The organism is Rhodococcus sp. 06-462-5 (assembly GCF_002258315.1).
GTDB lineage: Bacteria > Actinomycetota > Actinomycetes > Mycobacteriales > Mycobacteriaceae > Rhodococcoides.
The window spans coordinates 227,281-338,723 of the sequence record NZ_NOYD01000001.1 but is presented as its reverse complement, the minus strand read 5'-3'; the positions used below and the strand labels follow the sequence as shown (position 1 = coordinate 338,723).

Sequence of the window (111,443 nt, the reverse complement as noted above, 5' to 3'; positions counted from 1 at the left end):
CTGCTGGCCGGGCATGAGCAGGAACAGGATTGCCGTGCCTGCCGCGCGGGGACCGGGATAGCCGTCGGGCAGGAACTCCTGTGGGATGGTGACCTCGCTGCGCCAGGTCTCGCGAAACCAACCACCCTCCGGGTGGGGTGCAAGGTCCAGGCTCTGAGCCCAGTCGGGCAGCGACGTCATGGACGCAACCCTAATCCGTGGCGATCTGAACCCGGAACTTGTCGCGTCCGGTGTGCAGGTTCCACAGTTGTTCGGCGAGAGCCTCGGGGCTCTTCCTCGGGTCGCTACCGTCGATGGCACCACCGATGATCAACTGCGACACCTGGATTCCCTCCTCGGCCAGTTCCTCGTTGAGCAGCTGCGCGTAGGCGGCCTGGCCTGCGAACGCGATGGACGTACCGGTGACGGTACGACCGGGCTTCACCGCAGAGCCGCCGTTGACGAACAGGATCGTGCCCTTGTTCTCGCCGAGAAATCGCATGCCCGGCAGCACCTGGTGCACGGCGGCAATGGGCCCGTAGATGGAGAACTCGACCGGGCCGACCATGTCGGCCGGGGTGGTCTCGAGCACGGGCCGCATGAAGTCCTTCTGCGGAAGTGGGCTGTACTGCAGCACCTCGATGGGTCCGAGCGTTTCGGTGACCTGCTCGAGCGCTGCGGCGATCGAGGCCGGGTCACGTACGTCGGCGACGAAGCCCTTCGCGGCGATACCGTCGGCAGCGAGCTGATCGGCCAGGGAGTCCACGCGGGCCTGGTTGCGGGAGATGAGGCCGACCGAGAAACCCTGCGCGCCGAACTTGCGCGCCACCGCTGCTCCGAGACCTGCACCTGCTCCGACAATTGCTATGGAAGTCATGTCCTGTGCAAGGAACGTCCGTCCTCGACTATTCCGACGACCGACTCGAGCAGGGCTTCCGCACTCTCGTGCAACGCCGTGACATCTCCGGTCCAGCCGAGCACGCGCAGTGCTGCCGCGGCGATTCCGGCGGCATCGGCTGTGGGGTCGCTGCGACCGTTCTCACGATCGGCTCTTGCGTTCACCACGGTCTCCACCAGGCGAAACGGCAGGTCCTCCGTCCCCGGTCGGCGTGGGGAGCCCAGTTGGTCCAGCGTGTCCGACGCGATGGCCGCATACAGACCCATCAGCGTGTAGCGATGGTCGCGGAAAGTCTCGAAGCGTTCGCTGCGTAGCTCGGGCAGCAGGTACAGCGCGCCCAGATTCCAGGTGGACGCACCGAGTTGGCCGGAATCGAAGTAGGCGAGTGCGTACATCTGGGTCGCAGCCTCGGCCTGCGAGTCTCGAATGTGCTGCGCGACGGCCAGCGGCGCGTCGACCGTTCCGCTGAGCAGTGCGTCCAGGATGTCGTCCTTGGTCGCGAAGTGGTGATACAGCGAGGCCTGACGCAATCCGACGGCCTCGGCGATGACGCGAGTCGAGGTGTTGGTGAATCCGCGAGTGGTGAAGAGCTCGGCCGAGGCGTCGAGTATCTCCTCGCGAGCGGTGTCACCGGGCCGCTTCTTCGTGCTCAGCCTTGGCCTGCCTGCTCCGGTCATGACTGCATCTTGTCAGCTCGATATGACGGTGAGATTTCTGTCATCTGATCGAAATAGACGAAACGAGCTTGTTGCACGACGGTCACCGCCCGGGAACGACGGTGCCGAAAACTATCAACTGACAGAAACCCGCCTCGGTGATGCAGCGGGGTCACTCATCCACCCACCTCGCCCGTAGGAGATCACATGAGCTCGACCACACTGCCCGCGTCGGGTCAGGGGTCCGAATCACCCGCCACCTCGGATCATTCGGATCTGGCCGCCCTGGGTTACGACCAGCAGCTGCATCGCAGCCTCGGTAAGTACGCGTCCTTCGCGGCCGGCTTCTCGTTCGTCTCGATCCTCACCACCATCTTCCAGCTCTTCGGCCTCGGCTTCAGCTTCGGCGGCCCGGCCTTCTTCCTCACCTGGCCGCTGGTATTCCTCGGGCAGTTCATGGTGGCCCTGAACTTCGCCGAACTCGCTGCCCGCTATCCCATCTCGGGTGCGATCTACCACTGGTCGCGGCGCATGGGCGGCGAGCTGGTCGGGTGGTTCGCGGGTTGGTTCATGATCATCGCCCAGATCGTCACCGCCTCGGCGGCCGCGATCGCACTGCAGGTGGTACTCCCCAGCATCTGGGGCGGATTCCAGCTGATCGGCGAGGACACCGCACTCACCTCACCGAGCGGTGCCGCCAATGCCGTTGTGCTGGGATCGATTCTGCTGGTGCTCACCACCACCATCAACTGCATCGGCGTGAACTGGATGTCGCGGATCAACAGCATCGGCGTCACCTGCGAGATCGTCGGAGTCATCGCCCTGGTACTGGTGTTCTTCACCCACGCCGAGCGTGGACCGCAGGTGGTGTTCGATACCGGAAGTGCCGGAGCCGATCCCGGCTACATCGGGGCCTGGATCGTCTCGGGCCTGATGGCCGCCTACGTCATGGTCGGCTTCGGCTCGGCAGGCGAACTCGCCGAGGAGACCCGCAATCCCCGACGCGTCGCGCCCCGCACCATCCGCCTGGCACTGTCCGCATCGGCACTGGGCGGCGGCCTGATGATCGTCGGCGCTCTGATGGCCGCACCCAGCCTGACCGACGGTCAGCTTGCGACACAGGGGCTTCCGTACGTCATCGACTCGATCCTCACCTCGCCGTGGGGCAAGGTTCTACTGGTCGACGTCGCGATTGCCGTGTTCATCTGCACCCTCGCCATCCAGACCGCGGCATCGCGGCTGATGTTCTCCATGGCCCGCGACGGACGACTGCCCGCCTCCGCGGCTCTCGCGAAGGTCAACTCGCGCACCGGAACTCCCATCGCACCGTCGGTGCTGATCGGTCTGGCCTGCGTAGCGATCCTGGCCGTCAACGTCGGCAACTCCGCGATCTTCACCACGCTGTCCAGCGTCTGCATCGTGCTGATCTACCTCGCCTACATGATGGTCACCGTCCCGCTGCTGATCCAGCGGCTCAAGGGATGGCCGCACGGCGGAGTACAGAAAGATGCCGACGGGGACAAGCTCTTCACCCTCGGCCGACTCGGCCTGCCCGTCAACATCGCAGCGGTCCTGTACGGCGGATTGATGGTGATCAACCTGTCATGGCCGCGCGCCGAGATCTTCGACCCCACCGGAGAATTCCCCATCCTGCGATGGGCCGCACCGCTGACCGTCCTCGCCGTGATCGTCGTCGGCATCGCCTGCCTTCCCCGCGGCAAAGCCCACCCCAAGCCCGTCACGATCGGAGCCTGAGCCACCATGAGCACAGCAACCACCCACTCTGCCAAGGAACACGCACGTTCCCAGGCCACCGTCGCTCCGGCACCCACTGCACCGGAGGGCATCTCGGAGCTCACCTGGGCCGAATCGGTGCCCGGCGGCAGCTACACCACCAAGGTCCTCGCACGTGGAACCCGGCTACGTCTCGTCGACGTCGACGGTGATGCCTGCGCCAACATCCTGCTCTACCGCGCCGACGCACCGTGGGAACGGCTCAACACCGCCGACACCGTCAAGGTGCCGTGGCAGGCCTACCTGAGCTCGGGCCATCCCCTGCTCTCGGACCAGGGCCGCGTGCTGGCCACCCTCGTCGACGACACCTCCGGCCGCCACGACGCACTGTGCGGCACCACCTCCACCGCCACCAATGTCGCCAAATACGGAGTCAGCGGACCACATTCGTCGGCTCCGGCCGGTCGGGAACTGTTCACCCTCGCCGCAGCCAAGCACGGACTCGAACCACGCGACGTCGCACCGTCCCTGTCGTTCTTTCACGGCGTGAGAGTCGACGCCGACGGCGCTCTGATCAGCACCGGATCCGCAGGAGCGGGAAAGCACGTGGATCTGCTGATCCACCTGCCGGTGATCGTGTTGCTGGCCAACACCGCTCACCCACTCGACCCGAGGTCCGAATTCCCCACGACCGCTCTCGACGTACTGGCGTGGCGAGCACCGGAAGAGCTACTCACTCTCGGCAATACCGAACCGGAATACCTGCGCGCAGTGCAGAACACCGAGGACGCATGGAAGGCAGCACAGTGACCACAGGAACAGTGAGCAGCACACTCGAGACCACGATCGTTCGCGACGAGATCGCCCCCGCATTCGGCCCCTGGTCCGCCGTCGTCGAGGCGGGTGACGTACTGACCATCGTCGATCTGTACGGCAATCAGGCCGTCGACACCCTGATGTACGGCGCGCACGACCACTCGATCCGATATTCCGCCCCCGCAACCGTCAGCGCGCAGCAGAACCTCTTTCTCACCACCGGAACCGTGCTGCGGAGCGATGATTCGACGCCGATCATGACGATCGTCGACGACGAGGTCGGAAACCACGACACCGTCGGCGGTGCGTGCTCCAAGGAATCGAACACCCTCCGCTACGGCCACCACACGCAGCATCAGCACGCGTGCGTCGAGAACTTCCTCATCGAGGGATCCAAGTGGGGACTCGGCAAACGAGACCTGGTGCCCAACATCAACTTCTTCATGAACGTCCCCGTCGACGCCGACGGCACCCTCGGCATCGTCGACGGTCTCTCGGCTCCCGGCAAGAAGCTGTCGTTGCGTGCCGAGATCGACACGCTGGTGCTGGTGTCCAACTGCCCGCAGATCAACAACCCCTGCAACGGATTCGACCCCACCGCGGTGCGCATGATCGTGACGCGCGCATGACCGGAGCGAACCTCACAGCCGCCAAGATGACGGTCCAGCGGCCCGGGATGCTCACCACGGTGCAGGACTGGCCCGGACGCGTCGGCTACTGGAAGGTCGGCGTACCACCGTCGGGACCGATGGACGACCTGTCGTTCCGGCTCGGCAACGTCGCGCTCGGCAATCCCGAGGGTGCACCGGGGCTGGAATCCACCATGGCCGGGCCGGCATTGACGTTCGATGCCGACACCTACGTCTGCGTCACCGGTGCCGCGGTGCCGGTGCGCATCGACGGCCGAGCGGCTCCGCAGTGGAAACCCGTACTGGTGCCCGCCGGTGCCCTACTCGATGTCGGTACCACCACCGGGTCGGGGCTGCGGGTCTACGTTCTGATTCAGGGCAGCCTCCACGTCGACGACTACCTCGGTAGCGCAGCAACGTTCACGCTCGGTAAGTTCGGTGGACATCGCGGCGGCGTGCTCGGTGAGGGCGACGTCGTCGGACTGGCGGGCCGCTCCGACAACGCCGCAGTCCTCGGTCCGATTCCCATGGAACACCTGCCGGTGCTGACGTCGAAATGGGACATCGCCGTCACCGAGGGTCCACACGGCGCACCGGAGTTCTTCACCCGCGAGGACATCGACACCCTCTACGCCACCCGCTACGAGGTGCACTTCAACTCCGACCGCACCGGGGTCCGGCTGATCGGACCGAAGCCGCAGTGGGCTCGGCCCGACGGCGGCGAGGCCGGACTGCACCCGTCGAACATCCACGACAACGCCTACAGCGTCGGGGCGTTGGACTTCACCGGCGACACCCCGATCCTGCTCGGACCCGACGGGCCGAGCCTGGGCGGATTCGTCTGCCCTGTCACCGTTGTCGCGGCCGAGCGGTGGAAGCTCGGCCAGCTACGACCGGGCGACACCATCCGTTTCGTTCCTGTGAAGGCCGCGTCCACCGCGCCGCTGGGATCACTCGGTCTCGCTCGCCGCGCGTCTCTGCCCGCGGTGTTCTCCGCAGGCGGCGACGGTGACGACGGCGTCATCGCTCGACGCGACGCCGACACGTGCGTCACCTACCGCCGCTCGGGCGACGACAACGTGCTGGTCGAGTACGGCGACATGAAGCTCGATCTGGCCCTGCGGGCCCGAGTGCACGCCCTACACCAGCGCGTCGAAGCACTCGCGCCCCGCGGGTTGGTGGACCTGACCCCGGGAATTCGCTCGCTACAGGTGAAGGTGAATCCCGATGTGCTGTCCATCGATTCGTTGATGGGTCTGCTATCGGAGGTCGAGGACGATCTGCCCGCGGCCTCGGAACTCGTGGTGCCCAGCCGCCAGGTTCGGCTGCCACTGTCGTGGGACGACCCCTCGACCCGCGAGGCGATACAGCGATACATGCACGGCGTGCGCGCCGACGCCCCGTGGTGTCCCTGGAACATCGAGTTCATCCGGCGCATGAACGGACTCGACTCGGTGGCAGAGGTGTTCGACACCGTCTTCGCTGCCGACTACATGGTTCTCGGACTCGGTGACGTGTACCTGGGCGCACCGGTGGCGACCCCGTTGGATCCGCGGCACCGACTGGTGACGACCAAGTACAACCCGGCGCGCACGTGGACGCCGGAGAACGCCGTCGGCATCGGCGGAGCGTACCTGTGCATCTACGGCATGGAGGGTCCTGGCGGATACCAGTTCGTGGGTCGAACCACGCAGGTGTGGAACCACAGTGCCGCCTACAGCGGCGGCCCGTTCGAGGAGGGCACCCCGTGGTTGCTTCGCTTCTTCGACCGAATCTCCTGGTACCCGGTCGAACCCGAGGAACTGATGGACCTGCGCGCAGATCTGGCGGCCGGTCGCGGTGGCGGAGTGCAGATCACCGACGGTGAGTTCTCCCTCGCCGAGCACGAGAACTTCCTGGACACCAACGCGGACTCCATCGCCGAGTTCCGCGCGACGCAGGCCGTCGCCTTCGGTGCCGAACGCGACGCGTGGTCGGCAGCGGGCGAATTCGACAAGACGAAGGGCAAGACCGATGCAGCCTGAGGTACGGGACCGAGTTCTGCAGGCCTACAAACGGATCGCCGAGGTGGATCGCCCCGAGGTTTGGATCACCCTGCGCGACGAGGACGACGTGCTGGCCGAGGCCGTCGCCCTCGACGAGGCGCTCGCAGCCGGTGCTGATCTGCCGCTCGCCGGTGTGCTCGTCGCAGTCAAGGACAACATCGACGTCTCGGGTCTGCCCACCACCGCGGCCTGCCCCGAGTTCGCCTACACCCCCGACGTGTCCGCTGTCGCCGTCGAGCGACTGACGAGCCAGGGCGCACTGGTGTTGGGCAAGACCAATCTCGACCAGTTCGCCACCGGACTGGTCGGGACCCGCAGCCCCTACGGCGCGGTGCGCTGCGCCTGGGATCCGACACTGATCTCGGGAGGCTCGAGTTCCGGTTCCGCCGTCGCGGTCGCACTGGGCATCGCGGACATCGGAATCGGCACCGATACAGCAGGTTCGGGTCGAGTACCCGCAGCCTTCCACGGGCTGGTCGGCATCAAGGCCACGCTGGGTATCGTGCCGAACACCGGCGTCGTGCCCGCCTGCGCCGACTACGATTGCGTCACCGTTCTCGCGCGCGATCTCGACAGTGCCACTGCAGCAATGAAAGTCATGACCGGACCTACTTCTACCGATCCACGCAGTCGGGCCTGGCCGGCCGACGTACGGCTCGCCGCATCCCTGCAGCCCCGCGTCGCCATCCCCCGAGCCGAAGATCTGACGTCGATGAGCCCGGCGTACCGTCGGGCATTCGAGGAGACGGTGGCCGGCCTGGCCGACAAGGGTATTGCCCACGCCGAGGTCGACATCTCCACGCTGCTCGACGCGGCAACACTGCTGTACGACGGAGCAATTGTGGCGCAACGCTATTCGGCCGTCGGAGAGTTTCTCGACACCGCGCCTGCCGGTGCCGATCCCACGGTGTCCGCGATCGTCCGATCGGCGTCGGGACCGTCCGCGCACCGGTACGTGGACGACGTCGATGCGCTCGCCAGGGCCGAGACTTCGGCCCTGGCACTGCTGAACAGTTTCGACGGTCTGCTGTTGCCCACCACCACCGAGCATCCGAGCATCGCTGCGGTGCAGTCGGATCCGGTCGGCATCAATCGACGCCTCGGCACGTTCACCAACTTCTGCAACCTGCTCGACATGGCCGCGGTGGCCGTTCCCGGAGCCCCGACGCCGGACGGCAATCCGTTCGGGGTCATGGTCGTGGTGCCGGCATTCGAGGATCAGATCGCGATCGACCTGGCTGCACAGTTGAGCGGCGTCGCGTCACCGTCGTTGATCGACGACGGTATCGAGGTGTTGGCCGTCGGTGCGCATCTGCGCGGCTTTCCGGTGCATCACCAGTTGACCGATCGCGGTGCCCGGTTCAGCGGCGAGGTGACGACCACGGCGGACTACCGGCTGGTCGATCTGCACACCACCCCGCCCAAGCCCGGTCTCGTGCGGCGCGCCGGCGACGGCGCTCCCATCTCGGGAGAGTTGTATCGCATGTCCGCAGCCGCGCTCGGGACCTTCCTCGCAGGATTGCCCGCGCCGATGGGCCTGGGCCCGGTCGAATTGTCCGACGGCCGCTGGGTCACCGGATTCTGCTGCGCGCACGACGCAGCCGAGAACGGAACCGACATCACCGAATTCGGCGGCTGGCGCGCATACAGAGCTCAAGCCGGGACCGGTTTGCCGCCGTCGGTCGCCACCCGCACGGCGAGCAGTCCGAGCACCGTGCCCATGACGTAGCGCTGCACCCTCAGCCACGTGGGGCGAACGGCGAGGAACTGCGCGATCGATCCGGCGAGCACCACGATCGCCAGGTTGACCGCTACGGCCACAGCGATCTGCACGCCGCCGAGCGTGAATCCCTGCAGCAGAAGGTGTCCGGCCGCAGGATCGACGAACTGCGGGATGACCGAGATGTACATGATCGCGATCTTCGGGTTCAACAGGTTGGTCACCAACCCCATGGTGAACAGCCGCCGAGTCGAATCCTGTTGCAGCTCGGTCGGTTCGAAGGCCGACACCGTGCCACGGAGCGCCTGCACAGCCAACCAGGCGAGGTACGCGGCGCCGGCGAGCTTGACCACCGTGTACAGCGCAGGCACCGCGGTGAACACCGCTGCCAGGCCGAGATTGGTGGCGGTGAGATAGACCAGGAATCCGACTGCGACGCCGGCCAACGACACCAGTCCCGCCCGTCGGCCCTGCGAAATACTGCGCGAGACAAGGTAGATCATGTTGGGGCCCGGCGTCAGAACCAACGCGAGAGCCACTGCGAACACTCCGAGAGCTGCGGAATACGACACCATGCGGACAACACTTCACCTCGACCTACCCATACGAGAAGAGCCAGTTACGGTGTCGTGGTCTCTATCCGGCACGCACGACAGTGGCCACCCCGTCGGCGATCGCTGCCATCCCGGCCGCCGTCGGGTGCAACGGTGCCGCAGGATTCTGCGGGACGACCCCCTCGAAGTACCGCTGATCGGGAGCGACACACACGTCGTGGCCGACACTCAACGGCTCGGTGTCGACGAACTCCGCGCCGTGCTCGTTCGCCTGCGTGCGTAGGGCGTCGTTCATGGCGGTGATGCTGCCCTGGATGTAATCGGCGTCCTCGGGCAGCATCGGCTGGGTGGGGAAGCAGCCGCCGTCCGGCAGATAGGTGCCGTACCCGACCACCAGGATCCGCGCGTCGGGCGCACGTTCGGCCACCGCGTCGAGCATCGCTCCCCAGCTCGGTGCACTGTCCGCGATGGCCGCGGCCACGGTGTCGACGCCGCCTGCGGTGAGACGGTCCCTGCAGACGTTGGTGGCCGAGGTGTCCGCGAACGTCAGGCATTGCACGGCCGTCGAGACCAGCCCGATGTCGTTACCACCGATCGTGACGGTCACCAGATCGGTCTCGGGCGTCAGCGCGTCGAGCTGCACCGGTACCTCGCCGCTGGACGTGCCCTGCGGAGTGGAGACGATGTTCTCGGTGACGGCACCCGAGCAGGTGACGTCGACGAAGGAGCCCACGGCCAATTCCTCGGCGAGCACGTGCGGATAGTTGGCGTCGGACTGCTGACAACCCGGTGCGCCGACCTGGTCGGGGATTCGCGGGCCCGATGCGGCCGAATCACCCAACGCGACGTAGTTCAGCGGAACGGCCGGATCGGACGACACAGCGGGCGCTTCCGCCGATCCAGCCGGGGCTTCCGATACCGAAGAGTCCGACGAACAGCCCGCCAGTACGCAGGCCGACACAGCAAGACCGACGACAATTCCCTGGCTCCTCACAGCTTCGACGCTACAGCTGCCGGTAATCTCGACCGGGTTGTCCGGGACATCCAGTCCATCGCATCGAACAGAGGAATTACATGATCACCGCGTTCATCAACCAGATCCTCAGCGGCTTCGGCTCCATTTCCGCTGGTAGCAGCGGCTTCGAGCTGGCACCGGGAACGCTGCCCTTCGGGCTGTAGAGACCACCGGAACGCTCGCCCGCGCGGGGCCGACGATTGCTTCGGCTCCGCGCGGGTACCCCCGGGTCATGACTACCCAGAACAACGACGCGAAGAAGAACGAGAACACGGCCCCCGACGCGAAGCCGGACGTGACGTCCGATCCGGCCGCAGCGGCAGAGGACAACGATTGGTCCAGCGAAGGCGGAGCCGTCGAAACCGGTCCCGCGACCGATGACGAGCGAACCGCCGGCAACTAGCCGATCAGACGGCGGGGAGCGGCCCGCAGCGTGCGGACGTCGCCGTCGGCGACGATGTGTTCGACCGTCTCACCTCGGGTGCGCATCGACTCGTCGACGGCGAAGTTCACGCGAGCATCGCCGAGCCAATCGACGCCGACGACGATCCCCACGGTTCCCTTCGGGATTCCGCTACGCCATCGCACGTGGCCCAGATTGCGGACCGTGATCACGGTCTCTCCGATCTCGAAGTGCCCCATACGCCCCCCCGGCTCGATTCTTACCGACCAGTAGACCTCGAGTGAACCCCCTGTTCAAGCGGTAGATCCGCGCTTACAGCGACCACTGACAGCCTCGACGCCAATCGGCACGTTCACAATCCGGCGATGTGCCGATTCTGGGCGATCGATTGCGTCGTGCGGTATTTTTCGCTTCCACTATTTGCTGTTCTGGCAATGTTTCTTGCCAATGTTCAGCCTCTGTCGGACACTCTCCACATGACTACAGACACCGATCGACACACACCGGTCGACGCGATCATCGTCGGCGGCGGAGTTGCCGGACTCAGTGCCGCCGTGGCTCTCGGCCGTTCTCGACGATCCGTTGCGATCATCGACGCGGGCGATCCCCGCAACGCCCCGGCAGCGCATTCCCACAACTACCTCACCCGCGATGGGGAATCACCTCTCGAGCTGGTTCGACTCGGCCGAGACGAGGCGCGGCACTACGGCGCGCGCATCGTCGAGGGCGTCGCGACGTCCGCGCGTCGAACCGACACCGGGTTCGAGGTGAGTCTCGCCGACGGTTCCGTCGTCCACGGCCGCCGCCTCCTGGTCACCACCGGCCTCACCGATGAACTGCCCGACATACCGGGCCTCGCCGACCGGTGGGGACGCGACGTGTTGCACTGCCCGTACTGCCACGGCTGGGAGGTGCGCGATCGCAGGATCGGCATCATCGGCAGCGCCATGGTCGGGCACCAGGCACAGATGTGGCGTCAGCTCAGCGAGCACGTCACGGTGTTCGCCTACACGGCAACGGAATTGGCCGAGGCAGATCTCGAGCGACTTGCCGCCCGTGGCATCGAGGTGGTCGACGAGGAGATCGCTCGGGTCGATGTCGACAACGACGCCATCGTCGGAGTGACACTCTCGAGCGGCACGCAGATCCGGCTGGACGCACTGGTCGTGGGCCCCAACTTCACCTCCCGCGCAGACATCCTGGTGTCGCTCGGGATCGGCACGACCGAGATGATCATGAACGATCATGTCCTCGGCACGTACGTCGAGGCCGATCCCGTCGGTGCCACATCGGTGCCCGGCGTGTGGGTTGCAGGCAACGTGGCCGCGCCGATGGACACCGTCGTGGCGGCGTCCGCGGCCGGAGTCAAGGCAGGTGCCGCGATCAACGGTGACCTGATCGAGGAAGAGGTACGCATCGCCGTCGAACGAGCGAAGGCCATCGCTTCCTAGCTACCCAGGGCCAGCTCCAGCACCTTCTTCGATCCCGCGTCGAACGGGATGAGGGCGGGCAGCGGATCCGCCGGTTCCGGTAGCGTCGCGGCCACTGCCGTGCGGATCCGTTCGGGCGCGAGCCCCTGAGCGCCCAGCAGTTTCACGGCTACCGCCTCGGGTTCACCGAGCAGGCCGAGAATCAGGTGCCCGGTCGTGATTCGGTCGTTGGCGGCGGCCCGCGCCTCGTTCTGCGCACCGACCACCACGTTGCGAGCCCTCGGGGTGAAGCGCGAGAAACCCTGATTGGCATCGAGAGTTGACGACCCTCGTCCGTCGACCTCCGGTTGACGATGCTGTGCCGTCACAACATCTGTTGAAGTTCCTCGCCCGCCAGGTCTGACTTCGTACCCGTACGCACTGCGCAAAGACGTATATTCACCCATGAAGGCGTCGAGAACAGCCATGCGAACGCCACGCGCGAGAAGGAAGTAGGTCCTTCGATGAACACGAAGGTCGCTGCGCCCTTCGCCGTGCCTACCAAACGGACCGCCGGTCTGGTGGCAGTGGTCGTCGTCGCGAGTACCGTCTTCGTTCTCGGCGACGCCGGAGTGCGGGCCGGTGTCCTGGCGACCGTCGCCGTCGGTTCGGTACTGGCCATCAGCGCCGCGATCCGTAGGTACCGTCCCGACGACTCTCGATGCTGGTGGGCACTGTTCGGTGCCTCCGTGCTGTTCATGTTCGGGGTCTCGCTGCGCAGCGATCCCACCGCACTGAGTCATTCGTTCCCGCTGCTGCCGGATCTGTTCACACTGACCGGGTACGCACTCGTCGGATACGCACTGTCGCGGTGGATCCGAGATCGGCAGTCGATCGACGACATCACTCCACTCGTCGACGCAGGCCTGATCTTCCTCGGCACCCTGTTCCTGTCGTGGTTGCTGTTCATCTCCCCGGCCCTCGAATCTCCTCGTTCGTCGGCATCGACGGTGGTCAACGGGTTGTATCCGGCGATCGACGCAGCGCTGATCACCCTGACCACCTACCTGCTGTTCTCGTCCAAGCCCCGCACCGCTGCGCTGCAGTGGGCCCTGATCGCACTCGTCGCAACGCTCGTCGGCGACGTCTCGTACGCCTTCGCTGCCACCACCGACGACGCACCGTCCTCGGGATTGCTCGACGGCATCTACCTGTTCGCGTATCTCTCCCTGGCGATGGCCGCTCTCGATCCGTCGATGCGTACCGTCTCGCAGCGGCAGACTCCTGCACCGGCGCACAGCAGCCGCCGCGTCGTGTTCGTGGTGACGCTGCTGGTCGTCTGCGCCACGGTGCCGCTGCTGGGCTCGGCCGTGTCCACCGGAGATCTGATCGTCCGGTCCCTGTTGCTCGCATCGATCCTGGTGGGCGCATTCCTACGCGGCGAGCGCGCGCTGACCCGAGTGCAGGTCGGCGAGGAGCACGCGAAATACCTGGCCGCTCACGACCTGTTGACCGGCCTACCGAACCGCACGATGCTCGACGAGGAATTCACCCGGCTCGAGCGCACCCAGACTCCGGGACGCACGTGCGTCCTGTTCGTCGACCTCGACAACTTCAAGATGGTCAACGACTCGTACGGCCACCGCGTCGGGGACGAACTCATCGTGGCCGCAGCGGGACGCATCCGCGCCGCAGTCGGGGCCGCCGACACAGTGGTTCGGTACGCCGGTGACGAGTTCGTCGTGCTGACCCGCCGCGATCGCGGCGGAGCAGAAGCGCTGGCTCGCCGCATCATCGATCGGACCAACGACCCGTTCCCCCTGAGCGCCGCAACGGCGTACGTCACGGCATCGGTGGGGATCGCAGACGCGGACCGATTGCACGACGCCATCCGCGAGGCCGACACCGCGATGTATCACGCCAAATCTCTCGGCGCGGCGCGCTACGCGTTCTTCGACGAGTCCCTTCGTGCGCGAGCGACGTCCGCGATCGAGACCGCCACCGCATTGCGCGGCGCGATCAGACGCGGCGAGCTCGAGGTGTACTACCAGCCGATCATCGAGACCGCCTCGCGCACCACCGTCGTCTACGAGGCACTCGTGCGCTGGAACTGGCAGGGGCGAGTGCGTACCCCCAACGAGTTCATCCCGATCGCCGAATCGACCAATCTCATCAAGGAGATCGGCGAATGGGTGCTGCGCACCTCGATCTCCGATCTGGTGACACTGCGTTCCAACGGGCAGAAAGTCACCATGTCGGTGAACGTCTCCCCGTTGCAGCTGCGAGACGATTCGTTGCCGGTCATCGTCGCGCGACTGCTCGACACGTACGGCCTCCACGGAGCAGATCTGGCACTCGAGATCACCGAGAGCGTCCTGATCGACGACATGGGCACGGCGAAGAGCGTTCTCGATCGACTCGCCGCGATGGGGGTGCTCATCGTTCTCGACGACTTCGGTATCGGCTACTCCTCGCTGAGCAGGCTGCGTGCGATGCCGATCGCACTGCTCAAGATCGACAAGTCCTTCGTCCACGAGATCGGCAGTTCGGAATCGGACACTCAGCTGATTCGCGCCATCGTCGCCATGGCGTCGGCGCTGCCGGTGGCCACGGTGGCCGAGGGCGTCGAGACCGAAGAGCAGGCTGCGATCATCGAGGCTCTCGAATGCCGCTTCGCGCAGGGCTTTCTGTTCGGTAGACCTGCACCCGTCGCACACTGGCTGCTCGAATCTGCCGAGACCCGTCCCGGCAGGTGAGTCGGATGTTAGCGTCGGGCGGTGTCTGCAATCGGAGTGCACCGCTCGACTGTCCTTGCCTGTGCCCTGCTGCTGGTGCCGCTCGCCGCGTGCAGTAGCGGCGAGAGCACCGATCCCGACTCCGCGGCCGAGAACAGCTGTGTCCTCGGTGCCAGCGGCGGCACCCCGGTAAGCGCGACGCCGAGCGCGAGTTCGGGCGACATCTCCACCAATCCCGAAGTGGCGACCGGGTATCGATCGAACATGAGCCCGGTGGAGACGCCCTCGTACTCCGTCTCGACGGCCAACCCCGTCTCCACCGAGGCCGCGTGTGCGGTCCTGCGCGACGGCGGCACCGCGGCCGACGCCCTGATCGTGGCGCAGACCGTACTCGGCCTCGTCGAGCCGCAGTCCTCGGGCATCGGCGGCGGAGCCTTCCTGATGTACTACGACGCAGCAACCGGTGAAGTGCAGAGCTACGACGGCCGCGAGACCGCCCCGATGAGTGCCACCGGGGACTACCTGCGGTACATCGACGACGTCAATCGCACTCTGCCGCAGCCCGATGCCCGCTCCAGTGGACGGTCGGTCGGCGTTCCTGGAGTGCTGCGCATGCTCGAGCAAGCCCACGACGATCACGGGACCAAGCCGTGGGGCGAACTGTTCCAGCCCGCAATCGGTCTCGCCGACAACGGGATCGAGATCAGCCCGCGCATGGCGTCCTCCATTGCCGACTCGGCACCGAAGCTCGCCCTCGATCCCGCGTCCAAGGAGTACTTCCTGCAGCCGGACGGCACCGGCAAGCCGGCCGGGACGGTTCTGAACAACCCGGCGATGTCGAAGACGCTGTCCGCCATCGCAACCGACGGTGCCGATGCCTTCTACACCGGTGACATCGCGCAGGCCATCGTCGATGCGACCGCCGACACCACCGCAGGCCGCACCCCCGGGCAGATCACGCTGGAGGATCTGGCCGCGTACGAGCCCAGGACCCGCACGGCCGTGTGCACCGAGTACCGCGACCACGACATCTGCGGTATGCCCGGCCCGTCCTCGGGCGGTATCGCGGTGGCGTCGGCGATGGGGATCCTGTCGAACTTCGATCTCACGCAGTACGCGCCGACGGGAATGGACGCCAACGGCGGAACCCCGACGGCCGAGGGTGTGCACCTGATCGCCGAGGCCGAGCGCCTCGCCTACGCCGATCGTGACAAGTACGTCGCCGATCCTGACTTCGTTCCCCTGCCCGGTGGGTCGCCCGATGCACTGCTCGATCCCGAATACCTCAGCGAGCGAGCAGGACTGATCGACGAGAGCAGGTCGATGGGCACGGCGCAGCCCGGCGACTTCGGCCCGGTGCAGTTCGCCTCGTCCACCGATCCCGAGTACGGCACCAGCCACATCTCCGTCGTCGACAGTGAGGGCAACGCGGCCTCGATGACGACGACCGTCGAGTCGGCCTTCGGCTCGTTCCATATGGTCGACGGCTTCTTGCTCAACAATCAGCTCACCGACTTCTCGGCATCTCCGGTGGCCGAGGACGGTACTCCGGTGGCCAATCGCGTCGAGCCGGGCAAGCGTCCGCGCAGCTCGATGGCTCCGACGCTGGTCTTCGACCGCGACGACGACGGTGCACGCGGTGATCTGGTGCTCGTCGCCGGTTCACCCGGTGGTTCGGTGATCATCCAGTTCGTCGTCAAAACACTGGTGGGACTGCTCGATTGGGGCATGGATCCGCAGCAGGCGGTATCGATGGTCGACTTCGGTGCGGCCAACACACCGTCGACCAACTACGGCGGCGAACACCCCAACGTCTCGGGTGAGAACGATCCCGTTGTGGTGAAACTCCGCGAGATGGGCCACCAGGTGTCGGTCGCAGATCAGTCCAGTGGACTGAGCGCGCTACAGCGAACCGACGGCGGCTGGATCGGTGGAGCCGACCCCCGCCGCGAGGGTGAGGTGCTCGGCGGATAGGTGCGAGCGCGGGTAGCGCTCAGGGCAGGACAGACATCAGGGCCCGCAGCGCAGCGGGATACGCGTTCTCGGTCGGAGCAGCGAAGCCGACGACCAGGCCGTCGTACGCGGGATCGGTCGCTGCCGGGTGCCGGAAGGTCGACAGCCCTTCGATGGCGAGTCCCACTCTCGCGGCCTCGGCCACCACCTCGGTCTCGCACCCGGGCGGGAGAGTGACCACGGCCTGCAGCCCGGCCGCGATTCCCCTGATACCAACGCCGGATCCGGCGCCGGCCATGTTCTTCTGCAGCAGATCTCGCCGGGCTCGATAGCGCATTCGCATCGTCCGTACGTGCCGGTCGTATCGTCCCGACGCCATCATCTCCGCCAGGGTCAGCTGATCACCCGTGGCCACCGTCGACTCGCGGACCCCTTTTGCCGCAACCACTGCGTCGAGCAGACGGTCCGGAACCACCATCCACCCGATGCGCACGGCAGGGGACAGGCTCTTCGACGCAGAACCCACGTACATCACGCGATCGGGATCGAGCCCCTGCATCGCACCGATCGGCGACCGGTCGTACCGGAACTCGCCGTCGTAGTCGTCTTCGATCACCGTTCCGTCGACGTCGCGGGCCCACCGAACCGCCGCGGTTCGGCGCTCGGGCGCGAGCGCCGCGCCGGTGGGGAACTGATGACTGGGAGTGAGCACCGCGACCGATGCCGCAGTGGCACCGAGATCGTCTGCAACACAGCCCTTGTCGTCGACACCGAGCGCAACGGTCGGGCGAGACTTTTCGACGATGTCCCGATGGAAGGGCAAACCGAAGGATTCGAGTGCCACAGGTCCGGCGGGTACGAGGTCGCTCAGCATCGCAATTGCCTGAGAGAAGCCCGAGCACACCACGATTCGTTGCGGATCGGTGCGCACCCCGCGAGTCCGCGCAAGATAGTCCGACAATGCCGTGCGCAGTTCGATACGCCCGCGCGGATCACCGGGGCCGAACGCATCCGACGGTGCGTCGTTGATCGCACGTCGAGCCGAGGCCAACCAGACCGAGCGCGGAAACGACGTCGGATCCGGCCGACCGGGCCGCAGATCGAACAGCGGCGGGGTCTGCGATGCGATCGCCGCGCTGACGACCGGCGCGGGCCGGGCCCGATGGGCCACCCGGGTGGACGATCCTTGCCTGGCCGTCAGCCACCCCTCGTCCACGAGTGTCGAGTACGTCTCGGCGACGGTGTTCCTGGCCACTCCCAGGTCGAGAGCCAACGCGCGGTAGGAGGGAAGCGCCACGCCCGGTTCGAGCCTGCCACTGCGGACGGCGTCGCGCAGGGCCCTGGCCAATGCCTCCCGGCGGGAGCAGGACGGGTCGAGATCGAGATGCAGATCGACCGAAGTGACCCTGTCAATTGCCATGAAAGTGAACCATAGTCGGGTTCACCTCGGATCGTAGCGTGGACGACATGACGCGAATCAACCTGGCGAAAGCCGCACCGGAGACCTACAAGGCACTCGTCGCACTCGACACGGCGGTACGTGAAGGAATCGATCCCGAGCTCGCCGAACTCATCCGGATCCGGGCATCTCAGCTCAACGGCTGCGCGTACTGCGTACACAGACACACCTGGGATGCCCGCGCCGCTGGCGAGAGCGAGGAACGCCTGGCGCTCGTGTCGACCTGGCACGATGCTCCGAGTTTCTTCGGCGAGAGCGAACGAGCCGTACTCGCGCTCACCGAAGCGGTCACCACCCTTCCGCACGGCGGCGTACCGGACGAGATCTACGACCGCGTCGCGGAACATTTCGACGAGTACGCCATCGGTCAACTGATCGGACTGATCTTCACCATCAATGCCTGGAACCGCATCGGCGTCACCACGAGATTGGAGCCGCAACCGCGCGCTCAGGGCACGAATCGGTAACCCATACCGGTTTCGGTGATGAGGTGCACCGGGGAGGCCGGGTCGCGTTCGAGTTTCTGCCGCAGTTGGCCGAGATAGATTCGTAGATAATGTGTTTCACGCTCATGTCCGGGACCCCAGACGGTGCGCAGTATGTCCTTCTGCGACACCAGCTTGCCCTCGTTGCGCACCAGCAGTTCGAGTACTCCCCACTCGGTGCGGGTCAGGTGCACGCTCACCCCATCTCGCACAACGGTTTTCGTAGCGAGGTCGACGGTGAAGTCCTCGGTGACGACAACGGGATCGGCGACGGAGTGCGGTCCGCGGCGTAGGGCGGCGCGTAATCGGGCCAGCAGCTCGTCCATGCCGAACGGCTTGGTGACGAAGTCGTCGGCACCGGCGTCGAGTGCTTCGACGGTATCGGCGGAATCGGTGCGCGCCGAGAGCACCAGGATCGGTACGTCGGTCCAGCCGCGCAGCCCGGCGATCACGTCGATTCCGTCGATGTCGGGCAGGCCGAGGTCGAGAATCACGATGTCCGGGTGGAAGTTCGCGGCCACCCGCAGCGCCTCCCCACCGCTGGCCGCGCTGACCACCTCGAACCCACGCACGTTGAGATTGATCCGCAACGCCCGCACGATCTGCGGCTCGTCGTCGACGACGAGCACCCGCACCTTCACCTGCTCGCCGCCTTCAACTCGACCGTCATCGTCAGCCCGCCGCCGACGGTGTTCGATGCCGTGACGGTACCGCCCATCGCACGCACGAATCCCCGCACCACCGACAATCCGAGCCCGACGCCCACCGAGTTGTCCCGATCACCGAGGCGTTGGAACGCGTCGAACATGGTGTCCTCGGCACCCTCGGCGATGCCGGGTCCGTGGTCGGTGACGGAGATACTCGCCCACTCACCGTGCGCGGCGGCACTGACGGTGATGTCGCCGACGGGGGCGTAGCGGGCACTGTTGTTCACCAGATTCGCGAGCACCCGTTCGAGCAGACCCGGGTCGGCCAGTACCTCGACATCGCCCACCTCGACACGCACTCGATCGTCCGCTCCGACCAGCGCGCCGCCGAGCACGTCGTCGACGAACACCGGGCGCAGGCTCGGCTGCACCACACCGGCTTGCAACCGGGACGAGTCGAGCAGATTGCTCACCAGAGCGGTCAGCTGGTCGGCCGATTCGTCGATGGTGGCGAGCAGTTCGTCGGTGTCCTCGGCCGAGAACTGAACGTCGGTACTGCGCAGCGACGAGGACGCCGCCTTGACCGCGGACAACGGTGTCCGCAGATCGTGGCTGACGGCCGAGAGCAATGCTCGACGCAACGCGTCGGCCTCGGCGAGAGCGTTGGCTCGGCTGGCCTCCTCGGCGAGACGGCCCTGCCGAACCATGCCGGCAGCCTGGTTGGCCACCGCCGCGAGTACCCGCCGGTCGTGCGCGCGGGTACGTTCGCCGACGAGCAGCAACGTGAAGTCACCCGCGTCGACCTCGGTGTCGGCACCGTCCCGATCGACAGGAGCCTGCGCACCCGCACTGCCCACGATGGCCCCGGACTGGTTGTCCCACAGCGCTACCCCGCTCTGCCGGTACGTCTCACGCGCGCGTTCGAGCAGTGCGGTCAGGTCGGCTCCGCGCAGCACCGATCCGGCGAACAGCGTCAACAGCTCGGCCTCCTGAGTTGCCCTGCGTGCCTGACGCGTCCGCCGGGCTGCCGCGTCGACGAGGGCTGCGACGGCGACGGCGACGAGGAGCAGCACGACGGTGACGACGAAGTTGTCCGGCTCGGCGATGGTGAGGCTGTACCTGGGGGTGGTGAAGAAGTAGTTGAGCAGGAAGCCCGCGATCAACGCCGAGAGTGCGGCCGGCGCAACCCCTCCCAGCAGCGCAACGCACAGCACCACCATGAAGAACAGGGCGCTCTCACCGCTCGAGTCGAAATCCGGACCGACCGTGCTCAGTACCGCTGCCGCGAGGCAGGGCACCAGAACAGCAGCGACCCACGCGAGGATGCGTCGCCGTCCCGAGTCGACCTGCACACCCCAGCGGCGAGCCTGCTCGGCGTGAGTGACCATGTGCACGTCGATCTTTCCCGAGTTCTGCACCACTGCCGCGCCGATACCCTCGTCCAGGATTCGGGCGGCACGGGACCGTCTCGAGGTGCCGATCACCAGCTGGGTCGCGTTCACGCCGCGGGCGAAGTCGAGCAGGGTCGTCGGCACGTCGTCGCCGACGACGCTGTGGACGCTGGCACCGAGGCCTGCGGCGAGCTTGCGCACCGAACCCATCTGCGGTGCCGAGACGCCCATCAGCCCGTCACCGCGGACGATGTGCAACACCATCAGCTCTGCGCTCGACTTCGAGGCGATACGACTGGCGCGCCGCAGCAGAGTCTCCGATTCCGGGCCGCCGGTCACGGCCACCACCACGCGCTCGCGGGCCTCCCACGTATCGGTGATGCGATTGTCCTTGCGGTACTTCACCAGTGCCGCGTCGACCTGATCGGCGATCCACAGCAACGCGAGCTCGCGCAGCGCGGTGAGGTTGCCGCCGCGGAAGTAGTTGCTCAGTGCGGCGTCGACCTTCTCGGCGGCGTAGACGTTGCCGTGCCGCAACCTGCTTCGTAGCGCCTCGGGGGTGATGTCGACCAACTCGACCTCGTCGGCGGCTCGAACGACGCTGTCGGGCACCGTCTCTCGCTGCGGCACACCGGTGATCTGCTGCACCACGTCGTTGAGCGATTCGAGGTGCTGCACGTTGAGGGTGGAGATGACGTCGATGCCCGCGTCGAGCAGCACCTCGACATCCTGCCACCGCTTGCCGTGCACGCTTCCCGGAGTGTTGGTGTGCGCCAGTTCGTCGACGAGCACCACCTGCGGTTTTCGGGCCAAGACGGCGTCGAGGTCGAGTTCCTGCGCCGAGGACCCGCGATAGTTCACGGTCGCCATCGGTAGCACTTCGATGCCGTCGAGTGCGTCTATCGTTCGCGCTCGGCCGTGGGTCTCGACCACCGCGGCCACGACGTCGCAACCCCGACCACGCAATCGGTGCGCCTCGCCGAGCATGGCGAAGGTCTTGCCGACGCCGGGAGCCGCGCCGAGGTAGATCCGCAGCTCACCCCTGTCCGCCACAGCCTGTCTCCTCACCCGGCCGGTATGTGTCCCGTAGTGCCAGGTTCAACTCCGGAACGTTCACCGCTTCGGCACCGAGTACACCGTACTGCGGTCCGTGGGTGTACTCGGCGACCAGAGCCTCGACATCGCTCACCGACGCCCCGTTGACCTGCGCCACTCGCTCGACCTGGATGGCCGCGTAGGCGGGGCTGATATCGGGATCGACACCGGAACCGGAACCGGTGACGGCGTCGGGCGGTACCGCCGACGGGTCGACGTTCTCGCGCTCGGCGATGGCGGCGCGGCGTTGCTCGACGAAGGAGGCCAGTATTTCGCTGGACGGTCCCTGGTTGGTCGGCAGCGCAGCCGCGGGATCCCCGGGGGCGAACGCGTCGTCGTCCGACACCGAGCCGGTGACACGGGTGTGGAAGAACGGATCCGGTTCTCCCGGAGCGACCTGCGGATCGACGCCGATCAACGAGCTTCCGACGACGCAGCCCTCGGCGTCGCGCAGCGGCGAACCTTCGGCGGAGTCGGTTCCGATGCGGCTGACGCCCCAGACCACGGCCGGGTAGCCGATGCCGAGAATGACGGTCAACGCCAGCAGCACTGCGAAGCCTGCCACGACCTGTCGAAGAAATCCCTGTACGAAACGCATGGTCAGCCTATCCCTGGAATGTGTCGAACGAGTAGATCGATGAGCCAGATCCCGACGAACGGGCTGATGACGCCGCCGACGCCGTAGAGAAGCAGGTTGCGCCGCAGCAGCGCTGCCGCCGATGCCGGGGTGTATCGAACACCTTTGAGCGCCAACGGGATCAGTGCGACGATCACCAGCGCATTGAAGATCACCGCCGACAGGATCGCCGATTCCGGCGTGGCCAGATGCATGATGTTCAGTCCACCGAGCTGCGGATAGACGGTGGAGAACATCGCCGGCAGAATCGCGAAGTACTTCGCCAGATCGTTGGCCAGCGAGAACGTCGTCAGCGCGCCGCGGGTGATGAGCAACTGCTTACCGATCTCGACGATCTCGATCAGTTTGGTGGGATCCGAATCGAGGTCGACCATGTTGCCGGCTTCCTTGGCGGCAGAGGTGCCGGTGTTCATCGCGACACCGACGTCGGCCTGCGCCAGAGCCGGGGCGTCGTTGGTACCGTCGCCGGTCATCGCGACCAGCCTGCCGCCCTCCTGCTCCTGCCGAATGAGCGTGAGCTTGTCCTCCGGAGTCGCCTCGGCCAGGTAGTCGTCCACCCCTGCCTCGGCGGCAATGGCCTTGGCGGTGAGTGGATTGTCACCGGTCACCATCACCGTCCGAATTCCCATGGCGCGCAGTTGAGCGAAACGCTCGGCGATGCCCGGCTTGACCACGTCGGAGAGTTCGACGACACCGAGAGCACGGGCAGCAGAACCGGTTTCGCGTACAGCCACTACCAACGGGGTCCCGCCGTTCTGGGCGATGTCGTGCACGGTGGCGTCGAGGTCCGCTGTGCCGCCGCCCTCACGAATCCAGCCGTAGACCGAATCTGCTGCACCCTTGCGGATCTCCATGCCCGGTAGATCCAGCCCGCTCATCCGGGTTTGCGCCGTGAAGGCCACGAACTCGCCACGTTCGGATTCGCCCTCTGCCGTTGCGGATTCGAAGTCACGCTCGACCAGTTCGACGATGCTGCGTCCCTCGGGAGTGCCGTCGGCCAATGAGGACAGCCGGGCAGCGCGCGCCAGCTCGACGGCATCGATGCCCGTCGCCGGGTGCAGTCCGGTCGCACGACGATTACCGAAGGTGATGGTTCCGGTCTTGTCCATGAGCAACGTGTCGATGTCGCCTGCCGCCTCGACGGCGCGGCCGGACATCGCCAGTACGTTGCGTTGCACCAACCGGTCCATTCCCGCGATGCCGATGGCCGAGAGCAGTGCCCCGATGGTCGTCGGAATCAAGCAGACCAACAGCGCGATCAGCTGGATGGGATCCTGCTGCTGCCCTGCGTAATCGGACATCGGCCCGATGGCCACCACCGCGAAGAGGAACACGATCGTCAGCGAGGCGAGCAGGATGTTCAGGGCGATCTCGTTCGGCGTCTTCTGCCGAGCCGCGCCCTCGACGAGTGCGATCATCCGGTCGACGAACGTCTCACCCTGCGCTGCAGTGATTTTCACGACGATCTCATCGGAGAGCACGATGGTGCCGCCGGTGACGGCAGATCGATCGCCGCCGGACTCGCGGACCACGGGTGCGGACTCACCGGTGATCGCGGACTCGTCGACGGTGGCGATGCCCTCGATGACGTCGCCGTCACCGGGAATGACCTCGCCCGCCGAGACGATCACCTCGTCGCCGACCGCCAGTTCCGCACCCGCGACCTCCTCGACCCCGGATGCTGTTCGTCGTCGAGCAACATAGTCCTGCTTCACCTTTCGTAGGCTCGCTGCCTGCGCTTTCCCTCGACCTTCGGCCACGGACTCGGCGAGGTTGGCGAAGAGCACGGTGAACCACAGCCACCCGGTGACGAACCACGCGAACACCGACGGCTGAGCGATCGAGAGCACGGTTGTGACGATGGAGCCGAGGAACACGACGAACATCACCGGGTTGCGGGCCAGATGTCGTGGATCGAGTTTGCGGAACGCTCCGGGTACGGCCGTTCTCAGTGACAGGTTCATTGCATGGCCTCTGCTATGGGTCCGAGAGCAAGTGCGGGGAAGAAGGTGAGGGCGGCGACGAGAATCGCAGTACCGATCAGCAAGGTGCCGAACAGCGGCCCGTCGGTTGGGAGGGTGCCTGCGTTGGGGGCGCTGCGTTTGGTCGTCGCCAACGATCCGGCCAGGGCCAGTACGAAGACGATCGGCAGGAAGCGGCCGAGCAGCATGGCGACGCCGAGAGAGATCTGGAACCAGTCGCTGGTCACCGTCAGTCCGCCGAAGGCGCTGCCGTTGTTGTTGGACGCCGACGCATAGGCGTAGAGCACCTCGGTGAAGCCGTGGATGCCGGGGTTGCCCTGATAACTCGTGGTGGATTCGAGAATCACGGTGATGGATGTGCCGACGAGCACGAGGATCGGCATCACCAGTACCGACAACGCTGCCATCGTGATAGCGCGTCGACCCAATTTCTTGCCGAGGAATTCCGGGGTCCGGCCGACGAGGAGCCCACCGACGAAGACGGCGATCACGGCCAACACCAGCAACCCGTACAGACCGGTGCCGACACCGCCGGGCGCGATCTCACCGAACAGCATGTTCAGCAGCACGGCTCCGCCGCCGAGAGCGGACATGCTGTCGTGCGCGGAATTGACTGCACCGGTCGATGTTCCGGTGGTGGAGACGGCGAACAAGGCCGATGCCGGAATACCGAAGCGGACCTCCTTGCCTTCCATCATCGCGCCTGCAGCCGTTGCCGCGACGCCTCGAGTACCCGACTCCGCGAACAGCGTGACGGTGAGCAGCGTGGCCCACAGCGTCGCCATGACTGCAAGCAGAGTCAGACCCTGCTTGCGGTTGCCGATCATGGTGCCGAAGGTGCGGGTGAGTGCGACCGGGATCAACAGCAACGAGATGATCTGCACGATGTTGGTCAGCGGCGTCGGGTTCTCGAACGGATGCGCGGAGTTGGCTGCGAGGATGCCGCCGCCGTTGGTGCCGATCTCCTTGATCGCCTCCTGGGATGCAACGGGCGCAAGCGCATTGGTGACCGTCTGCCCGTCCAGTCCGGTTGAGGTGAAGCCGGTCGAGAACGACATGACGGTGCCCTGAGTCAGCATGATCACGGCCACCAGCAGCGAGAGCGGCAGCAGAATGCGCAGCGTCCCGCGGGTGAGATCGACCCAGAAGTTCCCGAGTTCACCGCCTGTGGACACCCGCACGAAGCCGCGGATGACGGCGATCGCGACCGCGATACCCACTGCGGCAGAGACGAAGTTCTGCACTGCGAGCCCCAGCGGCTGCGTCAGATTCGACATTGTGGTCTCGGGGACGTACGACTGCCAGTTGGTGTTGGTGACGAACGAGGCCGCGGTGTTGAAGGCCATCGCCGGGCTGACCCCCGACAGGCCCCCGTTCAGCGGCAACACGCCTTGGATCCGCTGGAGTACGAACAGGAACACGACGCCGGCGAGCGAGAATCCGAGCAGGCTGGTGGAGTAGCCGATCCACGTCTGTTCCGAGGACCGGTTCACCCGGGCCACTCGATAGAGCAGGCGCTCGACGCGAGTGTCGTGCGACGAGTCGAACACCCGGGCCATGTAGTCACCGAGCGGCACGTACGCCGCAGCCAGGACGACGATGACCACAGCGATCTGAAGACCGGCCAGAAGAGCAGGATTCATGGCGGCGTCAGAACCTCTCCGGGTCGAGGAGAGCGACGAACAGGTACACCGCGACGAACGCGGCCACCGTGAGACAGAGCAATTCGGTCATTGCTCGATCCTGAATCCCGCCACCGCCCGCAGACGGTTTCCTTACGCTTTCTTACGACCGCAACCAGCGGCTATGACGCAATATTTACGCAGGCGCGCTCTCGCCTACCGCTCTTCGATGTCGTCGACGCATACGTCGACGACGCCGCGATCGAGTTCGGTACCCAGCAGATCCGACACGACATCGATCGCGATGGTCGCCAGCTCGTCTCCCGCTGCCTGCAGGTCGTCGCCGTACACCCCGATCACCGCGATGAACAGGCCGATGCAGGCGTGGTCGTCGAGATGAAGGTCGATCTCGGTGGGCTGTGCGCCGTGAACGTCCGCCAGAGCACGACGGAGCGTTGTCTTGACGATGTGGTCGCTGATCCTCAGCGTGTCCTGCGGCCGGGCCCCGTCCGTGGAAGATGCGCTGCCGGCAGGGAATGCGCTGTCGATGGGCCACGTACGCCTGGTGGTGTTGCGTACTTTCGTGATGATGGACGCGCTGATATCCACCCAATTCGGTTCCTGAGGTGCGTCCCGAAGTTCGGTGGCAGCACGCGCGAGAACCGAATCCGGCTCTACCGGGTTCGCCATGTTGCCAACCTTTCGCTCAGTGTTGCTCGTGCTCTGGTCAACTGACCACGTACCGCTCCTGCGGACAACGTCATGATCGCGCCGATCTCGGGGTGAGTCATGCCCTCGACCTCGCGGAGCAGCCAGCAGGCCCGCTGGCGGTAGGGCAGTTCGGCCAACGCGACTCCGAGCTCGGCCATGAAACTGTCGGCCTCGACATCCGCTTCGGGATCACTGCCCGCCCCGGTGCTCTTTCGCTCGAATACCCAATCTTCTGCTGGAGGAACGCTGCGACGTCGTCGATGATCGATCACTTTGTGCGACACCAACGAGAACAACCATGTTCGCAGAGCCGAGTCGCCTCGAAAGTTGTCCAGCCCCTTCCACGCTGCGACGAACGCGTCCTGCACCACCTCCTCGGCCGCGCCCTGATCGGACAGCATGTTTCGCGCGTACCGGAACATCTCCGGACCGTAGCGCCGGACGATCTCCTCGAACGCATCCGTCTCGCCGAGCGCGGCCGCGCCGACGAGTACGCGGTCCGATGCATCAACCCACTCCATCGGGCCCCCAGTTCACGTAGCGGTCATCGATCACGCATGTCTTCGATACCGGTTTACCAGCGGACGTAATCTATGACGTAGGTCACTTTATCCGGACGTGCGTTTCGACCATCGAGCTACGACCAACTCCTGTCACACACTCTGCACGACACTCAACGAAGAGAGGCATTCATGAGCTCCACGACGGACACCAAGGCAACCGTATCCGCTGCAGGCGAGGGAAAGACCGACATCACCACGAAGTCGGACTCCGTGCTCGTCAGCTCGCAGGGCCGCACCACCATTGCCGACACCGTCGTCTCCAAGATCGCCGGCATCGCCACCCGTGAAGTTCAGGGCGTGCACGCCGTCGGCGGCGGAGCGAGCCGCGCGATCGGTGCTCTCCGCGAGCGCATCCCGGGTGCCCGCGTCAACCAGTCACAGGGCGTCTCGGTGGAGGTCGGCGAGCGTCAGGCCGCAGTCGACATCGACATCGTCGCCGACTACGGCGTCTCCATTGCAGACCTCGCAGCGGGCATTCGTCGCAACGTCATCAACGCCGTCGAGCGCATGACCGGCCTCGAGGTCACCGAGGTCAACATCGTCGTCCACGACATCTACCTCGACGACGGCTCGGACGACGAGGAGACCACCGAGGCCCCCTCCACCCGAGTGCAGTGACCGATCCGCACATGACGGAGCGCGACAGGTCCGAGGACATCGCCGACGCCGTTCTGGCGATCGACGGTGTCGTCGGGCTGCACGGCGGCATGTTCGGTGAGGCCGCTACGTACCTTCCCGGACGACGCATCGCCGGTATCCGAATCGGCGACGAGGGCACCGAGATTCACGTGACTCTCGAGTTCGGGGTCGCGGTACGCGAAACCGCCGACGCCGTGCGTCGCACAGTGGCAGCGATGGTCGACGGGCCCGTGCACGTCACCGTCGAGGACATTGTGCGAGTCTGACCAGGTGAACGAGCATGCAGCGCACGACCGAGCCGCCGCGTACAAGGCGGCTCGGCGCGCTGTGGCGCGCGAACACCACCCGGATCTCGGCGGAGATCCGGTTCGGTACATGGCCGAACTCGCCGAGGTCGACCGACGCTTCGCCGTCCTTCCCTCGACTCCGACCAACGCGGCGAGCGCGCCGACGGCATTCCGCGCCTCGCCGATTCCGTCCCCGCTACGCACTCTGCCCAAGCGGATCGCTCGGATCCGCAAACGCGTCACCAGACGCAACTACTTCGAACTCTGAGTGGAGATCAACACCATGACCACTGCAACCATCGGTTTGTTCGTGGGACTTCTGCTGGCCATCGCCGCAGCGGCCGGCGGTTTCACCGGCTTCCTCATCGCCATCGTTCTCGGCGGCCTCGGATTCTTCGTCGGCCGCTACATCGACGGCGAACTGGACCTGAACTCGATCATGCGTGGTCGCGGTCGTGACTGAGGCAGCTGCTGTAGACCCCGGTGAGCGCGGCTCGCTGGAGATCAAGCACAAAGCCGTCGAGCGACTCGCCGTCCTCGCCGCCCGCAGCACCGACGCGGTCGCCAAGCCTCAGCCGGGATTGCGCGTACTCGGTGGGCGTGACCTGCCCAAGGCCGACGTGACGATCAGCGGCTCCCGCGTTCGCGCGCAGGTCGCGGTGGCGGTCACCTGGCCGTCACCGTTGGCGAAGGTGGCCGCTGACGTTCGCGCCGCGGTCGCACGTGACCTGTCGGAGCTGGGCATCTACACCGTCGACCGAGTCGATGTCACCGTCCAATGCGTGCCCACCGAGGCCACCCACGAAGAAGGGAGAGTGCAATGAGCGAGAAGGCAAGCAAGAAGCCGGTAGCCAATCCCACCGCATCCGTACCCGCAATCCTGTTCGCACTCGTCCTCATCGGTGCAGGCGTGGTCCTCGGCCGCGAGGCGCTGCTGAATCTGGGTGCCATCGACGGCCCCGAGTGGGTCGGCCCGGCCGCCACGAGCCTGGACGGACTTACCGCTCAGCCGTGGATGCTGCCGGGAGGAATCGCCGCAGTCGTCGTCGGGTTCATTCTCGTCTTCGTGGCGATTCGTCCACGTCGACGCACCCACCGCCCTCTCTCCGAGCAGGACGTCTGGCTCCGTAAGGGCGACGTCGCAGCCGTTGCCCGCACCGCCGCCCTCGACAGTGTCGGCGTCGATTCCGCGACCGCCAAGGCCGGCAACAAGAAGGTCACCGTCGCCGTGTCCACCGTCGACGGCACGGACACCTCGGAGCTGAAGTCCTCCGTCGTCACCTCCGTGGACGACGCCCTCCGCCCACTCGCGTCGGCTCCCAAGGTCCGCACCCGAGTGCGAACGACAGGACAAGCATCGTGAAGCGCGCAACGGCTTCGGTCGACCGAACCAGCACCGCCATCGTCGGCCTTGCCCTGATCGCCGTCGGCGGCGGAGCGATTGCCTGGGAGCGCGGAAAGTTCCCCGGTCGCGAACGTGTCGACGCCGCCTTCGTCGACACCGCCGTCGACGCCGGCTGGTGGCCATGGGCTCTCGGAGCAGCCGCCATCGTCCTCGTGCTGCTCGGTCTGTGGTGGCTGCTGGCGCACCTCCCGCGACGTTCGGTCGGCACCGTCGCCTTCGCGTCGACAGCGGATGCGGATGTCGACGGTCGACTCAGCGTCGACCTGGGAACGGCTGCCCGAAGCGCCGCGAAGTCCCTGGCCGCTCACCAAGGGATCGTCTCGGCGACCGGTCGTTCGGTGTCAGATCGCGGTCAGAGAGTCGTCGAGATCACCGCGACGCTCGACCCCGCAGTGACGTCGCTCGACAAGGTCGCAGGCGCGGCAGCACAGACGCGCGACGACATCGTGACCTCCCTCGACGGAACACCGGCAGCCGTCCGAATCCTGCTCCAGTGCGGCAAGTCTCGAAAGCAGGTCGTTCGCGTCAGCTGACGCTCGAGGAGAACTCGATCTCCCCGATCAACCCGTGGTGGTCCGATCCGGGGAGATCGATTCGCTCCAGGGACCGAGCATGGCCGGTGTTGGTGAGGATATGGTCGATCCCGACGACGGCGGGCGTTCCCTTGTCGGTGGGATACGTGGGGATCAGTCCCTTCCCCAATTGCGCTGCGGCATCGGAGTATCCGGCATCGAGCAGGTTGCGGAACTTCTTGTGCGAATAGGTCGTGTTGAAGTCGCCGCTGACGATCACCGGCCCGGTGACGGACGCCGCCGCCAAATCGCTTCGGAGCGTGTCCAGTTCGGCGGTCCAGATGTCGGCCGGGGTGACGTAGGCGGGCCCGGGATGCACGGCCAGCAGCGTGACCGGCTCGGAACCGGGGACCTCGACCTCGGTGGCCAGATTCACCGGACCGTATCCGTCGAGTTCGCGGTTGCCCGAGATCGGGAACCGGCTGTAGATTCCGGCTCCACCGCCGCCCGTCGCGTACGGCCGGAGGTAGCTGTAGGGGAAGAGCTCCTCCATGCCGGCGTCGCGGAGGCCGACCACCGACGCGTCGGTCAGTTCCTGGATCGTGACGACGTCGACGGAGTGATCGCGGGCCTGACCGACCACGACAGTCGGATCGGCCAGCCCGATCATCAGGTTCGCCTGCATCACGCGCAGCCGCACGCCCTCGCTGCCCGTCGCGTCCTCGGATGACGCGTCCGCCACGTAGAGCGGTGCGTAGGCAAATGCGCCCGCAGCTAGCACCAGCGCAGAAACTCCCGCCAGGACCCAGCGCCGACCGATCAGCGCCACCAGGGCACCGACCACGACAGCGATGAACATCAACGGAACGAACGACGCCAGCGCGATCAGGACGTTGACCCGGGTGTCGGTGTAGTAGACGCCCAGCGCCACGAGCCCGGTGACGATGCCCAGAATGGCGATCGTGCCGGTGAGTATTCGTATCCAGGTTCGTTTCATCGGTCTTCAGGGTAGCTACGCCCGGATGCCGACGACCAAGGCTGTGATGGTCGTCCAGGTCAGCGACAACAATCCGCGCACCGCCGAGAGCGAGAACGCTGTGGACCACACCGATCGTGTCGACGGTTCTTCGGTCGGCAGTCCGGCGAATCGATCGGCCAGCCAGTCCAATGTCAGCGGCGCACTGAGCGGGTGTAGCGACAGGTGTTCGCTCAGGCGATCCCGTAGATAGGTCACGTGGGCACCGGCCTCGATGTACCGATCCACCTGCCCGTCCACGTCGTCGACGGCGATGATCTGATCGTGCACCGATTGAACGACCAGCAGCGGCGCCGTCGGAGCCGTTCGTCCCGGCTGAATGTCCTGGAACACCTGCACGATCTCGGGCAAAGCCAACAAATCTGCCAACGGAACGTCGATGTAGCGATCCAGATCGTGGCGCGCCAGTTTGGTCACCGCGCGCACGGTCGTCATCGACTCAACGGAATCGAGAATGCGCATTCCGTCCTCGTTGACGTACTGGCGAATGACCCGGTCGAGCTCGGGATAGGTACGCCGCAGACCCGCCACCACCAGTGTCGGCAGCGCCGAATGGAACGTTGCGTTCAGCCTGGTGAACGCCGACCCCGGATCTCCGACGGGCGAACCGAGAGCGGCACCGACCACCTCTATCTCAGGCGCGTACTCCGGCGCCATCTCCGCCGCCCAGGACGTCGCGAGCCCGCCGCCCGAGTAGCCCCACAGCGCAACCGGCGTGCTCGAATGCAGGTCCAGAGGCTCGAACGACAACGCAGCGCGAACGGCGTCGAGCGTGCAGAACCCGGGTTCCTGCGGCGAACCCCAGTGTCCGTCGGGACCCTCGTGATCCGGGATCGAGATGGTCCACCCACGGCGCAAGGCATGCAGTACCAGCAGGAACTCGAACTGCGGAACTGCACCGAACGCCCGTGAACCACGCCGAAGCGCGTACGACGGGAAACACGAGGATGCGACGCCGTCGATCGCACACTGATACGACAGCAGTACCGGTTCGGCGTTGCGCGGACGCAACACCGTCGTGACGCTGGCCTGGGGATAACCACCGAGATCAGCGGTGCGGTAGAGCAGCTGCCACGCGTCGACTCGCTGGCGCACGCGACCGAACATCGCGACCTCGACCGGCCGAACCTTCAGTATCGTCCCCGGCAGAGCCGCTTCGTAGCCCTCGGGCGCGGCGTAGAAAGGGTCGTCCTCGGGCCTGGTCGCGTCGCTCCGGCTCGGTGCTCGTTCCACCGGCCAGGGCGTTTCGTCCCCCAACGATCTGTCGACGCTCATGTCCCACCGCTTCTTGTCCGAGTCTCGTCGTCACACTAACTTGCCCTCGACGACCCCATTTCATGCAGCCTGCTGCCAATTGGTGATCAGGACATCGGTCGCGTAGCTGAGGTCGAGGCCTTCACCACCCCAGTTCGGGACGATAGCGTCGGGCGCGATGCCGCCGTACTGTCGCCTGATCTCGTCGGCGTCTCCCGACACCGCGGGAGCGCGGATTATCTCGGCTCCCGAGGGATGGTGAAACGAGAAGCGTTGATCGCCAAGTACTTCGATGAAGAAATACCCGTCGTGCAGCGCTCGATGGTGTTCGCCGCACAGCAGGACCAGGTTGTCGAGTGACGTCGCACCTCCCCGTGAGCGGTAAGTGACGTGATGAGCATGCAGAAATCGCGTGCGCCCGCACCCGGGTACCGTGCAGCATCGATCTCGAATGATCAACTGACGCAACTGGGTTCGGCTCGGGACTTTCGCCGTCGAACTCCACCGCACTGTTTTTCCCAGCCGGCCGTGGCCGACGGTCCGCATGACTGCAGAACACAGCACCTGAGCGAGAGTCTCGTCGTCGAGGCCGGGCCCGTCGTCGAAATGAGCATGATCGGGCCCTGCTTCGTCGACCCCGCCGATATGCACCAGCACCTCTGCAGCAGGCGAGACGACCGGTGAATCCATTGCAGCGCAGACCATCTCGGCCATAGCGATCATCGCCGGCACCGGGTTGCGCGGTGCCGGGGCCGCCCGGTCACCCTCGGATTCGCCCTCGGTCCGGGTGCGCTCGTACTCCGCTCTGGTCAATGCAGCGAGAAACCGCTTGCCGTCCTCGGGCCGAAAGCGCGCCGTCAGCACGAGCGAGCCGTCGTCCTCGTCCCAGCGCCATCGCCCCGCGCACGGATTCAGGTCGACTCCGTTTCCCCTGGTCGGACGCATTGCCTTCTTCAGACCACGGCAGAGACGTTCGATGTGCGCGGCCGGTGCGTCGAGCGCCTTCTGTAGCAACGACGCCTCGTTCTCGGCCGTCGCAACGCGAGTCATCGCGCGCACCTTCGAGTACGAGATGGTGCCGTTCAGATACGCCGAGGTGATCAGCGGCAGCTCTCGCATGGCCTTGGCCACGCGCACCTGCTCACGAGCGGTGTGCAGATCGACCCCCGCACGCCAGGACAACCAGTGCGCACAGGACCGCACTTCCCACCCCGCCCATCCGCGTCGCGCATCGAACTCGCCCACCAGAATCAGATACTGCGCCGACGCCGCAGCGATCTGACCGGCCAGAGCGCAGATTTCGGTCTCGATTTCCTTCGTCTCGATTCGCAACGCCTCGGACTCCGCCTCGGACATGTCGATCATGAACGCCCCCATTCATCGAATGCATGTTCGACAACGGTACGACACGGCACCGACAGAACCTCTTCATCGCAGACCATCGCGTCCCCGCGGGGACGTTATTGCTCTTGCTTTCTCGCCGCTTGGCCCGATACTGACACCAGACGCTTCTTCCGAGCGAAGGGTGGTGCAGGCATGATCGGTACCGACACCTGGGGCATATCCGGCTCGGACTTCCTGCGGTGGTATTCGCTGGCAGCCGTGCTCGCAGTCGTACTGACGGTGGCGGGCAATTGGATTGCAGTTCATCGGTCCGTTCCGGCTTCCTCGACGGGGCGGGTGCTCACGCCGCCCGAGGTCGGAGCGCTCACCAGCGACGGGCAGGCAGTGCTGGCGTCGTTGGCCATCCTGCGTGGAGCCGATGTAATAGACTCGAGAGGCCGTTCCCTTCGAACCCCCACGACCACCGAACTCACCCGCCTCGACTGGTTCACCCGCATCGTCCTCTTGCGACTCGGTAGCGGCACCGCGCCATTGGTCCGCTCCCGACTCTTCGCCAACACGTCCGGGGCCTGCGCAAAACTGCGTAGAGGACTGGTCGACGAAGGGCTGCTCTACGGCCGGCCGACGCTCGGCGCGTCGACGATCCGCGTGTTCCCCATACTGTTCGTCGTGGCCGTCGGAGTCGCACGGGTGATACAGGGTCTCAGGAGCGGCGACCCGGAGCTGTTTCTCGTCGCAACCATTGCCCTACTGCTACTGACGCTCCCCTTCGTGCACCGTCGGCCACGACGCACCGCCCTCGGCGAGGCCGAAGTTCGCCGTCTTCGTGAGGAGAACGACTACCTCGCGCCCAGCTCTCGTCCGTCGTTCACCGCATACGGTCCCTCGCGCGCAGGAATGTCGGCCGCGCTGTTCGGAACGAGTGCGTTGCTGGTGCTCGATCCCGCGATGGCGGGTGCATTGAGTCACGGTGTCGCCCAGGTCGGTCAGGCCCCGTTGTTCGGGTTCGGCGGTACGTCCGGATTCGGCGTCACTGACAGTGGATACAGCGGTGGTGGCTGCGGCGGTGGAGGAGGCGGCGGTGGAGGAGGCGGCGGCGACGGAGGCGGCGGCGGAGGAGGCGGCGGATGCGGCAGCTGAGACGCTGCGTCCCCGCGGGGACGTTACTGCTCTTGCTTTCTCGCCGCTTGGCCCGATACTGACACCAGACGCTGGTTCCGACCGAAGGGTGGTGCAGCCGTGCAGAATATCGATACCTGGGGCATTGCCAGCGCAGACTTCCTGCGGTGGTATCTGCTCGCAGCCGTTCTCGCGGTGGTTCTCACGCTGGTCGGCAACTGGCTCGCCGCACACCGGTCGATTCCGACGTCTCCGACGGGGCGGGTGCTCACGCCGCCAGAGGTCGGGGCGCTCACCGACGACACGCAGGCCGTGATGGCCTCGCTGGCGATCCTGCGCAGTGCCGACATCATCGATTCTCGGGGCAGAGCGCGGCGCGCACTGACCGATACCGAGCGCAGACACCTCGATTGGTTCACCCGCACCGTCCTCGAACGCCTCGGCAGCGGGAAAGCGCCCCTGGTTCGATCCCGACTGGTGGCGAACATGTCCGGATCGTGCGCGCAGCTGCGCAGCGCGCTCGTAGACGAAGGCCTGATCCACGGAGCGGCCGAACGTCCGATGCTCACCCGGGCGTTCCCCATCCTCTTCGTCGCGGCCGTCGGCATCGCACGCATCGTTGCGGGCATCGCGAACGACAAGCCCGTGGGCTTCCTCGTCGGCATTGTCGTCATGCTGGTCGTGGCGCTTCCGTTCGCAGTTCGACGACGCCGTCGTACCGCCCTCGGAGACGCCGAGCTCCGACGCCTTCGCACCGAGAACGACTATCTTTCGCCGCGCTCTCGTCCGTCCTTCACCGCGTACGGGCCGTCACGCGCGGGCATGTCGGCCGCCCTCTTCGGAGCGGGCGCTCTGCTGATGCTCGATCCGGCCATGGCGGGAGCGCTCAGCTACGGAACTGCTCACGCCGGCGGAGCTGCATCGTTCGGATTCGGCGGTGACAGCGGAGGCAGCGGTGGCAGTGGAGACAGCGGTGGCGGTGGCGGCGGGTGTGGCGGCGGCGGAGGGTGCGGCGGATGACCGTGGCCGCCCTGCCCGTCGGCCTCGGAATCGGCTGGCGCTCCGAGATTTCGGGGATCGTCTCGCAATTGCCGGGGCTCGCGTTCTGTGAGGTGATCGCCGAATCGATCGGGGATCACGCACCGGAGCGCCTCACCTCGTTGGGCGTCCCTGTCGTCACCCATGGAATCGGCTTGTCGCTGGGCGGTGCCGAGCCGGTCGAGCCGCACCGAGTGGCGCTCTTGGAGCGGGTGGCCTCGCTGCTCGGCTCACCGATCGTCAGCGAACACATCGCGTTCGTTCGCGCCGACGGTATCGAGGCCGGGCATCTGCTTCCGGTGCCGCAGACGCGTGAGGCCGTGACGGTACTGACCCGCAACATTGCGCGGACGCAGGACGGGCTCGCTGTTCCGCTGGCCGTGGAAAACATTGCGACGCTATTCGATTGGCCGGAAGACGAGCTCACGGAGAGCGAATTTCTCACGGAGATCGTCGAACGTACGGGAGTGTCTCTGGTCTTGGACATCGCCAACGTCTACGCCAACGCGCGCAACCGCCGACGCGACCCGTGGACCGAACTGGCCCGGTTGCCGCTGGACCGAATTGCCTACTGCCACATCGCCGGTGGCACCGTACGCGACGGCGTCTACCACGACTCGCACACTGCCCCCGTCCCCGAGGACGTACTCGAGCTGCTCAGGGCATTCACCGCGGCCGGGTACCGCGCGCCGATCATGCTCGAGCGCGACGGTCACTATCCACCCGAGCTCGAGCTACTGGACGAACTCGATGCGATCGCCGATTCTGCAGGCCTGACCCGAATCACTCCGAACCGGCTGTCGGATCGAGCGATGTGAGCGAGGACCTGGCGCGACGTCAGAAGGAGCTCATCCGGGCGCTCGTGGCGGGAGACGAGCTGCCCCCGGGGTTCGATTCGGCCACCATAGACGCCACACGAAGAGCTCTGCTGCGCAAGCGGGCAGCCGAGATCGCAGCTCGGTATCCGGCGGTGCCGTCGGCGATGGGGGAGAGGTACGACGAGCTCTTCGACCGATGGGCATCCGACCGTCCGAAAGTGTCCACCGCCGCCGATGCACAGGCCTTCTACGAGGCGATGCGTCGGGCAGGAGAGTTGGACGCGACACATCCGGCGCTGCCTGGGCAGCGAATGCTCTACATGGCCGACGCACGCAACTCTCTCGCGCGCTTTCGCAGTCCACTGCGCGGCACGTGGTTGACGTCGTTGTTCGGTGCGGTTCTGCTCGTCGCGCTGCCGATCATCACGGTGACGGGGTTGCTCTCGTACAGCGCCTACGGACCGCAGTTCGGCCAGGCCAAGCCGGGTGCCGTCGGGTGGTTGCGGTTGCCGTACTTCGACTGGCCCACCAACCCCGCCTGGCTGTACCAGCTCACGCAGGGCCTGCACGTCGGGCTCGGCCTGATCATCGTGCCGCTCGTCATCGCCAAACTGTGGTCGGTGATGCCCAAGCTCGTCGAACTGCCGCCGGTGCGGTCGCCAGCGCATGCGCTCGAACGTCTGTCGCTGTTGGCGCTGGTCGGTGGCTTGCTGTTCGAGATCGTCACCGGTGTTCTCAACATCCAGTACGACTACGTGTTCGGTTTCGACTTCTACGCCGCCCACTACTTCGGGGCCTGGGTGTTCATCTCCGGATTTCTCGTACACCTCGGACTCAAGGTCCCGCTGATGTGGCGGACCCTGAGGTCGGATTCCTTGATGGACGTGTTGCGCGCCAGGAACGAGGCTCCCGACCAGCAGGAGAACGACAACCCTCCGGCGACCATGAGTCGACGCGGTGCCATCGGATTGGTCGCTGCCGGAATGGGTTTCATTGCCGTGTTGACGGTCGGACAGACACTCGGCGGAGTGCTGCGCAAGGCCGCGATTCTGCTGCCACGCGGGCGCTCGTACGGCGACGGGCCCAACGACTTCCAGATCAACCGAACGGCCGAAGCTGCGGGGATCACCGAGGCGCAGACCGGGGCCGACTGGCAGCTGGAGATCAGCAGCGCAGCCGAGGACGCCGTCCCGATCGTGTTGTCCCGAGGCAGGCTGCTGTCGATGCCGCAGCGCACTGCCGAACTTCCGATCGCGTGCGTCGAAGGATGGTCCACCACGCAGACGTGGACCGGTGTCCCGTTGGCCGAACTCGCTGCGCTGGCAGGCGTGCCCGCACCGCGATCGGCAGAGGTGAGCTCGCTGGAGCAGAACGGAGCCTTCACCCGTGCGGTGTTGCAGGGAAATCAAGCAGCGCACCCGAACTCGTTGCTGGCCTTGAAAGTCAACGGTGTCGATCTCTCGCTCGATCACGGATTCCCTGCGCGTGTGATCGTTCCTGCCCTTCCTGGTGTCCACAACACCAAGTGGGTTGCTCGCATCGTGTTCCGTTCGTGACTTCCAGCTGAGCGCTTTTCAAACCTCCGTCAATGGTAAAGAATCTGTGATCGGTGGCCCGTGGGGTCGCCGACGAGGGTGTGCTCCCTCGCCTGGATGAGTTCCGAAGGTCATGTCATCATGCTTGCTTTGTCCAGAAGCCTCCTCGTCGCAGGTGCAGCTCTCACGCTGCTGTTCGCCGCCGGCTGTTCGTCGTCCGAAACCGGCAACGCCGTCGCCGCTGACACCACCACAACCTCCTCGACGTCCGCCGCTCCCAGCACCACCGACGACGTCTCGGGCCAGGAGGGCATCGACGCCGGCGGCTCCACCGACATCGATGTCGAGATCGGTCAGTGCGTCCTACTCGGCGGGACGATGACGGCCGCCACCATCGAGAACGCCGAATGCGGCAGCATGGAATCGAACTACAAGGTCATCGCCAAGGCCGAGCAGAACGAGCAGTGTCCCACCGACGTCAATCAGACCTACTACGAGACGCTCGACGGTGTGGAGCAGGGCGCGCTGTGCCTCGACGTCGACTGGGTTGTCGACGGCTGCATGAGCGTGCCCACCGTGGGCATGGACGAGCCCTCACGGGTCGACTGCAGCGACCCCATCGCGACCGACGTCGAACAGGTCACCGAAATCAAGACCGGCACCGCCGATCCCAACGAATGCCCCGAGGGCGGATTCGCCTACGAAGCCAGGCAATTCGTCGTCTGCACCACGACGATCTCCTAGTCGAGCAGCGCCGTCACCATCTGCGTGACGTAGCGGTAGTCCACGTAGCCGTGGCGGGCGATGGCCGCGTGCACTGCGCCCAGGACCTCGCCGCGGCGCCGGTCGTCCAGGGCGAGATGGCTCGAGTACGTGGCGGCCATGGCGCAGAATTCGTCTGCGGAGTAGCGCTGGACCCACTCGTACATCGAGGTCGTCCACGGACCGAAGCCGGCAGCGCGCGGCACATTGGACTCCGGTTGTGCACCGAGAGAACGCACCAACAGGTGCGCCGCATCGGGCTCGGTTGCGTCGTAGGCCGCCCTGACCGCTTCCCATGCCGGGCCCTCGAGCTCGCCCGGCATGTTCCACCACAACCGAAGGGCACCGCCGGGGACCAATGCGCGGGCCGCCACTGCAGCTCCTTGCTCGTGGTCGACCCAATGCCAGGATTGGGCGGCAACGACTACATCGAACGCTGCCGCCGGGGCTGCACAATCCTCGAACCGCGACACCTGCACTTCGACGTCGAGGTTCTCGGTGCGCCGCCGAACCAGCTCTGCCATAGCCGAATCCGGTTCCACCGCAACAACGGACGCGCCGAGTTCGGCCAACGCAACCGTGGCTTTGCCGGTACCTGCCCCCGCCTCGAGCACTCGCAGCCCGTCGCCCGCCGCGATGTCCGTGTACAGCTCGGCCGGGTAGCCGGGACGGGCCCGGTCGTAGTTCTCGGCAACCTTGCCGAAGCTCAATGCACGCGATGACTGCAGTCCGTCGGTCACCACATCGACGGTACCGAGCGTCGACTTGCCAGGAACCGTGCGTTTCGTAAAGAGTGAGACAGGTCACTGAGCAGCCCCCGGCACGCGAGGAGAATCGATGACCGAGACCACAGCACCTCCGAAATGGAAGGTGGTCGGCCCCGGACTGGTGGTCGCCGCAACCGGCATCGGGGCCGCCGACCTCGTCGCCACACTGGTGGCCGGCTCGCGCTACGGCTACGCACTGCTCTGGGTCATCATCGTCGGTGTCGTCATGAAAGTCGTTCTGGTGGAAGGTGCCGGCCGGTACACGCTGGCGTCGGGCAACACGATCTTCCAGGGCTGGCGTTCGCTGGGTAAGTGGACGACGGTGTATTTCGCGCCCTACATCGTGATCTGGGGATTCGTCTACGGGGCGGCAGCGATGTCGTCGAGCGCGTTGCCGATCGTCGCTCTGTTCCCCGCGTTGGATCTCAAGGTCGTCGCCATCGCATCCGGGCTTCTCGGGTTCGCGTTGATCTGGCTGGGTAGCTACGGGTTCTTCGAGAAGATCATCACCGTCTTCGTCGGCATCATGTTCGTGACCGTGATCGGCGCTGCGGTAGTGGCGGTTCCGAACGTTCCCGCGATAGTCAAGGGCATCGTCCCCACCATTCCCGACGGCTCGATCGTGTACGTCCTCGGCCTCGCCGGTGGCGTCGGTGGCACCATCACGCTCGCCGCGTACGGCTACTGGTTGCGCGAGAAAGGCTGGATCACACCGAAGTTCATGCGCGTCATGCGCATCGACAATTCGATGGCCTACGTCATCTCCGGCATCTTCGTCCTCGCGATGCTCATCGTCGGCGCCGAACTGTTGTACTCGTCGCAGATCGCGATCTCCACCGGCGATCAAGGCTTGATCCAGCTCTCCGACGTGCTGGCCGATCGCTACGGCACGGCGTTCGGCTACGTGTTCCTCATCGGATTCTGGTCGGCGTCGTTCTCGTCGCTGATCGGGGTGTGGAACGGCGTGAGTCTGATGTTCGCGGACTTCGTCGGCAATCTGAAGGGGCTCGAACAGGGTCACCCGGAAACGCGAGTGGGCGGCAAGTACTTCCGCTGGTATGTCGCGTGGCTGACGTTCCCGCCGATGGCGTTGCTGTGGCTCGACCAACCGATCGGGCTCGTGCTCGCGTACGGCGTGCTCGGCGCGGTGTTCATGCCGTTCCTGGCGGTGACGCTGCTGATCATGCTCAACAGCGATCGGGTGCCGAAGCAGTGGCGCAACGGCTGGTTCACCAACCTCACGCTGGGTGTCTGCGCATTCCTGTTCGCGTGGCTCGCCGTCGACCAGGTCTTGGACGCCCTCGACAAGTACGTGTACTAGTCGGCCGCTTCCAGGCGTGAGCGCAGCGTCGACTCCGTGTGCTTGATCGCCTGACCCACAACGGGTTCCACTACAGCGCCGAGCACCTTGCCTGCGATTCCGCCGGGCAGGCTGTAGCGGAAAACCACGTCCAGACGGGTACCGCCGTCTGCGGTATCGGAGAACGACCATGTGGACGAGTTGGACAGGCCCTCGACCGATTCGAGCGTCAGCCTCTCGTTGTGCACCCATTCGGTGACGTGCACAACGGAGGTGAGGGCCTTCGGACCGATCTGCATCGTCGCGTCGTACGTGGCACCGAGCCCTGAGGTGACCTCGCTCGTCGGCTCGAAACGAGTGATGCCGAACATCCACTGCGGGACGTTTCTGAAGTCGTCCATGTAGGCGAACGCCGCGTCGCGACTGGTCGATGCCACGGCCGAACGATTGATTTCACGCACTCGTGCACCCTAGTACACGCTACGGGGTGTTACGCATACTTTGACGGTCGGTTTCAGCGGCGCACGTACCCTGCCTGCTTGTCCACCACGTTCACCAGTGCCGAACCACGGACATATCGCTGGAGGTTGTCCTCGAACAAAGCCCACAGACGCTCGGCGAAGTCGTCGGCGTCGCCCGCCAGATGGGCGGTGAGGATGACGTTCTCCATGCCCCACAGCGGGCTCGTGTCCGGTAGCGGCTCGACCTCGAACACGTCGAGCACGGCCCACCCGATGCCTCCGGCAGCCAGGGCGTCGCACAGGGCTCGTTCGTCGACGACGGGTCCGCGGGCGATGTTGACCAGGCCTGCATCGGAACGCATCGCCGAAAGAACCTCCGCGTCGAGCAGTCCGCGTGTGGCGTCGGTCAACGGTGTCGCAAGCACGATCACGTCGTACTCGCCCGCGTACGTCGGCAATTGTCGAACATCGCGGATTCGTCCGAACTCCGAGTCACCGGACCGCTCGGACGTTGCCGACGCATCGACGCGCATACCGAGTGCGCCGAGGACCCGGCCGATCTCGCGTCCGATCGAACCAGGGCCGACGACCAGAGCGGCGCGACCGTGAATACCGCTGCTAGCTCTGTGTTCCCAGACCCGATCGCGCTGTCGAGCAAGCGCTCGGGGCAGCTTCTTGACCGACGCCAGAATGCCTGCCGCGACGTACTCGGCTATCGCCCGGTCGAGGATTCCACCGGAATTGGTCAGCATCCAAGGGCTTTCGCGCAGAACCGGATCCAGCAGTCGATCGACACCTGCACTCGACGCATGGATCCAGCGAAGGTTCTCGGCATCGGGCCAGACGGCCCGCAGATCGGCGGTCTCGAAGGTCCTGAACAGCAGCACCTCGGCCCACGACACCGCACCGGCGAGTTCATCCATCGAGCAGCTTCGGAAGTCGACTCCATCGATCGCCGGCAAGGATCTTCTGTCCGAACCACTCTCGACCACAAGCACGTTCACCACAAGACTCGCCACCTCCGTACGATGGCACCGTGCTCACCGTAGAACCCGCAACTGCCGCCGACGCAGCAACGATACTCGGCCTGCGGCACGCGGCCGAGGACTGGCTCTCGGACCGAAAAATCGAACAGTGGACACCGCGCGAGGTGCCCCTCGCCACCGTCGCTGCGCAGATCTCGGCAGGAGAGTTCTCCGTCGCCCGGCGCGAGCCGAGTGGCCCGATAGTCGGTGCGCTGAGACTGATCTGGGCCGATCCCACGATCTGGCCCGAAGAGGATGGGCTCGCCGGGTACGTGCACGGGCTGGTGATCGACAGAAGCGAAGCGGGCACCGGGCTCGGCGCGGCACTGCTCGAGTGGGCGTCGGAGCAGACCCACCGGGAAGGACGCTCGCTGCTGCGTCTGGACTGCGCCGAGACCAACGGTGAGTTGCGCAGCTACTACCTGAATCAGGGATTCCGGTACGTCGGCCGCCGCGAGTTCGCCGACGGCAGTTCGTGGTTCAGCGTGGCCCTCTTCGAGAAGTCGACCGATCGGTAGTGTCTCGTCCATGGGCGAGAACCGGGATCGAATGCTGCGCGGAGAGCTGTACCGAGACAACGATCCCGACCTGGTGGCGTCTCGGGTGGCGTGTGGGAAGCTGCTCGACCGATTCAACGCAACCGAGGCAGATCAGAACGAAGAACGACGCGAGATTCTCGGCGAGCTGCTCGGATCCATCGGAGCGGATTCGTGGATCATGCCGAGGTTCCAATGTGATTACGGCACATACATTTCCATCGGATCCAACAGTTTCCTCAACTACGACGCCATCCTGTTGGACTGCGCACCCATCACCATCGGTGACGACGTGTCGATCGGTCCTCGCGCGCAGCTACTGACTGCTCTCCATCCCATGGAGGATCACGAGGCGCGCCGAACACGTTGGGAGAGTGCTCTTCCCATCAACATAGGGAACAACGTCTGGCTGGGCGGCGGGGTCATCGTGTGCCCGGGAGTCACGATCGGCGACAACTCGGTGATCGGTGCCGGCAGCGTCGTCACCCGGGATGTGCCGTCGCACACCTTCGCTGCCGGCAACCCCTGTAAGGCAATCCGCGCCCTACCGTGAGATGACCTCGTGCAAGATCTTGTCGGAGTCACGGACCAGCGTGTCGACGGCCACCCGCGCACCCCACCACATCCCCAGCCACCCGATCGCCGCGGCCACAGGAATGGACAGGTACGCGAAGGCACCGGGGAGAAGCAACGCCAGCAGCAGAGCGGGCACTACCGACAGCCCGAGTACGACTATTGCCAGCATGAGTAGGGCAAACGACCCTCCGTTGAACGACCCTCGGGTGTTCAACGAAAAGGCCTTGGTCGGTTCGGGAACCGGGTAGGCGGCGCGGACCGAGACCACGACGATGAGTCCTGCACTGACGCCGAGCATCGACAACGTCACCGAGATGGGGACTGCCAACCGGTCGAGTCCGAGGTCACCGAATACGCGGACGACCGCAGTGGACACGATCGCAAAGGGTGCAGCCACGATCAGCCAGGCAATCTGCCGACCACGGACGTCGTCGCGCAGAGCCTGCGGAATCATCACCAGGTGCCACATCGAACCGCCGTCGAGGCCGTACAGGTTCGATCCCGCGCCCATTGCCATGAAGATCACGATCCACGCACCCCAGGCTGCGCTGAACGGAATCGAGTCGGTCACCAACGGACCGATACCTCCGAGCACCGCGAAGATGAGGACCGACAACAGCTGGCTCCGGCGACGCATATCGCCGCGCCACAGGCCCAGCTCACGCGTCACCACCGCGCCGACACGGGTGGCGCGCCAACCGCGATCGCCGTTGTGGCCGTTCGCTGCCATCTGCTTGCGCGACGCGCCGTACGAGGCGGAGACCCGTCCCTCGAAGAGCCGCAGCACAAGTCGCTGCCACGACAACACCAAGACGACATCGAACAGCAGCAGTCCCGCCACTGCGGCGATTGCAAGTAGCCAGTTGCCGTCGAGCGCAGCGTCCACGCCGGTGATTCCCCAGCTGAATGGAATCGAATGTGCCAGCGTCAGAGGCCATGTCACGTCACCCGACAGCACCCTGGGGAAGTTCTGGGTGATGGGAAACTGCAGGAAGTACAGACTGCCGAACACCGCACCGAACGCGAGCAGAGCGAACTCTCGACTGCGCCGACTCTTCAATAGCTGAGACATCGCCACGGTGACCACTCTGGACAGCGTCACGAAGAGCACGACTGTCGCAGGCCAGGCCACCAGGGCAAGCGGAAGAGTTGCGAGAGAACGCGATACGGCGTAGATCGGGATCGCCGCGGTCGCGATGGCCGTCAACGGCACCACCATGCCGTATGTGGATGTGGCCAACAACGCCCGCGCCAGACGTGCGGGTTCCACCGACAGCATCTGGAAATGGCGGGGCTGAATGTTGTCGTCCGAAATTCCCGAGAGCACCGGGAACAGCACCCAACTCAGGCCCATCAGGGTCAGCCCGAGGCTTGCGGTGCCTCCGACCAACACCTGCGAGGCTCCACTGCGCGCAGACAACACACATGCCACGACGGCGAAGACCAGCCCCAGCACCCCGAATACGGTTTTCACCACTGCTCGGCCGCCCTTGAACTGCCTGCGGTAGAGCGTGATTCGCATCTGCAGAACGGTGCGGCCGAGGGACGTCACGAGCGCATCCAGGACAGGCCGTCGGGATTCTGCTCACGAGTACCGACCAGGCGAACGAAAGCGTCGTCCAGGCTTCCGCCGGCGCGGACCTCGTCCACCGTTCCCACCGCCACGACGCGGCCGCCGGTGATGACGCCGACGTGAGTGCAGAGTTGCTCGACGAGCGCCATCACGTGACTCGACAAGATCACCGATCCTCCGGAGCGGACGAACTGGACCAGAATGTTGCGAATCGTGGTGGAGGAGATGGGGTCGACCGCCTCGAAGGGCTCGTCCAGTACGAGCAACCGGGGTCCGTGCAGCAGCGCCGAGGCCAGCCCGATCTTCTTGGTCATGCCCGCGGAGTAGTCGGCGATGACGGTCCCCCCGGCGTCGGCAAGATCCAGCGCGTTCAACAGCTCGTCTCGACGCTGCGCGATCACGTCCTCGGGCATCGCGCGCAGTCGTCCGAAATACGTCAGGAGCTCGTGGCCGGTGAATTGGGACGGCAGAGCGAGCCCGTCGGGCAGTACTCCGAGTAGCTCTTTCGCGGCGATGGGATCGGCCCAGACGTCGCGTCCGAACACCAGACTTCGGCCGTACTGAGGCCTGAGCAGTCCGACCGCCATGGACAGACACGTCGTCTTGCCTGCGCCGTTAGGGCCGACGAGCCCGAACATCGAACCGGGTGGCACCATCAGAGACAAGTCGTCGACGGCAACCTTGGGTCCGAATGCCATACACAGGTGCTCGATCAGCAGGGCAGCAGAATTCGTTTGCACAGATAACAGACTAACCGGTACGGGCTGGTTCGTCATGCGGTAGGAAGCGTCCACCCCGGTACCATCTGGGCATGAATCGCACGGCAGTGGTCACCGGAGCTTCGTCGGGAATCGGACGCGCGGTTGCGCAGGCGCTCGTCGCCCGGGGATATCGAGTGATCGGCACCTCCCGCAAGCCGGACTCGATGACCGACGCGCAGCGGGCCACCGGCGTCGAGTATCGCGCTCTCGACCTCACCGATGCCGACTCGATCCGCACCTTCGTCGCCGACCTCGGCGCGGTGGACGTGCTGGTCAACAACGCCGGCGAAAGCCAATCGGGGCCGTTCGAGGAACTGCCGACCGACGCCATCGAACGGCTCTTTCAACTGAATGTCTTCGGCGCAGTGACGCTGTCGCAGAGCGTCATTCCCGGTATGCGCGAGCGGAGATACGGCCGCATCGTGATGGTCGGATCGATGTTGGCCAGCTTCCCGCTCGCCTACCGCTCGTCCTACGCCTCGACGAAAGCCGCCATCAAGGGCTTCTCCGATGCGGCGCGTCTGGAACTCTCTCCCTTCGGTGTGTGGATGACCACCGTCGAGCCGGGGTCGATCAACACCGGGATCAGTGAGCGACGAACCAAGTACATCGCACCGGATTCGGTCCACCGAGACGACTTCCACACCGCGATCTCATCCCTGGATCGCAAGGAGGGAACCGGCATCTCCGCCGAGGACGTCGCCGAGGTGGTGTTGAAGGCCATCGAGGCCGACAAGCCGAAACCCTTGTACGCCAGAGGAAGCAACGCACCGGTCGTGTTTTTGGCGCGACGGTTGCTCCCGGCGACATTCATGGAGAAGACGATCGCGAAGATGTTCGGGCTGAAGAGATAGTTTGAACCTCTGACCTGCGGGAATACAGCCGGGTGAACTATTCCCCTCTCGACCTACCGTGGTAGAGACACTCGGTCTCGTCCTGGCAGCCACAGGCCTGATCGTCGCCGCTCAGGTGATCTCGAAGAAGACGACACTCCCCGCGGCAGCGTTGTTGACGCTTGCCGGCCTGGCCGTCTCGGCGTCGGCGTTGCCCGACATCGTTCTCGACCCCGAGCTCGTTCTGACCCTGGTGATTCCGCCGCTGCTCTACAGCGCAGCTCTGAACTCCTCCCTGATCGCCATCCGCCGCAACGTGTGGACCATCTTGAGTTTGTCGGTCGCCCTCGTCGTGGCGACGGCTGCCCTCGTCGGCGTCGGTCTGTGGTTGCTCGTTCCGGGCATCACACTGGCCGCTGGTATGGCGCTCGGTGCCGCCGTGGCACCACCGGACCCGGTCGCAGCGCTGGCGGTGGGTCGACGCGCAGGCATCCCACCGAAACTGGTGACCCTGATAGAGGGCGAGGGACTGCTGAACGACGCGACCGCACTGACGATGCTGACCGTGGCGATCGCCGCGATCTCGAGTCAGGACATGACACCCGCTCATGCCGGGGGATTGTTCGTGCTCGCCGCAGCAGGTGGCATCGTCGTCGGACTGATCGTCGCACTGGCGATTCGGCTGGTACAGCGGTTCGTTCACGATTCGCTGCTGCTCAACATCGTCTCGCTGGCAACACCGTTTCTCGCGTACCTCGCGGCCGAAGAAGTGCATGCGTCCGGGGTGTTGGCCGTCGTCGTCGCAGCATTGGTGATCGGTCACCACACCCGTCACGCCATCTCCGGAGCCAGTCGCCTGCAGACCAGTGCCGTGTGGAGGCTGATCGATCTACTTCTCGAGGGCTTCGTGTTCTTGTTGATCGGCGAGCAATTGCCCACCGTTGTCGGCGGCCTGTCGGCCTACTCGGGGACGACCATCGCCCTCGCAGTCACGGTGACGCTCGCCGGCGTCCTGTTGCTGCGGCCGCTGTGGCTCCTGACCACCGGACTGTCCGCCCGCGAGGCGGTGGTGATGAGTTGGGCAGGCACTCGCGGAGTCATCACCGTCGCTGCCGTCTTCACGTTGCCGCTGACCATCGACTCGGGCGAGCCGTTCGAGAGCCGAGATCTGCTGCTGTTCTGTGCATTTCTCGTCGTGCTGGTGACGGTGATAGGTCAGGGACTGACGTTTGCTCCGCTGGTGCGCAGGTTGAACGTCGTGGCCGATCCCGCCGCAGAGGCACGTCTACGCAACGAAGCACGGGAGGGTTCGACGAAAGCTGCTCTGTCACAGTTGGACCGGATTGCGGACGAGGAGAACCTCGACGACGAGGGTCGCGAGATACTGCGCCGCGAGTTGGAGCACCGTATCGACCGCTACCATCGCCGTCTGGATCACCTCGACGAGTCCGAGATCGGCGACGCGGTCATCTCACCCGAGCAAACTGCCGCGATGACCACACGTCGCCGCATACTCGACGTCGAGCGAGAGGAGCTGCTGTGCTGGCGAGACGCCGGCCGGCTGCCGGACAACAGCATGCGGAGTCTCGAGCACGAACTCGATCACGAAGAGCATTCTTTCCGCCCGCATCGAGAGACCGACTAGCCGGCGATCGCCGCGTGCATCTCCCACACGATCACTTCGGCCCCGGTGGCGGTGCTCAACTTCTGCCCGCCGCCTCCGGAAATCCGGACGGCGTCGCCCTCGGCGAGTACGCCGACTCCCTCGAGCATCGCTTCGCCCTGGGCGACGAAGATGTGCACGAAGGGCGCGTCGGGCACATCGACCGGGGCTTGTCCGGGTTGCAGACGCGCAGCGTGCATCGCCGCGTACTTGTTCTTGATTCGGATCGCCGCGTGGTCGGCGTGACGGGCCATGCCTGACGCCACGGGAACCAAACCGCCACTGAGCAATTCGCCGTCGATCTCGAGCTGTTCGTAACCCGGCGTGATGCCCTGCTCGTCGGGCACCACCCACATCTGGACGAACCGAACGGGATCGCCGTGCTTGCCCGAGTACGAACCGGCGGTCTCACCGAGTCGCCACGAGTCGTTCTTCTCCGAGTGCAGGATTCCCGTGCCTGCGCTCATGCGCTGCGCGAGACCGGGGTAGATGACGCCGGAGTGGCCCATCGAGTCCTGGTGCACCAGCGATCCCTGCAGAACCCAGGTGATGATCTCCATGTCGCGGTGCGGGTGGGTATCGAATCCTTGACCGGGAGTGACGATGTCGTCGTTGTTGACCATCAACACGCCGTGGTGGGTGTTACCGCGATCGAAGTGGTTGCCGAAAGAGAAGGAATGCTTGGAATCGAGCCAGCCGATCTTGGTCTTGAATCGGTCGTCGGCTCGCCGGACGTCGAGTGTGGTTGCTGCAGAGGTCATATCGAGTGCCTCGAATCGTGAAGTGTATGGATTCTCAAAGGACGTGCGAGCCGTACATCTCACCGAGTGGATCGGCGATCAGTTCGAGGCGGGCACCGTCGGGGTCACGGAAGTACAGCGAGACCTCGCTGTGCTCGATCAGCTCGACTCCGGCGTCGATCAGCTTGGTACGCAGGTGTTCCCACCTGGTGGGCTCGACGCTGATCGCAACATGATGGAGGCCGCCGAGCACCTCGGCATACGGTCCGACGTCGAGTCCGGGAAAGTCGAAGAATGCCAACAGGTTGCTGTTACCGATATCGAAGAAGAAGTGCGAAGAGCCCGGGTAGTCACGGTTCTCGATGAGCTCGGTGAGCGGAAACTCGAGCAGATCCTGATAGAAGCGGACCGTTGCTTCTACGTCACTGCTGACCAACGCGGTGTGGTGGAGGCCGCGGGCCGAGGATGCGGGCCGGTCGCCTGCGGGCTTCAGGTGCTGGGCACGGATACGGTCCCGCTGCTCTTCGTGTTCCTGCGCGCGTCGAGTCTCGTCGGCAGTCAATTCGTTGGTCATCGCTCCACCCTCCGGGTCAAGTAGTTGCTTCGTCAACTACTAGGAACAGTACACCCAGTAGTTGCGTTGTCAACTACTATGAGGTCATGGATTCCCCACGGTGGCTCAGTCAGGATGAACAGCTGGCCTGGCGCGCATACCTCGACGCGACGCGGCTGCTGCTTCGCGATCTCGACAATCAGCTCACGCGCGACTCCGGGATCTCGTTCACCGACTTCGAGCTGCTGGTGGTTCTCTCCGAAGCCCCCGATCGCCGACGCCGCATGAGCGAACTCGCCGACGCCGTCACCACCACGCGCAGCGGTGTCACCAGGGCCATCAGCCGTTTGGTCGACTGCGGTTGGGTCCGGCGCGTCAAATGCGACGACGACAAGCGAGGCATGTCCGCCGAACTCACCGACGCCGGCCTCGACACCCTCGCCGAGGCCAGTCCAGGGCACGTCGAGGCGGTACGGAGGAACATGTTCGACCTGGTCGACCCGAAAGATCTCGCGGCCCTCACCCGCACCTTCTCGGCCATGCGGAACCACGCGTCATGACACTCGTACACATTCCCGGTGATCAACGGCATCACTGGTGGAACGAATGGCTCGATTCCAAGCAGTCTTTCCCCGCGACCGGAAACTACGACCTGGCGGCGAACGCGCACGGGCTGCTGATGGTGCACAACGAGGACACCGTCTTTCCCGGTGAAGGATTCGACTCGCACGAGCACCGGAACATGGAGATCCTCACCTGGGTACTCGAGGGCACGCTCGAACACACGGATTCCGAGGGCCACAGCGGGCTGATCCGCCCCGGGCTGATTCAACGCATGAGCGCAGGGACCGGTATCCGCCACACCGAACGCAACGCGTCGAGCCTGACCAGCCGCGACAAGCTACGCGTCGTGCAGATGTGGATTCCACCGGATGCCGACGGACGGGCACCGTCGTACGACGAGTTCGACGTGCGGGACGAGCTGGCATCCGGCGAGCTCGTCTGCGTCGCATCGGGAATGCCGGGTAGGACCGGCGTACGCATCGGCAATCGCTTTGCTGCACTGCATGTTGCGCGACTCCGGCCCGGACAGTCGATCGTCGTCCCCGACGCGCCGTTCGGTCACATCTTCGTCGCCGACGGTTCGGCGGTGTTCGAGGACATCGGCGATCTCGCCCAGGGGGACGCGGTACGGCTGACCGGTACCGGCGGACACCGTGTGACAGCATCGACTGCGAGCGAGATCATGATCTGGGAAATGCACGCCGAGTTCGCCTGAGGGAGTTTCGTCCATGCCGACCGTCATCACCGACGACGCAGTCACCCTGAACTATCTCGACGAGGGCACGGGCCCGGCCGTGGTGCTGATCGCCGGTTTCTGCGCGCCCGCGACCACCTGGGCGCTGCAGCAGAAGGCGTTGGTGGCGAATGGATATCGCGTTCTGGCGCTCGATCGACGAGGACACGGTGCCTCGGAGGCGCCGACACACGGCGCGACCATGGAGCGGCACGGACGCGATGTGGCGAACTTCCTGTCGGCGGTGAGCGTCGACGAGGCCGTACTGATCGGCGGCTCGATGGGAGCGAGCACCGTCTGGTCGTACGTGTCGCAGTTCGGCACCGACCGCGTTCGCGCCATCGTGTCGGTGGATCAGACGCCGAAGATGGTGAACACCGCAGACTGGAAGAACGGCTTCTACGGACTCACCGAGGACAATCGAACGACGTTCTTCGACAACGGAATACCCGATACCGGCCACGGCCGGCCGCAGTGGAAGTCGGTGCCGTCGCTGCTGAGGCTCGTGCTCGCACTACGCGCGATGCCGAAGATTGCGTCGCCCGACACCCCACCGATGAAGGCTCTACTCGCCGATCATGCTGCACAGGACTGGCGCTCGACCATCGCGGACACCGACAAGCCGTACCTGATGGTCGCCGGACGCGAGAGCCAGTTCTGGCCTGCCACACACGCTTTCGACAGCGTCGCAGGCAATCCGCACGGTCGATCGACAGTGCTGGACAAGTGCGGTCACGCCGCGAACATGGACCGGCCGAACGAATTCAATGCGGCGATACTGGAGTTCCTCGACTCGATCGAGTGAGGTCACGAGTGGGGGTGCCCGTCCAGCGCCTCGGCGCACGCAACAAGATTGCGGTGCAGCACTTCTCGCTCGCCTGTCGACATTGACGCAATCATGGCGTTCTCCACGGCGGCGACAGCGGCCGACGCTTGCCGCAATCGCTCTCTGCCCGTAACCGTTACGTACAGACGTTGGTCGCGGCCGGTGCCCTCGATCTCCACCAAACCGTCTCGCGTGAGCCCGGCCAGCAGCTGATGGGTTGCCTGCCTGCTGACGAACACTGCGCGAGCGAGTTCGGCGTTGGACAGGCCAGGCGTGTGCGCGAGGTGTTCGAGGCTTGAGTACTGCGAGACGGTGATGTCGAGTTCGCGTAGAGCATCGTCCATCGCCGAACGCAGCGCTGACGTGGCTCGCTTGAGGGCCAGACCGATGGAGGTGTCGACGTCCACTTGACTCATGTCAATATCTTGACATACATTTCTCTCGTCAAGACATTGACAACCCCACGAAAGGACCGACATGACCACCGCTACCGTTTCCGGACCGAGCTTCCTCTCCTTGCAAGTACGCGACCTCGCCGCCAGCGCAGACTTCTACGAGAGCCGGCTCGGCCTCGTCCGCGCACCCCAGGCACCACCCGGAGCAGTGGTGTTCACAACCTCGCCCATCCCTTTCGCTGTCCGAAATCCCGCCCCCGGAACCGATCTCGACAGCGGTCAGGCAGGACTCGGAGTCGCGCTGTGGCTCTCCTGCGACGACGCCGAGGCGCTCCACGAATCACTGGTCGCCGCCGACGTGCCCATCCAGACCGCACCCTTCGACGGCCCCTTCGGAAAGACCTTCGTCCTGCAAGACCCGGACGGATACGCCGTCACCGTGCACAGCAGCTAGTACCGTCGAATCCGTGCTCAACCGCCTGATCGACCGCCTGATCGAGGCAGCCAATGCGCCTCGACAGGCTGCGAAGCCGCCCGGTCCGATCCTCCTCGCGTTCACGACGATCGCCGTCTTCGCGCTGGTATGCATGTCCATGAATCGATGGCCGTCTCCCCGCGGTGACTTCGCGTGGCTGGATCCGCTGCTCGTCGGTGCGGTAGCGGTCGTGGTGCTGCTGACCGTGGGGCTGCTCTGGGCCATTCGCGTTCTCCACGTCGTCGGCCAGGATCGACGATGGTCGTGGTGGATCCTGCCCGCTCCGATCGTGGTTGGCCTCGGAGCGTTGCTGATCGTGGTGCTACCCGACCAGGCGACGACCGACTCCTGGCTCGACTTCGCGGTCGACTGGAGGGACTGAACACCCCTCGAAGATCCGAAAGAACTATTGCGAAATATTTCTTTCGGGTTATGGTTGTGGCATGACCCCACCGCCTCCCGACAGGACGCCCCGGAAGCTGACGGACATGTCCGAGCTCAAGGCGCTCACACATCCCATTCGACTGCGCCTGCTCTACGCATTGCGAGCGAACAAGTCGATGACGGCGACCCAGCTCGGCGATCTGGTGGACGAGTCACCCGCGTCGGTGAGCTACCACCTGCGCAAACTCGCCGAGCACGGGTTCGTCAAGGAGGTCGAGAACGGATCGGACAAACGTCAACGTTGGTGGTCGGAGGCCAACGAGAACGGGTTCAGCTGGTCCGAGAACGACTTCGCCGACTCGCCGGAGTCCCTGTCGGTCGCCAAGGCGTCCAAGGACTCCTGGCTGGCGCATCAATGGTCTCGGCTGCGTGACTTCGATCGGACGTCCGAGTCCTGGGGGCCCGAATGGGTATCGGCAGCGTTCAGCACCGACAACGTCTTGCGACTGACAGCGAACGAGACTGCCGAGCTCGATGCCGAATTGCGGGTCGTCCTCGACAAATGGCGTCGGCACGGCGAGAACGCGAGCTCCGGGGACCGCGAACACATCATGGTTCTGATGCACGGATTCCCCACTACACCATAGGAGTTGGCATGTATCCGTTCGATCCGCATACGTACCTGTTCATCGCCCGGCACGATCGGCAGCAGCGCTTACTGCAGGCTGATCGCCGCAGACTCGCTGCGGCACAACGTCGTCTACGCCGAGATGAACTCCGCGTTCAGAGGGCGTGGGACGAATTGACGGCATCACTCGCCGATGTCTCGATGTCCGAGCGACGGGTACTCGAGCTGGCTCGTCGGTGACGAAAGCCGCCACTACTTCGCGGCAGCCCGCTTGGCGAGCGTCTTCGAGATCCCCAGCTGCGCAACCACGATGATGCCACCGACGATCGCGCCGATGACCGCCGACGCGAGGGTGTTCACGATCCACGCCAGCACTCCGCCGATGCCGGCGACTCCTCGCACTGCTTCTTCGCCGTGGTGGACGAGTTCGTAGATGGGATGGAATCCGAGCTCGTCGATTCCGACGAGCAGGATGTGTCCACCGACCCACAGCATCGCTGCGGTACCGACGACCGAGAGCACCGACATGACCTTCGGCATGGCCTTGACCAGGCCTCGGCCGAACTTCTCGACGAACCCGGTGGAACCGTCGGCCAGTTTCAGACCGATGTCGTCCATCTTGACGATCAGCGCGACGACTCCATAGACGACGATCGTGATGACCACGGCGACTACCGCCAGGATGATCAGTCGACTCCAGAAGCCCTCTGCAGCAATCGTGTCCAGCGCAATGACCATGATCTCGGCCGACAGAATGAGATCGGTGCGCACCGCTCCGGAGACAACGGCATCCTCGTCACGCGGCTCGTCCTCGGCAGCCTCGTGATGATCTCCGTGGCCGAACAGCGCACCCCAGATCTTGTGTGCTGCCTCGTAGCTCAAGTAGCAGCCGCCGAGCATGAGAATCGGCGTCAGCAGCCAGGGTAGGAACTGACTCAACAGCAGGGCGATCGGCAGAATGATCAGCAGCTTGTTCCGCAACGAACCCACTGCGATGCGCTTGATGATGGGCAGTTCACGTTCGGCCGCGAGACCGCGAACGTACTGCGGCGTCACCGCTGCGTCGTCGATCACGACGCCTGCCGCCTTGGCCGTTGCTTTGCCGGTCGCCGCACCGACATCGTCGATCGATGCTGCAGCCAGGCGAGCCAGCGCTGCCACGTCGTCGAGCAGGGCTACGAGTCCGCCGGCCATCACAAACCTCCGCGTCGATACGAGAACACCACTTGGCTCCTCATGATGCGAGCCCTTGGAACCCTACCGCCCGCGGATGGTCCGTGATCGCCGTCCGGCCCTTCCCTCTGCTACGCGATCTTCCTCTCCTGCTCGTCGTCGAGAACTTTCGCGGGCGGCAGTCCGATGCTCGGGTCGTGTCCGCGGAAATTCTTCAGCCACCAGCTCCAGTCCTCGGGGACCAGCGAGAACGGGTCCCCGTGGCCGAGCTCACGCGCGGCCCAGACCGGCCAGTGCGGATTGGCGAGTGCCGGGCGCCCGAGCAGCACGACATCGATCTTGCCTTCGCGGATGACGGCGTCCGCGTTTTCCGGAACGCCCAGATTCCAGCTGCAGGTTACCGGCATGTCCAGCTCACGCTTGACGCGTGCCGCGCGCTCGACCATGAAGCCCATATCCCCGAACGGCGGGTCCACCATGTCGTCGGTGTTGAAGCCGAGGCTGACATCAGCCATGTCCAGGCCGTGCTCCTTCATCCATCCGATGGCGATCATGGACTCGTCGAACTGGACACCGTCCGGGTGGTGATCGTCCGAGCCCAAGCGCATGGTGAGGGGGTACTTCTCGGGCCACACCTCCCGTACGGCGTCGAGCGCCTCGAGATGGAACCGCGCCCGGTTCTCCAGGCTGCCGCCGTACTGATCGGTGCGCTGGTTGGCCAGCGGCGAGAAGAAGCTGGCACCGAGATAACCGTGGGCATAGTGCATTTCGAGCCATTCGTACCCGGCCTCCGCGGCCCGGACAGCTGCGTCGGCGTAGCTCTGGTGGATGGCCTTGATCTCGGGCACGGTCAGCTCGTGGACGGGGAAGGAGTGGTCGCCGCCGTAGGGAATTGCCGACGGCGCCACACATTCCCAGCCGTCGGGATGGTCCGCCGGAAGCTGGTGTCCTCCCTGCCACGGTGGGACTTCGCTGCCCTTGCGTCCGGTGTGCCCCAGCTGGATGGCCGGGACCGATCCCATCTCCTTGATCATCGCTGTCACGCGTGCATGACCATCGATCTGGTCGTCGTCGTAGATCCCGGCGCAGCCAGGAGTCGTACGACCGTCCGGCGTGATCGCAACCTGTTCCGGGAACACCATCCCGAATCCGCCTGCCGCGCGCGCACCGAGGTACATCAGATGAAAGTCGTTCATCTTGCCGTCGACGGCGCGGTACATCGTCATCGGCGACATGGCGATTCGATTTCGAAGCGTCACACTCTTGAGGGTGAACGGGCTGAAGAGATCCGGCATGGCAGTGGTCCTTTCCTGAGTGATACCACCTCACCATCTGGCACGTTTCGACTGACTACACCGATGCTGCACATCGGTGACAGTCTTCTCACCGTCTCGCTCCCCCGAGCGTGAGGCCTGATGTATGGTTTCCTATACGTATAGCGAGCTATACCTACGATCGGAGCACTCACATGACACTCAGATGGCTGTCGGTCGGCGCAGTCGGCCTTGCGGCCGCCGCGGCCACGGCGTTACTGGCCTGGCTGGTCTCACCCGTCGCGCCGGGGATCGCGGCGGTGGTGTTCGGGTTCACCGCTCTTCCGTTCGGTGCCATGCTGGGCTGGGTCCTCTTCGTTGCCCCTACGACGGCCGAGGCGGCGTATACATCGGGCGAAAGCATCGAATCTCACTGGACGTCGGCCGCATCGAGTGGGATGGCCACCGACCTGGTGTGCATTCTGGGTCTGACACTTGCAGTTGTCTCGATCGCGCGGGCCGAGCCACCGACCACACTGCTACTGACAGGACTGCTTCTCGCCGCGTTCGCATCGTTCACCGCGCGGTACACCTACGCGCGACATCGCGCTCTGTCCGAGTGAAGAACAGTGTTCGACGGCGTCGCACCGAACAGGGCTGGTCTCAGCACGAACTGGCCGAGCGTATCGACGTCACCCGACTGACGATAATCTCCATCGAGAAGGAACGATTCGACCCGAGCCTGCCTGTCGCCTTTCGCCTCGCCGCGGCCTTCGACTGTTCGATCGAGGAACTGTTCGAGCCGGATCAGAGCTGAGGTCAGTTCACGAGCCCCTCGCTCTGCAACCACTCGTAGGCGACATCCGAGGGATCCTCACCCTCGATGTCCACGCGTCCGTTCAGTTCCTGCATCAGGTCGTCCGTCAACCGCTCGGACACCACCGCCAGCAGATCGGCGATCTCGGGGTGCTGCTCGAGCACCGCGTTGCGAACTACCGCGGTACCGCTGTACGGCAGGAAGAATGCGCGATCGTCCTGCAGCAACGTCAGATTCAGGTTCTTGATCCGGCCGTCGGTGGTATAAACCATGCCGAAATTGCACGGCGAACTGTCCGCGGTGGAGGTGTAGACAACACCGGCGTCCATGCGGGTGACGTTGCTGGACGGTACTCCGCCCGGCGCGTTCAGTCCGATCCCGTACGTGTCGAGCATCGGACCGAAACCGTCGGAACGAGAGAAGAATTCGTCGTCGACGCAGAATGTTCGGTCGGCTTCCGGGAGCTTCGCGACATCGGACAGAGTGGTGACGCCGAGCCGCTGAGCGGTGGCGGCAGATGCCGCGAAGGCGTACGTGTCGTTGAAGTTGGCCGGCGGTAGCCAGTCCAGATCGTGCTCGCTCTTCTCGATGTCGCGAACGCGCTCCCACAGCTCCTGCGGATCGCTGATCGTCTCGGTCTGGCTGTGATAGTTAACCCAGCCGGTGCCGGTGTACTCCCACAGGATGTCCGCGTCGCCGTTGAGCTGCGCCTGTCTCGACGACGCCGACCCCGGCGCACCGGTCAGGTCGGTCACCGTCGCGCCGGCAGCGGCAAGGTATGTGGCGGTGATCTTTCCCAGAAGTACACCCTCGGTGAAGCTCTTGCTCGTCACCACGAGAGATGCACCGTCGAGCGGCCTCGCGCCGTCGGGAAGGGTGGTGGCCTCGAACGTTCCCGACGAGCTGACCAGGCCGCAGCTCGCCACCGACCCGGCAAGCACCACAGCTGCAGCGGCGACGAGCAGACGGCGAATCATGCCACTCCCTTTGGGGTCGCGAACAATTCGACCACACGGCCGAGCCAGTCGATGATCAATGCGAGCAGTGCGACGAGAACAGCACCGGAGATGAGCAGCTTCGGCAGGAAGAGCGTCGTGCCCGTCGTGATGAGCGTCCCGAGGCTCGACGCCCCGATGAACGTACTCAGCGTGGCAGTTCCAACGAGGATGACCAGCGCCGTGCGCACACCGTTGAGGATCACCGGCACGGCCAAGGGAAGTTCCACCTGCACCAGGGTGCGGACCCCAGAGAACCCGATGCCGCGGGCCGCTTCGATCGTCCGCTGATCGACCTGTTGAATTCCGACGATCGTGTTCTGCAGAATCGGCAGAATCGCGTAGACGACCAAACCCACCACCGCGGTGCGGAACCCGGTTCCGAGCCACATCGTCAGCAGCACGATCAGACCCACGGCCGGCGCGGCCTGACCGATGTTGGCGAAGTTGACGGCCACAGGCCGCAAGTTCTTCGCTCGGTCGCGAGTGAGCAGGATTCCCAACGGTATTGCGATGACGACGACGATCACCGTGGCCGTCAACGTCAGAACGATGTGATCGACGATCGTCGTCTTCAGGTTGTCCCAGCCGAGCGATGCCTGTTCGGTGGTGGTCAGTGTCGTCGATCGATACCACAGGATGTAGCCGAGTCCGAGGACCGCGATGACGATCGGCTCGAACCACACGTCCAACGGCGCACTGCGCAGTCGATTCATGTTGCTGCGCCTTCGGTATGTGCCGAGTACGACACGTGTCCGTCGCCGGATCGAGCCTCCGAGAGCTGACCGCGGATCACGGCCATGACGGTGGCAATCGTCAACGCGCCGGTCACAGCACCTCGGCCGTCGGTGACGAGGACTCCACCCTGACTGGCCGCCAACATCGAATCCAGTGCGTCATTGAGAGTCGACGACGGTGCGACGCTGGGCAACCGCGCGTCGACATAGTCGGTGATTCGATCCTTGGTGGCCACCTCGTCCAGAGACGGCCAGGCACGGGGCCGGCCGTGCTCGTCGATGACGACGATCCAGGTGGCCCCCTGCGCTCGGGCGCGCGCGATGACCTCCTGCGAGCTGTCGCCGACCTTGGCCGTGACCACCGAATCGTGTTCGACGTCTTTGACCCTGGACAGCGTCAGATGCGCCAGCGTTGCCCCGGAGCCGATGAACTCCTCGACGAACGGGCTGGCCGGCTTCGCCAGAATCTCTTCCGGAGTCGCGTACTGCTCGATGTGACCACCCTCGGACAGAATCAGCACCTTGTCACCCAACTTCGTCGCCTCCTCGAAGTCGTGAGTGACGATGACGATGGTCTTCGCGAGTTCGTGCTGAATGGCGATCAGACTGTCCTGCAGTCGTACTCGCGTGATGGGATCCACGGCACCGAAGGGCTCGTCCATCAACAAAACGGGCGGGTCTGCGGCGAGTGCGCGAGCTACGCCCACTCGTTGTTGCTGGCCGCCCGACATGTCCTTGGGCAAACGGTCACGGAAATCGGCGACGTCGAGCCCGACGAGATCGAGCAGATAGTCGGTTCTCTGTTCGATCTTCTTCGCGTCCCAACCCAGTACACGGGGAATGGCTCCGACGTTCTTGGCGACAGTCCAATGCGGGAAGAGTCCGCCGGACTGAATGACGTACCCGATGGACTGCCGAAGCTTGTCCGGATCCTCGCCCGTCACGTCACGGTCCCCGATGAAGATCCGGCCCTCGGTCGGTTCGATCAGGCGATTGATCATCTTGAGCGTCGTCGTCTTGCCGCAACCGGACGGTCCGACGAAAGCCACGATGTGGCCGGCCTCGATCTCGAGGTCGATCGTCTGCACCGCCGGCTTGTTCTGACCTTTGTACTGCTTGACCACACCGTCGAGGCGAATGGAGGCACCGGTGACCGTCGGTCCGCCGGTCGTGTTGTCCGTCATGACAATCCCTTCGAGATGGTGAGGCGCCCGAGAAGGACGAGCAGGGCATCGAACACCAATGCGATGACGACGATGAGAACTGTTCCGGTCACTGCCATCTCGACGGAGTTGGTTCCACCCAATCTCGACAGCCCGTTGAAGATCAGCGAGCCCAGCCCGGGACCGAGCACGTACGCAACGATTGCGGCGACACCGACAACCATCTGCGTCGACACGCGTATGCCGGTGAGGATGACCGGCCACGCCATCGGTAGCGAGACCGATACCAGAATCCTGCTGCGGGACAGTCCGATTCCCTTGGCCGATTCGATCACGGTGTCGGGGACCCCACGCAGTCCGACGATGGCGTTTCCGATGACGGGCATCGCTGCGAAGAACGCGAGCATGATGAACGACGGAACCACACCCAATCCGAAAGGCACGATGAGCAGCGCCAGTAGGGCCAGAGAAGGGATCGTCAGAGCCACTCGGCTGGTCGTGAGCGTCAAGGCCGAGAAGAGCGGTAGCCGATGCACCGCAATGGCCACTGCCACCGCGACGACGGTGCCCACCAAGACCGTCTGAAATGCCAGTGACGCATGTTGGTACGTCAGGAAGGCAAGGGTTTCACCTCGCCCCTGCAGATAACCCCATAGATCCACGAATTCCCTCTCGCCCGGCAGATCGGACGCCGAGCGTAACCCGCATTTCCCCGGCCTTCCGGGGAAAAACGTCAGCGCCGCAGGCGGTGCAGGAGAGCAATATGTGGATCTATATGCACGAATACTTCGTCGTCGAATGTCCGGCCGAACTTAAAATCATCTCGAGCAGAAGGCTCACTGCGAGTACGAGCTCATGAAATTGCCCAGACGCTCGAGCGCCGTCGCCAGATCGTCGACGTTGGGCAACGTGACGAGTCGGAAGTGATCGGGCACATCCCAATTGAAGGCACGACCGTGACTGACCAGAATTTTCTCGGACTCGAGCAGGTCGAGCACGAACTTCTCGTCGTCGACGATCCCGAACCGTTCGGTGTCGAGTTTGGGGAACATGTACAGCGCCCCCGCTGCCTGGACGCAGGTGATTCCGTCGATCGAGTTGAGCATGCGATGGGCCAGATCACGCTGCGCGGTCAACCTGCCCGCCGGGAGCAGCAGATCCTCGATCGACTGTCGGCCGCCGAGCGCAGTCTGTATTGCGTGCTGCGCCGGGACATTCGCGCACATGCGCATGTTGGACAGCAGCGTGATGCCCTCGATGAAACTCGCCGCGCGTCGACGCGGTCCGGTGATCGCCAGCCATCCCGCACGAAATCCGCACACCCGATACGCCTTCGACAGACCCGAATAGGTCAGGCACAGAACATCTTTTCCGGTCAGCGTGGCGAGGTTGGTCATCACCGAACCGTCGTAGACGATCTTCTCGTAGATCTCGTCGGCGAGCAGAACCAGATCGTGCTCCCGCGCGAGGTCGACGAATCGCTGCAGTACCTCGCGTGAGTACACCGCTCCGGTGGGATTGTTCGGGTTGATCACCACGATCGCGCGGGTGCGGGGCGTGATCTTGGCTTCGAGGTCCTCGAAGTCCGGGGCCCAATCCTGGCTTTCGTCGGCTAAATAATGGACGGGTACGCCACCGGCCAGGGCCACCGAGCCGGTCCACAGCGGATAGTCGGGCGACGGGATCAGGATTTCGTCTTCCGGGTTGCACAGGGCCTGCATCGTCATGGTGATCAATTCCGATACCCCGTTGCCGAGGTAGACGTCGCCGACGTCGAGATCGGTCAGGCCTTTGGTCTGGTAGTACTGGACCACCGCTGTGCGCGCGGAGAACAGGCCGCGGGAGTCCGAATACCCCTGCGCGGTAGGGAGGTTGCGGATCATCGCCATCATGATCTCGTCCGGTGCCTCGAAACCGAACGGGGCAGGATTACCGACGTTGAGTCGCAGGATCGCGTGTCCCTGCTCCTCGAGTTCTTCGGTCTTGTCCAGAATGCGTCCACGGATGTCGTAGCGCACGTTCTCGAGCTTGCGCGCCTGATCGATCGATCTCGTCATTTCGAAAACTCCTCCTGCCGAACTGTCGGCGACATCCGGGTCCGGACCGCCACTGTTGCACACACGATGACCGCCGCTCCACCCACGAGCACCGGCCACGTCAAGCCCTCGCGCAGGATGACCGCGGCCCAGCAGATGGTCAGCACAGGTTGGATCAACTGGACCTGGCTGACGCCGGCCATCGGGCCGATTGCCAGTCCCCGATACCAGGCGAAGAACCCGAGGTACATGCTCACCACCGCCAGGTAGCCGAATGCGGCCCACTCGGATGCACCGGCCGACGACGGTTGCTGCCACCACGCGAGCGCTGCCAACGCTCCGGTCACCGGTACGGACACCACCAGCGCCCACGACACCGTCTGCCACGCACCGAGTTCTCGCGACAGCAGGCCGCCTTCGGCATATCCCACCGCTGCGGCGACCACTGCTCCGAGCAGCAGCAGATCCGACCACTGCAACCCGGCCAGCTGTCCGCCTTGCAGGGCAGCGAACCCGACCGCGACGGCGGCCCCCATGCCTGCGACCACCCAGAACATCGGCCGGACCGGTTGCCGTTCGCGGACAACCGCAATAGCGGCGGTGGCCGCCGGCAGCAACGCGATGACGACGGCGCTGTGTCCCGCCGATGCAGTGGTGAGGGCGTACGAGGTGAGTACCGGGAAACCGACGACGACACCGGCCGCGATCACAGCGAGCCGAATCCACTGACGCCCCTGCGGAAGCCGTTGCCCTGTAGCGGCGAGCGCTACCGCGGCCAGTGCGGCAGCGACCACAGCGCGTCCGCAGCCTACGAAGAGCGGGGACAGGCCTCCGGTGACGGCGATGCGGGTGAGTGGCACCGTGAACGAGAACGCCGTGACGCCCGCCAAACCCCAGAGCAGTCCGGCACGCGATAGCAGACCCGTGCCAGACCGAGTAGCGCTACTATGCTGTGTCATGTCCGACGATAGCAGCTCCCGGATCGTGTCTGCACTGAGAACCTGGATTGCGACTGCGCCCCCTGAAGCCCGGTTGCCGTCCACCCGCGCCCTGGTTGCCGAGCATTCGGCCAGCCCGGTCACGGTACAGAAGGCCCTGCGCACGCTCATCGCACAAGGCGTCATCGAAAGCCGGCCCGGCGTCGGCACATTCGTCAGGACAGTGCGCACGGCCCGTCCCAACGATTACGGATGGCAGACGGCGGCGCTGGGAGCGCCGGACAACCGACTGCAACTACCAGCGGCTCTGCAGTCGACCTCGAGCGACGTGATCGCGTTGCATTCGGGCTACCCGGCCCGGGAGTTGTTGCCGGAAAGGCTTGTTCACGCTGCCTTCACCCGTGCGTCAAGGACCGACTCGGTGATAGCCCGACCACCCACCGCGGGCCTGCCGGAACTACGGGCGTGGTTCGCGGCCGAACTGGGGGAGTCGACACCATTGGGCATCACGCCACCGTCGGCCGACGACGTCGTCATCATCCCCGGCAGCCAGACCGGACTCAGCACTGCATTTCGCGCGCTCGTCGGTGCCGGCCGTCCGTTGCTCATGGAATCCCCGACGTACTGGGGTGCGATCCTTGCTGCCACGCAGGCCGGCGTCCGCGTGGTACCGATACCCAGTGGCGTCGACGGGCCGGACCCCGACGCGCTCGCACGGGCATTCGTGCACACCGGCGCTCGGGCGTTCTATGCCCAACCGACATTCGCCAGCCCCACCGGAGCACAGTGGTCGCCCGCCTTGTCCGAGCAGGTCCTCACCACTGTTCGACGCCACGGCGCTTTCCTGATCGAGGACGACTCGGCCCACGATTTCGGTATCACCTCCGAGCCGAATCCGCTGGCCGCACGAGACGACGCCGGGCACGTCGTCTATCTTCGATCCCTCACCAAGACGGTGTCACCCTCGGTTCGCCTGGCAGGCCTGATCGCTCGTGGGCCCGCCCACGAGCGCATCCTCGCCGATACGGGAGCCGAATCGATGTATGTCAGCGGGATTCTGCAAGCCGTCGCCTTGGACGTCGTCACGCAACCCGCCTGGCGAACCCACCTGCGGCGGTTGCGCACTCAGTTGGCCTCGCGTCGCGACTTGTTGGCGAACAGCCTCATCGAGCTCGCACCGCGTGGGCATCTCGACGCGGTGCCGCGCGGTGGGCTCAATCTCTGGATGCGGCTTCCCGACAACTCCGACCTGGAACGCATTGTGCAGGAATGCAAGTCGGCGGGAGTCATCGTCGGGGCCGGCGACGACTACTTTCCCGCCGAACCCGCCGGCAAGTACCTTCGGCTCAACTATGCGGGCCCCAACCCCGGCGAGTTTCCCGACGCGGCGCGCACGATCGGATCGATCATCTGAGACCGTTGAGTCGATTGAATGACAGTAACCTTTGGGGCACAGTATCTTCGGCCCTGCATGGTCATCCGAACAAGGGATACTCGACGCGCGATCGCTGTGTCACCATCGCTGAGACGGACAGCCCGTCACGTACTTTCGGTGGAGGAATTGTGTCGAGCAAGAGTGGAATTCGCAAGAACCTGGTTCGTCGTTCGGTGGCAGTTGCCCTTGCAACCGCGGCGTGTGCCCTGGCCGTCCCCGCGACAGCCGTCGCCCAACCCGAACTCGGACCGATCGTCGACAGTGGCAGCGCCATCATCGACAGCGGGAGCGCGATTCTCGACGGTGGCAACATCATCGACAACGGTGCCCGAATTCTCGGCAGCGGAAGCGCCATTGCCGGAGGCATTCTCGGCATCGACACCGGTTCGGCCAACGGAGGCATCGCTACCCAGCAGTGCAATGCCTCCACACTGTCGGGTGAGGAGGGCGTGACGGAGACCCTGCACGAACTGGGCCGAACCGGCCCGACCTCGTTCGTCCTCAGCTACGACACCGTCGACGTGCCCGATCAGATCGAGGTCTTCTACCAGGGTGCACCGATCCACAACACCGGCTATGTCGGCGGCAGCACCGGGGTCGGCTCGGTGGTGGTATCGGTTCCCCCCGGCACCGCGTCTGCTGTCCTGGTCCGCGTCACCGGACCGGTCGGCACAGTCTGGACCTACACCGTGAGCTGCCCGGCCTGACGGGTTGTCACCGCCCGGACCCACCAACCGGGTCCGGGTGGTCTCCCCGCGAGGACCTGACTCTGCGCTCAGTTCAACGGTTTTCGCCGAACGTTCCGGTCAGGTGACGGAGCATATCTGCCCGCGTGATCGCGAGCATCGCGTCGAGCATCGGTTGATCGACGATGCGTCGTTGCCTCAGTGACACAGCACCGTTCATCGCCGCCCAGGCGTTCAAGACCAAAGCGCGAGGGTCGACGTCGGACCCGGCGTCCGTCACTGCCCGCGTCACCGAATCGATGAGCCCACCGAGTGCAGTGTCGATCCTGATCTTCGCCTCACCGACCGTTTCGGACTCGGACTTGTCCACATCCGTCAGCGCCAGCAGTCGCAGCGCCAGCGGACTACCGCGATGGAAGGCGATGTATCGGTCGAGGAACTCGGCAACCACACGGACTGGGTCGTCCGCGTCGACGGGTGCAGACATCTGCTCGACGTGAGTGAGCGCCGTTCGCCAGGCCAGTGCCGTATAGACGTCGACCTTGCCTGCGCCGAAGTTGGCGTAGATCGAACTCACTGCCACATCTGCTGTTGCAGCAAGCATCTCGATCGTCGTTCCGCGATAACCGTGCTCGAGGAAGAGGGTCTGGCCGGCGTCGAGCACAGCGTTGTGCGTTCGACGCTTCCGCTTGTCGGTGGGGGTATCCAAGACCATAACTTTATCGTACTCTGATTTCGATATCAGAATCTGATTACGATAGAGGGGTAGCGATGACAACCAACGAAGTACAGGCACCGGACAGCGGAAGCGCAGCGATGACCATGTTTCTTCCACAATCACCGTTCGTGCAGCAACTGGGCATCGAGCTGGTCGACATCGACGAGGGCACCGCTCGACTGCGGCTGCCGTACCGCGATGAGTTGTCCACCGTCGGCCAGATGCTGCACGGTGGCGTGATCGCCGGCTGCATCGATATCGGGATCATGACCGCCGCCTGGGCCGGATCCGCAGTGCCCGAGAAACTTCGGGGCGTCACGGTCTCCATGTCCGTTCAGTTCATGGAGCCGGTATACGCCGAGGGGATCGATATCGTCGGTACTCGGATGCACGCAGGCCGGAGCCTGAAGACATGTCGAGTCGACATCGTCGGGACCGAATCCGGCCGCCTCGTCGCGACCGGAACCGGCTCGTACAAAGTCGGCTGAACACTGCGACAGATGCTGCCCACCGTGTGACGATCGGTGCATGACACTCGACGACATCGTGAATCTGGTCGGCAGCTTCGAGGGCACGGTGACGCAGCGGCCTCGCGAGGGAGACGGAACTCCCGAGATCGCATGGGGTGATGCGTTCTTCTACTACTCGCCCGACGGAACCATCCCGACCACTCAGCCGTTTGCGACGATCGTGACCAAGAACTACCCGGGTGACGAGCTGTCCGGACTGGACCGACCCGATGCGTTCCGCGTCAATATCGTTGCAGGAAAACAGGAATTCGAGCAGATCCTGGGGGTGCCGGCACGCGAGGCGGCCCACGCACCCCGCGCCGACAGCGACGACGTCCTCGCCGCCCACCCTCAGTACGGCACCGCCGGCTGGCTGTCGGTGGTCAACCCGTCTTCGCAGACCGAGACGCAGGTTCGGCAACTGCTCGACTCCGCCTACAACGTTGCCAGGCGCAGATACGAGCGCCGCCAAGGCTGATCATCCGAAGAACTGGCTCATCGATCGAGACAGCCCCTCGACATCCAGGCCGTTGGCCTGATCATGTTGGGCCACGGTGCCGTATTTGCGTCGCTCTCCGGGTTCGACCCCGACTCCCGACACTCGATGACGCACATCGGCGAGGGCTCTGTTCACCTGCAGCACCGACGTTCCCGCGAGATACGGCTCGACGATCATGACGTCGGGCGCAGTCAGCTTCTCCCGTAGAGAGGCACTGTCGAAGGGCCTGATCGTCGACGCATGCAGCACCGTCACGTCGCGCCCCGAGGCTGCGGCGAGAACCCGGTCTGTCATCGGACCGATGGAGATCACTGTTCCCGAATTACCCTGCTGCAGAACGGTGAACGTCCCATCGGGCTGACCGTAAGGACGTTCGTTGCACACTCCGTCGAGCCTGATGTAGACGCGATCGTCGGCCGCCGCCGCGCAGCGCAGCATCCACTCGACCTCGTCGACGTGCCCGGGGACGTGAACCGTCCACCCGTCCAGGGTGTCGAGGAGTGCGACATCCCTTTGGCCGAAGTGGGTCTCACCACCCTGTGGCCACCCATAGGAACCGCCTGAGCTCACCAGGATCGCTCCGACGCCCTGATGCCCCAGATCGAGCTTCACCTGCTCGAAGGGCCGCTCGATCAGAAACGGCGGAAAGGTGTGCACGATCGGGCGGAGACCCGCAAGCGCCATTCCCCCCGCGACACCGATCATCGCCTGCTCTCGAATACCCACGTTGACCACACGCGACCGAAGATCTGAGGTCAGATGTGGTTCGAGATACGCCACGCCGATCTCGGCCAGTACCAGCACGATTCGCTCGTCCTGGGCCAGCAGATCGGGCAACAGCCGATAGAAGTGCTCGCGTTGATCCAGCGGTGCGCTCATCAGCTCTCCTTCTTTTCGACGTGAGCGACCACCACGTGCGGCCGGTCGGCATGATCGAGGCGAAACGCGCGCCTGAGAGCGCTGTGGTCTCGGCCGTCGGCGTCGGAGGTGTGCCACCCCTCGACGGCAAAGCGCGACGCGATGCCCCCAGGCCAACCCAGGCCGGCCGAGTCGTTGTCGATCACCACGCCGGTCAGATTGCCCAGATTCGATCGCGCAGCGAATTGAATGGCTTCCATATTGCTGCCCTCGTCGAGCTCGGCGTCGCCGATCAATACGAAAACTCGGGCGAAGCTCTTCTGAATCCGCAGCGCAACAGCAGTTCCGGCGGCCAGTGCCAAGCCGTGACCGAGCGAGCCCGATCCGATATCGACCCCGCGTGCCAGCGTGCGATCCGGGTGATTTCCCAGCGGAGAGTCGTAGCTGCCGAACGACGCAAGCTCGTTCGGCGTCAAGAATCCCCGTCCCGCAAGCACTGCGTAGTACGCCATCGGGCCATGCCCCTTGGACAGGTAGAACCGATCACGGTCCGGGTCGTCAGGATTCGCTGGGTCGAGGCTCAGAATGTCGGAGTACAGCACCCACAACACATCGAGTGTCGAAGTGGCACTGGTGCTGTGCTTTTCGTCGCCCGTCATCAGAGTCATGAGCCGAGGCAACTCGTCGAATGTCATCTGCATGACCCCACCCTGCAACCTCGAGCGCACTCGAGGTCAAGCCCTGCGAGGGAGGTGAGTTGAGCCGAAGCGGGGGCACTGACGGCACCACCGACCGTAGTCTCCAGATATGCCGCGAAACCCCCTCGCTATAGCGGGAACGTCCATCGACTGCGCCGATCCGGCGCAACTCGCGCACTTCTATCTCGCGCTTCTCGGCGGCGAGTTGTTGTGGGAGAACTCCGAGAGCGTTGGGATCCGCACACAATCCGGCCTGAACATCGTTGCGCAGAATGTTGCGAACTACATTCCGCCCCAATGGCCGTCGTCATCCATCGTGCACTTCGACCTGGACGCTGAAGGGGACCTTGCCGGATCCGTCGCCTACGCAGTCGAATGCGGGGCCAGGGAGGCCGCAGAGCAGCCCGACCCCCGATGGCGAGTTCTGCTCGACCCCGCCGGGCACCCCTTCTGCATCACGACGGAGGTGTACGACGGTTGACGGGGGCAATAGCCTGAGATGGTGCGCAATCTCGTCATCGTTCTGCTCTTGTTCGGATTCATCGTCGGATTGGCTCCACTGGGCTGGTATCTGATCGGCGAAATGACCACCAACACGAGTGGCGTCGTGTATTCAGGTGGCTACGAGCCCCTGAACGGTCTCACGATGAGCGACGAATTCGTGGACTCCATGAACGATTCGTTCGACCGACGAACACAAGGCCTGTCGCGGCTCTGGCTGTACCTGGTCCCCATTGCTACCGCAGCTCTCGGCGCTTTGACCGGCATCATTCTCGGCAAGTTGGGATTTGTGCTCACAATCAACAGAACCCGAGGGTTGAGTTGCCCGAGCCTGCGGAAGTAGCGCTGAGTCAGTACGACATTCAAAGTGTGGTCGGCTTCGCCGCTACCTGCGCCCGACGGGCATTACCGATCTACGAGATGGCCCACCCCGAGGATGCGCGTCCACACTTGGCGATCGAGGGTGCCGAGGCATTCGCCGAGACCGGCCACCGGACGGCGGAGTTACGCAGGCTCGCCTGGGACGCGCACAAAGCGGCCCGCGAGGTACCGGCTTCAGCGGCCACGGACGCGGCAATGTCCGCCATGCACGCCGCCGGTGCTGCCTTTCTCCATCCGCTCTACAGCCCCCATCAGGTCAAACACATTCTCGGTTCTGCAGTGCATCTGGTGCTCGCTAACCCCAAAGCTGCTGCAGAGCAGATCGAATGGGTTCGCATCCACGCCGATCCCGCAGTTCGAGCAGTTCTGGGACGATTTCCACCGCCGATCGCCGGGCGTACCAGGTTCGGCGTGCTCATGGTTCGACTCGATACCGAACTGCGACGCTGAGCCGTTGCCCCGATCGGGGTGCGGTGACAGCATGCAACGCATGAGCCGACGTCCGTGGGTCCGGTACCTGTACGTCGCGTGGCTGGCCTGGATTGCGTTCATTCTGATTTCCGACGTGATCTCAGAACCGTCGACCTGGGACTGGATCCAGCTGGCACTTGGGGGTATAGCAATCCCTTGGCTGGCATACAGCCAACTGCGCCCCGAACGGCCCAGCGTCGAGAAGATCGGCCCCGAATCCGTACCCGCTGAGGATGTCGAAACGGTGGTCGCAGAATCCGGCAGAACTGTCCACACCATCAAAGCGCTACGTGAGATGCATCCCGGCCTCGGTCTGCTCGACGCGAAGAATCTCGTTCAACCGGATTGCTGACGGAGGAGAAGGCGATGACATCAGTCAGCGGTACACGTGTCGTCCAGGATGCTGCAGGATTCTCCGAGGCCGCACTTCTGTTGATCGACTTCAATCGCGAGTACGACTACCCGGTGCCCGAGTCGGATTGGCTTGCCGCACATCTCGACTCTCTGGTGAAATCCGGTGATACCAGCGTTCTGACGTTCGGAACTCCCGCCATCGGTGTGGCCGTTCTGCGATTTCGGGCCGGCACTTTGAGTGCAGACATCGAGGCCTACCTCGCCGAGTTCTACGTCCAGCCTGGCCTACGCGGGAAGGGCTACGGCACAACCTTTCTCGACGACGTCATCGAGCACGCACGCGGCAAGGGTGCCACCTACATGGATCTCAACACCTCCGAGGACGACGAGGCGGCGCGACACGTGTACGAAAAGCGTGGCTTCGACTGCCACGAAGGCCGTGGCGAGGGACCCAAAGCTCTGTATTACGAACTCGAGCTGAACTGACGCAGGAGATGTAGCCTGGCCATATGGTTAGCCGAGATAACAGCTCTACATCGTTCGGGACCGTCGCCGACGTGTACGAATCTGCTCGCCCCGAATACCCGTCGGCCGCGGTCGAGTGGTTGCTTGAACCCGTACTCGAGTCGGCCGGGCGGCCTCTTGTCGCCGACGTCGGTGCCGGAACCGGCAAGCTCACCCGCATCATCGCCGCCGCCGGCTGCGACGCCGTCGCGGTCGATCCTGATCCCGCCATGCTCGACGCCCTTCGCGTTGCAGTGCCCGGAGTTCCCGCCCACGTCGGCACTGCCGAGTCCCTGCCGCTGAAGGATGAGAGCGTCGATGCCGTCCTGCTCGGACAGGCCTGGCACTGGGTCGAACCGGTGGCCGCGTCACGCGAGATCGGCCGGGTTCTCCGCCCGGGCGGCACGCTGGGACTGATCTGGAACATCCGCGACGAGTCGCAGTTGTGGGTTCGGCGACTGAACTCGGTGGTCTCGCGCGGTGGAGCGCTGACCATGTTCGACGACGGTCCACCGCCGATCGCAGAACCGTTCGGTCGGCTCGACGAGGAGCGGTGGATGTGGTCGCGCACGGTGAGTCGGTCTCAGCTGACCGACCTGGTTCGGTCGCGCAGCTTCTACATCACCGCAACCGCCGACGATCGCAACCGCATCGATCGTGATCTCACCGCACTGTTCGACGAATTGGGCCTGAAGGGATCGACGACGATCGAACTGCCCTACGCGACCAGAGCGTTCCGCACCACGATGCCGATCCGATGACACTTCTCGCGACCCCGGAAGTCGCCACAGCCCCACAAAACGAATACGATTCCCAATAAGTGGGTACAGGTTCGATTTCGAGGAGCTACAACATGGCGTTTCCGATCATCGTCGCGAAGGCAGTATCGACGGTCGTGACAGGCGCAGTCGGCGTCGCCGCGTACAACGGTGCCAAGAAGCTGTACGACAAGGCTCCCGTCCGCAAGGCTGCGGTATCGGCAACCGAACTCGGGCTTCGCGCCGCACGAAAGGCCGAAATCCACGCCGAATCAGCACGTTTGGCTGTGTCCGATGTTGTTGCGGAGGCGCGAGACCGGCTCGGCGAAGAAGTGCCGCCACCCTCGGCCACCGAAGTCGGCCACGGCCACTCGCACTGATCACGGCAGTCGGCCGAACATGACGATGCTCGTCGAACATTCACTCGATGCAGCTCCCGACCGCGCGGATGGCATCGAGATCCTGTCCGATGCCGCCGGCCGCATGCGGCTTCGCGTCGACTGGCTGCGGTCGAGTCCGGGTCGCGCGGTCGCCGTCGAAGATCACGTCGACAAGATTCGCGGCGTTCGAGCTGTCCACGCTTACCCCCGCACCGCATCGGTCGTCGTCTGGTACTCCCGCTCCCGGATCGACCGGGCCGAGCTGTTCGATGCGGTGAACGCAGGTCGCACCACCGACTGGGCTCTGGTACCCGTGCGTAGCCCACGGTCGGCGGACGTCACCAGCGGCGACGTCCTGCGCATGACCATCGGCGGCGCGGCGCTGGTCCTGCTCGGCTTCCGTCGCTATGCCTTCCGGCGACCACCCATCCTCGGCCCCACCAGCCGTGTCGTGGCCACCGGAGCCACAATCTTCACCGGCTATCCGTTCCTGAAGGGAGCGCTGCGCTCGCTGGCCGGAAACCGGACCGCCGGCACCGACGCGCTCGTCAGCGCCGCCACTGTGGCAAGCCTCGTACTCCGCGAGAACGTCGTTGCTCTGACCGTTCTGTGGCTGCTCAACATCGGCGAGTACCTGCAGGAGCTGACACTCAAGCGCACTCGTCGCGCAATCTCCGATCTCCTGACCGGCACGCAGGACACCGCGTGGATTCGGCTTCCCGACGGTTCCGAGATCTCCGTCGACGTCGATCGGCTGGAGATCGGCGACGAGGTCGTCGTGCACGATCACGTCGGCGTGCCTGTGGACGGGACCGTCGTCGACGGTGACGCTGTGGTCGACCAGTCCGCGATCACCGGTGAGACATTGCCGGTGTCGATAGCTGCAGGCGACAGGATCCATGCCGGGTCCGTTGTCGTCCGTGGACGCATCGTCATCCGCGCGTCTGCGGTAGGCCGCGATACGACGATCGGCCGCATCATCTCTCGCGTCGAGGAGGCACAGGAAGACCGCGCCCCGATTCAAACTGTGGGAGAGAACTTCTCACGACGCTTCGTGCCCGCGTCGTTCATCCTGTCGGGCCTCACGCTCCTGGTCACCCGGGATGTCCGACGGGCGATGACCATGCTGCTCGTCGCGTGCCCGTGTGCGGTGGGTCTGTCGACTCCGACGGCCATCAGCGCCGCCATCGGAAACGGTGCTCGCCGAGGGATTCTCATCAAGGGTGGGTCGCATCTGGAACAAGCAGGCAGGGTCGACGCCTTCGTGTTCGACAAGACCGGCACCCTCACCGTCGGACGCCCCGTCGTCACCAATGTCGTGTCCTTCCAGGACGACTGGGAGCCGGAGCAGGTGCTGGCGTATGCCGCCAGTTCCGAGATCCACTCTCGGCATCCGTTGGCCGAGGCCGTGATTCGCAGCACCGAAGAACGCCACATCGTGATTCCTCCGCACGAGGAGTGCGAAGTGCTCGTCGGCCTCGGCATGCGCACCGTCGCAGACGGTCGGACTCTGCTGCTGGGCAGTCCTTCGCTACTGCGCGGCGAGAGCGTGGACGTGTCCGAGTATGCGGCCGATTGGGTTTCGCGACTTCAGCGTCAAGCCGAGACACCGTTGCTGCTGGCAGTCGACGGAGTGTTGGTCGGGTTGATCAGCCTGCGTGACGAGGTCCGAGCCAATGCTCTGGACGTCTTGAATGCGCTCCGCGCCGACGGTGTGGAACGGATCGTCATGCTCACCGGAGATCACCCCGAGACCGCCGCGGCCGTCGCCGCCGAACTGGGCATCGCAGAGTGGCGAGCCGAGGTGATGCCCTATGACAAACTCGAAGCCGTCCGCAAGCTCCAAGAAGAGGGATACGTAGTCGCGATGGTCGGAGACGGCACCAACGACGCTCCGGCGCTCGCCGTCGCGGATATCGGTATCGCAATGGGGTTGGCGGGCACCGATGTTGCCGTCGAAACGGCCGATGTAGCTCTGGCCAGCGATGACCTGACACGGTTGCTCGACGTTCGCGATCTCGGACGACACTCGGTATCGGTCATCCGGCAGAACTACGGAATGTCGATCGCCGTGAACGCTCTGGGCCTCGTGGTCAGCGCCGGTGGAGCACTGTCTCCGGTACTCGCCGCAATTCTGCACAACGCGTCCTCGGTTGCAGTTGTCGGCAACAGCTCGCGACTGATTCGATACCGAATCTGATCAATAGCGCCCCAATGCGAGGGCGATCTGCTTGGTCCCTAGTCCGCTATTTCGCGTCGCGGAAATACGGTTCGACCGTGCCCTTGAGCTTGACGAGCATGGGATTGCCGTAGCGATCCTTCGCGGTAGGAACTTCGACTCGCACCCAACCCTCGGTCACGTTGTATTCGCGAACACTGGTCTTCTCTACGCCGTTGAAGCGAATCCCCACGTCCCGGCGAAGAACCTCTTCGTTGTAGAAGGGGCTCCGCGGATCGATCGCGAGGTGATTCGGTGGAACGTCTGTGTTCTGATCCTCTGGCATGGATTTCTTTCGTCGAATGCTGCGTCAGGTGCTTGGTTGATTTCACAGAGAGAATACGCGACCAAGCGCGGTCGGCCTTAGCCCCGCGCCATGTCCACGAATCTCGACAAGTGAAGCTGATGCGCCACAGTGATTGTCGCGGTCGGGCCGTTACGGTGCTTACCGAGAATCAGGTCGGCCTCACCGCCGCGGGGGTCGTCGCGCTCGATTGCGTCGGGGCGGTGCAGCAGAATCACCATGTCGGCGTCCTGCTCCAGTGAGCCGGACTCACGGAGGTCGGACACCATCGGCTTCTTGTCGGTTCGCTGCTCGGGACCACGGTTGAGCTGGCAGACCGCGACCACCGGGCATTCGAGTTCCTTGGCCAACAGCTTGAGCTGACGGGAGAAGTCCGAGACCTCCTGCTGACGGGATTCGACCTTCTTGCCGGACGACATCAGCTGAAGGTAGTCCACCACAATGAGTTTGAGGCCGTTGCGCTGCTTGAGACGACGTGCCTTGGCGCGGATCTCCATCATCGTCAGGTTCGGGGAGTCGTCGACGAAGAGCGGTGCTTCGCTGATCTCGCTCATGCGCCGGGCCAGCTTGGTCCAGTCGTCGTCGGTCATCTTTCCCGAACGCATGTCGCCGAGCTTGATCTTCGCCTCGGCGGACAACAGTCGCATGACGATCTCGGTGCGACTCATTTCCAGGGAGAAAATGACACTGGGCATGCCGTGCTTGATCGAGCACGAACGCATGAAGTCCATTGACAGCGTGGAGTTATGGGTCGGGATCATCGACTCGCTGGCGAGATACAGATGCTCTGCGTTGTCGACCTCCACGCAACGAACCGGAACGGAATCGACCCGGCGAACGTCGACGATGAACCGCGAACTCGATCGCACAGTGGATCCCGCAGCTCGACGTTCCTTGTGCAGCATCTGCTTCCGATGCAGACCGAATACGACATCGTCGGTCGCGAACGTCAAAGTGAACGCCCTCGACGACGCTTCGCTTCGACCCCGCACATTCCTGGTCGACATCTGCACGCGATAGCCCAAACTGACGATCAGCTCGCGCACCCCGAGAACGAGCCGCTCGTTGGTGACCGCGAACTGAACCGAGCCGCCCCCGGTGACCGTGCCGTCGGTGTCGAGCAGACCCGCCAACAACGCACGTCGTTGGGCCTCGGAACTACGGAGGTAGTCGAGCGGTACATGCTTGTCGCCCAGTACGCCGATCGTCCGTAAACGCGCCTGCACTGTCCCGATCGAGTTGCGACATGCCTGGCAGCGGTGCAAACCAGTCGTTACCTTGCCGCAGTCGATGCACGTCGGTGCAGCGACCGGCGCGGACATGAAACGCGCTTTGCCGCCGCACGATTGGCCGCAGGTACGGACATTGAGCGGAAACGGCACGAACTGCCTGCCGCAGACGACACAGTCCTTTGCCTCGACAACCTCGGTAGGAAGTTTGATCGAGTATCGAAGAGCGGCTTTCTCCGACGCCACCACGTGCAGACCTTCGCCTTCTATTCGGGCGATGATCTCGGGGTCGGCGCTGGTGATCTGCGCGCAGGCAGACGTGCCGTCTCCCAGCCATGCGCCGAGGGTGTACGGCGGTACCAGTAGCTCACGCTCGGGCAGCTGAACGGCCTCGGCGTTGGTGACCGAGTGATTGATGCGCGCATCCTTCGTCGCGCAGCGCACCGAGTTCGCGATCTCTTCGGTGGTACGCACAGCAGCGAACGTCTTCTGATTGCGAGTCCGGTTGTAGTTGACCGCCGCAGCCTGCGCCGACTTGCGTGACGCCCTGGTCTCGGTCAACCACTGATGCTGTGCATCGGCGACGATGACTGTGCCGTCGGAGAATTCGACTTCGTAGCACGGCCGATCGAGCATGACGTCCGTGGCCGCCACGACTCTGGTCGGCATGCCATGGGCGTCGATGAGGTGATCTCCCACAGCCACCTCGCCCATAGTGGTCCAGCCGTCGGGCGTCGGAAGCGGTGTGTCGAGGGCAAGCGCCTTGCCCACACCAGGCCTCGCCGCCACGATGATCATCTGACCCGGGTGCAGGCCGTTGGTGATTTCGTCGAGTTCGGCGAATCCTGTTGGTACACCCAGGGATATGCCGCCCCGGCTGGCGATGGAGTCGATTTCGTCCATCGTGGGCTGCAGCAGCTCCTCGAGGGGGAGGAAGTCCTCGGAGGTGCGGCGTTCGGTGACCTCGTACACCTCGGCCTGCGCGCGGTCGACGACCTCGGCGACGTCCTGACCGTCCGCTCCGGCGTAACCGAACTGCACGATGCGAGTACCGGCCTGGACGAGCCGGCGCAGAATCGACTTCTCCGCGACGATCTCGGCGTAGTACCCGGCATTGGCTGCCGTCGGCGTCGTCTGGGTCAGGGTGATCAAGTACGGGGGGCCGCCGATGCGCTTGAGCTCACCGCGACGATCCAGCTCGGCCGACACGGTCACCGGGTCGGCGGGCTCACCGCGGCTGTAGAGGTCGAGGATCGCGTCGTACACGTTCTGGTGGGCCGGCCGATAGAAATCGCCGGGACGGAGCACCTCGAGCACGTCGGCGATGGCGTCCTTGCTCAGCAGCATGCCGCCCAGCACGGACTGCTCAGCGGCCATGTCCTGTGGGGGCTGGCGACCGAAATCCTCGCCGGGTCCCTCGCTGGACGAGGGGCCGGAGTAGTCGGACTGTCCTCGATCGTCCACAACTGCCACGCGAACCGGCCGTCCTCTCCCCATTGTCGTCGGCACCGTCGAATATCACCCGGCGGTGCTGTGTAGCAAGTTCTACCCCCGGGCACCGACAAGCTATTTCGGCACCGGATTCGCACTGTCCCGTCGCCGCTGCACGGCATCGAGAGAGACGCTGCACGGACGTTAAGCGCTATCGGCAGGAGTCACAACATGGCCTGGGGATGAATCTGTGCATGAAATGTGGATGGTGTTGAACAACCGTGTTGACCGTCTGGGGATAACCTGGGTATAACTTTCCGAGTTTCGACCTTTTCGCCAGCTCAGAGCGTGTACATAAAGTTTTCTTCCTGTGCATCGATTCTGGATCGGCGTGTCGGCCGAATTGACAGCTCGGGCGTGTTGAGTAAATACCAGGTGAACCTAAGGGTGAACTAGGTCACAGCGGCTGGGATGACTCACAGAAACAGACCAGGTTCCCGTTTCAGCGCGAGGGGCCCGATTCCGGGCTTGGAATCGGGCCCCTCGACACTGCCGATCAGAACTCAGCTGCCGGCCTCCTGCGGGCACTTCGCCGGGTCCAGCACGGTGACCTCCTTGGTACCGATCTGAAGCACTCGTGCCGACGGAATGTCGAAGAAGAGACCGGTGATTCGCAACCGCCCTTCGGCATTGGCTCTGCCCACGACGCGGTGACGAGTGAGCGTCTGCAACTGCACCGCCACGTTCACCATCGCGAGTTGATCCGCCTCACCGAAGCCGAGTTCCGCCGCCTGACGACCCACCACGTGCCCGCTGCGGTACGCGTCGAGGCTTGCCATCCCGTACCCCAACCACTCCGCGACGGACGCGTCCGCGGCGTTCTCCGGCCCACTCAGCACCGCCTTCATGGCACCGCAACCCGAATGTCCACAGACCACCACCGACGAGGTGCCCAATTGATCGACACCGAACGCCAGCGCCGCCTCCACCGAACAATCCTGCCCCTGAGCGGGAACGAGGTTGCCCATGTTTCGGACGGTGAACAGGTCTCCTGGACCGCTGCTGGTGATCGTGTTCGGCATGACTCGCGAATCCACACAGCACAGAAAGAGGGTGTCCGGGTCCTGATTGTCGGTCAGACCCTCGAGGTGCGGACGTATGTTCGGGGCATGCGTGCGGTGATACTCCGCCACCCCGCTCAACACCGGCCGCAGAGCAGCAGGCGAATCGTCCTGCGCCACATCGCTCTTGAGCTGCCAGGCGCGCCACGGCGCCAACGAGCTGCGTACCGTCGCAGATCCACGCTTGGGTGGGCCCTCGGCGGCAGCCGCCATCGAGGCAGTGCCCACCTCTTCGACCTTCACTGTGCCGCCGCCGAGTTCGTGCTGACGCATCCATTCGTTCAGGGCGTCGTGCACGGCGTGATCGAGGAAGTCCACGCCCAGATGGACGGTGACAGCGGTGCCTGCGGGGACGGTGGACAGCACGTGCGTCAATCGCGGGAGCGCAAGGAAACTCAACGAACCCTCGGTGGTGACGCGCCAGGTGCCGTCGACGGTTTCCTCGGCCCTGACCTTGGCCCACACCACGCGGCGCAGCACCAGGATGATCGACAGTGCCAAACCGATCAACACACCCTCGAGCAGGTTGAGCGCCACCACTCCGACGACCGTGACCGCGTATACCGCGATGTCTCCGGTTTTGTTGGCAATCTTGATGTCCGCCAGCTTGATCAGCTGCACGCCGATCATCACCAGCAGCCCGGCCAGAGCTGCGAAGGGAACCAGTTCGACGATCGAGATGAACAGTACCGAGAAGATCAGGATCCACACACCGTGCAGAATCGCCGACGCACGAGACTTGGCCCCGACCTTGACATTGGTGGCACTGCGCACGATCACGCCGGTGATCGGCAGGCCGCCGATGGCACCGGAGGCCATGTTGCCTGCGCCCTGAGCCATCAGTTCACGGTCGAAGTTGGTGCGCTCACCGCTGTGCATCTTGTCGACGGCCACCGCGGAGAGCAGACTCTCGACACTGGCGATCAGCGCGATGGTGATGACGCCGGTGACGAAAGCACTCCACTGCCCGTCGGGCATGACGGGCAGGCTCAGGGACTCGATCAGGTTGCCGGGCAATTCGATTCGTTCGACATCGAGGGAGAAGAAGATCGAGACCGCGGTGGCGGTGACCACTGCGACCAGGGCGGCCGGCACCTTGGTGACCTTGGCCAGCACGCCGGACAACTCGCCCAACCGTGGCCAGGCGAACATCAGCACGACCACGATTCCGCCGACGACGATCGACGGCCACTGGCCGTTCGCGACGGACGTCGGGATGGCCAGGACGTTCTGAACCGCGGAACTTTCGGACTCGCCGCCGAGGAGTACGTGAATCTGTTGCAGCGCAATGGTTATACCGATTCCGGCGAGCATCGCATGCACCACGACGGGCGAGATGGCCAGCGCACTGCGCGCAATCCGGCTCATTCCCAGCAGGATCTGCACAGCACCGGCCAGGACCGTGATGGCGCACGTTACGCCCCAACCGAATTGGTTGACCAGCTCGGCAACCACGACGGTGAGGCCTGCTGCCGGGCCACTGACCTGCAGTGGTGATCCGCCGAGTATCCCGGCGAGGATTCCGCCGACCACGGCGGCGATGAGACCGGCCATGATCGGTGCGCCCGACGCGACGGCGATGCCGATCGAAAGTGGCACTGCAACAAGGAAAACGACCAACGAGGCCGGTACGTCGTATTTCAGGATCGACCCGACGCGAGACTGCGGCTCGGGTCGGGTCTCGGGACTGGGGTCGGAATCGGGTTCCACGGTCGTGGTCACGGCAGCGTTCCTCCGGGCGTCTAGGCGTCAGGTCGGGTGGATCCAGTTGGTGATGATGTTCGATGTCGCCCCGCCTAAAGAGTACGCAAAGCTTTGCTCACGAACGTCCGAAGAGAGATGCTTCACAAATTGGAACCCATTGCGACAGTTGATCTTTGTGAGAAGACACGAAAAAACCCCACGAACCGAGGTTCGTGGGGCTTTGTTCGACCGAAACGGGCCGAAAGCTGAAATCAGCTTCCGACGACCTCCAGCTTGAACTTGGCGGTCACGTCGGGGTGCAGGTTCACGACGATGTCGTGCTTGCCCGTGCTCTTGACGTGAGCCTTCGGCAGATCGATGCTGCGCTTGTCGACGACCGGGCCACCGGCAGCCTTGAGAGCAGAAGCGACGTCCGACGCGGTGACCGAGCCGAACAGCTTGCCCGAGTCGCCCGCGGTCTTCACGGACAGCGTGACGGCCTCGAGGCCCTCGATGGCCTGCTTGAGCTCGTTGGCGTGCTCGAGGCCGCGGACGGCACGAGCTTCCTGAGCGCGGCGGATGCCGTCGACCTGCTTCTGAGCTCCACGGGTGGCCTGGATGGCCAATCCGCGGGGCAGCAGGAAGTTACGGCCGTAGCCGTCCTTGACCTCTACGGTGTCGCCAGGCGCACCGAGGTTGTCCACATCAGCGGTGAGGATCAGTTTCATACCAATCGCCCCTTTCTATCGAGCCGTCGCGGCGTAAGGCAGCAGTGCTACCTCACGCGAGTTCTTCACGGCAACGGCCACGTCACGCTGATGCTGGACGCAGTTGCCGGTGACACGGCGAGCACGGATCTTTCCGCGATCGCTGACGTACTTACGCAGCAACGTCGTGTCCTTGTAATCGATCGACGTGTTCTTTTCCTTGCAGAAGGAACACGCTTTCTTCTTGAGCACCTTGTCGCGCAATGGCGGTTTGGGCATGGGTCTTTCTCCGTTACATCTGGTTGTTCTCGATCGAAGGATCTAGAACGGTGGCTCTTCGTCTCCGCCACGTCCGCCGAAGGAGCCCGACGCCGCCGGGGCACTGCCCCAGGGATCGTCTCCACCGGAACCGGAGTTGGACGAGGAGTTCGAGCGGCCGCCGCTCGATCCGCCGGAGGAACCGGAGCCGGAGCCGGAGTTGAAGCCGCCTCCGCCGCCACCTCCACCACGATTGGCCTTGTTGACCTTTGCGGTGGCGTAGCGGAGTGAAGGTCCGATCTCGTCGACTTCGAGCTCGACGACTGTCCGCTTCTCACCTTCACGCGTCTCGTACGAGCGCTGCCGCAGCCGTCCGCTCACGATCACTCGCGAGCCTCGGGTCAAGCTCTCGGCAACGTTCTCCGCTGCCTCGCGCCAGATGTTGCAGCGCATGAAGAGCGCGTCGCCGTCTTTCCACTCGTTCGTCTGACGATCGAATGTGCGCGGGGTGGATGCAACCGTGAAGTTGGCAACCGCCGCACCGGCGGGGGTGAATCGAAGTTCTGGATCAGCCGTCAAGTTTCCGATGACGGTGATGACGGTCTCGCCTGCCATGGTTCCTCTTTCAGTAGTAAGCGTTGTAGATGCCAGCCTAGAGGCGGGCAACGACAATTACTTGCCCTGTCGCAGGACCTTCGTACGCAGAACGGACTCGTTGAGTCCGAGCTGACGATCCAGCTCGCTGACGGTGGCAGGCTCGGCGTTGAGGTTCACAACGGCGTAGATGCCCTCGGCATGCTTGAGGATTTCGTAGGCCAGACGACGCTTGCCCCACACATCGACCTTGTCGACGGTGCCGCCATCCTTGCGAACGACGTTGAGGAACGTATCGAGCGACGGAGCGACAGTGCGCTCGTCCAGATTGGGGTCGAGAATGACCATCAATTCGTAATGACGCATAAGACCTCATCACCTCCTGTGGACTAGTGAAAACGGCCACGGACTATCCGTGGCAGGAGGGTCGTTGCGTCAGCAACCCCTCGAAGATACACGACAGGGCCCTGACCTGCTAATTCGCGTCGGGCGCACGGTCCGGCGTTCGCGCGTCATAGTCTTGCACCATGCGATCCGGGGTCCGCGCCAATCCGATGACGGTCGTCGTGGTCGTCGCGATGGCTGCGGTGGGATTGATTCTGGGATATCTGAACAAGGCCCGATGCGCGGTCGCGCCGTTCGACGCCTCCGGTCGAAGCACGGTGTTCGACGCCATCAAGGATTCCTCGGTCTGCTACTCCGACATCCAGTTCCTGTGGCTCGGCCGAGACATCGACAATCACATCTTTCCCTACATCCACGGAGCCATCACCAGCGACGGAATCCTCACCGGCGGCACGGTGGAGTACCCCGTCCTCAGTGGGTTGCTGATGTGGCTCGGAGCCATTCCCGCCCACACCGATGCGCAGTTCCTGTTGACCTCGGCGTTGATTCTCGCGCCGTTCGGTCTGCTCACCGCGTGGATGCTGGGCCGGATGGCCGGCTGGCCCGCCCTGCTGTGGTCGATCGGCCCGCCTCTGGTGATGTACGCCTTCCACAACTGGGAGCTTCCCGTCGTGGCTGCCGCCGTCGGCGCGATCTTCGTCATGACACTGCCGATGCCGCTGCGGCGCAGAGCGATTCTCGCGTCGGTGCTGCTGGCCGTCGGCTTCTGTCTCAAGCTCTATCCGGGCGCATTCGTGCTGCCCCTGATCGCGTACGTGGTCACCGGCGGCATCGACGGGCGTGAGTCCGCCGACACCATCCGAGGACGCTGGGACATCCGCGGCGGCCTGATGGTCGCCGGTGCCGCGATCGGCACGGTCGTCGCAGTGAACCTGCCGTTCGCAGTGCTCGGTTACGAGGGGTGGCGTGCATCCTTCACGTTCCAGTCGCTGCGGCAGGCAGACCTGACGACCAACTCCATCTGGTACTGGGGACTGCGCCACTTCTACATCAACGACCAGATGACTCCCGATGCCTACGCCGAGGCCGAGGCGTCCTTCCAGGATGTGGTCGACGTCGCGTCGCCGCTGCTGGTGTTCGCCGCGTTCGCGCTCGCGCTGTGGCTCGGCTGGCGTCGCGCAAAGGTTCTCGGAACGTACCCGTGGGTCGCGGTGAGCGGATCGATGCTGTGCGGATTCATGCTGCTGCACAAGGTGCACTCACCGCAGTACACGCTCTGGCTGCTGCCCTTCCTGGTGTTGCTTCGGGTCCCGTGGGGTCTCGTCGCCGCGTACCTGGTCGTCGATCTGTCGATGGGAATCGGCGTCTTCAAGTACTTCGCCGCGTTGGCCTCCGGCGTCGACGCCGAGGACGAGGAGTTCTTCGTTCTGGTGGGGGTGTGGGGACGAGCGCTGCTGCTGGTGGTGCTGTTCGTGCTGTTCATCCGTACGCGCATGCGAATTCCGATGACCGGCGAAACAGACCAGGAGTCGGTATTATCGCGCCGACCAGCAGCGACATCGCTGACGGGATCATCGGGGCAGTAGGGCGCAGAGCGGGGCGGGGACATGACGCAGGTGTCGCGATCACAGGAGAACGCCGAAAAGCGGACCACGGAAGTACGACGCGTCGGCCTCGTCGAGGACCACGAATCGGTGGCGCTCGGACTCAGGGCGATGCTCGCCGACGAACCCGACCTGGAACTGGTGTCCACCGCCGCCACCGTCGCAGAGTTGCTCGCCCAGCAGCAGACCCTCGATCTGGTGGTACTCGATCTTCGTCTGGGTGACGGGTCCTCGCCCCGCTCCAACGTAGAGCAACTGCACGCCGCCGGTGCGCGCGTGCTGGTCTACACCGGTGCCGAGAACGCCATTCTGGTTCGCTCGGCGGCCCGGGCAGGCGTGTTGGGTGTGGTCCGAAAATCCGCACCTGCGGCGGCGATCGTCTCTGCTATCCGGCGCGCAGCGAGTGGCGGACAGGTCGTCACCACGGACTGGGCCGCCGCGATCGACGGCGATCCGCAGCTTCCCGACGTCGGGCTCAGTCCACGCCAGCGTGAGGTACTCGCCCTCTACGCGTCGGGCGAGAAGGCCGGACGCGTCGCCCGCCTGGCCGGACTGTCCGAGCAGACCGTCAACGACTACCTGGTGAGGATCCGCAACAAGTACGCCGAGGCGGGGCGTCCGGCACCGACGAAGACCGACCTGTACAAGCGAGCGGTCGAGGACGGCTGGCTCCCGATGCCCGAACTACCTCCGCAGGATTGATGCAGGGTTCGAGCGCAGAGGAACGCCTCTCGCGCTACATGGCTCGGTTCGCGAGTGCCGGCGCGTTCGCCTACCTGGTGTTGCTGGGACCGCAGATCCTGTCGCAGTTCGATCGACTGCAACCCTGGTACACACCACTGTTCGTGTGCGCGATCTTCGGACCTGCCCTCTGTCTGGCGTACGCCTCGTTCAGCTGGAGCATCGAGCGAATCCGCGCCCTGGTCACACTGATGGCCACCGCGTATCTGATCGGCCAAGTGCTCTGGCCGGCAGCCTTCGAGGGCCCGGTACTCGACTTGACCGAATCTGCCTGGATCGCAATGTTTCCCGGCCTCATCTCGGTCACGACGGCGATCGCGTGGTCCAATCGCGCAATCTTCGCGTACCTGCTCTTCGTCGCCTCCTTCGGCCAGGTCGTCAACTATTACAGCCGGATCGATCACGGCAACGTCCCCCTGTTCTCGGACATCGTCTTCGGCATCGTTTTCTGCGGAATCTTCACCGTCACAGTCACATTGGCGGTCCGGACCGGCCGTCTGCTCGACACGACGCGATTCGCCGCCGAATCTCAGGCCGCCACCGCGGCAGCGAGCGCCGCGAGATCGGTGGAGCGCGAACGGTTCGACGCACTGATCCACGACGACGTCATGTCGACGCTGCTCTCCGCCGCACGCGCGGGCAACAGCCCGGCGCTGTCGGCTCAATCGACCACGGCGCTCACGCGGCTCGATCGATTGCGTGCGGGCATCTCCTCGACCGAACCGGTCGGACCCGACAGCTTCCTCGCCTACCTCCGGTCGGCACTGACCGAAGTGGACGACGAAGTGGTCATCGATGCCGACACCGACGCGCTGTCGCGGGATTCGACACTGCCGATGGAGGCGGTGCGCGCATTGTCGGCGAGCGCTGCAGAAGCGCTGCGCAACAGCGTCCGGCACGCGGGTGAACACGCCAGGCGCGAGGTGCACGTCCGCGTCGACTCCGAGTCGGTGCGCATCGATGTCCGCGACGACGGGTACGGCTTCGATCCCGCGTCGGTTGCCCCGCACCGGCTCGGGCTCGCCGTCAGCATCAGAGGCCGCATGCGCCAGCTGCAGGGCGGATCGGCCGAGGTGACGTCGGAATCGGGCCGCGGCACCGTCGTGACACTGACGTACCGAGCCATGGTCGAGACGACATGACCGACAACCACGCCGTCGACGCCGATCGCGACGTCCGGGCCTTCCTCGGCATGAACACCGCCAGCGCATACGGAGTCGCCGCGACCTTGTTCGGCACCTACTCGCTGATGAACTTCACCGCTTCGGAGGGCGTGCACAGTGTCTGGCTCGTGCAGGCGGCGGTGCTGGTGGTGGCATTCGCAGCGTTCGCGCTGGTGGCCGTGCCCGGCGATCCGCTCGGGGCAGGATGGGCGACGGCCATCGGCGCGGCCGCTCCGGTGTCCACGGCCATCGTGCTCTCGCAGGTGCCCGTCCCGGTCGCCAACGGGCTGCAGACCTGGCCGCTCAGTGCTGCGGTCGCCCTGTGCGGTTTCGTCAGTGTTCGGGGTCGCACCGCCCTGGGGTGGGCGGCGATGGCCGCGGTGGTCGCAGTGTGTGCGGTCTGGTCGGCCGCCACCGACCAGGGCCCGATGGTCGGCGTCGCCATGTCGGCCATCAGCTTCGCCCCTCTGGTGATGGCAACGTTCTTCGCACTGACGTTTCGCTCCACTGCCGCGGCGGTCTTCGAGCTGCGTGCTCAATCTCGTCGCCGCGCGGCGGAGGACGCTGCGACGTCCGCCGGCCTCGACGAGCGAGATCGTCAACTCGAGCAGTTGGACTTTCTCGCGCGTCCGTTGCTGGAGAAGATCGCGAGCGGCTCCGGTCTCGATACCGCCGAGCGGCAGGCCTGCGGACTTCTCGAGGCGACTCTGCGAGATCGGCTGCGGGCACCGGGACTGATGACGGACGAGGTCGCCGCGCACGCGCGGGCTGCCCGGGCCCGGGGAGTGCAGGTGGTTCTGCTCGACGACGGCGGGTTGGCTATGGCTCATCCCACAGTTTCCGCCCGAGTGAGCACCGCGGTTTCCGACGCGCTCAGGGGTGCGACAGGCGGGGTGGTGACCGCTCGGATACTGCCGCCGGGCCGCGCGAGGATCGCATCCATCCTGGTCAGCGACTTGAGCGCCGACGTGCGGATCGAACTCGACGCCGACGGCCGGAAGACTGTCGTAGCTCCGTGAGACCGTGACGAGACGGTTGACAGTTCAATGCCCCTAATAGTCAGGGCAGAAAACCTGCGAATTACCTGTGAGAATCGACCACATTGGTTTAGTTGGTCTCAACCCACTTCGGCGTCCGGGAGATTTGATGTCTGCACTGCTCGAACCCTTGCCCTCCGCGAACGACTCCGGAGTCCCGACGACGCGTCGTTCACGCGGACCGATCAGCCTCGTTCCACCCCCGATGCAGATACACCCCGTTCCCGCCGCCGCGAGCCCGTTCCCACCGCGACCGGATCTGACCGGCCGCGAGATCGAGGTGCTGCTCTGCTGGATCCGACACGACTCGAAGACCGAGGTGGCGAAGGCACTGTTTCTCTCGCTCGGCACCGTCAACACCCACCTCACCCGAATTCGGGCCAAGTACACCTCTGTCGGGCGCCCGGCACCGACCAAAGCGGCCCTGGTCGCGCGCGCCCTGCAGGACGGGCTGGTCGATATCTCGGAGCTGTGAACTCGGGCCGGTGAGACCGCCGGTCAGACGCTGACCGCGGTATCCACGCCCTCGTTCTCCAGGCGCTTGTTGCGTCGGATGCTGCTCAGCAGGGCGGCTCCGATGAACAGGATTCCCACGAAACCGGTGATCAGCTCGTTGATGTGCACACCGATCGAGACGAGCAGGATGATGGCCAACGCACCGATCGCCCAGTGCGCACCGTGCTCGAGATACACGTAATCGGACAACGTTCCCTTGCGAACCAGGAACACCGTGATCGAGCGGACGAACATCGCACCGATGAAGCCCAGGCCGAGCGCGATGATGATGGGGTCCGCGGTGATGGCGAAGGCACCGATGACACCGTCGAAGGAGAAGGACGCGTCGAGCACCTCGAGGTAGAGGAACAGGAAGAACCCGGCCTTACCCGTCGCCTTCGCCAGTTCGCTCGGTCCGCCCGAGGACTCTTCGCCCTCTTCTTCGACGTGGAAGAGTTCACCGAGTCCGTTCACCGCGATGTAGGTGATCATGCCCAGCACGCCGGAGACCATGACGGTGGAGATCTTGTCGTCCTCGGCGAGGAACTCGGCGCTCAGGACCAGCAGCAGGCCTGCGACGACCACGGAGAGCTGATCGAGGCGTCCGATGCGCGCGAGTGGCTTCTCGAGCCAGCTCAACCAGGTGATCTCGCGATCCTCGAAGATGAAGCCGAGGAAGAGCATCAGCAGGAACATGCCACCGAAGGCCGCGATCTGCGGATGCGCGTCGGTGAGGAGTGTCTCGTAGCTGGGTGAGCCGTCCGGGAAGGTCGCGGCACCGTCGGCGGGCGGGTTGAGCGCCAGGTCGATGGCGGCGACCGGACCGAGGCCCGACGCGGCCCAGACGATGACCAGCGGGAACAGCAGCCGCATGCCGAACACGGCGATGATGATGCCGATGGTGAGGAAGATCTTCTGCCAGAACTCGCTCATGCGTCGCAGCACGGTGGCATTGATGACGGCATTGTCGAAGGACAGCGACACCTCGAGTACACCGAGGATGAGGACGAGGATCATCGCCTCGATCCCGCCGTACAGGAAAGCCACGATGACGGACACGATGGTGACCGCGATCGACCATCCGAAGATCTTCACAACCACTGGCGTGGCCTCTCTCGAGACTAAAGACGGAAAAACCCCCGCCCATCATGAACGACGAGGCGGGGGTACTCCCAATCTTGAGAGAGCCTTTACTACACGTTTACTCCGAAATCGCGTGCGATTCCGGCGAGTCCGGAGGCGTAGCCCTGACCGACCGCGCGGAACTTCCACTCCGCGCCGTTGCGGTACAGCTCACCGAAGACCATGGCGGTCTCGGTGGACGCATCCTCGCTGAGGTCGTAGCGAGCGAGCTCGGAATTGTCGGCCTGATTGATGACGCGAATGAAGGCGTTGCGCACCTGTCCGAACGACTGCGAGCGTGCGTCCGCATCGTAGATCGACACGGGGAAGACGATGGTCTCGATCTCCGGCGGTACCGCGGCGAGATCGACCTTGATCTGCTCGTCGTCTCCGTCGCCCTCACCCGTGGTGTTGTCGCCGGTGTGCTCGATGGAGCCGTCGGGAGACTTCAGGTTGTTGAAGAACACGAAGTGGCCGTCGCTCAAGGCCTTCTTCGTCGAGTTCAGAGCGATGGCGCTGGCGTCGAGATCGAAGTCGGTGCCGGTCGTCGTGCGGATGTCCCATCCGAGACCGACCACGACCGCGGTCAGGTTCGGAGCTGCCTTGGTGAGCGAGACATTGCCACCCTTGCTGAGGCTGACGCCCATGGAGAGGTCCTTTCGCAATTGGTTTCCCGTTACGGGTTCAACCGTAGTGGGAATGTCCGGTTCTTGGACGTACTCCGCCAACGACTGCGACATCGCCAGGGTTCCCGTCGGTACTATCGAACAGGTGACAAGTCGCTGGCCTGGGGTGTTCCGCCGGGGTGCCGAATCGGACGCCGCCGCGCGTCGTTCCCAGGACAACGCTGTCGCCGCGTTTCTCGACATGGACAAGCGTCAATCCATCGCCTCGGCGGGCGTCGAGGCCTCCACCGCACTTCGCCCCCAGGATCGACTCGCCGGCCGATGGTCCGACACCGAGAAGCAATGTTTCGACGCCGGAGCCGCCTACCTCGCCGCCGTCGAGGAGTTCGACGGAATCACCACCCCTGCCGCCAGATCGGCATTCGACCGAGCGACCGCGCTTCTGCACGATGCCAGCAGTGCCGTGGATCGGTTCTACGACGCCCATCGAGGCACCCTCGAGCAGGCCTCGGCTCAGTTCGCCGCGACCCCGCGCCTGGTCCAGGACGCTTTGGCCGAGGCCGACGCAGCCCGCTCCACCGTCGACGAGCAGTTTGCCGGCTACCCCTCACTCCGGCAGGCGTGGCGCGAACTCGATTCGGCGACAACGCAATTGCAGACCGATCAGCGCGACCCTCTGCGCGCCCGAGAGCATGCCGCCCAGGTCCGCGACCGGGCGGCCGCACTGCGTGCTGCAGTGGATTCGGCCCCGGGACGCCTTCAGGAGGCCAGAACGGCACTGGCCTCGGTGCGCACCCGAATCGAAGCCGTGCGAACGAGATCCGAGGGCATTGCGCCTGCCTTCTCGAGCTTGCTTCGGGAGTTCAACGCCAAGAGCTCGGCAGACCTGTCTCGCAACGAGCGGTCGAGTGCGCGCCACATCGAGCAGGCAGACGAGGATCTGAGCGCGGCCCGTTCTGCACTCGGCGCCGGCAATCCCGAACACGCACTGGATCTGGTGACCCAAGCCCGTCAACACCTCAGTGATGCCGAACAGCTGGTCGACGCGGTCACCGACCGCGTTCGTCTCCTGCGCGCGGTCAAGGCCGATCCGAAAGAGACCGAGAACAAAGTGCGGTTCAAACTTCGTGACGCTCAACAACTCGCGATCAATCGCGGTCTGGTTGCCGAATGGGGCTCGGTGTTGGATGCTCAGCTCGCCCGGATCGACAGGGCGAGCACAGCGCTGACGGGTACCCACCCCGACTACTGGTCATATCTGCAGGATCTGGATACCATTTCGGACTTCATCGCAGGCGTGATCGACCGCATGCGTACCTCGCACTGACTACATTCACACGAAGGACAGTGGTGCAACACTTTCGCCATCTCGACGCAGACACCCGTGAACGAGTGTTCTTCATGCAACCGGAAGACATCGAGACGAGCGACGGAAACGACCTCGTGGCAACGGCTCTCGGCGCAACGCTGTACATCCCGGCCACCCGTCCCGACCTGACTGCGACGGTGAACAAACGCACCGAAGAGGGCGTGCGGTCGATCGTCATCGACCTCGAAGACGCTGTGGCGGACCATGATCTGGAAGAAGCGTTGGCCAACACCGTGCGAACTCTGAACGAACTCTCGGGTTCGGGATCGCTCGTGTTCGTTCGGGCCCGTACCGCCGCGCACATCCGCAGCATCTGCGCAGGCCTCGACCACGGTGCCGCCGGGCTCGCCGGATTCGTCGTACCCAAGTTCACCGCGGCACGCGGAGCCGAGTTCCTCGACGAGATCGTCGCTGCGTCGAAGACACACGGCAGCCGTCTGTTCGCCATGCCGGTTCTCGAATCACCGGAAGTGGTGCACCGGGAGACCCGCGACGCGGAACTGGTTGCCATTCGCGAACTGCTCGGTGAATACCGCGACGTCGTGCTGGCGGTGCGCATCGGCGCCACCGACATGTGCGGCACCTTCGGCATCCGCCGCGACCGCGACCTGACGATCTACGACGTCCGCGTCGTCGCCGACGTCATCAGCGCGATCGTCAATCACCTCGGCCGGTACGACGGATCGGGATTCGTCATCACCGGGCCGGTGTGGGAGTACTTCGCAGACCACGAACGCATGTTCCGTCCACTGCTGCGTCAGACGCCGTTCGTCGATCAAGAGGCCGTACGCTTCCGCCAGCAAATGGTCAGCAGCGACCTCGACGCCCTGCTGCGCGAGGTGGCACTCGACCGTGCGAACGGTATTCAGGGCAAGACCGTCATCCACCCCTCGCATGTGCCTGCCGTGCACGCGCTGTCCGCGGTGACGCACGAGGAGTACCACGACGCACTCGACATTCTCTCCTCCGACCAGGGTGGCGTCCAAGCGTCCGGCTACCGCAACAAGATGAACGAGCTGGGCCCGCACCGCAATTGGGCGAAGCAGACGGTGGTGCGCGCCAGGGCGTTCGGCGTCACCAACGAGGGGATCACGTTCGTGGATCTACTGACCGCACTGGCACAGCGATGAACGCGAACCCGGCCGACGGCATCGCGCTCACCGACACCGGTTCGTCGTCGTCCTGGACAGCAACACAATTGGTGCGTCCCGGCCTGCGTCGCAACCCCCGCCGCGCCCACCTGCTGGTCTCGACGGTGCTCGGCAAACACATACCCGTCGATCCGGACGTCGTGATCGCCGCCGGTAACGAACTGGCTGCCCTGGTGCACACCGCGGTGGACGGTTCCGATGTCGATGTTCTCGGATTCGCAGAAACAGCAACGGGATTGGGCCACACGGTCGCCTCGGCTCTGGGCGCGCACTGCTACCTGCACTCGACGCGTCGCGCCGTACCCGGCATGACGGTGCACGGCGAGTTCGAGGAGGGGCACTCGCACGCCACCGACCACCTGCTGATGCCCACATCGGCCGACCTTCTCGCCGGCGACCTGCCGTTGATACTGGTCGACGACGAGATCTCGACCGGAGCGACCGCGCTGGATGCGTTGCGACAGATTCACTCGACGGCCGGGCGCGCGCACTACGTCATCGCATCCCTGGTGGACATGCGCACCGCCGAGCATCTTGCTGCTGCCGCTGCGGTGGCAACCGAACTCGGCGTTCGGATCGACAACGTGAGCCTGGCGCAGGGATCGGTGGAGCTCGAGCCGGGACTGGTGGAGACGGTGCTGGACCTACCCGATCCGGTCTTCAATCCCACTGCTGCACAATCCGGTTCGGTTCATCGAGTCGACGCCCACTGGCCCGCGACCCTGCCCGACGGCGGGCGCCACGGATTCCTCCGATCCGACGCGGCGGGTTTCGACTCCGCGATCGACGCTCTCGCAGCCACCGTGGATGGCTCGCTCCCCGAATCGGCACCGGTGGTCGTCATCGGCCACGAGGAACTGATGTATCTGCCGCTCCGGCTGGCGGCGGCCCTGCAGAAACGGGGACACCATGCCCTGTTCCAAACCACAACTCGGTCACCGGCATACGTGCTGGACGTGCCCGACTATCCCCTACGCCGAGGTTTCGAATTCGCTGCACCCGAGGACGAATCGGGACTGCGCTACCTCTACAACGCGTCCGCCCCGCACGAGACCACACTGGTCCTCGTCGCCGATGCCCCCGCGGACACCGACACCCTCGCGGCCGCCGCCGAGACACTCGCCGCCTCGGGCACCGACGTACTCCTGGTGGTCGTGACGGGAGCCGATCCGGTGGCGCTCGAGGTTTCCCGGCGCGCACGCCCGCTCCGCGGACCCGAATTCGGCTCGTACGCAGCGGACGAAGTGACGTGGCTGCTCAAGGACCTCTCGTCGGTCTCACTCGAAGCAGGAATCGAGGAGCGGGAGCAGCGCATTCAGGCCGGCGAGGCCCACTACGCCGAATCGCTTCCGGTCGAGTATCAACCGGATCTCGCCTACCGCGAGTTGTTCGAGAAGGTGCTGCAGGAGAGCGCGTCACGGCTGGCGGTCGCGGTCGGAACCGTCACCGAGGTCGTGCTGGCCGAGCGCGGACACGACATCGCACTCGCGTCGTTGGCTCGGGCGGGCACACCCGTCGGAATTCTGATGCGCCGCTGGGCATTCGCGGCCCACGGCATCGAGATTCCGCACTACGCCGTCTCGATCGTGCGTGATCGAGGCATCGACGCCGTGGCACTGCGCTACCTCGCCGAACACCACGACTCACGCTCGGTGGTGTTCGTCGACGGCTGGACCGGCAAGGGTGCGATCGCTCGCGAACTCACCGCCGCCCTCCGCGACTTTCCGGGTGCCGAGTTCGACGACGACCTCGCCGTGCTCGCCGATCCGGGCAACTGCGCGCGCACGTACGGCACCCGCGACGATTTCCTCATCGCGTCCGCCTGCCTCAATTCGACCGTCTCGGGGTTGGTTTCACGAACCGTCCTCAACGACAGCCTGATTCGTCCCGGGGATTTCCACGGCGCGAAGTACTACGCCGATCTCGCCCCCGACGACGTCTCGCGTCACCTGCTCGACACCGTCGCTGCGCGTTTCGACGACGTCCGGGACGAGGTCGCCGCCTCGGTGACCGCCGTGCTCGCCTCGGACCGAACCCCCACCTGGACGGGATGGGCATCGGTGGAGAAGGTGCGTGAGGAGTACGGCATCTCGCACGTCAATTTCGTCAAGCCCGGAGTCGGCGAAACCACTCGGGTGCTGCTGCGCCGGGTCCCGTGGCGGGTACTGGTGCGGGACGCCGATGCGCCCGAGCACGAACACATTCGAATGCTCGCCGCGGCCAGGGGAGTGCCGGTGGACGTGGTGCCCGACCTCGCCTATTCGTGCATGGGGCTGATCAAGAACGTCTCGAGCGGGGACGCGTCGTGAGCACTGTCGTCGCGGTGGATCTCGACCGCACGATGATCTTCTCCGAGGGCGCACTCGGTGTACTTCTGGACGATTCGTTCGAGTGCGTGGAGATGTACGAGGGAAAACCGCTGTCCTACATGAGCTCTCACTCGGTCTCGCTGCTTCGGGAGTTGAGCGAGACCACGGTCGTGGTGCCGACCACCACGCGAACCATCGAACAGTTTCAGCGGATCGCGCTGCCCGGGGCACCCTGGCGGTATGCCATCACCAGCAACGGCGGCAACATCCTCGTCGACGGTGAGCCGGACATGCAGTGGCGCAACGCTTTCGACCTGGATCTGGCCGGCATCGGCGCGGAGCTCAGAGCGCGGGTCTCCGAGGACTGGGTGCTCAAGTACCGCGAGGCCGACGGCCTGTTCTGCTACCTGGTGGTGGACACGGCCGCTGTGCCCGAGGGTTTCGTCACGGAGTGGTCTCAGTGGTGCGCCGCTCGGGACTGGAACGTCTCGCAGCAGGGTCGGAAGATCTACACGATGCCCAACGCGGTGTGCAAGAGCTCTGCGGTTGCCGAGGTGCGGTCCCGACTGATCCAGGACGGCACGCTGGAAGCCGAGGCGCGACTGTTCGCCGCCGGTGACGGCGCACTCGACGCCGAGATGCTCATCGCCGCCGATGCTGCGATCCGACCACGGCATGGCGAACTCGAGCTGCTCGGATTCACCCGGCCCGGGTTGACCGTCACCGACTCCTCCGGCGTCCGGGCCAGCGAGGAAATTCTCGAATGGCTGCGGAACCGAACCGCCGTGCGCCGCGTCTAACTGTTCGTCGGGGAGACAGGACGTAGGGCAAGGGGTGGGCATGACGGATCCGTACGAGGAACTCGCAGCGGCGATCGACAACATCGTCACCAGTACGTTCGTGACCCCGATGGGCCCCGAATTTCTCGGATCCGTCCTGGAAGCTGCATTCGAGAAGGCGAACGTGGCCCTCGACTACCGCGGCGAGTTCGAGCCGACCGAAGTGGTCATCACCGAGGCGTTCGAGGTGATGTCGCACGAGCAGATCGTGGCCATGGTCGGATCGCTGGGAACCGGCCCCATCGAAGGCTCGTCCAAGAACTGGAACGACTTGTCCGCCGCCGCAACCACCGGATCCGACGGCTTCCGGTCCGGCATCGAGGCGGCCATGGCGTCGGGTTGGTCGGGACCCACAGCCGACGCCGTCCGCGGCGGTGTGGGCAACTACGTCTCGTCGGCGAACTCGTTGTCCACCTCGATGAGCCTGATCAGCAACAAATTGCTCGAGGCGCACTCCGGCTTCACCCAGACGCAGTCGAGGATGCCGCCGGTGGTTCCGCCGGGTGGAAGCGCCATGATCGATTCCCTTCTGCCCATTCCCTTCGCCGCGAAGGATGCAGTGTCGGCCCGGGAGGAGCAGCAGGAGGAAGCGCGTCGAATCATGCGCTCGGTCTACGTACCAGGGGTGCTGCAGTCCGATTCCCAGGTCCCGGTACTGCCGGCCGCGCACAATCCGGTCGCCGACGGTGGCGGTTCCAGCAGCGGCTGGGGCCTCGGCAATTCCGTCGGGGGCGGTGGTCTCGGTTCGGCTTTTGGAAGCGGTGGTGCGAGTGGGGCGGATTCGGCGGCCCCGACGGCTGCAACACAGGCGCAACCCGGCGGTGCCGAGGGTGCCGAAACGGGTCGGGCCGGTACGCCATCGGAGCAGGCGGGGGCCGGCGGTTCGGGCTCCCTGCCTCCGGCCGACAACTCCGGTGAAACCCGTGCCGCATCGGCCACCGGGCCCGGCGCATCCGGTGGTGGTGCGGGATCCGGGGTCGGCGCGGGTCCCGGCGGCGGCTACGGCGGAACGGGACCGGGCAGCGGCGGCTTCGCAGGATCCAGTGGTTCGGGCTACGGCGGCAGTGCCGGATATGCAGGCGCAGGCGGTTCCGGTGCCGGTGCCGGATCGGGTTACGGCGGATCGGTTCTCGGCCCTCCGATCGGCGGCGGGGCGGGCGGCAACGGGGCAGGCAGCAACGGTGCGGGCGGCGGACTGGGCAGCGCGGCAGCGGCCGGCCGTGCGGGAGCCCACGGCATGCCGGGAATGGGTGCCATGGGCGCAGCAGGCGCGCGGGGAGCCGGCGACAACGGCGGCGAACACGCGACTCCCGGCTACCTGGTCGACGTGAGCAACGGCAGCGAACTGATCGGCGATCTACCTCTCGTTGCACCTCCGGTACTCGGCGGCTGACGATGACGACCTGGACCATGCCCGGCATCGACTTCATGATGCTGTGCAGTCGATTCGGACGCGACCGACTGCCGTACCCCCTGGCGGTCACCATCGACGTCGATACCGTGGACGAACTGCGGCAACTGCGACTGGAGGCGTCGGCGAGGATCGATGCGATGATGGACGAGGAGCTCGGCGCAGCTGTTCGGAGCATCGTCGACCCGATCGTTCGTATCGAATGTCGCTGCGAGACAACCGATTCCCGCTATGCAATCATGCGCAGTCACGCAGCGATTCGTCACGACACGGCCGCGGTGCTCACTCAGCAACCGGGCCCCGACGCCTCCTCCGGCGGTGACGTCACGATCGAACTGACCGGCCCGGACGGCGCCCCCGCCGCAGTTCTCGGATCCGTGCCGAATGTCGCTGCAGGCCATCGACCGGCCGAGCGACTCGAACGCGTCACTGCTGCAGCGCAATCGGGTGGATCGCATCTGTCCACCGCAACGAGAGGAGCGACAGCGGACGAGCAGTTCCGGTCGTTCTTCGACCGCCCACGGTCGGCAGTCGGCGAGATCATCGTCGCGCGTGGCACGACCTACGACAACCGCCGCGACACCGATGCCGTCTCGTTCTTCTGGATGGACTTCGAGCGGGACGGCCGGTACATCGTTCACTCCGCAGAGTCGATCGAGATTGCGCCCGCCGATAGTGCCGGGCTGGCGTCGGAGATCGAAGGGCACGTGGCGGTCGCGCTGAGGCAATGACTGTCAGCCCTTGACACCGTATCGATTTTCGATAGGTTATCGATATTCGTTGTTATCGACTATCGATATGGAGGCGTCGGCATGGCATATGGACTCGGCTCGGCACGGGCCAACAAATGGGCAATGGCCCTGTACGCGGCAATCGCGGTGGTGTGGTCGGGAAGGAGGCTGTGGCAGTACCACTCGTCTGAGGACGTCCTCGCGCGGTTGGAACTGCAATCGGGCACACCACCAGCCGAGTTGTTCGGCGGTCGGTTGGAACCGGGCAACTCGATCGAGCTCAGCGTGCCCAAAGCGGACCTGACCCGACTGATGGGCATCATCGATTTCATGCGCTACGGGTCCATCGTCGTAGGGATGGTCATCATTCTGGTCGGGCTGCTGTTCGTCTACCGATTCTGCGACCGCGTCATCGTGGGCAACCCGTTCACCAACGCCGCCCGCACCGACGTGATGATGATCGGCGTCTGCATCGCCGTCTATCCCGCCGTCACCGGCTTCATGAATCTGCTGGGCACGAACAGTGTCGTCGGCGCACTGGAGCTATCGGACGTCGCAAAGTCGTCGCTATCGACCGTCGGCCTCTACGTGGCAGTCGTCGTAGCGGTGTTTCTCCAGTTCGTCTACGCCACCATCACTCAGGGCACCAAGCTCGCTCGCGATGCCGAGGGGCTGGTCTGATGGCGGAAGAGTTCGTCGACCATCTCGTCGTCTGCCATCTGGGAGAGATTCTCGACGCCCGCGGCATGACGCTTGCCGAGCTCTCGCGTCTCGCCGGAGTCAGCGTCGTCAATCTGTCGGTGCTCAAGAACGACCGCGCCAAGGCCATCCGATTCTCGACACTCACCGCCGTGTGTCGCGCCCTCGGCTGCGCACCCGGCGACCTGTTCACCCTGCGCCAGATCTGACGTCCGCCGAAACGCAGCCGCACCAGTCGGACAAATCGAACAAGTACATTGGATGACGGTAACCAGCACTACGAGAGAGAGTCCATCACATTGTCTGCTCCGGCCGGTCAACCGTTGTCCAAGGGTCAGAACGGCCCACTCACCGTCGGTGACGTCGTCGTCTCCATCTCGCTGGCCGTACCCGCGGACCTGTCTGCGCTACTGGTCACCGACGCCGGAAAAGTGCGCACCGACGCCGATTTCGTGTTCTTCAACCAGCCCACCGGCCCCGGCGTACGCCTCGAGCCCGGTCAGGGCGGACCGGCCCGGCTCGCCGTGTCGCTCGCTGCAGTTCCCGCCGACATCGAGCAGATCCGCGCTGTCATCACCCTCGACGACGCGTCGAGCAACTTCGGTCGATCCGCCGCTCCCGTCGCGCGAGTGAGCGACGCGAGCGGAAACGTGTTGTACGAGTACACGATCGACGGTTTGAGCTCGGAGTCGATCGTGATCGCACTGGAGATCTACCGCCGTCAGGGAAGTTGGAAGGTGCGAGCCGTCGGGCAGGGTTACGCCGGCGGGTTCGCCGCCCTGGTGACCGACCACGGTGTGTCAGTGGACGACGCCCCTGCTCCCGCACCGACGCCTCCTCCCGCTCCCGCCACTCCACCGCCGCCCGCTGCGCCTCCCGCACCACCCGCCGCCCCGGTCCGTACCGAGGCTCCGGAAGTCAGCCTCACCAAGTCCAAGCCCGTCAGCCTCACGAAGGGCCAGAAGGTCACCCTCCGCAAGGACGGCGGCGTGGCTCTGACGGTCATCCGCATGGGCCTCGGCTGGGATCCGGTGACCACTCCGAAGAAGGGCGGACTGTTCGGCGGCGGAGGCCGAGCCGCGAACATCGACCTGGACGCGTCGGCGATCATGCTCGCCGACCGCAACGTCAACGATGTCGTCTACTACGGGCAGCTCAAGGCCAAGGACGGCTCGATCGTGCACCAGGGCGACAACCTCACCGGCGAGGGCGAGGGCGACGACGAGGTGATCGTAGTCGACCTGACGCGGGTGCCCAAGCACGTCACCGGCATCATCTTCACCGTCACCTCGTACCGCGGTCAGACGTTCGAGCAGGTCGCGAACGCGTTCTGCCGGCTGGTGGACAACACCACCAACACCGAACTCGCTCGCTTCACACTCCAGGGCGGCATGCCCTTCACCGGCTTGGTGATGGCCAAGGTGTATCGCCAGGGCAGTGAATGGAAGCTCCAGGCGATCGGCGACGGCATCCAGGCCAAGCACGCCGGTGAAGCCGTCAAACAGCTGGGCCGCTATATGTGACCTTTCGGGCGGTTGTCGTCCGATCTGCAGCGCCGTCGAGCACGCCACCGAGCGGGTCGACGGCGCTGCCGTTTCGAATGAGATCCTCGCCCGGGCGATAGATCTGCCGAACGATCAACGCGCACAATCCGATCACGGCGACATCGCGCACCAGGACGGTCGCGGTGAACCACTGTTCGGGCAGGCCCTTGTTCTCCACACCCAGGTAGTAGTACATCCGCGGGAACCAGACGAATGCGTCGATCGTCATCCACACCAACAGAATTCGGCGATGTGGCAGCGCCAGTACGGCCAACGGAACCAGCCACAGCGAATACTGCGGGCTCCACACCTTGTTGGTGAGCAGGAACCCGGCCACCACCAGGAACACCAGTTGCGCGAGCCGCGGCCGCGTCGGTGCCGTCGTGCCGATGTATGCGATCAACGCACACACGATGGCGAACAACACGAGCGTCACGGCATTGAGAACCAACGGTTTGTCGCCCGGGTACAGGGGACCGTCGAAACCGGTCCAGCCGGTGAACGAGGTGACGACGTTGTACAGCGAATCCGGGTCGGCACCGCGCTCGGAGTTGAGCCGGAAGAATTCGTACCATCCCGACGGATACAGCAGTGCGAGCGGAAGATTGACCGCGAGCCAGGCCCCGAGCGCCGCGCAGGCGGTGATGCCCCACTCACGCATCTTTCCGGTGCGCCAGCACAGCACCAGCAGGGGCCCGAGGAACAGCAGGGGATAGAGCTTGGTGGCACCGCCGAGACCGATCAGCACCCCGGCCAGGACCGGCCGCTTCTTGGCCCACGCCAGCAAACCGGTGAGCGCGAAAGCCGTTGCGAGAGCATCGAAATTGGTGAATCCGTGCACGATCACCAGCGGCGAGGCCGCCACCAGTGCGGCATCCCAGATACGGCGTCCTGCAGCTATCGCGGTGGCCCATACGGTGACCAACCAGGCGACGGCCAATCCCAGCGCGACCACGTTGAAGTAGACGACGACCGGCAACGCCTGAGGCAGGAAACTCAGTGAGTTCCAGGCCTTTCCGACGACCATCGAGCCGTATTGGTACAGCCCCGCGAGCACCGGGTACTCCATGTACCTGATCTGACTCGACCCGTCGGCCTTGGTTTCTTCCCAGGACTTCTTGTACGGGAATGCACCTTGATCGAGTCGCTCCGCACCGTAGAGCGGCACGGTGTCGGAATAACACATCGCCACGTACTGCCTGCTGCCACTCCAATCGAGTCCGAGCTCGCCGCCCGGTCCCACCGGTGCCTGCTGGATACACGCAGCCTTGGCGAACCAACCGAAGCACAGGAATACCACCGCCAGCAGCAGAACGACCCGTAGCGCGGTGAACCACCGCTGCCGACCGATCAGCGCGTGCTTGCCGACCGGCCCGCCGATGACCGAGGACAGTTCCTCGGTCATCGGATCGGTACGACTGGGTAGATCGCGGTCTGCTGCACTCGCCGAGTCGAGGCGACCGGGGCTGGCCACTGCTCGACCCTTGCGCTCGGGTTCGGTCGTCACCGCTGGAGTCGTTACTGCCCGGGCGCCACTGGTTCGGGCGCTGCGGGTTCGGGCGCCGCCGGTTCAGGTGCGGGCTGCGCCGGTGCCAGCCCTGGCAGCGGGATGGTGACGCCGGGCAGAATCTCGACCTGCCGCGGAGTGATGACCACCGGCGGCGAGATCTCCGTCGGAATCGGCAGGGTCACCTGCGGCGGAGCTGTCGACGGTGCCACCGTCGCCGTCGGGGCCGGTGCGGAGTACTGCGGCACCCCGGCCTGACCCGCGATGGCCTCCGGCGTCGGGAAGGTCTCGTTAGAGGTGCCCTCCAACGTGCCGTCCATCGTGTCTTTCCAGATGTCCGACGGTATGCCCGATCCGTAGATCGGTCCGCCGTAACTGTTCTCGAGCGGCAGACCCTGCTCGGTGCCGACCCACACGGCCGTGGACAGTGACGGCGTGTAACCGACCATCCAGGCGTCCTTGTTCTGCCCGGTGTCTCCGAGCTGAGCGGTACCGGTCTTGGCTGCCGACTGACGACCGCCGGCGAGGTTGTGACCGTTGGAGTAGCCGGCGATCGGACGCATCGCCGAGGTCACGTTGTCCGCGACAGCGGCCGAGACGACCTGCTGGCCGGCTTCGGGAGCACGGTCGAGAAGCACGGTGCCGTCGGCGGTGACGACCTTCTGCACGAAGTGCGGAGTGTGATAGACGCCGGAAGCAGCCAGTGTCGCGTAGGCCGAAGCCATGTCGATGACGCGAGACTGATACTGGCCGAGGACGACTCCGTAGTTGGGGCCTGCGTTGTCGGGCTCGGTGAGGGTGGGGCCGACGCCTTCGATCTCCTGCGGGATGCCGAGCGTGTGCGCCATGTCCGCGATGGCCTGCGGACCGTTGTCCATGCTGAGCATCATGCGGTAGAAGCTCGTGTTGAGCGACCGCTTGAGCGCCTCGGCGATGGTGCACGTTCCACAGGAGGCACCCTCGACGTTGCTGATCTCGATGCCGTTGACGTCGAGCGGCGAGCTGTCGTACATCTTCGAGAGCGGAATGCCCTGATCCAGCGCCGCGGCCAGACCGAACACCTTGAACGAGGATCCGGTCTGCAAACCGGACTGCGCGAAGTCGAATCCTCGTCCGTCCGCTCCGCCGTAATACGAGCGGACCGCGCCGGTGCGTGGATCGATCGACACCGAGGCCGTCCGCAGTTCGGACGGTTCACCCTCGAGATTGCTGTTCACGGCATCGACCGCCGCCGCCTGCGCTTTCGGATCGATGGTCGTCGTGATCTGCAGGCCCTCGGTGTTGAGGTCCTGATCACTGATACCCACCGCTGACAGCTCACGCAGCACCTGTGCCTTGATCAGACCGTCCGGCCCGGCATCCTGGGCATCGCCGGTATCGACCTGTGACGTGGGGACCACCGCCGGGAACATCATCGCGGCTCGCTGGGTCGCGTCGAGCTGCCCCTGGGTGACCATGCCGTCGAGCACGTAGTCCCAACGCGCTTGGGCACCGGTGGGGTTGAACTCGGGATCGAGGTTGGAGGGCTGCTGGATGACCGCCGCGAGGACTGCACCCTCTTCGACCGAGAGCTGATCGACGGACTTGCCGAAGTACGCCGTCGACGCGGCAGCGATGCCGTACGCACCGCGGCCGAAGTAGATGGTGTTGAGATACGCAGCGAGAATGTCGTCCTTGGACCACTGACGCGCCATCTTCGAGGAGATGACGAGCTCGCGCATCTTGCGGGTCAGCGTCCGATCGTTACCGACCAGAGCGTTCTTCACGTACTGCTGGGTGATGGTCGAACCGCCGCCTGCGCTGTCGCGTCCGAGCACGTTGTCACGTAGCGCTCTGCCGAAACCGGTCACCGAGAATCCGGGGTTGGAGTAGAAATCGCGGTCCTCGGCCGAGAGCACGGCATTGCGCACATGCTCCGGAATCTGGTCGATCGTCACGTCGGTGCGGTTGCCCTCGGGCGGCACCACCTTGCCGAGCACACTCGAGCCGTCGGCGGCGAAGATCGTGGCGACCTGGTTGGTCCTGATGTCGCCGGGACGCGGCACGTCCTCGACGGTGTACGCGACCATGAACGCCAGGATGGGCACGATCAGACCCAGGGCGATCAACGCGTACATCGTGCGTCGAACGACCCGCCACTTGGACTTCTTCTTCGTTTTCGCGGCGGGACCTCTTTCGGGCGGCTCGGGCGGTTCACTGCCCGAGGAGAGAACTGATGGATCGTTCGGTTCGTGGGGTGGTGGCACGGAGCCGGACCGAGTGACGCCCATCGGGGCTGCGGACCGAACCGGAGGCGCGATCGGCGGCTCTCCGTACCGACGTTCGCCGTAGGGACGTTCGCCTGCGGGACGTCCACTCACCGGGTCCACCGGCGGCCTGCCCTGAACGGGCCGGCTCTGCGGCGGCATCGGACGCTGCCCGGGCGGAGGGCCGGGGCGCTGGCCGGGAGGAGGTCCAGGTCGTTGGCCGGGAGGGGGCATCGGAGGACGACCCTGCGGCGGCATCGGACGCTGCCCGGGCGGAGGGCCGGGGCGCTGCCCAGGGGGAGGTCCAGGTCGTTGGCCGGCAGGAGGCATCGGAGGACGACCCTGCGGCGGCATCGGACGCTGGCCGGGAGGTGGTACCGGGCGACGCCCGGGAGGATCGGAGTGTCGACTGCCGCGCGGCGGCCCGGGCACGTCGGGACGCCGTCCGGAGTCGCTACGGCCCGGTTCGTTGCTACCCGGGTTGTTGTCGTAGGGGGAACTCACGTACGAATCTCCAGTAATTTCGGCGGCCGCGTCGAATTCTCGGTGGATGGGATCAGCGGAGCGATTGTGTCACTCACTCGCTGTTCGACGGTTCGGTTGACGGGAACCCGATCGCGGACGACGGGGTTGTTTGGGCGCGGGGACGGCCCCGAGGACATAGGACTGGACGAGGTGGTTCCAACTGCACGACCTACACACCTCGACCACATGGACCGAGAACTCCTCCTGGGTCGCCGCGAGGCGGACGAGCTCGTCCGCCGTTCTCGCCGACCCGGACAGTGCCCCGAGCTTCTCGCCGAACACCCAGGACACCAGCGTGAGCTGCTCTTTGCGGCAGATGGGGCAGACCACGTCGCTGCCGCGCCCGTGGAACTTGGCAGCGCGCAGCAGGTACGGATCTGCGTCGCAGACCGCTGCGACACCCGTCTTACCGGAGTAGACCTCGGCCAGCAGCGACCGACGCTGAAGGGCGTAGTCCACCACCTGTCGCTGAAGTCGCACGAGGACCAGAGTACGTGCGGCCCCTCCGATGCGGACCTGCGAACCCCGCCTGGGCAACGAGAAGGGCCTTCTCCGACGGCCGGAAACGGCTCTCCACCTGTGCCGACGCACTGATCCGTCGTTCGTGATCGATGAACACTGCGCTGCTCCTCGACGTGGCCCTCACCGTTCGGTATCTGCCCACCCCCTCCGGCCGTAACACGTTCGCTGCGTGCGAGACTCGGCCCGAACCTGTCCCATCCGGTACCTACACTCGTTCACATGTTCGCCACATCGGGAATCCACGTGCGGCCCCGACGGGACGGCGACCTGAGCACCCTCCTACCCATCCTGCAACGTACGCACGAAACTCAGCGCTATCCCGTCCGCGCAGCGGCGGTGCGAGCCGACTGGCTTGCTGCACCGAACGAACTCGCAGCCTGGGTCGCCGACCACGAGGACACCGTCGTGGGGCATATCGCGCTGCATCCGACGGCATCACCGGAGCAGGATCCCGGTGCGGACGATGCGAGCGCGCAGTGGCAGCGAGCAACGGGGGTCCCTGCCGATCGACTCGCTGTCGTCTCGCGCTTGGTGACCGACGGCACCGTTCCGGGCAGCGGAACGATCTTGCTCGCACACGCAGTGAATGCGGCACGGAACGCGGGCCGTGCACCGGTACTGCTCGTCGATCCGAGTAGCGCAGCTCTCGGCTTCTACCGCAGGCGAGGCTGGCAAGAAATCGGGACGGCTGCGCAGCAGTGGGGTGAATACCGAGTCGACGCGGTGCTCATGGTGGCTCCGGTTCGCTGAACCGACAAGCCACTCCACGTTAACCCGCGCTCGGTCACGCCAACAAAGCAAACAGTGCACACACCACCGCACCGCAGAGACGTACGCGGTCTGCTGATCGCAGTCGACTCATCAAACGTCCGTTGCGTCCCGTACGCCCTAGTTCGCCATGGACTGGAGCAGCCACGAATGCAGTCGCGAGCGCGGAGATCACTGCGCCGGCAACGCTGATCAGGGCAGCAAGGTGGGTCGATCCGGACACCAACACCCACAGACACGCAGCAGCGAGTAGTCCGTAGACCAGCCCGACTACGAGGGTGATCCGCCGCGAGTGAGCGTCGTGGGCACGCTGCCAGTCGTCGTCCGGCACCTCCGCCAACGCCGGGTAGACGACGGCGGTCACCACCATCTGAAAGCCGAGGTGAAGGGCGGCAGCGGCGGCGAGCGCGTCGACCGGGGTCATGCGTCGCACAATACGTTCACGGCCGAGTTGTCAGAATATGTATCGGCGCGATACATTCTTCGATAGTGCGGTCAATCGCATCGCCATGATGTGATCGTTGGATTCGAGAAGGGGGAGTTGCATGCTCGAGCTCGCAATTCTCGGACTGCTTCTCGAATCACCCATGCACGGTTACGAGCTCCGCAAGCGGCTGACCGGCCTGCTCGGAGCTTTTCGAGCGTTTTCGTACGGATCGCTGTACCCGGCACTCCGTCGACTTCAAACCGACGGTCTCATCGCCGAGGACGCCGGTCCCGACTTGCTCGTGAAGAGACGAGCAAAACGGGTGTATCAGCTCACCCCGCTCGGCAGGGAACGATTTGCCGAACTGGTGGCCGACACCGGACCGCAGAACTACACCGACGACGGATTCGGCGTACATCTTGCCTTCTTCAGTCGGACTCCCGCGGAAGCTCGAGTCCGCATCCTCGAAGGCAGACGTCGCCAGGTCGAGGAGCGCCGAGAAGGCCTCCGCGACGCTGTGGCCAAGGCGAACGGGACACTCGACCGCTACACCAGGCAGCTACACCAGCTCGGACTCGAATCGAGCGAACGCGAGGTGCGCTGGCTCAACGAAGTCATCGCAGCCGAGCAGGCCGACCCCAACCCAGCACCGTCCCACACAGCACCGTCCCACACAGCACCAAACAGGACAGTCAAGACAGAAGGAGAACCCGACCATGGGTGAGAACAACAACGCAATCCGCGTGGCCATTGTGGGTGTGGGCAACTGCGCCTCATCCCTGGTCCAGGGTGTCGAGTACTACAAGGACGCGGACGAGAACGCCACCGTCCCCGGCCTCATGCACGTCATGTTCGGCAAGTACCACGTCCGCGACGTCGAGTTCGTCGCCGCGTTCGACGTGGACGCCAAGAAGGTCGGCTTCGATCTCTCCGAGGCCATCTTCTCCAGCGAGAACAACACCATCAAGATCGCCGACGTACCGCCGAAGGACGTCCACGTCCTGCGCGGACCGACCCTCGACGGCCTCGGCAAGTACTACCGCGAGACCATCACCGAGGCCGACGGCGACGCCGTCGACGTAGCGCAGGCCCTGCGCGACGCCAAGGTGGACGTGCTCGTGTCCTACCTCCCCGTCGGATCCGAAGAAGCCGACAAGTTCTACGCACAGGCCGCCATCGACGCAGGCGTCGCCTTCGTCAACGCACTTCCCGTCTTCATCGCATCGGATCCCGTCTGGGCCAAGAAGTTCGAGGACGCAGGCGTCCCCATCGTCGGCGACGACATCAAGAGCCAGGTCGGTGCCACCATCACCCACCGCGTCATGGCGAAGCTCTTCGAAGACCGCGGCGTGCAGCTCGACCGCACCATGCAGCTCAACGTCGGCGGCAACATGGACTTCCTCAACATGCTCGAGCGCACCCGCCTCGAGTCGAAGAAGATCTCCAAGACCCAGGCCGTGACGTCGAACCTGCAGAAGGAATTCAACGCCAAGGACGTCCACATCGGACCGTCCGACCACGTCGGCTGGCTCGACGACCGCAAGTGGGCCTACGTCCGCCTCGAAGGCCGCGCCTTCGGTGACGTTCCCCTGAGCCTCGAGTACAAGCTCGAAGTATGGGACTCGCCCAACTCCGCAGGCGTCATCATCGACGCAGTCCGCGCCGCGAAAATCGCCAAGGACCGCGGCATCGGTGGACCCGTCATCCCGGCTTCGGCCTACCTGATGAAGAGCCCGCCGAAGCAGCTGGCCGACGACGTCGCTCGCGAACAACTCGAAGCGTTCATCATCGACGCGTAGGGCCCGCAGCTAGACGCGAACTTCCGCCCGCCGGTCCACTCGATGTGACATTGACCCCCCAAAAGGTCACTGAACGTCACATTGAGTACCGGCGGGCGTTCGTCTATCCGGCCGCGGTGATTTCTCGCGGATCGAATGTCACCTTGATTTCCCTGATTCTTCCGTCCTCGATTCGCTGCCAATTGGCCGTGCTTGCCGGGGACGCGATGGACGTGTGCAAATCGAACCACGTCAGTACGTGCGGGCCGTCCACGAAGACGTGGGCGATGTCGATGTCGGTGACGATCTCCGACATTCCTTTCAATCCGGCCACGCATTCCGCGCCGTTGGCTGCTGTGCCCAGTGGCCCCCGGAACGTCGCGTCCTCGTGCAGGATCGACGCCAGAGTGTCGAAATCCTTGGCTTTCCAGGCCTCGAAGTAGGTCGCTGCAACTTCTTTCGGTGTCTGTGTCATGACATCGAGTCTCGAACGAGGCCGGCCAGAAGTCCAACAGTTGCCTCCGATGATCATCAGAAGTTCTACTCATAGCCGCAGCTAGAGTTCGCGCGCTATCGTGTGCTCGTGGCCATCGATCCCACCTCCAAGCATCCGGTCCTCGAACGTGTTCGCGCGTTGGCGTTCGCCTATCCCGAGGTGTCCGAGAAGATCTCCCACGGCCGGCCGACCTTCCGTACCGCCTCGGTGTTCGTCTACTTCGGCGGTGGCGTCAAAGGCGGCGACCAATACGACCTCTCGATCCTGGTCAAGTGCGAGAGCGCCGAGGAACAGCGCGCCTGCGAACTCGAACCCCGCTACTTCCATCCCGCCTACCTCGGCCCGGCCGGCTGGGTGGGATTCGACCTGAGCGACGCCGACGACGACGTCTGGGCCGAGGCCGCCGAATTGATCGACTGCAGCTACCGCGTCACTGCCCCGAAGCGAAACATCGCCAGGCTCGACGCCGGTGAGGGCCCGAATCTGGGGGTTCAGCAGTGGAATTGAGACAGCTGGAGTACTTCGTCGCGGTGGCCGAGGAAGCGAACTTCACTCGCGCCGCAGCCAGAGTGCACATCAGCCAATCAGGAGTCAGCGCCCAGATCCGAGCACTCGAACGCGAACTCGGTGCCGAGTTGATCGACAGATCGGGTGGCACAGCAACATTGACCACCGCAGGTCAGGCCGCGCTGACACAAGCTCGTGCGACGCTGGCCGCCGCCGGCTCGGTCCGGCAATCCGTCGACGACGTTGCCGGACTCCTGCGCGGTTCGCTTCGCGTCGGGATGGTCACCGCCTGCACCGTCCCACAGCTGTTCGACGCGTTGGCTCGTTTCCATTCTGCGCATCCCGGCGTCGAACTTTCTCTGCAGGAGGGTAATTCGGATCGCTTGGTGGCCGATGTGCGTGCAGGAGAACTCGACATCGCACTCGCCGGTGTCGCAGCTCGGGCCCCGGACGGATTGGAATCGATGGTGGTGATCGACGAGCGCATCGTCGCAGCCGTTCCACCGCAGCATCCTCTGGCAGCGCAGGACGAGGCGACGTTGGCGCAGGTGTGCGAACACCCGATCATCGCCCTTCCCCCCGGCACCGGCATCCGTGCGGTGTTCGACCGGGACTGTGCCGGAGTAGGACTCGCGCCGTCGATTGCGTTGCAGGCCACCGCCCCTGATGCCGTGGCCGACCTCGCCGGCCGCGGCCTGGGGGTGGCGATCCTCAGCTCATCGATGACGAAGTCCCACGACGAAAAACTCATTGCAGTGGAGCTCACGGACTCGCACACCGCCGCGCTGCTGGCCCTGGTCTGGCGGCCCAGGATGAACGCGGCACTGACCGAGTTGGTTTCGGTGGCGACGCGCAGCTTCAGCGAATCTTCTTGACGGTGAACCACAGTGCAATCAACAGACCCAGCAGGGTCACCGACGGCAGAACGCCGGGATCACCTCCGATGATCCCGCCTACCGCAACGATCAGGGCAACGAGCGCGAAGAATCCCAGAATGCCCGCCAGCAATTGCAGATGGTCCTGGGCCGTCACGATTTGACGCCACCTGCAGTGAGGCCCGAGATGATGCGGCGCTGGAACAGCAGCACCATGATCACCAGTGGAATCGCAACGATGGTGCCCGCGGCCATGATCGCGGCATACGGCACCACCAACGGATCGTTGCCGGTGAACCGCGCGATGGCCACGGTCACCGGTTCGGTCCTGTCACTCGAGAGCTGACTGGCCAGCAAGTACTCGTTCACCGCTGCGATGAACGCGAGGATCGCCGTGGTGAACAGGGCAGGCGCGGCGAGCGGCAACATCACCAAGCGGAACGCCTGAAACCGGCCCGCTCCGTCGATCCGCGCGGCTTCTTCGAGTTCCCAGGGCAATTCGGCAAAGAACGCAGCCAGCGTGTAGATCGTCAGCGGCAGCACGAACGAGATGTTGGGGATGACCATGGCCTGGTAGCTGCCGATCCACCCGATGTTGGTGAAGAACTGGAACAGCGGGGTCACCAATGCGACGACGGGGAACATGGACGCACCCAGGATGATGCCTGTCACGACGTACTTGAAGCGGAAGTCGATGCGGGAGAGCGCGTATGCCGTGAAGATTCCGATGACCAACGCGATCAACGTGGTCGCCCCGCCCACGATGAGGCTGTTGCCCACCGCACGCAGGAAATTGTTGCCGTTCGCCGTCGACAACGCGTTCTCGAAGTTCTCCCACGTGACGTGGGTCGGCCACGGCGTCGTGTCGAAGGTGTAGCGCGGGTCGCGGAACGCGGTGACGACCATCCAATAGAACGGTGCCAGTCCCCAGACGAGGATGACGACGACACCGAGATAGATGCGGGCCTGCTTCATCGACCGGCCCCCTTGCGCTGATTCTCCTGAGTGGCAACGGCATTGGCACCGAGAAACTTCACCAGGATGAAGGCCACGATGAAGATCATGACGAACGAGATGGTCGACAGCGACGCAGCGCTGTTGAATCCCTGCCGGATCTGCTCCACCACCAGGATGGAGATTGTTCGCGTGGCGGGGTTGCCCTCGGTGAGGATGGCGGGCAGGTCGTACATACGCAGCGCGTCCATGGTGCGGAACAGAATTGCCACCATGAGCGCCGGCTTGACCAACGGCAGTGTGATCTTGGTGAATCGCTGCCACGCCGAAGCCCCGTCGACTCGAGCTGCCTCGTAGACGTCGGCGGGAATCATCTGCAGCCCGGCCAGAATCAACAGCGCCATGAACGGCGTCGTCTTCCATACGTCGGCGATGATCACTGCAAATCGAGCGGGCCAGGCGTCGCCGGTCCACAGAATGTTCGTTCCCAGAATACGATTGGCGATGCCGTCGTACGCGAAGATGAAGTACCAGAGCTTGGCGGTGACAGCCGTCGGGATGGCCCATGGAATCAGGATCGCGGCGCGCAGCAGGGCGCGTCCGGCGAAGGTCTTGCCCATGATCACTGCCATCGCGAAGCCGATGACCACCTCGATGGAGACGGTCACGACGGTGAAGTACGCCGTGTTGCCGACCGCGCCCCAGAACTGAGACCCGAGAGTTCCCGGCGGGCAGGGCACCGACGTGCCCGACGCCGAGGTGCACTGCTGCAGGATCCAGTGCGTGTAGTTGTCGAAGCCGGCAGATCCACCGGTGACGAACATGCCGGTGGCGGGATCGAGACCGGGATCCTTGGAGAAGGACATCACCAGGGCCCGAATCACGGGGTAGACGATGACGATCGCGAGGATCACCAGCGTCGGTGCGATCAGCAGCCAGGCCCGACCGGGTGTCAGGCCGAAGCGCTTGTTCTTGGACCGCACATGCCGACCGCGGCCGGGGGACGAGCCCCCGGCCGCGGTGGTTGCGCCGGCCCCACTGGTCACACCAGCAGGTACAGCCATTGGTTCTCCCGAAATCAGTTCGCGCCGGCGGTTTCGATACCGGCCTGCATGTCCGTGATCGCCTGGTCGACGCTCTTCTCACCCTTGATGGCGGCAGAAACGTTGTCCTGCACGGCCTTCGAGACGGCCGGGTAGAACGGGGTGACAGGACGCGGAACTGCGTTCTCGATGGATGCCTTCAATGCGGGAAGGTACGGCATCGCGGCGATCAGTGCGGGATCGTCGTACAGCGACGAGAGCACGGGCGGCAGAGCGCCCTCGGCGATGATGCGCTGAGCCTGCTCGCCCTGCAGGAACCGCAGGAAGTCCGCAGCAGTGGCCTTGTTCTCGGAGTACGCACTGATCGCGGCGTTGTATCCGCCGAGCGTCGAGGTGCCGACTCCGGTGACTCCGGGAAGCGGTGCGACCGCGTACTTGCCGGCCACAGCCGAACCTTCTTCTGCAGCGGTGCCGTAGACGTACGGCCAGTTGCGCAGGAACAGTGTCTTTCCGTCCTGGAACGCCTGCTGGCTCTCGGACTCCTTGAACGTGGTGTCCTGGGCCGGGATGACGCCTGTCTCGAACGCGGTGACCAGGGTCTGCAGTCCGGCCTTCGCCTCCGGGCTGTCGACGGTGGGGGTCTTGCCGTCTTCGCCGACGATCGATCCGCCGTGCGCGTTGATGATCTCCGACGCATTGGCCGTCAGACCCTCGTAGGGGGCGAATTGCCCTGCGTAGCAGTCGATGTTGTTGTCGCGGGCGACCTGGCAGTCCTCGGTGAGCTCGGCCCAGGTGGTGGGCGCTTCGGGGAGCAGATCACTGCGGTAGTAGAGCAATCCACCGTTGGTGTTCTTCGGCGCGGCGTACTGCGTGCCGTTGTAGGTCGCACTCGCGACGGTCGCGGGCAGAACGCCTGCGTTGTCGAGTGCGAATTCGCCCTCGAGCGGCACGAGCCAGCCCTTGGCCGCGAACTCGGCGGTCCAGACGACGTCGAGTGCCATCACGTCGTAGTCGCTCTGCTGAGCCTGGAGTTGCTGAACGAAGTCGTCGTGGGCCTGATCGGCGTCGGCGGACTGCTCCTTGAAGGTGACCTGCTCGTCGGGGTTGGCGGCGTTCCACTCCGAGATGATCTGCTGGACGACACCGGTCTCGGTGGTGTCCTGCCCCTCTACATAGGTGATAGGTCCACGGCCGTCGGCATTTTCGGACGCAGCGCCCGAATCGCCGCTCGATCCGCTGTCGCTCGAACATCCGGTGAGCGTCAGCAGCGTGGCTGCTGTCGCAACCACTGCCACCTTCGTGATCAAAGACGCCATTGTTCTCTCCACTTACTTCTACGCGGTGGTATGTGCCCGGAGTTGGGCACGCAGAATCTCGCTGTGATGCTCCCCCCGACACATATGTCGATGGGTACTGTGGCACACATCGCACCGCGCAGTGGTCATTTCTGCGTTCCTGAATCGGTCAACCCGGACGTGTCGGAGGAGGCCGGTAGCCTTTCGCTCATGAGTTCGGACAAG

General features: G+C 64.8%; 124 protein-coding genes (2 of these 124 only partly in view). 68 read left to right on the top strand and 56 right to left on the bottom strand.

Features of this window, described 5'->3' with window-relative positions:
* The 3 genes in view from CH251_RS01685 to CH251_RS01675 are tightly spaced (at most 10 nt apart) and all read right to left on the bottom strand, a layout consistent with a single transcriptional unit that may run on beyond the window.
* Positions 1-180, bottom strand: partial view of a cupin domain-containing protein gene (locus CH251_RS01685; protein ID WP_094611514.1) — the start only. The gene continues 264 nt to the left of window position 1, outside the view; 180 of the gene's 444 nt are visible here — the first part of the coding sequence; it begins with the start codon at positions 178-180; its stop codon lies beyond the left edge, outside the window.
* A gap of 10 nt (positions 181-190) precedes the next feature.
* The gene (locus CH251_RS01680; RefSeq protein WP_094611513.1) at positions 191-856 is read right to left on the bottom strand and encodes an SDR family NAD(P)-dependent oxidoreductase; all 666 of its coding nucleotides are present in this window, start codon (positions 854-856) and stop codon (positions 191-193) included.
* Entirely contained in the window at positions 853-1,554 is a 702-nt protein-coding gene (locus tag CH251_RS01675; protein ID WP_094611512.1) for a TetR/AcrR family transcriptional regulator, read from the bottom strand. The genes CH251_RS01680 and CH251_RS01675 overlap by 4 nt, the downstream gene beginning before the upstream one ends.
* Before the next feature lie 186 nt (positions 1,555-1,740).
* Between CH251_RS01675 and CH251_RS01670 the strand changes: the two genes are divergently transcribed.
* The 5 genes from CH251_RS01670 to atzF are packed head-to-tail and all read left to right on the top strand — an operon-like array spanning position 1,741 to position 8,486.
* Positions 1,741-3,288: an amino acid permease gene (locus tag CH251_RS01670; protein ID WP_094611511.1), complete on the top strand. Its 1,548-nt coding sequence runs from the start codon at positions 1,741-1,743 to the stop codon at positions 3,286-3,288.
* Between the two features lie 6 nt (positions 3,289-3,294).
* The gene (locus CH251_RS01665) at positions 3,295-4,077 is read left to right on the top strand and encodes an urea amidolyase associated protein UAAP1 (RefSeq protein WP_094611510.1); all 783 of its coding nucleotides are present in this window, start codon (positions 3,295-3,297) and stop codon (positions 4,075-4,077) included.
* Positions 4,078-4,088: 11 nt separating this feature from the next.
* Positions 4,089-4,712 (top strand): urea amidolyase associated protein UAAP2, encoded by a 624-nt coding sequence (locus CH251_RS01660; protein ID WP_094611666.1) that lies wholly within the window; start codon positions 4,089-4,091, stop codon positions 4,710-4,712.
* Positions 4,709-6,736: a 5-oxoprolinase/urea amidolyase family protein gene (locus tag CH251_RS01655; protein WP_094611509.1), complete on the top strand. Its 2,028-nt coding sequence runs from the start codon at positions 4,709-4,711 to the stop codon at positions 6,734-6,736. The genes CH251_RS01660 and CH251_RS01655 overlap by 4 nt, the downstream gene beginning before the upstream one ends.
* Positions 6,726-8,486 (top strand): allophanate hydrolase, encoded by a 1,761-nt coding sequence (atzF, locus tag CH251_RS01650; protein WP_094611508.1) that lies wholly within the window; start codon positions 6,726-6,728, stop codon positions 8,484-8,486. Before CH251_RS01655 ends, atzF begins: the two co-directional genes overlap by 11 nt.
* Here atzF and CH251_RS01645 read toward each other — a convergent pair.
* On the bottom strand, positions 8,411-9,052 hold the full coding sequence (locus CH251_RS01645; protein WP_094611507.1) for a LysE family translocator: 642 nt from the start codon (positions 9,050-9,052) through the stop codon (positions 8,411-8,413). The two genes, atzF and CH251_RS01645, sit on opposite strands and share 76 nt — an antisense overlap.
* 61 nt (positions 9,053-9,113) lie before the next feature.
* Positions 9,114-10,025: an SGNH/GDSL hydrolase family protein gene (locus tag CH251_RS01640; RefSeq protein ID WP_256978748.1), complete on the bottom strand. Its 912-nt coding sequence runs from the start codon at positions 10,023-10,025 to the stop codon at positions 9,114-9,116.
* A 253-nt stretch (positions 10,026-10,278) separates the two neighbouring features.
* Here CH251_RS01640 and CH251_RS27330 point away from each other — a divergent pair, with 253 nt between their 5' ends.
* Positions 10,279-10,449, top strand: coding sequence for a hypothetical protein (locus tag CH251_RS27330; protein ID WP_179273682.1), 171 nt, complete (start codon positions 10,279-10,281; stop codon positions 10,447-10,449).
* Here the strand turns inward: CH251_RS27330 and CH251_RS01635 are convergent.
* Positions 10,446-10,688 carry a hypothetical protein gene (locus CH251_RS01635; protein WP_052049922.1) on the bottom strand — a complete coding sequence of 81 codons (243 nt, stop codon included), beginning with the start codon at positions 10,686-10,688 and terminating at the stop codon, positions 10,446-10,448. The genes CH251_RS27330 and CH251_RS01635 overlap by 4 nt on opposite strands.
* 237 nt (positions 10,689-10,925) lie before the next feature.
* On the opposite strand from CH251_RS01635, the gene CH251_RS01630 reads away from it, so the two are divergent.
* A complete protein-coding gene (locus CH251_RS01630; protein ID WP_094611664.1) occupies positions 10,926-11,900 on the top strand; it encodes an NAD(P)/FAD-dependent oxidoreductase in 975 nt (324 codons plus the stop codon).
* Here CH251_RS01630 and CH251_RS01625 read toward each other — a convergent pair.
* The gene (locus CH251_RS01625) at positions 11,897-12,247 is read right to left on the bottom strand and encodes a Clp protease N-terminal domain-containing protein (protein WP_256978747.1); all 351 of its coding nucleotides are present in this window, start codon (positions 12,245-12,247) and stop codon (positions 11,897-11,899) included. The two genes, CH251_RS01630 and CH251_RS01625, sit on opposite strands and share 4 nt — an antisense overlap.
* Positions 12,248-12,382: 135 nt before the next feature.
* On the opposite strand from CH251_RS01625, the gene CH251_RS01620 reads away from it, so the two are divergent.
* Positions 12,383-14,614, top strand: coding sequence for a bifunctional diguanylate cyclase/phosphodiesterase (locus CH251_RS01620; RefSeq protein ID WP_094611505.1), 2,232 nt, complete (start codon positions 12,383-12,385; stop codon positions 14,612-14,614).
* Between the two features lie 21 nt (positions 14,615-14,635).
* Positions 14,636-16,567 carry a gamma-glutamyltransferase gene (gene ggt, locus CH251_RS01615; RefSeq protein WP_094611504.1) on the top strand — a complete coding sequence of 644 codons (1,932 nt, stop codon included), beginning with the start codon at positions 14,636-14,638 and terminating at the stop codon, positions 16,565-16,567.
* A gap of 19 nt (positions 16,568-16,586) precedes the next feature.
* Here ggt and CH251_RS01610 read toward each other — a convergent pair whose 3' ends face one another.
* Positions 16,587-17,966 carry a PLP-dependent aminotransferase family protein gene (locus CH251_RS01610; protein ID WP_094611503.1) on the bottom strand — a complete coding sequence of 460 codons (1,380 nt, stop codon included), beginning with the start codon at positions 17,964-17,966 and terminating at the stop codon, positions 16,587-16,589.
* Between the two features lie 47 nt (positions 17,967-18,013).
* Here CH251_RS01610 and CH251_RS01605 point away from each other — a divergent pair, with 47 nt between their 5' ends.
* Positions 18,014-18,472, top strand: coding sequence for a carboxymuconolactone decarboxylase family protein (locus CH251_RS01605; RefSeq protein ID WP_094611663.1), 459 nt, complete (start codon positions 18,014-18,016; stop codon positions 18,470-18,472).
* On the opposite strand, the gene CH251_RS01600 is transcribed toward CH251_RS01605, so the two are convergent.
* The 8 genes from CH251_RS01600 to CH251_RS01565 form a co-directional block, all read right to left on the bottom strand.
* Complete coding sequence (locus CH251_RS01600) at positions 18,454-19,131, bottom strand: response regulator (RefSeq protein WP_094611502.1); 678 nt, start codon at positions 19,129-19,131, stop codon at positions 18,454-18,456. The genes CH251_RS01605 and CH251_RS01600 overlap by 19 nt on opposite strands.
* Positions 19,128-21,581, bottom strand: coding sequence for a sensor histidine kinase KdpD (locus CH251_RS01595; protein WP_094611501.1), 2,454 nt, complete (start codon positions 21,579-21,581; stop codon positions 19,128-19,130). The genes CH251_RS01600 and CH251_RS01595 overlap by 4 nt, the downstream gene beginning before the upstream one ends.
* Entirely contained in the window at positions 21,565-22,221 is a 657-nt protein-coding gene (locus CH251_RS01590; protein WP_094611500.1) for a potassium-transporting ATPase subunit C, read from the bottom strand. Before CH251_RS01590 ends, CH251_RS01595 begins: the two co-directional genes overlap by 17 nt.
* A gap of 2 nt (positions 22,222-22,223) precedes the next feature.
* Entirely contained in the window at positions 22,224-24,224 is a 2,001-nt protein-coding gene (gene kdpB / locus CH251_RS01585; RefSeq protein WP_094611499.1) for a potassium-transporting ATPase subunit KdpB, read from the bottom strand.
* Positions 24,221-25,885, bottom strand: a complete 1,665-nt coding sequence (gene kdpA / locus CH251_RS01580; RefSeq protein ID WP_094611498.1) for a potassium-transporting ATPase subunit KdpA — start codon at positions 25,883-25,885, stop codon at positions 24,221-24,223. The genes kdpB and kdpA overlap by 4 nt, the downstream gene beginning before the upstream one ends.
* Before the next feature lie 7 nt (positions 25,886-25,892).
* Positions 25,893-25,976, bottom strand: coding sequence for a potassium-transporting ATPase subunit F (locus CH251_RS01575; protein WP_072691966.1), 84 nt, complete (start codon positions 25,974-25,976; stop codon positions 25,893-25,895).
* A 104-nt stretch (positions 25,977-26,080) separates the two neighbouring features.
* Positions 26,081-26,554 carry a hypothetical protein gene (locus CH251_RS01570; RefSeq protein WP_094611497.1) on the bottom strand — a complete coding sequence of 158 codons (474 nt, stop codon included), beginning with the start codon at positions 26,552-26,554 and terminating at the stop codon, positions 26,081-26,083.
* Positions 26,539-27,096 (bottom strand): RNA polymerase sigma factor, encoded by a 558-nt coding sequence (locus tag CH251_RS01565; RefSeq protein WP_094611496.1) that lies wholly within the window; start codon positions 27,094-27,096, stop codon positions 26,539-26,541. Before CH251_RS01565 ends, CH251_RS01570 begins: the two co-directional genes overlap by 16 nt.
* A gap of 171 nt (positions 27,097-27,267) precedes the next feature.
* On the opposite strand from CH251_RS01565, the gene CH251_RS01560 reads away from it, so the two are divergent.
* From CH251_RS01560 to CH251_RS01530, 7 genes are read left to right on the top strand one after another with little or no spacing between them, the layout of a single operon-like run.
* Entirely contained in the window at positions 27,268-27,756 is a 489-nt protein-coding gene (locus CH251_RS01560) for an Asp23/Gls24 family envelope stress response protein (protein ID WP_032396878.1), read from the top strand.
* Positions 27,757-27,767: 11 nt separating this feature from the next.
* Positions 27,768-28,043 (top strand): Asp23/Gls24 family envelope stress response protein, encoded by a 276-nt coding sequence (locus tag CH251_RS01555; protein ID WP_094611662.1) that lies wholly within the window; start codon positions 27,768-27,770, stop codon positions 28,041-28,043.
* 4 nt (positions 28,044-28,047) lie between these two features.
* Entirely contained in the window at positions 28,048-28,332 is a 285-nt protein-coding gene (locus tag CH251_RS01550) for a hypothetical protein (RefSeq protein WP_094611495.1), read from the top strand.
* A gap of 15 nt (positions 28,333-28,347) precedes the next feature.
* A complete protein-coding gene (locus tag CH251_RS01545; protein ID WP_027495126.1) occupies positions 28,348-28,527 on the top strand; it encodes a hypothetical protein in 180 nt (59 codons plus the stop codon).
* Positions 28,520-28,888, top strand: coding sequence for an Asp23/Gls24 family envelope stress response protein (locus tag CH251_RS01540; RefSeq protein WP_179273681.1), 369 nt, complete (start codon positions 28,520-28,522; stop codon positions 28,886-28,888). The genes CH251_RS01545 and CH251_RS01540 overlap by 8 nt, the downstream gene beginning before the upstream one ends.
* A complete protein-coding gene (locus CH251_RS01535) occupies positions 28,885-29,427 on the top strand; it encodes a DUF6286 domain-containing protein (protein ID WP_094611493.1) in 543 nt (180 codons plus the stop codon). The genes CH251_RS01540 and CH251_RS01535 overlap by 4 nt, the downstream gene beginning before the upstream one ends.
* Positions 29,424-30,002, top strand: a complete 579-nt coding sequence (locus CH251_RS01530) for a hypothetical protein (RefSeq protein ID WP_094611492.1) — start codon at positions 29,424-29,426, stop codon at positions 30,000-30,002. The genes CH251_RS01535 and CH251_RS01530 overlap by 4 nt, the downstream gene beginning before the upstream one ends.
* Here the strand turns inward: CH251_RS01530 and CH251_RS01525 are convergent.
* The 3 genes from CH251_RS01525 to CH251_RS01515 are packed head-to-tail and all read right to left on the bottom strand — an operon-like array spanning position 29,995 to position 33,636.
* Positions 29,995-30,978, bottom strand: coding sequence for an endonuclease/exonuclease/phosphatase family protein (locus CH251_RS01525; protein ID WP_094611491.1), 984 nt, complete (start codon positions 30,976-30,978; stop codon positions 29,995-29,997). The two genes, CH251_RS01530 and CH251_RS01525, sit on opposite strands and share 8 nt — an antisense overlap.
* Positions 30,979-30,993: 15 nt before the next feature.
* Complete coding sequence (locus CH251_RS01520; protein ID WP_094611490.1) at positions 30,994-32,292, bottom strand: lipase family protein; 1,299 nt, start codon at positions 32,290-32,292, stop codon at positions 30,994-30,996.
* Positions 32,293-32,352: 60 nt separating this feature from the next.
* Positions 32,353-33,636, bottom strand: a complete 1,284-nt coding sequence (locus CH251_RS01515) for an HNH endonuclease signature motif containing protein (protein ID WP_179273680.1) — start codon at positions 33,634-33,636, stop codon at positions 32,353-32,355.
* A 171-nt stretch (positions 33,637-33,807) separates the two neighbouring features.
* Here CH251_RS01515 and CH251_RS01510 point away from each other — a divergent pair, with 171 nt between their 5' ends.
* From CH251_RS01510 to CH251_RS01490, 5 genes are all read left to right on the top strand, one after another.
* Complete coding sequence (locus CH251_RS01510; RefSeq protein ID WP_094611488.1) at positions 33,808-34,755, top strand: TIGR04222 domain-containing membrane protein; 948 nt, start codon at positions 33,808-33,810, stop codon at positions 34,753-34,755.
* 99 nt (positions 34,756-34,854) lie between these two features.
* Positions 34,855-35,754, top strand: a complete 900-nt coding sequence (locus CH251_RS01505) for a TIGR04222 domain-containing membrane protein (RefSeq protein ID WP_094611487.1) — start codon at positions 34,855-34,857, stop codon at positions 35,752-35,754.
* Positions 35,751-36,590 carry a DUF692 domain-containing protein gene (locus CH251_RS01500; protein ID WP_094611486.1) on the top strand — a complete coding sequence of 280 codons (840 nt, stop codon included), beginning with the start codon at positions 35,751-35,753 and terminating at the stop codon, positions 36,588-36,590. The genes CH251_RS01505 and CH251_RS01500 overlap by 4 nt, the downstream gene beginning before the upstream one ends.
* 311 nt (positions 36,591-36,901) lie before the next feature.
* On the top strand, positions 36,902-38,146 hold the full coding sequence (locus CH251_RS01495; protein WP_094611661.1) for a molybdopterin-dependent oxidoreductase: 1,245 nt from the start codon (positions 36,902-36,904) through the stop codon (positions 38,144-38,146).
* Between the two features lie 120 nt (positions 38,147-38,266).
* Positions 38,267-38,869, top strand: coding sequence for a hypothetical protein (locus CH251_RS01490; protein ID WP_256978746.1), 603 nt, complete (start codon positions 38,267-38,269; stop codon positions 38,867-38,869).
* Here CH251_RS01490 and CH251_RS01485 read toward each other — a convergent pair.
* Positions 38,866-39,627, bottom strand: coding sequence for a class I SAM-dependent methyltransferase (locus tag CH251_RS01485; RefSeq protein ID WP_179273678.1), 762 nt, complete (start codon positions 39,625-39,627; stop codon positions 38,866-38,868). The genes CH251_RS01490 and CH251_RS01485 overlap by 4 nt on opposite strands.
* A gap of 97 nt (positions 39,628-39,724) precedes the next feature.
* Here CH251_RS01485 and CH251_RS01480 point away from each other — a divergent pair, with 97 nt between their 5' ends.
* Positions 39,725-40,975: an Nramp family divalent metal transporter gene (locus CH251_RS01480; RefSeq protein ID WP_094611484.1), complete on the top strand. Its 1,251-nt coding sequence runs from the start codon at positions 39,725-39,727 to the stop codon at positions 40,973-40,975.
* Here the strand turns inward: CH251_RS01480 and CH251_RS01475 are convergent.
* Complete coding sequence (locus CH251_RS01475; RefSeq protein ID WP_094611483.1) at positions 40,972-41,415, bottom strand: SRPBCC family protein; 444 nt, start codon at positions 41,413-41,415, stop codon at positions 40,972-40,974. The genes CH251_RS01480 and CH251_RS01475 overlap by 4 nt on opposite strands.
* Positions 41,416-41,468: 53 nt before the next feature.
* On the bottom strand, positions 41,469-42,338 hold the full coding sequence (locus CH251_RS01470) for a D-2-hydroxyacid dehydrogenase (RefSeq protein WP_143537937.1): 870 nt from the start codon (positions 42,336-42,338) through the stop codon (positions 41,469-41,471).
* A gap of 113 nt (positions 42,339-42,451) precedes the next feature.
* Here CH251_RS01470 and CH251_RS01465 point away from each other — a divergent pair, with 113 nt between their 5' ends.
* Together CH251_RS01465 and CH251_RS01460 are read left to right on the top strand one after the other, a co-directional pair.
* On the top strand, positions 42,452-42,958 hold the full coding sequence (locus CH251_RS01465) for a GNAT family N-acetyltransferase (RefSeq protein WP_094611481.1): 507 nt from the start codon (positions 42,452-42,454) through the stop codon (positions 42,956-42,958).
* 10 nt (positions 42,959-42,968) lie between these two features.
* The gene (locus CH251_RS01460) at positions 42,969-43,529 is read left to right on the top strand and encodes a sugar O-acetyltransferase (RefSeq protein ID WP_094611480.1); all 561 of its coding nucleotides are present in this window, start codon (positions 42,969-42,971) and stop codon (positions 43,527-43,529) included.
* Here the strand turns inward: CH251_RS01460 and CH251_RS01455 are convergent.
* Both CH251_RS01455 and CH251_RS01450 read right to left on the bottom strand, forming a co-directional pair.
* Entirely contained in the window at positions 43,521-45,104 is a 1,584-nt protein-coding gene (locus CH251_RS01455) for an ABC transporter permease (RefSeq protein WP_094611479.1), read from the bottom strand. The genes CH251_RS01460 and CH251_RS01455 overlap by 9 nt on opposite strands.
* Positions 45,101-45,901 (bottom strand): ABC transporter ATP-binding protein, encoded by an 801-nt coding sequence (locus tag CH251_RS01450; protein ID WP_094611478.1) that lies wholly within the window; start codon positions 45,899-45,901, stop codon positions 45,101-45,103. Before CH251_RS01450 ends, CH251_RS01455 begins: the two co-directional genes overlap by 4 nt.
* Positions 45,902-45,936: 35 nt before the next feature.
* Between CH251_RS01450 and CH251_RS01445 the strand changes: the two genes are divergently transcribed.
* Both CH251_RS01445 and CH251_RS01440 read left to right on the top strand, forming a co-directional pair.
* Positions 45,937-46,740 carry an SDR family oxidoreductase gene (locus tag CH251_RS01445; protein WP_094611477.1) on the top strand — a complete coding sequence of 268 codons (804 nt, stop codon included), beginning with the start codon at positions 45,937-45,939 and terminating at the stop codon, positions 46,738-46,740.
* 58 nt (positions 46,741-46,798) lie between these two features.
* Positions 46,799-48,364 carry a Na+/H+ antiporter gene (locus CH251_RS01440; RefSeq protein WP_094611476.1) on the top strand — a complete coding sequence of 522 codons (1,566 nt, stop codon included), beginning with the start codon at positions 46,799-46,801 and terminating at the stop codon, positions 48,362-48,364.
* Here CH251_RS01440 and CH251_RS01435 read toward each other — a convergent pair.
* Both CH251_RS01435 and CH251_RS01430 read right to left on the bottom strand, forming a co-directional pair.
* The gene (locus CH251_RS01435) at positions 48,361-49,143 is read right to left on the bottom strand and encodes a pirin-like bicupin family protein (protein WP_094611475.1); all 783 of its coding nucleotides are present in this window, start codon (positions 49,141-49,143) and stop codon (positions 48,361-48,363) included. The two genes, CH251_RS01440 and CH251_RS01435, sit on opposite strands and share 4 nt — an antisense overlap.
* Positions 49,144-49,177: 34 nt before the next feature.
* Entirely contained in the window at positions 49,178-49,696 is a 519-nt protein-coding gene (locus tag CH251_RS01430; RefSeq protein ID WP_094611474.1) for a VOC family protein, read from the bottom strand.
* Between the two features lie 86 nt (positions 49,697-49,782).
* On the opposite strand from CH251_RS01430, the gene CH251_RS01425 reads away from it, so the two are divergent.
* From CH251_RS01425 to CH251_RS01415, 3 genes are read left to right on the top strand one after another with little or no spacing between them, the layout of a single operon-like run.
* Complete coding sequence (locus tag CH251_RS01425; protein ID WP_094611473.1) at positions 49,783-50,235, top strand: MarR family winged helix-turn-helix transcriptional regulator; 453 nt, start codon at positions 49,783-49,785, stop codon at positions 50,233-50,235.
* Positions 50,232-50,954, top strand: a complete 723-nt coding sequence (locus tag CH251_RS01420) for a pirin family protein (protein ID WP_094611472.1) — start codon at positions 50,232-50,234, stop codon at positions 50,952-50,954. The genes CH251_RS01425 and CH251_RS01420 overlap by 4 nt, the downstream gene beginning before the upstream one ends.
* A gap of 13 nt (positions 50,955-50,967) precedes the next feature.
* Positions 50,968-51,777, top strand: a complete 810-nt coding sequence (locus CH251_RS01415; protein WP_094611471.1) for an alpha/beta fold hydrolase — start codon at positions 50,968-50,970, stop codon at positions 51,775-51,777.
* Between the two features lie 2 nt (positions 51,778-51,779).
* On the opposite strand, the gene CH251_RS01410 is transcribed toward CH251_RS01415, so the two are convergent.
* Complete coding sequence (locus tag CH251_RS01410; protein WP_094611470.1) at positions 51,780-52,214, bottom strand: MarR family winged helix-turn-helix transcriptional regulator; 435 nt, start codon at positions 52,212-52,214, stop codon at positions 51,780-51,782.
* 61 nt (positions 52,215-52,275) lie between these two features.
* On the opposite strand from CH251_RS01410, the gene CH251_RS01405 reads away from it, so the two are divergent.
* From CH251_RS01405 to CH251_RS01390, 4 genes are all read left to right on the top strand, one after another.
* Positions 52,276-52,647 (top strand): VOC family protein, encoded by a 372-nt coding sequence (locus CH251_RS01405; protein WP_094611469.1) that lies wholly within the window; start codon positions 52,276-52,278, stop codon positions 52,645-52,647.
* 13 nt (positions 52,648-52,660) lie between these two features.
* The gene (locus CH251_RS01400) at positions 52,661-53,050 is read left to right on the top strand and encodes a hypothetical protein (RefSeq protein ID WP_094611468.1); all 390 of its coding nucleotides are present in this window, start codon (positions 52,661-52,663) and stop codon (positions 53,048-53,050) included.
* A gap of 61 nt (positions 53,051-53,111) precedes the next feature.
* Positions 53,112-53,699 (top strand): transcriptional regulator, encoded by a 588-nt coding sequence (locus CH251_RS01395; RefSeq protein ID WP_256978745.1) that lies wholly within the window; start codon positions 53,112-53,114, stop codon positions 53,697-53,699.
* 8 nt (positions 53,700-53,707) lie between these two features.
* Positions 53,708-53,920 (top strand): hypothetical protein, encoded by a 213-nt coding sequence (locus tag CH251_RS01390; RefSeq protein ID WP_094611466.1) that lies wholly within the window; start codon positions 53,708-53,710, stop codon positions 53,918-53,920.
* Between the two features lie 12 nt (positions 53,921-53,932).
* Here the strand turns inward: CH251_RS01390 and CH251_RS01385 are convergent, their stop codons facing one another.
* On the bottom strand, positions 53,933-54,874 hold the full coding sequence (locus tag CH251_RS01385) for a DUF808 domain-containing protein (RefSeq protein ID WP_094611465.1): 942 nt from the start codon (positions 54,872-54,874) through the stop codon (positions 53,933-53,935).
* Between the two features lie 110 nt (positions 54,875-54,984).
* Positions 54,985-56,148 (bottom strand): NADH:flavin oxidoreductase/NADH oxidase, encoded by a 1,164-nt coding sequence (locus CH251_RS01380; RefSeq protein ID WP_094611464.1) that lies wholly within the window; start codon positions 56,146-56,148, stop codon positions 54,985-54,987.
* A 173-nt stretch (positions 56,149-56,321) separates the two neighbouring features.
* On the opposite strand from CH251_RS01380, the gene CH251_RS01375 reads away from it, so the two are divergent.
* Positions 56,322-56,729 carry a hypothetical protein gene (locus CH251_RS01375; RefSeq protein ID WP_094611463.1) on the top strand — a complete coding sequence of 136 codons (408 nt, stop codon included), beginning with the start codon at positions 56,322-56,324 and terminating at the stop codon, positions 56,727-56,729.
* Positions 56,726-56,923 carry a helix-turn-helix transcriptional regulator gene (locus tag CH251_RS01370; protein WP_032396904.1) on the top strand — a complete coding sequence of 66 codons (198 nt, stop codon included), beginning with the start codon at positions 56,726-56,728 and terminating at the stop codon, positions 56,921-56,923. The genes CH251_RS01375 and CH251_RS01370 overlap by 4 nt, the downstream gene beginning before the upstream one ends.
* A gap of 2 nt (positions 56,924-56,925) precedes the next feature.
* On the opposite strand, the gene CH251_RS01365 is transcribed toward CH251_RS01370, so the two are convergent.
* From CH251_RS01365 to CH251_RS01340, 6 genes are all read right to left on the bottom strand, one after another.
* The gene (locus CH251_RS01365; protein ID WP_094611462.1) at positions 56,926-57,900 is read right to left on the bottom strand and encodes a glycine betaine ABC transporter substrate-binding protein; all 975 of its coding nucleotides are present in this window, start codon (positions 57,898-57,900) and stop codon (positions 56,926-56,928) included.
* Positions 57,897-58,634 (bottom strand): ABC transporter permease, encoded by a 738-nt coding sequence (locus CH251_RS01360; RefSeq protein ID WP_179273677.1) that lies wholly within the window; start codon positions 58,632-58,634, stop codon positions 57,897-57,899. Before CH251_RS01360 ends, CH251_RS01365 begins: the two co-directional genes overlap by 4 nt.
* Positions 58,631-59,839, bottom strand: a complete 1,209-nt coding sequence (locus tag CH251_RS01355) for an ABC transporter ATP-binding protein (protein ID WP_094611461.1) — start codon at positions 59,837-59,839, stop codon at positions 58,631-58,633. Before CH251_RS01355 ends, CH251_RS01360 begins: the two co-directional genes overlap by 4 nt.
* Entirely contained in the window at positions 59,836-60,480 is a 645-nt protein-coding gene (locus tag CH251_RS01350; RefSeq protein ID WP_094611460.1) for an ABC transporter permease, read from the bottom strand. Before CH251_RS01350 ends, CH251_RS01355 begins: the two co-directional genes overlap by 4 nt.
* Positions 60,481-60,654: 174 nt before the next feature.
* Complete coding sequence (locus CH251_RS01345; protein WP_094611459.1) at positions 60,655-61,875, bottom strand: pyridoxal phosphate-dependent aminotransferase; 1,221 nt, start codon at positions 61,873-61,875, stop codon at positions 60,655-60,657.
* Positions 61,872-62,813 carry a DMT family transporter gene (locus CH251_RS01340; protein ID WP_094611458.1) on the bottom strand — a complete coding sequence of 314 codons (942 nt, stop codon included), beginning with the start codon at positions 62,811-62,813 and terminating at the stop codon, positions 61,872-61,874. Before CH251_RS01340 ends, CH251_RS01345 begins: the two co-directional genes overlap by 4 nt.
* Here CH251_RS01340 and CH251_RS01335 point away from each other — a divergent pair.
* Entirely contained in the window at positions 62,812-64,206 is a 1,395-nt protein-coding gene (locus CH251_RS01335; RefSeq protein WP_094611457.1) for a PLP-dependent aminotransferase family protein, read from the top strand. The two genes, CH251_RS01340 and CH251_RS01335, sit on opposite strands and share 2 nt — an antisense overlap.
* A 149-nt stretch (positions 64,207-64,355) precedes the next feature.
* A complete protein-coding gene (locus CH251_RS01330; protein WP_256978744.1) occupies positions 64,356-64,934 on the top strand; it encodes a hypothetical protein in 579 nt (192 codons plus the stop codon).
* 73 nt (positions 64,935-65,007) lie between these two features.
* Here the strand turns inward: CH251_RS01330 and CH251_RS01325 are convergent, their stop codons facing one another.
* The gene (locus CH251_RS01325; RefSeq protein ID WP_094611456.1) at positions 65,008-65,628 is read right to left on the bottom strand and encodes a TetR/AcrR family transcriptional regulator; all 621 of its coding nucleotides are present in this window, start codon (positions 65,626-65,628) and stop codon (positions 65,008-65,010) included.
* Between the two features lie 56 nt (positions 65,629-65,684).
* On the opposite strand from CH251_RS01325, the gene CH251_RS01320 reads away from it, so the two are divergent.
* Both CH251_RS01320 and CH251_RS01315 read left to right on the top strand, forming a co-directional pair.
* The gene (locus CH251_RS01320; RefSeq protein WP_094611455.1) at positions 65,685-66,119 is read left to right on the top strand and encodes a PaaI family thioesterase; all 435 of its coding nucleotides are present in this window, start codon (positions 65,685-65,687) and stop codon (positions 66,117-66,119) included.
* 40 nt (positions 66,120-66,159) lie between these two features.
* Entirely contained in the window at positions 66,160-66,618 is a 459-nt protein-coding gene (locus CH251_RS01315) for a DUF6194 family protein (protein ID WP_094611454.1), read from the top strand.
* Here the strand turns inward: CH251_RS01315 and CH251_RS01310 are convergent, their stop codons facing one another.
* A complete protein-coding gene (locus CH251_RS01310; RefSeq protein ID WP_094611453.1) occupies positions 66,619-67,518 on the bottom strand; it encodes a transketolase family protein in 900 nt (299 codons plus the stop codon).
* Positions 67,518-68,198, bottom strand: coding sequence for a thiamine pyrophosphate-dependent enzyme (locus CH251_RS01305; RefSeq protein WP_094611452.1), 681 nt, complete (start codon positions 68,196-68,198; stop codon positions 67,518-67,520). Before CH251_RS01305 ends, CH251_RS01310 begins: the two co-directional genes overlap by 1 nt.
* A gap of 106 nt (positions 68,199-68,304) precedes the next feature.
* Between CH251_RS01305 and CH251_RS01300 the strand changes: the two genes are divergently transcribed.
* The 8 genes from CH251_RS01300 (at position 68,305) to CH251_RS01265 (ending at position 73,744) form a co-directional block, all read left to right on the top strand.
* Entirely contained in the window at positions 68,305-68,676 is a 372-nt protein-coding gene (locus CH251_RS01300) for a VOC family protein (RefSeq protein WP_094611451.1), read from the top strand.
* 18 nt (positions 68,677-68,694) lie between these two features.
* A complete protein-coding gene (locus tag CH251_RS01295) occupies positions 68,695-69,039 on the top strand; it encodes a hypothetical protein (RefSeq protein WP_094611450.1) in 345 nt (114 codons plus the stop codon).
* Positions 69,018-69,527, top strand: a complete 510-nt coding sequence (locus CH251_RS01290) for a putative immunity protein (protein WP_094611449.1) — start codon at positions 69,018-69,020, stop codon at positions 69,525-69,527. Before CH251_RS01295 ends, CH251_RS01290 begins: the two co-directional genes overlap by 22 nt.
* 40 nt (positions 69,528-69,567) lie before the next feature.
* On the top strand, positions 69,568-69,900 hold the full coding sequence (locus tag CH251_RS01285) for a hypothetical protein (protein ID WP_143537936.1): 333 nt from the start codon (positions 69,568-69,570) through the stop codon (positions 69,898-69,900).
* A gap of 14 nt (positions 69,901-69,914) precedes the next feature.
* On the top strand, positions 69,915-70,388 hold the full coding sequence (locus CH251_RS01280; protein WP_094611658.1) for an N-acetyltransferase: 474 nt from the start codon (positions 69,915-69,917) through the stop codon (positions 70,386-70,388).
* Between the two features lie 23 nt (positions 70,389-70,411).
* Positions 70,412-71,167 (top strand): class I SAM-dependent methyltransferase, encoded by a 756-nt coding sequence (locus CH251_RS01275; RefSeq protein WP_094611447.1) that lies wholly within the window; start codon positions 70,412-70,414, stop codon positions 71,165-71,167.
* A gap of 92 nt (positions 71,168-71,259) precedes the next feature.
* Positions 71,260-71,544, top strand: coding sequence for a DUF1490 family protein (locus CH251_RS01270; protein ID WP_068049254.1), 285 nt, complete (start codon positions 71,260-71,262; stop codon positions 71,542-71,544).
* Positions 71,545-71,563: 19 nt separating this feature from the next.
* A complete protein-coding gene (locus CH251_RS01265; RefSeq protein ID WP_306436832.1) occupies positions 71,564-73,744 on the top strand; it encodes a cation-translocating P-type ATPase in 2,181 nt (726 codons plus the stop codon).
* A gap of 46 nt (positions 73,745-73,790) precedes the next feature.
* On the opposite strand, the gene CH251_RS01260 is transcribed toward CH251_RS01265, so the two are convergent.
* From CH251_RS01260 to rpsF, 7 genes are all read right to left on the bottom strand, one after another.
* On the bottom strand, positions 73,791-74,048 hold the full coding sequence (locus tag CH251_RS01260; protein WP_094611446.1) for a DUF3297 family protein: 258 nt from the start codon (positions 74,046-74,048) through the stop codon (positions 73,791-73,793).
* A gap of 77 nt (positions 74,049-74,125) precedes the next feature.
* The gene (dnaB, locus tag CH251_RS01255) at positions 74,126-76,768 is read right to left on the bottom strand and encodes a replicative DNA helicase (RefSeq protein WP_094611445.1); all 2,643 of its coding nucleotides are present in this window, start codon (positions 76,766-76,768) and stop codon (positions 74,126-74,128) included.
* Positions 76,769-77,289: 521 nt separating this feature from the next.
* Entirely contained in the window at positions 77,290-79,569 is a 2,280-nt protein-coding gene (locus tag CH251_RS01250; protein ID WP_094611444.1) for a bifunctional SulP family inorganic anion transporter/carbonic anhydrase, read from the bottom strand.
* 233 nt (positions 79,570-79,802) lie between these two features.
* On the bottom strand, positions 79,803-80,258 hold the full coding sequence (gene rplI, locus CH251_RS01245) for a 50S ribosomal protein L9 (protein WP_032378698.1): 456 nt from the start codon (positions 80,256-80,258) through the stop codon (positions 79,803-79,805).
* 15 nt (positions 80,259-80,273) lie between these two features.
* Positions 80,274-80,516, bottom strand: coding sequence for a 30S ribosomal protein S18 (gene rpsR, locus CH251_RS01240; RefSeq protein ID WP_032396926.1), 243 nt, complete (start codon positions 80,514-80,516; stop codon positions 80,274-80,276).
* Between the two features lie 42 nt (positions 80,517-80,558).
* The gene (locus CH251_RS01235; protein WP_032378699.1) at positions 80,559-81,110 is read right to left on the bottom strand and encodes a single-stranded DNA-binding protein; all 552 of its coding nucleotides are present in this window, start codon (positions 81,108-81,110) and stop codon (positions 80,559-80,561) included.
* A gap of 57 nt (positions 81,111-81,167) precedes the next feature.
* Positions 81,168-81,455 (bottom strand): 30S ribosomal protein S6, encoded by a 288-nt coding sequence (gene rpsF, locus CH251_RS01230; RefSeq protein ID WP_008711385.1) that lies wholly within the window; start codon positions 81,453-81,455, stop codon positions 81,168-81,170.
* 161 nt (positions 81,456-81,616) lie between these two features.
* Here rpsF and CH251_RS01225 point away from each other — a divergent pair, with 161 nt between their 5' ends.
* From CH251_RS01225 to CH251_RS01205, 5 genes are all read left to right on the top strand, one after another.
* On the top strand, positions 81,617-83,020 hold the full coding sequence (locus CH251_RS01225) for a DUF2029 domain-containing protein (RefSeq protein WP_094611443.1): 1,404 nt from the start codon (positions 81,617-81,619) through the stop codon (positions 83,018-83,020).
* Positions 83,021-83,041: 21 nt separating this feature from the next.
* Positions 83,042-83,740 (top strand): response regulator, encoded by a 699-nt coding sequence (locus CH251_RS01220; RefSeq protein WP_094611442.1) that lies wholly within the window; start codon positions 83,042-83,044, stop codon positions 83,738-83,740.
* Complete coding sequence (locus CH251_RS01215; RefSeq protein WP_094611441.1) at positions 83,740-84,921, top strand: sensor histidine kinase; 1,182 nt, start codon at positions 83,740-83,742, stop codon at positions 84,919-84,921. Before CH251_RS01220 ends, CH251_RS01215 begins: the two co-directional genes overlap by 1 nt.
* Positions 84,918-85,961 (top strand): hypothetical protein, encoded by a 1,044-nt coding sequence (locus CH251_RS01210; RefSeq protein ID WP_094611440.1) that lies wholly within the window; start codon positions 84,918-84,920, stop codon positions 85,959-85,961. The genes CH251_RS01215 and CH251_RS01210 overlap by 4 nt, the downstream gene beginning before the upstream one ends.
* Before the next feature lie 127 nt (positions 85,962-86,088).
* Positions 86,089-86,454: a helix-turn-helix transcriptional regulator gene (locus tag CH251_RS01205; protein WP_094611439.1), complete on the top strand. Its 366-nt coding sequence runs from the start codon at positions 86,089-86,091 to the stop codon at positions 86,452-86,454.
* 23 nt (positions 86,455-86,477) lie between these two features.
* On the opposite strand, the gene CH251_RS01200 is transcribed toward CH251_RS01205, so the two are convergent.
* Positions 86,478-87,575: a DUF475 domain-containing protein gene (locus CH251_RS01200; RefSeq protein ID WP_094611438.1), complete on the bottom strand. Its 1,098-nt coding sequence runs from the start codon at positions 87,573-87,575 to the stop codon at positions 86,478-86,480.
* A gap of 92 nt (positions 87,576-87,667) precedes the next feature.
* Positions 87,668-88,243: a TerD family protein gene (locus CH251_RS01195; RefSeq protein WP_032396932.1), complete on the bottom strand. Its 576-nt coding sequence runs from the start codon at positions 88,241-88,243 to the stop codon at positions 87,668-87,670.
* Between the two features lie 220 nt (positions 88,244-88,463).
* Between CH251_RS01195 and CH251_RS01190 the strand changes: the two genes are divergently transcribed.
* The 9 genes from CH251_RS01190 (at position 88,464) to CH251_RS01150 (ending at position 98,254) form a co-directional block, all read left to right on the top strand.
* On the top strand, positions 88,464-89,549 hold the full coding sequence (locus CH251_RS01190) for a hypothetical protein (protein ID WP_094611656.1): 1,086 nt from the start codon (positions 88,464-88,466) through the stop codon (positions 89,547-89,549).
* Positions 89,550-89,572: 23 nt separating this feature from the next.
* Positions 89,573-90,721 carry an HpcH/HpaI aldolase/citrate lyase family protein gene (locus CH251_RS01185; protein ID WP_094611655.1) on the top strand — a complete coding sequence of 383 codons (1,149 nt, stop codon included), beginning with the start codon at positions 89,573-89,575 and terminating at the stop codon, positions 90,719-90,721.
* Positions 90,718-93,051, top strand: coding sequence for a phosphoribosyltransferase (locus CH251_RS01180; RefSeq protein ID WP_094611437.1), 2,334 nt, complete (start codon positions 90,718-90,720; stop codon positions 93,049-93,051). The genes CH251_RS01185 and CH251_RS01180 overlap by 4 nt, the downstream gene beginning before the upstream one ends.
* Positions 93,048-93,851 carry an HAD family hydrolase gene (locus tag CH251_RS01175; protein WP_179273676.1) on the top strand — a complete coding sequence of 268 codons (804 nt, stop codon included), beginning with the start codon at positions 93,048-93,050 and terminating at the stop codon, positions 93,849-93,851. Before CH251_RS01180 ends, CH251_RS01175 begins: the two co-directional genes overlap by 4 nt.
* Positions 93,852-93,891: 40 nt before the next feature.
* On the top strand, positions 93,892-95,283 hold the full coding sequence (locus CH251_RS01170) for a PPE domain-containing protein (protein WP_094611436.1): 1,392 nt from the start codon (positions 93,892-93,894) through the stop codon (positions 95,281-95,283).
* 2 nt (positions 95,284-95,285) lie between these two features.
* Complete coding sequence (locus tag CH251_RS01165; protein ID WP_094611435.1) at positions 95,286-96,032, top strand: ESX secretion-associated protein EspG; 747 nt, start codon at positions 95,286-95,288, stop codon at positions 96,030-96,032.
* A gap of 81 nt (positions 96,033-96,113) precedes the next feature.
* Positions 96,114-96,713 (top strand): hypothetical protein, encoded by a 600-nt coding sequence (locus tag CH251_RS01160; protein ID WP_256978743.1) that lies wholly within the window; start codon positions 96,114-96,116, stop codon positions 96,711-96,713.
* Positions 96,713-96,940 (top strand): helix-turn-helix transcriptional regulator, encoded by a 228-nt coding sequence (locus CH251_RS01155; RefSeq protein WP_094611434.1) that lies wholly within the window; start codon positions 96,713-96,715, stop codon positions 96,938-96,940. Before CH251_RS01160 ends, CH251_RS01155 begins: the two co-directional genes overlap by 1 nt.
* Positions 96,941-97,030: 90 nt before the next feature.
* Entirely contained in the window at positions 97,031-98,254 is a 1,224-nt protein-coding gene (locus CH251_RS01150; protein ID WP_256978742.1) for a TerD family protein, read from the top strand.
* On the opposite strand, the gene CH251_RS01145 is transcribed toward CH251_RS01150, so the two are convergent.
* The 3 genes from CH251_RS01145 to CH251_RS01130 all read right to left on the bottom strand — a co-directional run bounded on the left by CH251_RS01145 (position 98,229) and on the right by CH251_RS01130 (position 103,033).
* Entirely contained in the window at positions 98,229-99,782 is a 1,554-nt protein-coding gene (locus CH251_RS01145; RefSeq protein ID WP_179273675.1) for a glycosyltransferase family 87 protein, read from the bottom strand. The genes CH251_RS01150 and CH251_RS01145 overlap by 26 nt on opposite strands.
* An 11-nt stretch (positions 99,783-99,793) precedes the next feature.
* Positions 99,794-102,262 (bottom strand): transglycosylase domain-containing protein, encoded by a 2,469-nt coding sequence (locus tag CH251_RS01140; RefSeq protein WP_373454895.1) that lies wholly within the window; start codon positions 102,260-102,262, stop codon positions 99,794-99,796.
* A gap of 339 nt (positions 102,263-102,601) precedes the next feature.
* Positions 102,602-103,033: a DUF5318 domain-containing protein gene (locus CH251_RS01130; protein WP_179273674.1), complete on the bottom strand. Its 432-nt coding sequence runs from the start codon at positions 103,031-103,033 to the stop codon at positions 102,602-102,604.
* A gap of 261 nt (positions 103,034-103,294) precedes the next feature.
* On the opposite strand from CH251_RS01130, the gene CH251_RS01125 reads away from it, so the two are divergent.
* Positions 103,295-103,825 (top strand): GNAT family N-acetyltransferase, encoded by a 531-nt coding sequence (locus tag CH251_RS01125; RefSeq protein ID WP_094611433.1) that lies wholly within the window; start codon positions 103,295-103,297, stop codon positions 103,823-103,825.
* Between the two features lie 34 nt (positions 103,826-103,859).
* On the opposite strand, the gene CH251_RS01120 is transcribed toward CH251_RS01125, so the two are convergent.
* Positions 103,860-104,267: a hypothetical protein gene (locus CH251_RS01120; RefSeq protein ID WP_094611432.1), complete on the bottom strand. Its 408-nt coding sequence runs from the start codon at positions 104,265-104,267 to the stop codon at positions 103,860-103,862.
* A gap of 121 nt (positions 104,268-104,388) precedes the next feature.
* On the opposite strand from CH251_RS01120, the gene CH251_RS01115 reads away from it, so the two are divergent.
* Entirely contained in the window at positions 104,389-104,994 is a 606-nt protein-coding gene (locus CH251_RS01115) for a PadR family transcriptional regulator (RefSeq protein ID WP_094611431.1), read from the top strand.
* Positions 104,987-106,069: an inositol-3-phosphate synthase gene (locus CH251_RS01110; RefSeq protein ID WP_032396939.1), complete on the top strand. Its 1,083-nt coding sequence runs from the start codon at positions 104,987-104,989 to the stop codon at positions 106,067-106,069. Before CH251_RS01115 ends, CH251_RS01110 begins: the two co-directional genes overlap by 8 nt.
* 103 nt (positions 106,070-106,172) lie before the next feature.
* Here the strand turns inward: CH251_RS01110 and CH251_RS01105 are convergent, their stop codons facing one another.
* Positions 106,173-106,523, bottom strand: coding sequence for a nuclear transport factor 2 family protein (locus CH251_RS01105; RefSeq protein ID WP_094611430.1), 351 nt, complete (start codon positions 106,521-106,523; stop codon positions 106,173-106,175).
* A gap of 108 nt (positions 106,524-106,631) precedes the next feature.
* Here CH251_RS01105 and CH251_RS01100 point away from each other — a divergent pair, with 108 nt between their 5' ends.
* Together CH251_RS01100 and CH251_RS01095 are read left to right on the top strand one after the other, a co-directional pair.
* The gene (locus CH251_RS01100; RefSeq protein WP_373454894.1) at positions 106,632-107,051 is read left to right on the top strand and encodes an MmcQ/YjbR family DNA-binding protein; all 420 of its coding nucleotides are present in this window, start codon (positions 106,632-106,634) and stop codon (positions 107,049-107,051) included.
* Positions 107,042-107,926: a LysR family transcriptional regulator gene (locus CH251_RS01095; protein WP_094611428.1), complete on the top strand. Its 885-nt coding sequence runs from the start codon at positions 107,042-107,044 to the stop codon at positions 107,924-107,926. The genes CH251_RS01100 and CH251_RS01095 overlap by 10 nt, the downstream gene beginning before the upstream one ends.
* On the opposite strand, the gene CH251_RS27325 is transcribed toward CH251_RS01095, so the two are convergent.
* The 4 genes from CH251_RS27325 to CH251_RS01080 are packed head-to-tail and all read right to left on the bottom strand — an operon-like array spanning position 107,910 to position 111,239.
* Entirely contained in the window at positions 107,910-108,083 is a 174-nt protein-coding gene (locus CH251_RS27325) for a hypothetical protein (protein WP_179273673.1), read from the bottom strand. The genes CH251_RS01095 and CH251_RS27325 overlap by 17 nt on opposite strands.
* The gene (locus CH251_RS01090; RefSeq protein ID WP_027495053.1) at positions 108,080-108,901 is read right to left on the bottom strand and encodes a carbohydrate ABC transporter permease; all 822 of its coding nucleotides are present in this window, start codon (positions 108,899-108,901) and stop codon (positions 108,080-108,082) included. Before CH251_RS01090 ends, CH251_RS27325 begins: the two co-directional genes overlap by 4 nt.
* Positions 108,898-109,944 carry a carbohydrate ABC transporter permease gene (locus CH251_RS01085; protein WP_179273672.1) on the bottom strand — a complete coding sequence of 349 codons (1,047 nt, stop codon included), beginning with the start codon at positions 109,942-109,944 and terminating at the stop codon, positions 108,898-108,900. Before CH251_RS01085 ends, CH251_RS01090 begins: the two co-directional genes overlap by 4 nt.
* Before the next feature lie 14 nt (positions 109,945-109,958).
* A complete protein-coding gene (locus tag CH251_RS01080; protein WP_094611427.1) occupies positions 109,959-111,239 on the bottom strand; it encodes an ABC transporter substrate-binding protein in 1,281 nt (426 codons plus the stop codon).
* 189 nt (positions 111,240-111,428) lie between these two features.
* Here CH251_RS01080 and CH251_RS01075 point away from each other — a divergent pair, with 189 nt between their 5' ends.
* Positions 111,429-111,443: the start of a DUF2786 domain-containing protein gene (locus tag CH251_RS01075; RefSeq protein ID WP_094611648.1), read on the top strand. Its footprint extends 804 nt past the window's final position; 15 of the gene's 819 nt are visible here — the first part of the coding sequence; the start codon lies at positions 111,429-111,431; its stop codon lies beyond the right edge, outside the window.

Excerpts from the sequence above, each read along its gene's own strand:
- CH251_RS01620 (WP_094611505.1), top strand. The coding sequence starts at position 12,383 with ATGAACACGAAGGTCGCTGCGCCCTTCGCCGTGCCTACCAAACGGACC.
- CH251_RS01170 (WP_094611436.1), top strand. The coding sequence starts at position 93,892 with ATGACGGATCCGTACGAGGAACTCGCAGCGGCGATCGACAACATCGTC.
- CH251_RS01390 (WP_094611466.1), top strand. The coding sequence starts at position 53,708 with ATGTATCCGTTCGATCCGCATACGTACCTGTTCATCGCCCGGCACGAT.
- CH251_RS01080 (WP_094611427.1), bottom strand. The coding sequence starts at position 111,239 with ATGGCGTCTTTGATCACGAAGGTGGCAGTGGTTGCGACAGCAGCCACG.
- CH251_RS01565 (WP_094611496.1), bottom strand. The coding sequence starts at position 27,096 with ATGGAGTGGGTTGATGCATCGGACCGCGTACTCGTCGGCGCGGCCGCG.
- CH251_RS01520 (WP_094611490.1), bottom strand. The coding sequence starts at position 32,292 with ATGAGCGTCGACAGATCGTTGGGGGACGAAACGCCCTGGCCGGTGGAA.
- CH251_RS01340 (WP_094611458.1), bottom strand. The coding sequence starts at position 62,813 with ATGACACAGCATAGTAGCGCTACTCGGTCTGGCACGGGTCTGCTATCG.
- CH251_RS01665 (WP_094611510.1), top strand. The coding sequence starts at position 3,295 with ATGAGCACAGCAACCACCCACTCTGCCAAGGAACACGCACGTTCCCAG.
- CH251_RS01670 (WP_094611511.1), top strand. The coding sequence starts at position 1,741 with ATGAGCTCGACCACACTGCCCGCGTCGGGTCAGGGGTCCGAATCACCC.
- CH251_RS01345 (WP_094611459.1), bottom strand. The coding sequence starts at position 61,875 with ATGACGAGATCGATCGATCAGGCGCGCAAGCTCGAGAACGTGCGCTAC.
- CH251_RS01115 (WP_094611431.1), top strand. The coding sequence starts at position 104,389 with ATGCTCGAGCTCGCAATTCTCGGACTGCTTCTCGAATCACCCATGCAC.
- CH251_RS01105 (WP_094611430.1), bottom strand. The coding sequence starts at position 106,523 with ATGACACAGACACCGAAAGAAGTTGCAGCGACCTACTTCGAGGCCTGG.
- CH251_RS01320 (WP_094611455.1), top strand. The coding sequence starts at position 65,685 with ATGACAACCAACGAAGTACAGGCACCGGACAGCGGAAGCGCAGCGATG.
- CH251_RS01375 (WP_094611463.1), top strand. The coding sequence starts at position 56,322 with ATGACACTCAGATGGCTGTCGGTCGGCGCAGTCGGCCTTGCGGCCGCC.
- CH251_RS01220 (WP_094611442.1), top strand. The coding sequence starts at position 83,042 with ATGACGCAGGTGTCGCGATCACAGGAGAACGCCGAAAAGCGGACCACG.
- CH251_RS01445 (WP_094611477.1), top strand. The coding sequence starts at position 45,937 with ATGAATCGCACGGCAGTGGTCACCGGAGCTTCGTCGGGAATCGGACGC.
- CH251_RS01315 (WP_094611454.1), top strand. The coding sequence starts at position 66,160 with ATGACACTCGACGACATCGTGAATCTGGTCGGCAGCTTCGAGGGCACG.
- CH251_RS27330 (WP_179273682.1), top strand. The coding sequence starts at position 10,279 with ATGACTACCCAGAACAACGACGCGAAGAAGAACGAGAACACGGCCCCC.
- CH251_RS01335 (WP_094611457.1), top strand. The coding sequence starts at position 62,812 with ATGTCCGACGATAGCAGCTCCCGGATCGTGTCTGCACTGAGAACCTGG.
- CH251_RS01140 (WP_373454895.1), bottom strand. The coding sequence starts at position 102,262 with ATGCCCCCTCCCGGCCAACGACCTGGACCTCCTCCCGGCCAGCGCCCC.
- CH251_RS01270 (WP_068049254.1), top strand. The coding sequence starts at position 71,260 with ATGGCGTTTCCGATCATCGTCGCGAAGGCAGTATCGACGGTCGTGACA.
- CH251_RS01295 (WP_094611450.1), top strand. The coding sequence starts at position 68,695 with ATGGTGCGCAATCTCGTCATCGTTCTGCTCTTGTTCGGATTCATCGTC.
- CH251_RS01360 (WP_179273677.1), bottom strand. The coding sequence starts at position 58,634 with ATGAATCGACTGCGCAGTGCGCCGTTGGACGTGTGGTTCGAGCCGATC.
- CH251_RS01110 (WP_032396939.1), top strand. The coding sequence starts at position 104,987 with ATGGGTGAGAACAACAACGCAATCCGCGTGGCCATTGTGGGTGTGGGC.
- CH251_RS01490 (WP_256978746.1), top strand. The coding sequence starts at position 38,267 with ATGCTTGCTTTGTCCAGAAGCCTCCTCGTCGCAGGTGCAGCTCTCACG.
- CH251_RS01430 (WP_094611474.1), bottom strand. The coding sequence starts at position 49,696 with ATGACCAACGAATTGACTGCCGACGAGACTCGACGCGCGCAGGAACAC.
- CH251_RS01235 (WP_032378699.1), bottom strand. The coding sequence starts at position 81,110 with ATGGCAGGCGAGACCGTCATCACCGTCATCGGAAACTTGACGGCTGAT.
- CH251_RS01680 (WP_094611513.1), bottom strand. The coding sequence starts at position 856 with ATGACTTCCATAGCAATTGTCGGAGCAGGTGCAGGTCTCGGAGCAGCG.
- CH251_RS01285 (WP_143537936.1), top strand. The coding sequence starts at position 69,568 with ATGAGCCGACGTCCGTGGGTCCGGTACCTGTACGTCGCGTGGCTGGCC.
- CH251_RS01325 (WP_094611456.1), bottom strand. The coding sequence starts at position 65,628 with ATGGTCTTGGATACCCCCACCGACAAGCGGAAGCGTCGAACGCACAAC.
- CH251_RS01380 (WP_094611464.1), bottom strand. The coding sequence starts at position 56,148 with ATGCCGGATCTCTTCAGCCCGTTCACCCTCAAGAGTGTGACGCTTCGA.
- CH251_RS01410 (WP_094611470.1), bottom strand. The coding sequence starts at position 52,214 with ATGAGTCAAGTGGACGTCGACACCTCCATCGGTCTGGCCCTCAAGCGA.
- CH251_RS01165 (WP_094611435.1), top strand. The coding sequence starts at position 95,286 with ATGACGACCTGGACCATGCCCGGCATCGACTTCATGATGCTGTGCAGT.
- CH251_RS01515 (WP_179273680.1), bottom strand. The coding sequence starts at position 33,636 with ATGATCGACATGTCCGAGGCGGAGTCCGAGGCGTTGCGAATCGAGACG.
- CH251_RS01510 (WP_094611488.1), top strand. The coding sequence starts at position 33,808 with ATGATCGGTACCGACACCTGGGGCATATCCGGCTCGGACTTCCTGCGG.
- CH251_RS01460 (WP_094611480.1), top strand. The coding sequence starts at position 42,969 with ATGGGCGAGAACCGGGATCGAATGCTGCGCGGAGAGCTGTACCGAGAC.
- CH251_RS01090 (WP_027495053.1), bottom strand. The coding sequence starts at position 108,901 with ATGAAGCAGGCCCGCATCTATCTCGGTGTCGTCGTCATCCTCGTCTGG.
- CH251_RS01605 (WP_094611663.1), top strand. The coding sequence starts at position 18,014 with ATGACGCGAATCAACCTGGCGAAAGCCGCACCGGAGACCTACAAGGCA.
- CH251_RS01470 (WP_143537937.1), bottom strand. The coding sequence starts at position 42,338 with ATGGATGAACTCGCCGGTGCGGTGTCGTGGGCCGAGGTGCTGCTGTTC.
- CH251_RS01450 (WP_094611478.1), bottom strand. The coding sequence starts at position 45,901 with ATGACGAACCAGCCCGTACCGGTTAGTCTGTTATCTGTGCAAACGAAT.
- CH251_RS01305 (WP_094611452.1), bottom strand. The coding sequence starts at position 68,198 with ATGCAGATGACATTCGACGAGTTGCCTCGGCTCATGACTCTGATGACG.
- CH251_RS01590 (WP_094611500.1), bottom strand. The coding sequence starts at position 22,221 with ATGCGTTTCGTACAGGGATTTCTTCGACAGGTCGTGGCAGGCTTCGCA.
- CH251_RS01155 (WP_094611434.1), top strand. The coding sequence starts at position 96,713 with ATGGCGGAAGAGTTCGTCGACCATCTCGTCGTCTGCCATCTGGGAGAG.
- CH251_RS01225 (WP_094611443.1), top strand. The coding sequence starts at position 81,617 with ATGCGATCCGGGGTCCGCGCCAATCCGATGACGGTCGTCGTGGTCGTC.
- CH251_RS01500 (WP_094611486.1), top strand. The coding sequence starts at position 35,751 with ATGACCGTGGCCGCCCTGCCCGTCGGCCTCGGAATCGGCTGGCGCTCC.
- CH251_RS01395 (WP_256978745.1), top strand. The coding sequence starts at position 53,112 with ATGACCCCACCGCCTCCCGACAGGACGCCCCGGAAGCTGACGGACATG.
- kdpA (WP_094611498.1), bottom strand. The coding sequence starts at position 25,885 with ATGAATCCTGCTCTTCTGGCCGGTCTTCAGATCGCTGTGGTCATCGTC.
- CH251_RS01555 (WP_094611662.1), top strand. The coding sequence starts at position 27,768 with ATGACGGAGCGCGACAGGTCCGAGGACATCGCCGACGCCGTTCTGGCG.
- CH251_RS01415 (WP_094611471.1), top strand. The coding sequence starts at position 50,968 with ATGCCGACCGTCATCACCGACGACGCAGTCACCCTGAACTATCTCGAC.
- CH251_RS01355 (WP_094611461.1), bottom strand. The coding sequence starts at position 59,839 with ATGACGGACAACACGACCGGCGGACCGACGGTCACCGGTGCCTCCATT.
- atzF (WP_094611508.1), top strand. The coding sequence starts at position 6,726 with ATGCAGCCTGAGGTACGGGACCGAGTTCTGCAGGCCTACAAACGGATC.
- CH251_RS01425 (WP_094611473.1), top strand. The coding sequence starts at position 49,783 with ATGGATTCCCCACGGTGGCTCAGTCAGGATGAACAGCTGGCCTGGCGC.
- CH251_RS01610 (WP_094611503.1), bottom strand. The coding sequence starts at position 17,966 with ATGGCAATTGACAGGGTCACTTCGGTCGATCTGCATCTCGATCTCGAC.
- CH251_RS01645 (WP_094611507.1), bottom strand. The coding sequence starts at position 9,052 with ATGGTGTCGTATTCCGCAGCTCTCGGAGTGTTCGCAGTGGCTCTCGCG.
- CH251_RS01120 (WP_094611432.1), bottom strand. The coding sequence starts at position 104,267 with ATGACCCCGGTCGACGCGCTCGCCGCCGCTGCCGCCCTTCACCTCGGC.
- CH251_RS01205 (WP_094611439.1), top strand. The coding sequence starts at position 86,089 with ATGTCTGCACTGCTCGAACCCTTGCCCTCCGCGAACGACTCCGGAGTC.
- CH251_RS01630 (WP_094611664.1), top strand. The coding sequence starts at position 10,926 with ATGACTACAGACACCGATCGACACACACCGGTCGACGCGATCATCGTC.
- CH251_RS01195 (WP_032396932.1), bottom strand. The coding sequence starts at position 88,243 with ATGGGCGTCAGCCTCAGCAAGGGTGGCAATGTCTCGCTCACCAAGGCA.
- CH251_RS01180 (WP_094611437.1), top strand. The coding sequence starts at position 90,718 with ATGAACGCGAACCCGGCCGACGGCATCGCGCTCACCGACACCGGTTCG.
- CH251_RS01125 (WP_094611433.1), top strand. The coding sequence starts at position 103,295 with ATGTTCGCCACATCGGGAATCCACGTGCGGCCCCGACGGGACGGCGAC.
- rpsR (WP_032396926.1), bottom strand. The coding sequence starts at position 80,516 with ATGCCCAAACCGCCATTGCGCGACAAGGTGCTCAAGAAGAAAGCGTGT.
- CH251_RS01655 (WP_094611509.1), top strand. The coding sequence starts at position 4,709 with ATGACCGGAGCGAACCTCACAGCCGCCAAGATGACGGTCCAGCGGCCC.
- CH251_RS01480 (WP_094611484.1), top strand. The coding sequence starts at position 39,725 with ATGACCGAGACCACAGCACCTCCGAAATGGAAGGTGGTCGGCCCCGGA.
- CH251_RS01310 (WP_094611453.1), bottom strand. The coding sequence starts at position 67,518 with ATGAGCGCACCGCTGGATCAACGCGAGCACTTCTATCGGCTGTTGCCC.
- CH251_RS01405 (WP_094611469.1), top strand. The coding sequence starts at position 52,276 with ATGACCACCGCTACCGTTTCCGGACCGAGCTTCCTCTCCTTGCAAGTA.
- CH251_RS01085 (WP_179273672.1), bottom strand. The coding sequence starts at position 109,944 with ATGGCTGTACCTGCTGGTGTGACCAGTGGGGCCGGCGCAACCACCGCG.
- CH251_RS01560 (WP_032396878.1), top strand. The coding sequence starts at position 27,268 with ATGAGCTCCACGACGGACACCAAGGCAACCGTATCCGCTGCAGGCGAG.
- CH251_RS01420 (WP_094611472.1), top strand. The coding sequence starts at position 50,232 with ATGACACTCGTACACATTCCCGGTGATCAACGGCATCACTGGTGGAAC.
- CH251_RS01675 (WP_094611512.1), bottom strand. The coding sequence starts at position 1,554 with ATGACCGGAGCAGGCAGGCCAAGGCTGAGCACGAAGAAGCGGCCCGGT.
- CH251_RS01575 (WP_072691966.1), bottom strand. The coding sequence starts at position 25,976 with ATGACCGAATTGCTCTGTCTCACGGTGGCCGCGTTCGTCGCGGTGTAC.
- CH251_RS01365 (WP_094611462.1), bottom strand. The coding sequence starts at position 57,900 with ATGATTCGCCGTCTGCTCGTCGCCGCTGCAGCTGTGGTGCTTGCCGGG.
- CH251_RS01435 (WP_094611475.1), bottom strand. The coding sequence starts at position 49,143 with ATGACCTCTGCAGCAACCACACTCGACGTCCGGCGAGCCGACGACCGA.
- CH251_RS01275 (WP_094611447.1), top strand. The coding sequence starts at position 70,412 with ATGGTTAGCCGAGATAACAGCTCTACATCGTTCGGGACCGTCGCCGAC.
- CH251_RS01215 (WP_094611441.1), top strand. The coding sequence starts at position 83,740 with ATGCAGGGTTCGAGCGCAGAGGAACGCCTCTCGCGCTACATGGCTCGG.
- CH251_RS01535 (WP_094611493.1), top strand. The coding sequence starts at position 28,885 with ATGAGCGAGAAGGCAAGCAAGAAGCCGGTAGCCAATCCCACCGCATCC.
- CH251_RS01260 (WP_094611446.1), bottom strand. The coding sequence starts at position 74,048 with ATGCCAGAGGATCAGAACACAGACGTTCCACCGAATCACCTCGCGATC.
- CH251_RS01265 (WP_306436832.1), top strand. The coding sequence starts at position 71,564 with ATGACGATGCTCGTCGAACATTCACTCGATGCAGCTCCCGACCGCGCG.
- CH251_RS01210 (WP_094611440.1), top strand. The coding sequence starts at position 84,918 with ATGACCGACAACCACGCCGTCGACGCCGATCGCGACGTCCGGGCCTTC.
- CH251_RS01545 (WP_027495126.1), top strand. The coding sequence starts at position 28,348 with ATGACCACTGCAACCATCGGTTTGTTCGTGGGACTTCTGCTGGCCATC.
- rpsF (WP_008711385.1), bottom strand. The coding sequence starts at position 81,455 with ATGCGTCATTACGAATTGATGGTCATTCTCGACCCCAATCTGGACGAG.
- CH251_RS01525 (WP_094611491.1), bottom strand. The coding sequence starts at position 30,978 with ATGAAACGAACCTGGATACGAATACTCACCGGCACGATCGCCATTCTG.
- CH251_RS01570 (WP_094611497.1), bottom strand. The coding sequence starts at position 26,554 with ATGGCGAACCCGGTAGAGCCGGATTCGGTTCTCGCGCGTGCTGCCACC.
- CH251_RS01190 (WP_094611656.1), top strand. The coding sequence starts at position 88,464 with ATGGACAAGCGTCAATCCATCGCCTCGGCGGGCGTCGAGGCCTCCACC.
- CH251_RS01385 (WP_094611465.1), bottom strand. The coding sequence starts at position 54,874 with ATGGCCGGCGGACTCGTAGCCCTGCTCGACGACGTGGCAGCGCTGGCT.
- rplI (WP_032378698.1), bottom strand. The coding sequence starts at position 80,258 with ATGAAACTGATCCTCACCGCTGATGTGGACAACCTCGGTGCGCCTGGC.
- CH251_RS01300 (WP_094611451.1), top strand. The coding sequence starts at position 68,305 with ATGCCGCGAAACCCCCTCGCTATAGCGGGAACGTCCATCGACTGCGCC.
- kdpB (WP_094611499.1), bottom strand. The coding sequence starts at position 24,224 with ATGAACCTGTCACTGAGAACGGCCGTACCCGGAGCGTTCCGCAAACTC.
- CH251_RS01280 (WP_094611658.1), top strand. The coding sequence starts at position 69,915 with ATGACATCAGTCAGCGGTACACGTGTCGTCCAGGATGCTGCAGGATTC.
- CH251_RS01160 (WP_256978743.1), top strand. The coding sequence starts at position 96,114 with ATGGCATATGGACTCGGCTCGGCACGGGCCAACAAATGGGCAATGGCC.
- CH251_RS01635 (WP_052049922.1), bottom strand. The coding sequence starts at position 10,688 with ATGGGGCACTTCGAGATCGGAGAGACCGTGATCACGGTCCGCAATCTG.
- CH251_RS01495 (WP_094611661.1), top strand. The coding sequence starts at position 36,902 with ATGCTCTACATGGCCGACGCACGCAACTCTCTCGCGCGCTTTCGCAGT.